We start from the raw sequence: 115343 nt of genomic DNA on the forward strand, positions 1-115343 counted from the left end.
GGACATTCAGGAATTGCAAATTAAATTTCAAATGAATCAGATCGCATCGATCCAGATGTATTACGAGCAGCAAGCCATGATGAACTACTTAATAAACCAACCATGATCAAGGATTTCTACATAAAAAACATGGTGTGCAACCGTTGTATCAAGGTGCTTAAAAATGAAATTGAGGCGCAGGAAATACGTTTGATTGAGATTGAGTTGGGCCGTGTACAATTGGATATTGAAAATGAGGGTCAACTCAAGGCTTTAGAAAACATCGCCATCAACAATGATTTTGAGATTATCGATTCGGCAGAAGATAGGATTACCGAGCAGGTCAAGATTCAACTATTGAAAATGCTGGAAGATTTACCGCTTGACATGGATGGGAAATTGTCTGATTTATTGATGCAGAAAATGAATCAGGACTATTCCAAAATAAGCAAGGTTTTTTCATCCACCGAAGGTATTACGATTGAGAAATATTTCATCAAACTGAAAATTGAAAAAGTCAAAGAACTCATCCAGACACAGCAACCAAATTTTACTGAAATAAGCCAAATGTTGAATTATAGCCACATCAACCATTTAAGCCGCCAGTTTAAAAATGAAACAGGAATGAGCCTGACAGATTATAAAAACCAACAAATAAATCTTAGGAATTCTTTAGACCAAATTATGTAGATACCATCCATAATTATGACACAACTTGCTGATTAACAATTTTAAGTTTGTAAGAAATAACCGAATACATGAAAGAAAAGGCTTTACTTACTATAGGAATGTTTCTAATGTTTTTTGCCCATGCGCAAAAATCAGATAATCCTTATATAGCAAATGGAAACGAGGAGAATGTTGACAACTGGCCAGAGCGTGTATATGATCTAACCGTTGATTACCAAATGGTCAATGTTACTGGAAAAGAGGTTAAAGCGATGACTATTAATGGAGGCATTCCAGGACCCAATCTGGAATTCAATGAAGGTGAATTTGCCATTATTAATGTTACCAATAAGATGGATGTGGAAACTTCCATCCACTGGCACGGTATAATTCTACCCAATTTTTATGATGGCGTTCCTTACCTAGAAACGCCACCAGTTAGATCAGGCGAGACCTTTACTTATAAATTCGCCATCAAGCAATCGGGAACCTATTGGTATCATTCCCATAAAGGATTGCAGGAGCAGCGCGGCGTTTATGGTTCTATCCAGATCAACCCCAAAAAGACTGATCTTGAATACGACAAGGATTTAGTTTTGGTACTATCTGACTGGATGGATGAAAATCCCAAGTCCCAACTCAAAAACCTAAAACGTGGTAACGAATGGTACCTGATCAAAAAAGGTCAAGTCCAGAGTCTCGACAAAATAATAAAGAAAGACGCACTAGCCGCCAAACTTAAAATGTCATGGCAGCGCATGCCAGATATGGCCATTTCTGATAACTTTTTTGACCAGTTCTTTGTGAATGGAAAGCACGAGCAACTCTATCCAGATTTTGAGCCTGGAGAGCGAGTGCGTTTAAGATTCATCAATGCTGGCGCAGCGTCCTATTTTTGGTTGACCTTCGGCGGTGGTGATCCCACAATCGTCTCGGCAGATGGGATTGATGTGGTTCCAGTAAAACATGAGAAGACACTAATTGGTGTTGCAGAAACCTATGATTTTATAGTTACGATTCCTGAAAGCGGAAAAATACAGGTCCGTGCGACTGCGCAGGACGGTTCAGGAGAGGCTTCAGCTTTTATAGGTAGTGGTGAGACCCTACAGGCGCCCAAGGTGCCAGTTCCAGATTTGATCGAGAACATGAAGAGAATGATGGCTATGGATATGAAAATGGGCGCGCCAGCATCCAAATTCAATCCGTCAAAAAATGACTCTATCCAGATGATGAAAAAGTATGCCATGAAAATGGGTGGCATGCAGATGGGTAAAATGGATATGAATGATGACGGAATGGCGATGGATGATCATTCCAAAATGGATCATTCCAAAATGGACGATGAAGAAATGAAGGGAATGATGAAAGATTCGCTTTCGCGAAAGCGAAAAAAGGATGTGCCCATGTCAAAATCACAAATGAAGATGAAGGGTAACCAACCCATGGAAGGAATGGCGATGGATAAAGACATGGATATGGGCGGCATGAAGATGGGCTATATGATTCCTGATGATAAGGTTGTGGGCGATAATATGAAGACTGGAGCAAATCCCGAATTCAACTATAACTACCTACGCGCCTTAGAAAAAACTGAGTTCAATGCAGATCGTCCAGTGCGAGAGATGCTCTTTAACCTCACGGGAAATATGAACCGCTATGTCTGGAGTATCAACGGCGTACCGCTTTCAGAACAAGATTATATTAAGATAAGTCAAGGAGAAGCGGTGCGCATCACCCTTAACAACATGACGATGATGCACCATCCCATGCACCTGCACGGTCATTTCTTTAGAGTACTTAATGAAAATGGTGAGTATTCACCCCTAAAACATACTGTTAATGTTGCGCCTATGCAAAAAGTGGTTATTGAATTTGCTGCAGATGAGACTGGCGACTGGTTCTTTCACTGTCACGTTCTATATCATGTAAATAGCGGTATGGCACGCGTATTTAGCTATGACACGCCACGCGATCCAAGATTGAAAGGCTTTCCTGCAACTAAATTGACAAATGAAGCAAACCATTTATTCTCTTGGGGAGAAATAAGCGCTGCAAGTCACATGACGGAATTGTATGCTACTGCCACTAACATAAGAAATCAATTTACCGTATTGGGTGAATATGGCTGGAACAAAAATCTGGAAGCAGAGTTTACGTATGAGCGCTATTTGAACGATTACTTCCGTGTGTTTGGTGGTGTGAATGTAGAAAATGAAGGAGCTGATAGCCTTGAAGAAATCAATACAACCGCCATCGCTGGTGTTCGCTGGTTAATGCCATTGCTCATTAATTCGGATTTCAGAATAGATAGCAAATTGCGTCCACAAGTTAGTTTTTCAACGGGCTTTATGATCTTCCCGCGATTGGGTATCTATGGTGAGTATGAATATCAGATGGATTTTGGCTGGGATGGAAAACTTCCTGCTGGCCAGGATTTTGAAGAAGAAACTACCTGGCAGGTAGGTCTGGAATATGTGTTGAGCAGGAATTTCTCGCTCATGGCGAGTTATGACAATCGTTTTGATGCTGGTGCTGGACTCTCGTTGAGATTTTAAAAAGTAAATTAATTATACATCTAAATTATAACCATTATGAAAAATCAAAAATTGTTGGATGCCTTATATAACTGCATCACCCATTGTAACCATTGTGCAGATGCCTGTCTAGATACTGATAATATCAAAATGATGGTGGACTGCATTCGCACGGATAGAGCCTGTGCCGAAGTATGTAGTGCGACGGTAAATTTGTTGGCTATGGATTCCGCTTTCACGAAAGCGATGGTAGAAAAATGCCACGAGATATGTATACAATGTGCCGAGGAATGTGAAGGTCACGAACACCAACACTGCAAAGATTGTGCTGAAGCCTGCCGTGCCTGTGCGGCAGCTTGTAAAGAATATTTAGCCTAAAAAAGTAATTAGATTTCTAGCGTTAATTCGATGGAAACCTCACTTAAAAGTGTACAACCTTAATTTTAGAACAATGAAAAAAATGAAGACAAGTCTAGGAATGGTAACAATGGTTGCAACAATGATCTTATCTGTGTCCTGTAAGGAGATGGATAAGGACGAAGCAGCCATGCCCATGAGCAATGAAATGAATCAGGAATCCATGATGGATAACGAGAATATGGCTATGAACAGAAGCCAAGAGTCCAACGCAACAGGGATACTACAAGATTATTTTAATTTGAAGGACGCTCTAGTAGGTGACGACAATGAAAAGGCGAAAAATCTAGGGATGACCTTAACGAAATCCTTAGCCTCATTTAACGCTTCCAACTATTCAGAAAGTCAACAAGCTGAACTCAATGAAATTATTGAGGACGCAACTGAGCATGCAGAGCACATAGGTGAAAGCGATATCAAACACCAGCGGGAACATTTCAAGATTTTGAGTAAAGATGTTACTGATATGGTAGCGATTACTGGAACTGACATGAAATTATACGAGCAATTTTGTCCCATGTATGATGATGGATCCGCATGGTTGAGTATGAACGAGGAAGTTCGCAATCCGTATTATGGAAGCTCGATGTTAACATGTGGTAAAGTACAACGAGAAATCAATTAATTGAAAATTTTCAAAATCATAGCATGGCTGGCATTGATTGCTTTGGTGGTCATACAGTTTTTCCCTGTAGATGACAACTATAGTAAAGCTGTGCCATCTTCTGATTTTTTGCTGGTCAATAAAGTGCCTGCAACGATAGCAAGCACGTTGCAGGTTTCATGTTACGATTGTCACAGTAACGATACGGACTATCCATGGTATGGAAAGGTTCAGCCTTTTGCTTGGTATCTAGAGGATCATATTGCGCACGGCAAGGAAGAGCTGAACTTCAATGAATGGGATACCTATTCTGACCGTCGTAAAAGCAGTAAGCTGCGTTCAATGATCAGCCAGATAGAAAGCGGTGAAATGCCAATGGAAAGTTACACGTTGATTCATCGTGAGGCGATTATGGACTCAGTGGCAACACAATCGGTAGTTAATTATCTTGAAGAATTGAAATCAAATTACTAAGTCCTGAGAGAGAAAGGGAGATTTTTATTAGTTGGTTTATTGATCCCTTTTTCACATCGGGCACAAATTAATTGAAAGCATGGATGACTTTTTTAAACAATGGAGCGAAGCAGCCTACACAACCGTCGGATTTTTCTGGATGGCTTTGTGGGCTTTCGTTTTGGGCTATATCATCAGTAGTATGATTCAGGTTTTTGTTACCGAAAAGAAGATGCAAGAAACGATGAATGAGAACGAAGGCAAGAGCGTACTTCTTGGAACCTTTTTTGGTTTCATAAGTAGTTCTTGTAGTTTCTCTGCACTTGCTGGTACAAAATCTATTTTTAAGAAAGGCGCAAGTTTTATATCCTCCATTGCTTTTCTGCTCGCATCAACAAATTTGGTCATCGAGTTGGGAATTCTCATCTCTATTTTTCTTGGATGGCAATTTGTTGTTGGTGAGTACTTGGGAGGAATTCTCCTCATTCTTATATCGTGGGTACTCATACGCATCATCAATCCTAAAAAACTAATTGAAAGAGCTCGTAAAAATTTGGAGCACGAGGATGACGATGACAATAGTGAAGATTCCCAAAACTGGAAAGAAAAAATACAACAAGAGTCTAATTGGGCAAGAGTTGCTAGAAAGTATAAGATGGAATGGTCAATGGTCTGGAAGGATGTAACGGTAGGCTTTACAATTGCGGGTATTACTGCGGCTTTTGTTCCTGATGCATTCTTTGAAACATTATTTATCAATAGTGGTCAGGGAAACACAGACTTTACCTTTTTAGAAATACTAGAGCATATAATCGTTGGGCCTATTGCTGCATTTCTAACATTTATTGGTTCTATGGGTAATATTCCATTAGCAGCTTTGTTGTTTGGAAAAGGCGTGAGCTTCGCAGGAGTTATGGCTTTTATCTTTAGTGATTTGGTTGTTTTTCCAGTACTACGTATCAATGCTAAATATTATGGGTGGAAAATGTCTTTATTCATATTGTTTCTATTGTTTACGGCGCTCATCGGTACATCCCTCGTTTTACATTATTCGCTTGATTTATTGAGCCTATTACCAGATCCATCACAGGTAACGATTCAGGATAAGGAACATTTTAAAATTGACTATACATTCTTCTTAAACATAATCTTCTTGGTGATATCTGTATATCTAGTTTATTTGGGATTTTATAAGCGTACAGATGTAGACCACAAAATGTCAGAAATGGCACCCAAAAGCCCATTGCTGGAAAAGATTCTAAAATATGCAGCCGTGATTTGTTATGTCTGGCTAATTGGTGGTTTGGTCATTAAATTTTTAATTCGATAAAAATGAAACACACTTATCACATACAGGGAATGACCTGCAACGGTTGTCGCACTCACGTAGAGAAAACCTTATCTGAAGTAAAAGGTGTTTCAAATGCATCGGTCGATCTGAATAAAAAGGAAGCGACTATAGAAATGGAATCTCATATACCCATCGACGCATTTCAAGAAGCTTTGAAAAACGATGGCGATACCTACACTATTCATAAAGCGGGACAACGTCCTGATGCCAAAGTCGAACAACAAAAAAACCAACCCAAAGGAAAAGGTACAGGAACATTCTATTGCCCTATGCATTGCGAGGGCGATAAGACCTACAACAAGCCGGGCGATTGTCCCGTTTGCGGCATGGATTTGGTCGAAGAACAAAACCTCTCGGTAACAACTTCAGACCAATGGACGTGCCCCATGCACCCAGAAGTTGTGAAAGACGAACCTGGAGCTTGTCCCATTTGTGGTATGGACTTAGTCCCCATGGATGCAGATAGTTCAGCAGAAGAAAAGGGCTACAAGAAGTTGTTGAAGAAATTTTGGATAGCGGTAGCCTTTACGTTACCCATTTTCATCATCGCAATGAGCGAGATGATTCCCAGTAATCCGTTGTATGATGTCATGGAACAGAGATGGTGGAACTGGATCCAATTCGGTCTCTCCATTCCTGTGGTGTTTTATGCGACGTGGATGTTCTTTGAGCGAGCCTATCGCAGTATCAAAACCTGGAACCTCAATATGTTTACGCTCATAGGCATAGGTGCTGGTGTGGCGTGGTTGTTTAGTGTTTTTGGGATGTTGTTTCCAGACTTTTTTCCTGAGCAATTCAAAACCATGTCTGGTGCGGTACACGTTTATTTTGAAGCGGCGACCGTGATACTCACATTGGTATTGATGGGACAAGTGCTGGAAGCGCATGCGCATAGCAAAACAAATTCTGCAGTCAAAGAACTGTTGAAGTTGGCACCTAATAAAGCAGTTCGTGTGGTAAATGGTAACGAAGAAGAAGTTTCTATTGACCAAATCCAGAAAAGAGATATTCTGCGCGTCAAGCCAGGCGATAAAATCCCTGTGGACGGTAAAATTACGGAAGGAGAAACCACCGTCGATGAATCGATGATTTCTGGAGAGCCTATTCCTGTAAATAAAGCCGTCGATGATAAAATAAGTAGCGGTACCATTAATGGGAATCAGTCCTTCTTGATGGAAGCTGAGAAAGTAGGTAGCGATACGCTGCTTTCCCAAATCATACATATGGTCAATGATGCCAGCCGCAGTCGAGCGCCTATTCAAAAGTTGGCCGATACGGTTTCAGGGTATTTCGTGCCCGTAGTGGTTCTCATATCGCTCCTGACTTTTGCCGCGTGGGCGATTTGGGGACCAGAACCAGCGTATGTATATGCCTTGGTCAATGCAATCGCCGTGTTGATTATCGCCTGTCCATGTGCGCTAGGTCTTGCAACGCCTATGTCCGTTATGGTAGGCGTCGGTAAAGGAGCCCAAAATGGTGTGCTCATCAAGAATGCCGAGGCATTGGAGAAAATGGATAAGGTAGATACGCTTATTGTTGACAAAACAGGAACGATAACGGAAGGAAAACCCACAGTGGAGAGAGTCGGGTCTTTTGACGAATCTCGCTTTCGCGAAAGCGAACTAACCCAACTTATTGCATCCCTAAATAGTTCCAGCGAGCATCCACTTGCTGAAGCGACTGTGAAATATGGAAAAAAAAAGAAAACGGAACTTTTAAAAACCGAAAACTTTAGCGCGGTAACTGGAAAAGGAGTAGAAGGAACCGTTAATGGTAAAAAACTCGATTTGGGAAATGCCAAAATGATGGAATATGCTAAGGCTAGCATCTCACCAGAAATGCAGACTGAAGTGCAATCCTTTCAAAAGCAAGGCAAGACCGTTTCCTATCTGGCCATCGACGGCGTCGTAACTGGATATGTGGTGATAGGTGATAAAATCAAGGGAACTAGTGCCAAAGCAATCAAGGAACTTCAGGATAAAGGTATCAACGTGATCATGCTTACTGGCGATAATCACGATACCGCAAAGGCTGTGGCAGACGAGCTGAACCTTGCAGACTTTAAAGCAAGTATGCTACCAGAAGACAAGCTCAAGGAAGTTGAAAAATTACAGGAACGAGGTCACGTCGTTTCGATGGCAGGCGATGGTATTAATGATGCACCAGCACTCGCAAAAAGTGATGTAGGCATCGCCATGGGAACGGGAACAGATGTAGCGATAGAAAGCGCAATGATAACATTAGTCAAAGGAGATTTGCATGGAATTGTAAAAGCGAGAAACTTGAGCGACAAGGTAATGCGCAACATCAAGCAAAATCTGTTTTTTGCCCTGATATACAACACACTAGGCGTACCTGTCGCGGCAGGGGTTTTGTTTCCCTTTTTTGGGATTCTACTATCTCCAATGATTGCTGCCCTAGCAATGAGTTTTAGCTCGGTTTCCGTGATTGGAAATGCGCTGAGACTTAAATCAAAATCGATTAATTAATAGTAAAAACCAACCATATGAACTCTAACGATCAAAAACACCAAGACATGAAAAAAGGAAACTACACCAAATTTGTCGGCATGCTTGTCGCATCCTTCATTGCCATGTACATCACGATGTATTTGAATACCTATGAAATCGACCACGTCTACTTTAGCCTCACGCGATTCTATATGAGTTGTCTGGGTATCGCAACGATGGCCATCATCATGTTTGTTGCGATGCGTGGTATGTATCAAGATAAAAAGAAGAATTTTGCCATTATTTTCGTGAGCATCAGTTTGTTTATTGGAGCTTTAAGCTTAGTACGTGATCAGCAGTCAACCGTAGGCGATGTCTTATGGATGAAGGCAATGATACCGCATCACTCGATTGCTATATTAACAAGTGAAAGAGCAGACATCAAAGATCCAGAAGTAAAAAAACTTGCTGAAGATATTATCAAAGCTCAACGTGAGGAGATTGCTGAAATGAAAAGAATGATAGAACGATTACAGAACGAAGAATAAGATTATGAATAAAAACATTTTATACATCGCTATTGCCCTGATCATAGGTTTAGGTACAGGTTGGCTCATTTTTGGAGATGGATCCAGTGATGCAGCGTCGGTAAAAGACTTGTCAGATACCTCAGATCACGACCACTCTGGTGAGAGCGCAGACCAAATGTGGACATGCTCGATGCATCCACAGATCATGCAACCAGAACCAGGAGACTGTCCCATTTGTGGAATGGACCTCATTCCAGCAGAAACCAGTGCTGATGGGCTCGCAATTAACGAGATTAAAATGACCGAAAACGCCATGGCGTTGGCAAATATCCAAACTACTATCGTTGGGAATGCACAAACTAGCGATAATGATGGGATGGTATCCCTTTCGGGAAAGATTGCTGCCAACGATGAAAACAATACCGTGCAAGCCAGTTATTTTAAGGGAAGGATTGAGCGACTTAATGTCAACTATGAAGGTCAGCAAGTAAACCGTGGTCAGTTATTGGCAACCATTTACGCACCAGACCTTGTAGCGGCGCAGCAGGAATTAATTACAGCTGCATCGCTGAAAGCATCGCAACCAGCGTTATACAAAGCGGTACGCAATAAACTCAAAAACTGGAAACTTTCGGACTCACAAATTAATTCTATTGAAGAAAGTGGAACGGTACGTGAGAACTTTCCGATTTATGCAACTGTTTCGGGAACTGTTTCAGAAGTAATGTCAGCACAGGGCGATTATGTAAATCAAGGACAGCCTATTGTGAAATTGAGCAATCTTAATTCGGTTTGGGCAGAATTTGATAGCTATGAAAATCAGATAGCACAATTTAAGGTTGGACAAAAAATCAACATTACGACCAATGCCTATTCCAACAGGGAATTTGAAGGAACCATTTCTTTCATCGACCCTATGCTTAACAATGCCACAAGAACGGTAACGGTGCGTGCAACCTTACAAAATCGAGACGACCTATTTAAGCCAGGAATGTTTGTGACGGGCAAGGTCAAAGGCGCAACACAAACTATGGAAAACACCCTTTCTGTACCAGCAAGTGCCGTACTATGGACGGGCGAGCGTTCATTGGTATATGTAAAAACCAATCCAAATGAGCCTGTTTTTGAAATGCGTGAAGTTACCTTGGGCAATCGCTCTGGTGAGAATTACCAAGTATCAGCTGGACTGAATAATGGCGATGAAATAGTAACTAATGGAACGTTTACAGTAGATGCAGCTGCGCAATTGCAGGGTAAGAAATCGATGATGAATCAGCAGATGATGCAGGACGAATCAGCTATGATGGGCGATATGGAAATGAGTTTCAGTAATGCGTTTAGCTCTGATTTCAACAAAGCGCTACCATCATATCTTAAAATGAAAGATGCTCTTGTGGTGAGTGATGCTGTTCAGGTTTCTGCTTTCGCGAAAGCGACATCAAAAAGATTAAAGGAAATTTCTACAACGGATTTAGGCAAAATGGAAAAGCAACACCTTTCCAAAAGTATCGAGATGCTGGATGCTATTGTCACCAATGACAATCTTGAAAACCAACGAGCTCACTTTGTAATCCTAAATGAAAATATGGTGCCTATCGCAATGAATATTCAAAATTCAACTAACTATTATGTCCAAAAATGCCCAATGGCAAATAATAATAAAGGCGCGGTATGGTTAAGCACAGAAGAAGAAATTAAAAATCCTTATTATGGCGATGCTATGTTGACTTGTGGTAGTGTAATTAATGAGATAAAGTAAGTATGGGGAATCATTAACAGTAAAATCGAGATATCGACTCGCGCAAAATTTTTGAATAGGGACACTAGATAATAAAAGGTTCCTTAAATAGGATAACAGTTCTTAGTCAGCATACTATTTCAAACAATATTGTTCAATTGCTTGTCAATTTTAAAACTATATCAAGTCAATAAAAATCCCGATGAAACACAAGTGAATCCTGATAAATTTTAAATATTTGAAAATATATACAAGCCTATTTTTAAGATTTTTTATGAAAAATATATTCTGAACATTGAATATAAATTTGAATAGCCTTTAGAGGCCACAACATACACTCTTACTATTTGTGATTTGACAAATTATTGATCTCAAATACCTGATAAATATAGGTCGTATTCAATTCTCTGAAGTGCTAACCTTTCCTAGGTTCAATGGACTTCTTCAATTTCAATCTTCATAATGTAATTCTGGTTGAATCTAAGTTTATTTTAGGTAGCTTTGTATAGAACTCAAAATTAAAAATGTGAAGTAATACTTCTCAAAACATATTATAGCGTTTAGCTCAAGATCCAATCGAAATCGCCAATTTTCTGATCTGACAAGCTGTTTTAAACGAGGTGCCCATGGGCGCTGCTGTTTACTCTTGTCATGGTGTTTGGCGATACCCGATTGGATAGTAATTCAGTTAGCGCCTTTTTAATTGGACATTATGGAAGAGAAAAGATTTAAACTGGTATATGACAAAGCACCCGTCACTGACTCTCAAAAACAGGTGATAGAGCGTTATTGGGATTACGATGCAGTAAACAAAAAATTTGTTGGTAAAGCTAAAGAGGTATTTCATAATAATGATATGTCTCTTGTCGCTAATCTGAGTTTAATAAATTCTCTTTCAACAATGAGAATGGCTAACTTATGTAAGGTTTGCTCGAATGAGTTTTGGTTGCCAGTTTACTCACGAACTCAATTTACCCATGGTATTACTTGTCACTATGATGTACCCAAATATTTCACTTGTGAAAAGTGCAATCTATTATTGAAGCAAGAAAAACTAGCAAGAGCTAGAAGAGAAAAAGCAGAAATTATTGAGAATATTCGTGAAGCTTATGAATTGAAACGTTATAAATCATTGACGGGCTTTGAATACAAAGTACTGGTTGAAACATTGAAGAATGATCATTACAATAATACATTAAGATATTATGGCGATCAAGGTGCTCATAAAGCTTTTATAGAAACCTTGGACAAATTAAATGAATTACATCTATTGTATATAAATCGAGAATCAGCAAGTGAATGGTATCGAGAAATTCTTTTTATTCAAGAAACTAAAGATATTTTCTCAGCTATTCCGCAATATTATCCTCCAAGTAAACAAAAAATGGCGCATAAAATAGATGATGAACATAATCCAAATCCAAACTTTGCCAATGAACTTAGGTTTTTCCTCCATACGAATACTCAGAAATCAGAATTAAGTCCAGATTTCACGACATTAATAGAGATTAAAGAAGATATTATCTTGAGAAAAGGAACAACATTTACAGCTGGTGGCTGGATTAAGAATAATGGTGGTATTAATGTTACTATAATACCAACAGAAAAATAGTAAATAGAACTAGAAGCATTCCGATAAGCAAAATACCTAAAGAGATAGGAGCACTTATGAAATATTACTTCAACCGTTTAGATCAATAATTATTACATTATTCATATTTAATTACAACCATATGCTTACATCAAATAGAGTGATTATGGAACTCGAAAATTTATACTTTACCTCCATCGAAATAGAATTATTTGGTGTCGACACAATGCTAGAGCTGGATGAGTTAATTGATATGGAAATAGAGACATGGGCTGATCTAGATAAACCAATATCAGAGTTACGAGTACTTGCCCAAAAGGCTATTAATGCATACATCTGGACTAGAGAAGATCCGGATCGTTTGCAAGAGTATATATGTCGTTTAAAATCCATTCACTTCTTGACAGAACTAGATTTCATCCTAAAAAACCTTAAAGTCCTATTTAATGAGAATTTGTTATGAGAATAATCGAAACGTTCTGACTTTCTCAAAGTAACTGACTAATAGGACTTGATTATTGTTTTTAAGTATAAGCCATGCCTTAATGAAACATTGTAAGTTTGGCTTTATATCGGTCTATATTAGTATTGCAAATATTGGCATTCCTACAAAGAAAAGTCTCTATTTTTATAATAGACTAATTTCATACTCGGCTTTGGAGATCCAATTAATCCTTAAAATTTAAAGAGAACGTAAAGCGATAACAATAACTTACTTCCATCTCATCTTCTGCCATCTTACCGCACGCATCAATTGATTGTAAATCCAGATATGTAGTTGTTTTGCTTTGACTTGACATTCTTTTTACAAATGCGTAATTGTTTAGTGTGTTTTATTAGCTATTTACGAAGAGACTACGTTTAATTTTAACAATTGAAGAGTGTTGATGTGAAACACACGAGATACCGATGTAAGTCTGAAAACTGTCCTAGGTTTTTACGACCCATGGAACAGACTGCAGCATGTGTTTTAAAGCACCGCCTTTTATAGTGCGATTATAGTAATCGCCATTATAATCTAAGATATTGAGCAAGGCTAATTCTATATACCATATGCACAGCTCCAATATCTCATATTTTGTATTCATGTCAATTTTATTAAGTTTCATTCTTTTATCGATTTGAGAATGAACTATCATATTACGGACTTCACTAATCACATCTGGACCATCAAGTGGGCGTTTTTGTTCTGAGGCATAAGAATTTAGAAATTTCAAACCTAGCGGTACCTCAGTCTCAATACCTAAGTTTTTGACAATTAGTCTTATTTTATTCGATGCAGAAATTGAGGCCGCATCTCTTCCTGATAACAATCCTTTTTTCTCTACTATCCACCAGTTATAAATTAATTCTAAAGCAGCTTGGGCCATGATGATCGAACTCTCGGTAGACCCAACATTGTTATTGGCATTTAAATACCAATGTATTGCTGTGAAAAGAAAATCTTCGTCATGTGGGTTCGATGCGACTCTTGTATAGTTTTTCCATAAATAATCTATTGAAAGATGAATTCTTCTAGGACACCATGTTTGAGGTAAACTAAAAGGTTCTATGAGGTAGCTTGTGTAATCTGTCCATAAAGGATCGTCCTGATTTAAACCTTGGGACATGAATGCAGAAACACGCCTGCCGTTAATAAATGAAAGGAAATTATTTAGCAGCCTAAAGATGCTTTGAGATTCACTTGAATTTAATGGTTGCTTTTGACAAATCAATTTACCTGACGCCAGTATATCAAAACCTCCTAGATTCTCTAATCCTTTTAGTTTTTTATCGTAATCATAGACGGAATCTATAATTATCTTGTACTTTTCATCTTCAAATTTAAATCGCGATTTTGATGTTCTATTTTCACTATTTCCTTTAGTTTTTTGGACTGGATATCCGTACACTCGGCGTAAATTAGGTATCGAAAAAACTATCTCGCTTGTTTTCACAGATGGGTCGCCAGTGAACATTCCGAATGTAAAAACACCTTCAAACGAGATATTGCCAAAATTGTCGAAATTAACCACAGTTAGAAATGCCTTGCCTGAAACATCGCCGTTAATGACCACCTCAAAATATTCAAGTTTCCGGAATATCTCAAAATTGAATTTATTAAATAGTTCCGGTTTACCTGAAAATCTTACACCAACCATTGGTAGCCAGTGAAATGAGAATGTACCATGACAGGAAAACGAAATATTGTCTGAAACTATTTCAAATTTTCCATCATGAATTAAAATACTTGCATTAGTCGAGGGAAGAGTAATGTGTTCAATTATTTTTGGATATCTGCTATCCGATTCGGTACTATCTGAGCTCAAAATTTGATTTTATCTGTTTATTGAACGAATGTATCATTTAAAAGTATCGATCTACAGATCAATACCTGTTAGGACAATGCTTTATTTATCAATTTTTTTCATCTTCATTCTCCATCCGTCTGTCCAATGCTTCTTTTGCAGAAATATAAATCATTCCAATAACCTTCTATTCCCACTTCATCTTCTGCAATCTGACAGCATTCAATATAGCAAGTAACGCCACACCTACATCTGCAAATACAGCTTCCCACATTGTGGCCAGTCCACCTGCGCCCAATATCAAAACAATGACTTTTACACCAAAAGCTAGTATGATATTTTGCCAAACTACGCGACGTGTAGAACGGCCTATTTTAATCGCTCTTGCAATCTTACTAGGTTGGTCTGTTTGTATAATCACATCTGCCGTTTCTATGGCCACATCGCTACCCAAACCACCCATGGCGATACCTACATCACTGGCGGCAAGTACAGGTGCATCATTGATACCGTCGCCTATAAATGCTACATTGATGCCTTCTTGTTGCTTTAGTTTCTCAACTTCGTTGAGTTTATCTTCAGGCAATAGACCACCTTTTGCCCAGTCGATATTCAATTCCTTGGCGACTTGTTGGGTAATAGAATCTTTATCACCAGAGAGCATGATGATCTTGGAAATTCCTGACTCACGTATTTGCTTTATCGCTTGGTGCGCATCTTCCTTGAGTTCGTCTGCAATGGTTACGTAACCGGCAAATTTCTCATCGATTCCTACCATTACGATCGACTCTACAATGGTGTCCGTTTCTTTGGGAACATCAATGTTATTTGCGGTCATTAATGCTTTGTTACCTACGAGTACGGTTTTTCCATTTACGGTTCCTTTGAGCCCTTTTCCTGCAATTTCAGATACATTACTTGCATCGTAGTCGGCTCCGTCTGCTTTGTATTCGAGAATGGCCTTTGCAATGGGATGCGTGGACTGTTCTTCCATCGCCATCAGGTATTGCATAAATTCCGCTTTCTTCCCGTCCTGCGACGGGATAGACTTGTCTGATTCCGCTTTCACGAAAGCGGAACTATCCAAAGCAGAATTAACAACAACTATATCCTTAATCTTAAATACGCCTTTGGTAACGGTTCCAGTCTTATCCATCACAACGGTATTGACCTGTGTCATTGCATCCAAAAATGAGGCGCCCTTGAATAAAATACCGTTGCGTGATGCCGCTCCCAAACCACCGAAATATCCTAGCGGTATAGAGATAACCAAAGCACACGGACAGGAAATTACAAGGAATATCAATGCCCGATACAACCAATCCCTAAATACATAATCATCAATAAAGAAATACGGTAAAAATGTCAGGCCGATCGCGAGAAATACCACAATGGGCGTATAAATGCGAGCAAACTTCCTAATGAACAATTCGGTCTTGGACTTTCTTGCCGTGGCATTTTGCACCATATCGAGAATGCGCGCAATGCTGCTGTCCTTAAATTCTTTGGTTGTTTCAACTTCAATTACGCCATCCAGATTGATACTTCCCGCATAAACCGACTCGCCTTTTGCGATGGTGGATGGTTTACTCTCGCCTGTGAGCGCTGCTGTGTTGAATGAGCCTTTATCAGAAATCAATGTCCCATCCAATGGTACTTTCTCGCCCACACGTACTTGAATTTTTTCGCCTATTTCTACCGTTTCGGGATCCACTGAAACATAATCGCCATTGCGATATACCAATGCTTCATTGGGACGTACATCAAGCAAAGCTTTTATATTGCTCTTTGCTCTATTAACCGCTGCGTTCTGGAAGAGCTCGCCTACTGCATAGAATAACATTACGGCCACACCTTCAGGGTATTCACCTATGGCAAATGCACCTAATGTTGCGATGGACATCAACAAAAACTCTGTAAAGAAATCGCCTTTTAGGATGCTGTTCCAACCTTCCTTAATGACAGGAAAACCCACAGGGATGTAGGCAATGGTATACCATACTATGCGTACCCAACCATCAAATGCTGGAATTACTTCGAAATAGTCAATAGCAATACCTACAATGAGCATTACAAAACTTATGATGGCAGGAATGTAGGTTTTGAAGGAACTACCATCACCATGGTCGTGACCATCGTCGTGGCTGTGTTCTCCCTTATGTTCCTGTGTATCTATATCTCTTAAATTGCGTTTTTGCTTTTTCATACTTCAAATATCAATTAATTAAAGGTGCAACGGAAGTGCATTTATCATCCACTACACTTTTCACATATACCTGTCACAACCAAGTTTACATCTTCTGCCACGTAGCCATCGGGTAGGTTGATGTATGGTATTTTATGCTCAGTAAGACATACGGTTTCATTGCAATTGCTACAGCGAAAATGCAGGTGCAAATCTTGTTCGATCTCACAGTTACAACCTGGTTCACAAAGAGCATATTTTGTAATTCCGGTACCGTCTTCTATCTGATGTACGATACCGTTTTCTTCAAAAGTTTTCAATGTTCTGAAGATGGTGGAACGTTCCGCTTTCGCGAAAGCGGTCTCAATATCAAGCAACGCTTGAGCAATCTTTTGTTCTGCCAGATATTTATAAATCAGGATGCGCATGGCCGTAGGGCGCACATCATGGTCATTTAATGTTTTTTCTATTTCAGTCATTTTGCGCAATATTATAGTTGATGTTATTAGCCTTGTTGTAGGCTTCCCAGCCTTCTTTAGCCGCCCACGGGACAATAAGTAACGCGGCGACGGGATCAGCCCACCTCCAGCCCATCCAGTTAACCAATAACAACCCAATGAGTACTACTACGGTCTGGTATAGACAAATAAAGGTGTCTTTAGCATCTGCCAGTAAAGCTGGACTGTCCAGTTTGTTCCCATATTTTCTTTTGAAATAGATCAGTATAGGATTTACTACAAGTGAAACCAGTAATATGATCAATCCCAACGTACTCCAGCTTGCCGTTTCCTTGTTGATTAATTTTGAGATGGAATCATAGGATATGAATAAGCAAACGAGCGTGAATGATGCTGCAATGACGTATAAAGTGATTTTCTTACGACGTTTCACTTTTTCCTCATCGATTCCTTTAAGCTCGCAGTGTAAACGCCAGCCTAATGTTGCAGCACTTATGACTTCTATGGTGCTGTCCAGTGCCCAACCGATCAAGGCTGAACTATTTGCTGTGATCCCTGCAATGAGCGACACCACTACCTCTATAACGTCATAAATGACGTTCCAGATTTGGATTGTCCTAGCTTGTCTAAGGTTATTTTTTCTTGTCTTTTCCATAACCATTAATGTGAATGTTCTGCTTCGCCTTTTTGCATTTCAGCCATTAGGTAGTAGGCATTGTTGTAGGCAAATTGAGTGTTCGCTTCCGGAGTCTTGAGAAATTGAATCGCTATCCAGTCGCCATCCTTCTCGCCAGTGGTCACTTCCATCGGGACAAAACTCCAATCGTCGCCTTCACGCTGTGCGCTAAACACATAACTCTTATCGCCATCAACGGCAATGGCACTCTCAGGCATTGCAGTAGTCTCAACATTTTCTTCTTGTATGCGCCCTTGAATATACATCCCTGGTATCAAGTCGCCTTCCTTGTTTTCAATCTCCGCGTGCACATGGATTGCTTTAGGTTCTTGCTCAAAGGTTTGTCCTACGGAATAGATTTCGGCGATGAGTTCCATTCCTGGTCTCGATTGGACACTAAATCGTACTTGCTGTCCTTTTTTGACCTTGTCCACATCCTTCTCAAAAACCATAAGATCTGCGTGTACGTGATGTGTATCTACAATCTCAAAAAGATCTGTTTGTGGTTCAACATACTGCCCAGTCTTGACTTCTACCTTTTGCACGAAACCCTCTATGGGACTGCGTAATGGCACGCGCTGATAAATGGTACCGTTGCGCACGCCGCTCACGTTGATATTGTACTGCCGCAGTTGCGCTTCCAAGCCATTAACCATAGCGGTGGATGCCTGATAATCTGCGGTGGCTTTTTGGTAATTCATACCAGAGGCCACTCCTGCTTCATATAAGCGCTTTTGACGTTCAAATTCCTGTTTAAGAAATCGACTATTGCTGTAGGCATTCAAATAATCTGACTGAATCTGGATGATGCTGGGATGCGAGAGATATGCGACGACTTGGTTTTTCATCACTTTATCTCCTTCTATCACTTCTATGGAAACTACGTTTGCGCCTGAAATGGCGGTAATAGAGGCCTCGTTTTGTGGCGGTACTTCCAGCTGGCCATTTGCTTCCACATAGCCGCTCATATTGCGTTGTGATAAGGTGTCAATTTTCATTACCAAGGCCTCGTATTGCTGTGCCGTGAGCATTACTTCTTCATTTTCTCCTGTGGAAAGATTTTCTTCGGTTTGTGCGCTTTCTATAGTTTCATCGTCGGCAGATTTTGTGTCGCCACAACTTGTCAATAACAATACTAAAAGCATTGCTGTAATAGGTATATATTTTATCGTTTTCATCTTTTTAGTTTTGGAAATATTGGAGTTCAAACAAAGCGTCTAAATAATTATCGAGTGCGTCCAGCGCATCCATTTCGGTTTGTATGGCATCGCGTATAATTTGAGTGAATGCGGCATAGTCCAGCGCTCCTTCTTTGTAGGCCAGCAGTGCGCCCTTGCGCTGATCTATGGCAAGTGGCAAGGCTTCCGTTTCATAGAATAGCCACGTGTCTCTCCACTTCTTATAGTTTTGCTGCGCCTGTATGAGTTGAGATTGCAACTCGCGCTGTTTAAATGCGGCATTTGTTTCTGTAATCTGTGTTTCCACTTTTGCAGCCTTAGCACGACTGCGGTCTGGTCCAGAAAATAACGGTATGGAAATCCCTGCCTGATAGGTATAAAAACCACTATCGCCATTTACACGTTGTAAGCCGCCTTGAAGATTGAACTTGGGCAACAAGTCTGCTTTTGCCGAGTCATAGCTTGCTTGTGCTTCATCTACACGCTTTCGCGAAAGCGATAACTCTGGATGTTCATTTAAATTAGCTGTTTCATCTAAAACTGTGTTTTGAGTTTGTTCTAAATCTTCAGTTACCGTGTACATCTTATCTGGTGTCAACCAAAGGTTGAGCTTTTGCAAGGCGATGAAATAATCAGTTTCTGCCTGCTGAAATTTGTTATTGATCTGCAAAGCTTGATTGCGCGCAGCGGCGTACTCCAGCCTTGAAATAGCTTCCACCTCATAATTGAGTTCTACCGATTTTGAAAATTGTTCATAAATGCTATCCAATTCACGGTATAAAACAAACTTCTTTTTTGACTGAAAGGTTTTTGACCACGCTTTTTTGACTTCCAATTCTATTTGAATTTCTGAAAGTTCAAAGGCAGTTTTAGCCAGCTCGATACGCTGTTGCTGTAAGCGTTTTTTTGCTCCTATGCCCAATAGATCAATATTCTGTTGACCAACCCCTATCACGGTATAAATACCTTGACCGTCTGCAATCTCTTCTCCACCTGTAAATATCTGAGTGTTCCCGAAGTCATAAGCATTGCCCGTAAGTACATTTTGTCTATCGATTTCGAGTTGGCTCGATTTCAGCGCTGGATAATTCTCTTTGGCAATTTCTACAGCTCGTGATAGAGTGATGGGTGCGATGCTGTCCTGAACAATGTTGTTTTGCACTGGTATTTGTGATTGTTGCGCTTTCGCGAAAGCGGAACCAAACAACAGGCATATCATAACGGTTGCCGTCGCAAACTTGGGATTAAGCCTCATCTTGGAATCTGAACGTTTCTCTACCCATTGATAAAAAATAGGCAGGATAAACAGCGTGAGCAAAGTTGATGTTATCAAGCCACCGATAACAACTGTTGCCAGCGGTCGCTGTACTTCAGCACCTGCGGATGAGGAAATCGCCATAGGAAGAAAGCCGAGGATATCAGTGAATGCGGTCAACATAATGGGACGGATCCGGCGTTTTGTGCCCTCAATAATCCTGTCCCTCAGATTAGTCACGCCTTCTTCTTTAAGCTCGTTCAAACCGCTTATCATCACGAGCCCATTAAGCACCGCAACACCAAACAGAACGATAAACCCAACACCTGCCGAAATACTGAACGGCATATCCCGCAACCAGAGCGCAAAAACACCACCAATCGTCGCCATAGGGATGGCGAGATAAATCATCAAGGTTTGTGGGAATGACTTGAGCGCAAAATAAATCAAGATGAAAATGAGTAATAGCGCAATAGGCACGACCGTCTGTAAACGATTGCTTGCACGTTCCAGATTCTCAAAAGCACCGCCATACCTAATGTAATAACCTGCCGGCAGTTCAAATTCTGAATCCAACTTTGCCTGTATATCTTCTACTACAGACTTTACATCGCGACCGCGTATGTTGATACCTACATACGTCCTGCGGTTGGTATTGTCCCGACTTATTTGCATAGGTCCAGGTTCATAACTCACGTTTGCAATCTCACGCAAGGGAATTTGTGAGCCGCTGGGCAGGTTGACAAATAAATTTTGAATGTCATTAATGCTGGAGCGATTTTCTTCCTGTAGTCTGACCACCAGATCAAATCGTTTTTCGCCTTCAAAAATGACACCTGCCTTGCCGCCTGCAAATGCTGATTGTACAATACTGTTGAGCTGATTGATTTCCAGACCATATTGCGCCAACTTGTTGCGGTTGTAGTCAATAGTGATCTGTGGCAACCCTGCGGTGGCTTCTACCTTCATATCTGCAACGCCAGGAACGGTTGAAATAATGCGTCCCATTTCATCTGCCTTGCTCGCCAGTAGGTCAAGATCCTCGCCAAATAACTTTATGGCCACATCTTCTCGTACACCTGTGAGCAATTCATTAAAACGCATCTCGATGGGTTGTGTAAATTCGTAATTCACACCAGGAATGATGCTTATTTCTTCCTTCATCAATTCGACCAGTTCTTCTTTAGAAGATGCGGTAGTCCATTCATCGCTGGGTTTTAGGATTACAAAAACATCTGCAATGTCCATAGGCATAGGATCTGTTGGCACATCTGCCACACCTATACGGCTTATAATGGTTTCAACTTCAGGAAATTTTGCTTTGACAATACGCTCAATTTTGGTGGTGGTCTCAATGGTTTCAGATAGCGAGCTTCCTGGTTTTAAGATGGCGTGAAAGGCAAGGTCGCCTTCATCCAGATCTGGAATGAACTCGCCACCCATACGTGTGAATGCAAATACTGCAACGGCAAAAAGCGCTACTGCTACACCGACAATAATTTTACCTTTAGAAAGTGACTTGGATAATAATGGTTCGTACTTTCTTTCTATCCAATGCACAAATCGATCGCCATAGGATGTCTTACCTTCTTTGGGCGCTCTTAAAAACAATGCAGATATCATAGGAACATACGTCAGGCAAAGCAACATTGCGCCTATCATCGCAAAGATGAATGTGAGTGCCATAGGCTGAAACATCTTGCCTTCAACACCTTCAAGTGCAAGAATGGGCAAGAAAACAATCAAAATGATAAGCTGACCGAAAAAGGCAGCGTTCATCATTTTTTTAGATGATTTGGCTGCAATCTCATCGCGTGTGGTGGCATCGACCGTTTTCTTTTTGGTTACATAACTATACATAAGGAACACCGTACTTTCTACAATAATTACAGCACCATCCACAATAATTCCAAAATCAATAGCGCCCAATGACATTAAGTTTGCCCAGACATCAAAAATGTTCATCAGAATAAATGCAAACAATAGGGAAAGAGGAATTGTAGATGCCACGATCAGACCACCACGCCAGTTCCCCAACAAGAGAACCAAAACGAAGATCACAATCAATCCACCTTCCAACAGGTTGCCCTTAACAGTTCCTGTAGTATCTGCAATTAAGGTACTGCGGTCTAAAAACGGTTGAATGGTTACGCCTTCTGGCAATGATTTTTCAATCTGTTCCATACGCTCCTTGACATTCTCTATTACATCATTGGAATTTGCTCCTTTAAGCATCAATATCATTCCGCCCACGGCCTCGCCTTTGCCATCCTTGGTCAATGCACCGTAACGCACGGCACTACCGATGTTTACAGAACCTATATCTTTAATTTTAATGGGAATGCTTCCAACATTTTTGACAACAATATTCTCAATATCGCTAACCGTTCTTGCAAGGCCTTCGCCACGTATGAAATTGGCTTGATGATTACGTTCGATGTAAGCGCCACCGGTATTCTGATTGTTGTTCTCGAGTGCGCTGTACACTTCAGAAATTGTAACACCTATGGCACGCAACTCGTCTGGATCTACCGCGACTTCGTATTGCTTGAGATTACCACCAAAGGCATTTACCTCTACAACTCCTGGAACCATGGCCATCTGACGTCGTACGATCCAGTCCTGCATCGTGCGTAGCTCAGTCGCGTCATAGTTGTCTTGGAAATCATCATCTACTTCCAGCGTATACTGATAAATCTCTCCCAGTCCTGTTGAGATAGGGCCCATCGACGGTTCGCCAAATCCCATCGGGATTTGTTCCTGTACTTCAGGCAGTTTTTCAGCCACGAGCTGTCGTGGCAGATACGTGCCCATATCATCATCAAATACAATGGTAACTACGGACAATCCAAAACGGGAAACCGACCGGATTTCCTGTACATTGGGCAAATTACTCATTGCCAGTTCTACAGGATAGGTCACAAATTGCTCGATGTCTTCCGTTCCCAAGTTGGGCGATTGTGTGATGACCTGTACCTGATTATTAGTAATATCTGGAACGGCATCGATGGGAACTTGGGTCATACTCCATATACCGGCACCTACGAGTGCCAGTGTGAGTAGACCAATAATAAATTTATTATTGATTGAAAAATCAATGATTCTGTTGATCATGGATTCAGGTATTAATTCAGTTAGAAAAAGAGTGTACGCTTTCGCGGAAGCAAAAACAACATCAAGCTTTCCATTCAGGAAAACTTCAAATAGGGATATATCTATCCTATAAAAACTGAATTATGCCCGTGGTGGCTGAAAAAGGGAAGAATGGAAATCTTTGCCGTTCTCTTTGAAAACAGCAAAAACCTCATTTGAAATTGGGTCTTGAATAGGCTCAAAAGTCATTAGTTCAAAATCGATTGTATGAACGTGACAGCAGTGACATTGACAAAAAGGTGAGCAAAGGTCATTACTTTGATGTTCATGGTCTGCATCTGTAGCCTGTGAAAATTCGATTGGTGCATCCTTACTATCGGGTGGAGTATCACTACAAGGCGCAAAGTTGAGCGCCAAGAAGTAGATGGATAATATGACTGTAAATATTTTCACGGTACAAAGGTAACTGAATGGTTTTGGAACTGGGTTGCAAAGATCTCACATAGTTATTTTCTTACGAAATTGGAGGGACTGGAAAAGTCTTTTACGCTACCCAAGACTTCATTAATTTGTTCTGGAATATTATCTATTTCAATTCTTATAGCAATAGTTCTTGCAAGTAGAACTTTACCAAACGTAGCTTTTTTCATTTCGAATAGAATGCTGTTTGTGTTAGATGAAAAGCCTTCAACTTGTTCAAAATCAGAGGTTATTACTTCACAAAAGAAACCAACCGACGAAGACATCATCAACGAGCTTGTAAAAATGGGTCGTACTGATAACATAGGCAGATCTACGTTTAAAGATCTGGGTGTTAAGATCGCTTTAGGTCGGGAAACAATCATTGGAAAATATCGCGTGACCAGAACGAGTGTGTTTAGGTATCGGTATGGGATTGAGAGGATATAATTATCTATAGTTTGTCTAAGTTCAAGATATCTTTATTCTTACTAAAAAACTGATGTACTACCAATATGCCAAATACCCACAATAGACCAGTTTGAAATTCTTTATATCCCATAAGATTTTCAATCTGGTTTTCTTCTGTCATGTCTATATGTTTGTTGAGTTGCTTTATTTTCTTTGGACTAATAAGATTGGGCTTTTAGTTATTTTTTCCTAATGCCTTTCTAAACTCATCGACAGTTCGTTCGTATTTCTTATTATGAAGAACATCAGCAAGCATTTCCTTTTTTGCCGCTTGTAATCGCCCCCATTTGCCTTCTCCTTACCAATGTTCTATAATCTTATAAGTTTCTACTAGTGTGAAAGTTCTTCGTCCTACTAAGTCGTTTTCTTTAAAGTAATTACCAAAGCGTTCATTAAAAGTTGTTCGAGAATGTTATCCTGTAACTTGATATAGAAGCTTTTTAGGAATGCGATCAGGAAATAAAAGTTAAAATCCAGCAATAATCTGTTCGTCCTTTATTTCTTTAGAAGGTGTTTCCCATAGATTAATAATAGAACTATAATGAGAAAGATAAATCATAAAGCGCCTGAAGGATTTAAAATTGTAACTTATAATACAAGCTGCAATAAACCACCAAGGTACGCTGCCAATGAACCTTTCGTGAAACCTGTCTATTTTAAAATCTTCTTCTGTCATTCTTACAAAAATGGTCGCTGTCCTAAACGAACTGCGACCCATAAGGTTTTACTTTTTTACTTTAGAACTAGAGTTTCCAGATCTTGTTGGACTTGATTTAGGCGTTGCGTTACCTCTACCTTTTCCAGAAGGTTTTCCAGTTGTACTTGGTGCATTTTTTAATCCGCTTGACTTTGCCATAATTTTGGGTTTTAATATTAATAATGGTTCAAATATATAGGGATTGTTTTATGTGGTTTGTAAACTTTGGACGATAGGATCACTTTTTCAAGCTGTGAGCTATTTCTGCTTTTTCCTTTGCTGTTTTTAGGCTATCGCCAACTAATTTTATTTTAATGAAATGAAATCTATCCGTATGTTTTAATAAATGCCTTAGATTTTCTCCTGCTTGGTTACTGTGAACACCAGCATATCCTGTACTGATAAGAATAGAACTACTACCATAATTTTTTAGCAATTCTGATTTTTTAATTCGCTCCTTTACAAATTTTGCAAGTTCATTTAATTTTTCAATTTGATTGTCAGTGAGCTTTTTAATTGAATTAACATTTTTTGATGCTTTTACCTGAATAAGCATTATATGGTAATAATTTTGACGTCTTTTAACAGCAAAAATATCAGCTGGAGACTTACTTCCAGGAGTTACGAAGCCATCAAAACCTATTGCTTTCAATTTTTTAAGAATAAAAACTTCTCCCTTATCTCCCGTTTCACGTTTTGATATTTCAGGACTTCCTAAACCACTCATTCCCATACCTTCATTATTCCAGATATAGACCGTTTCGTTTGTAAACGATTCAAAGTTTTTAATAATAATATTATTTATACCACTCTTCTTTTAGTGAATCAAAATCTAAGTCCTTCCACTCTTCCTTCCATAGTTCCCAATATGGAATATCATTTGAAGATGGTGGAAGTTTACATTTTTCCATTTGAATAATTGAAGGTAGTACAATTGATTCGCCAATTAAGAGACCTTCTCCAGCTCTTAGTGTTGGGAGCTTATTTATTAAATTCCCCAAAGTATCAGGCAAAAGACGTTTCACATAGTTCTGATCATTGGGATTGGTGAGTCTCATAGCAATGAAGTTGTTGCATTGAGAAAATATAGTTTCCGAAATCTCTGAAGGTCTTTGGCTAGCAAGTAACAGTGAAACTCCATATTTCCTACCTTCCTTTGCAATTCTTTCGATAGAATTTTTTGAAGCTCTATATCTAGCCAAGTCGCTAGTTGGAACATATTTATGCGCCTCTTCGTAGACTAATAGAATCGGTATATCATTATTAATCCCTTTATCTTTACCAGTGGTTGAACGCAATTTCTTATAAAAATAACCGTATTCAAACAACAGTCTTGAAATTAATGAAACGGTTATACTTAGTACTTCGAAAGGCACGCCACTTAAATCAATTACTGTTACATTTTGTCTATCTTCAGTATAACCAATAAACCTTTTTAGGCATTCATTAAAATCTAAATTCTTTGCATCATCCCCAAATAAGAATTGAAGTCTATCTTGAGCACGCTTTTCTTGAATTCTAGAAATGAACTTATCTAATGTTCCGTCAGCATATATACCTTTACTAATACCTATTTTATCTTTAGCAGATCTTTGAGTAGGCAAAAAGTCGAATATCGCTTTAAAATACTCTTGAGTTTTCTCCGTTTCATTTTCAAATGTTTTTGGACCTGATGCAAATTGAATCTCTAAAGGCTCATCCGAATTTCTTGTCTCATTCTGAATGTTAATTAGACAGTTAATTACTTCGTCAATATCAAATTTTAATGGGCTGTCAAAGAAGACTTTTTTAGTTTTCGGATTGTGGTATTTTTTATTTAAAGTCACAACATTTCGAAGTACAGATGCTTGATTGTAGTTATTCCTATCGCCGCTTTCTAAAAATAATTCATCGAGTTCTTCACTGTTTAGAAGCCAATATGGTAATGCCAAATTAGAAATCGAAATGTGATTAGAATTAGGAAAAGCCGACTTGTATTCAGAGTGAATGTCAAATATTACAACGTGAGTATTATTTAAAGCGAAATCTCCTGATTTAGTAGCAACCGCTTTTTGGAGTATTGTTGTCAGAGTATGTGATTTTCCTGATCCAGTTGAGCCTACTATTGCGATATGTTTATTGAAAAACTTATTTCCATTTACAGGAACTTTTATGTTATGGTTTGATGACAACATACTAAAAGTGAAATTATCTTCAGCTGTAATGGATTGCTCATAAATCTTTTTGATCTCATCTTCTCTTGCAGGTTCAACTTTTTTAGGTGGTATTGCTATAGAATCTCCACCGCGAGTGAACTTATCTCCACTGATAACACCTAAAGGATTAGCTTCTATTATATATTTTCTAGAACCAACATCAGTAACCTCAATAGAGAAGTTTTCAATAATGGCAATTAATACAGAATTCTCATTATCAGAAATTCTTACATAAGACCCTACCTTAAGTGCTTCTCCTGCGATTTTAAAACTTTCTAAATCATCAACTGATATTCTTACCTTGTCTGGGTAAACTGAAATTACTTCCGCATTCAATTTATTTTCTTCTTCGCTGTTGATCATATGATTTTCTTTATCTCATTTATATTGTGTAGTTGTACTTTAATATGTTTTAGATTTTCTGAGTCATTATCATAAAACGGAATATCTGTGTAAAACTGAAAAATTTGCTTTGTCACAGCAGACCTGTATAATATAGAATCTAGATGATTTAACTCATTGATAATTTTGATTTGAATTTTGTTGTTATGATCTGGACGAATCATAATGTTGTCTACACTAAAATCAGAACCTAGAAAGGGATGGCCGTCGCTAAACATAACACCTTCACGATAAAATTCCTTTTTTAATTCTATTACTTCTGTTTCAGAAACTCCCGAAATGTAAATGTAAGGGCAAAAGGGTTTTTGTTCTCTTTTTGATAATTTACTCCAGTTTTTTGAAATAAGTTGAATTATTTCTTTCAGTTCGCTTCTGGTGTAGGTCGATGAGTCACATCCAATCAAGAAAAATCGGTCGTATGGATCAATGTTAAAGTCAGTAAAGTGTTCTGCTTTTAGCTTTTTCAGAAATTTTGATCGACCTAAATAGCCTGCGTACCAGATGTTAAATAAATCTTCCTTTTTGTTTATGACTTCGATGAAGTCTTTACGCGTAATTTCTCTTGATGATACATCTTGCATCACAGATAAGTCCTTTACCAGCCGAAGGGAATTGTTGTAGAAATAATCTTTTGCCTCATCAAGAGTACAGTTGAATTCATTTTGTAAAAGAGTTATTAATTTTTCTATCTGATCATTATAGGATAGTGCATTATTATCAATACTTAAAAAACCAATGAAGTTTTCAAGATCCGTATCTGTTAAAGCTAGATTCTTATGAAATTCAATTTTCTTATCTTCTTTTTTGAAAGTCAAGAAATTCTTTTTTAAATACTTTATTGTAAGCGGAAGTTTTAATTTTTCTTGCCCACCATTGTAGTGACCGTAGAGATGATATCTAACATTTTTAGCTTTCGTAATTTTTAGTTCATTGAAATGATTCAACATCTGTCTTAAGGGATGCGCTATTACTGAATGATTGTATTCGGTTTTAGCATAATACTTGCACTGAACAGCCGTAGCCTCAGTTGCCGTATGCAAATCAATATCTTCAATGTTTTCAATGACCACACTATCATTAGAATTTTTAGATTCTAATAGTTTTAAAATTGTCAAATCAAACTGATAATAATATCCTTTAATGGTATCTACTGCACTTCTATTCATTTAGGTCTATTTAAAACGCTCGGTCATTACTAATCCTCTCGCTGCACACTCATATATCCCTTCGGAAGATTTTGCTTGAGCAATTAAACTACGTAACACATTAAGGCGTTCCTGTTCATCATAAGGCGGATCTTGATTTAAGAATATCTCACAAGCTTTTTCCATTCGCTCTTTTAGCCCGTCCAAAAGCTTACTGTAATTCTCATTTTTATTTTCTAACCTAACGAGGTTTTGAAACTCTGCCTTACTTGGCCTTCTGATTCTTCTATCTAAACGATGAGCTCTATTCATAAAGCTCTCATATTTCATTGATTTTATTTCTGTAGTGCTCATATTTTCTGTTTTCAACTTCCTTCCACAATCCTAATCTCATCCTCACTCAACCCATACAATTCATACACCATAGCATCTATTTGTTGCTCGATGGTATTTATTTGTAATTGTAAGTCTTGTGCTTTTTTCTTGTTTTGCTCAAAGAGATCGAGCCATTCAAACGCATCTGTTTTAGTAAGTGTGGCAATAGCTGGTAGACCATCTTTATCGCGCTGCTTGTTAGTTGCTTTAATGGCTTTATTCAACTCTTTGATAAAGTCGCCAAAATCTAAATCTTGCCAGTTTTCTAGTTTGCGAGAAACCTTTAAGAGAGAATAATTTGATTCAAAGTATTTTTTAAAAGTCCCTTTTATTTTTTTGAAGCTTAGAATACTCTCCTTTAAGTCAATAGATTTAATATCGAATACTTTCTGATTGTCTTGCGATGTGTTAGGAATTGGAAATTCTTTCACATAAATATTAAAGTATCTAAAGGTGCCAACTCCGCTGGTGTTTGCAATTTGATGAAGATAGAACTTCATCGCTTTTGAATTTAGAATTGCAAGTAAATAACCAGATAAGATACCATCTGGTGGTAGTAAAAAATAGGCGCTATTTAATAAATAAATTTCCTCAGAGCAAAGACTAAATCTACCACTATCTGTTAGTTCTATCCATACTATTTTTTCTTCTTTGAAGTCTTCAAAAAAAGAACACGCTCTTAAATTTGTCCAATGCTGACCTTTTGCGCCCCTAGCTTTAAATTTTTCGCCAAAACTTTCTAAATGCTCATAAACTGCCGGATAATCCTTTGGAATATCAATACCGTTTTTGCTAAGTAAAATATATTGATTTGGTAATTCATAATGATACCTATGGATATCGCGTCCTCTCAAAATAGGTTGAATTAACTCCGCACTGCCATAATGTTTATTTATTAACTCGTTCTTCTTATCCTCATCAATTAGAAATGCTTGATTAGAACCAGTAGCAATACCAAGTCTAATTTTCGTTTGTAAATCCTCTAATGTTGGATGATTACCTTTTAACTTTTGGGTAATCTTTAAATATTCTGGCCTTATTAGTGTCCAAGAAAGAGAGTCTAAATCTTCTTGGTTATAATCATATTGATTTTCTGAAACGAATTGTAAAAAATCAGTTTTAATATCATATTTGGCATTAACAATAATAGCTTTTTGGGACTTGTCAGATGATTTTGTAAATACAAGGATCACTGAGTTTACTACTGCATCTGAAAATATCTGGGCATCTTCAATATTGATTAATTGAGTGATATTTCCATTAGAGATTAAATATTTTCTCAAAGGGTTTCCGTAATCTGCTTTCAAGAAAGAATTAGAAGTTATGTAAGATAATTTTCCATTTTCTTTAATTATTTCTACTCCAAGTTCGTAGAAGTAACAAAACAAATCTGCAAAGGATTGATAACTAGAATAATGCTTTTTTAAGTATTTAGGGTGATCAACTCTATCGTGACTAACATAAGGCGGATTCCCAATCACAACATCAAAACCTCCATTTTCAAACACTTTCGCGAAAGCGGTCTCCCAATGAAAGGCTTTATCTCCAGCAATACTCTTGCTATCTATCAAGCTGTTACCACATTTTATATTACTACTCAGATCGTTTAACTTTCTACGTGGTTGTGCGGTGCGCAGCCATAGTGAGAGTTTTGCAATCTCCACAGACTCCTCATTGAGATCTACACCGTAAATGTTATTCTCCAGTATCGTGTTTTCTATATCTGGAAATTGTAAGCCACCACCCAAAATTTTGGTCTTGAGCTCGTCTATGTATTGATGCTCCTTAATCAAAAAATCCAGCGCCTGATTTAAGAAAGCGCCAGACCCACAGGCAGGATCGCAAATGGTAATCTGTAAGAGCCAGTCGCGATAGTCATCCAGAATGGTTACGAGTTTCTGTATGGTTTTATCGTTACGCTTATTTCTTCCTGTACCACGACCTTTAAAATATTCTTCTTCCTGGAAACCGAGTGCCGCCTTTTTCTCATCACATAGTTTGCCTACCGTGTTTTCTACTATGTATTTGGTAATGTATTTAGGTGTGTAAAAAACACCATCTTTCTTGCGCTTGCTTTTTTGCTTATCAAAGTCGCCGCCTTCTATTTCGGCATTAATACTTTCTATCTCGTTTAGTGAGTTTTCAAAAATATGCCCAAGAATATTGACATCTACTTGACTTTCAAAATCGTAGGTCGCTAGTTTCTTAGTATGCTTGTAGAGCAGTTCATCATCTATTAAAACACGATCTAGAATAGAATCTGGTTTAAATAGACCACCATTGTAGGCAAAGATCTCTTTATTCTCTGCATCGCCCTTGCGACCTTTATCTAGATAGTTGAAATGCTTTTTAAATCGATCGTACAATGGCTCATCTACATCTAACTTGCGTATGGTATCCCATTCGGAAAGACGTTTTAAAGTATAGTTGGGTTGTAACAGCCCACGATCTTCAGCAAAAAAGATGAACAGAAAACGATCAATCAGTTTCTGCGACTTTTTAAAGAGCGTGAGTTTTACATTTTTCTCTAGTCGCTCTAAGTCATTCTGGTGGTTTTCATCATCAGGAATACTGCTGTCATTTTGTAAAGCAACTTTTAGAACCTTCCCGTTTTTCTTGACCAGATCGCGGTACAGTTCGCGTTTAAAGAGCGAGTAATCTTTATAAAAATCTTTAGTAATTTGCTCTTCTACAATAAGCGAATCCTGCTTTATTTTAAGAGGTATCGTCTTGAGCAAATTGTCTTTGTGCAGGCATAAATAAAGCAGTGAAAAATCTGCCTCAGTAAGCTGGAAAAGGTCAAAGGCAACTTGCTCCGTCGCATCATCTATATAGAGTCGCAGCTTTTCAAAATTAGATGTAATCACAAAACGACATCCTTTGTGATTTACTTTATAATCAAAAGCCTGCTTGCGTATGCTTTCTAGATCTCTAGTATTTATTCCCTTAAGTTCTACCACGGCAACAGTAGCGCCATCATTTAAGATGGCACCATCTGCCTTGCGGTTGTTCTTTTCGTTTTTGTACTCTGTCGTTAGATTGTATTTGGGACTAGGATTTATGGTATAATCCAGTACGTTTACAAACAACTCGGTAAGAAATGTCGCCTGAAATTGCTCTTCGTTGCTCGTGCGTATGTTCTCCTGTATTTCAGGATTTAAAAAGTACTTAGCGTACTTGCGATAGGCTTTGGATAGTATGTTTGCGTCTTGTTGAGTAAGATATTTTTTAAGTACAGATGTCTGGAATAATGCCATGAAGATTACTGAGTAAAAGTATTTCTCTAAAGTAGTAAAGAATTATGCTTGTAATGAATTTAAACTTGTTACGCTTTCGCGAAAGTGGAATTCCAGTAATTGACATTCTGGCACTTTAATTATATACCTCTACCTTTTTTCTTCTTTTTTCTGTTCGATCTGTTGTCCAAATCTTCATCAATTCCATCGACTTCACTATCACTAGAAACTGTAGAATTAATTTTGGATAAATGACTTATGTTAATAATATTAGTCAAGACCTTGTTTGAAGTCAGATCACTTTCATGACCTATAGCTTTCATATTATCTGAAAGGTTATGTATTAAAGCATCTCCACCTATCGTATCAAAATCTAATTTTTCCACCAGCTGTCTGTTGACCAGCATTGAATTTATTTTGCTTGAATCTAAATGTATCAAGTTGTTATATTTTCTGAAATTAAAGATATTGGATTGATCTGTGGTCCTAGGTTTTAATAATACGGCATGATAATTTTTATCATTTGCTGCTTGGGAATGTATAAATGTTCGATTCTTGTCAATCATTATTTCATACCCGCATAGGACTAGGATTTTTATTTGTTGTGATCTTGACAAATGTGAGATTATAGAAGTGATAAATTCAATTTTATAAGACTCCTTTCCAAATTCACTTAATTCGTTTTTTCCTCCAAAGTTTAATTGAGAATTGATATTCGATGCTGTAAATGTCTTACCGATTTGCTCGCCGCTAAACTTTATTTTGGAGGATTGATGAATAAAACTTAAACCAACTAAACGATTTTTATTGATTTTCAAGTTTGCGTTAACACCTTGTCTGTGCAGTTCATGACAAAATGCTGTGGTATCGATAGACTCATACTTTCTAAGCGCATTTATAATCATAAATTTAATATCATTCTTAACATCATTTCTAAAAAGGCGGTTGCCTTTATAAATAGATTGTCGTTTCTTTTCATTGCTAGGAAAACTCTTGATCTTTGATGACGGTATGGCTCTTGAACCTCTCTTATATGCTTGTGATTCAAGATAAAATACAAACCCTTTATGAGTTGTTTTATGCTCTTCTAGAGAATAATTCTTCTCAACAACCTCTTGCATTACTATGTTATGTTTTAAAAGTTCTTTAGCCAAATTTTTGTTAGAGTATATCTTCTGAGTGTAAAGTAGATCATGAACTATTCTATCTATATATGTATGATTTGTACCGTCATTTGCAATCGTTTTTTTTAATTCTGGCTGGACTACACATTTTTTTATACTGGAAACCTTATATAGATCAAAATGATTTTCAATTTTTCGAGATATACGCTGGCTTTTTCTAAAGTTATTTGAAAGACCAAACGACTTCCCAAACGCATCAACGGTAGTGCTAACAATATGTAGGTGAAAATTGTCAGTATCGTAATGAAGATAGCCGATGTATGGTAGATTTTCAGGAAAACCTAGACCATCCAAGTACATTTCTACAATTTTTTTCATGGATTCATGACTCAGTTTAGGCTCGTCACTTTTAACAAAGCTCATGCTTGCGTGAAATATCTTATCCTTTCTATTACTATGATTAGCATTATTTGCAATCATTAGTTTTACTGGTCCGTAAGCTTCATTCACATTGTTACCAACTGTATTACCGACCGCAAAGACTAACGCCTTATTTTGCTTTATTTTATCTTCATGATAGTCAATTAATGAACCTAGTTGTGAGCCTGTTGTAATATTAGCGATCATATATAATTTTTGAAATATCATGAATTATTTGGTAGATCCTTTGTTGATCGGCTTGCCCCAAGTTTGGGAAAGTTTGAATTTTTTTACAAACCTGATTGAGATTTACTCCTATTCTATTCAATTCATTGATATCATAAGGAGAGATATATTCAACTACGGTAACCTTGTTCGATGTAATTATTTCCATTAACACGTCTCTTAAAAATGCTCCTTTTGATTGATTTATATGATTGTATTTTTTGCAAAACATATCAATAGCTTCTTTTTCATTTTGATTAAAACTCAAATTGATTCTAACTTTTCTCACCTCTTTTTGACATTTTATTCTAGGCCTTCCACCTTTAGATTTTGACATGAGTTAAATTTTTTTCCTAATTAAACATTAGAGTTTATTGTTTCAGTTTTTCGAGTTCACGTGGAAAAACAAGGCTATGGTATCGATAGATGCGATAGGTTATCGTGCCAAAAAAACTATCGCTGAGATAGTTTTGCGTAACGTATAACATACCTTGCTCTTCCTCAAAAATTAAAGCTATTATTATTTATTTCTGGTTTGAAATTAAATTTGTCCGTGAGTCGGTAAGTCAGTAAGTCGGTGAATCGGTGAATCGGTGAATCGGTGCGTCGGTGCGTAGGTGCGTAGGTGCGTAGGTGCGTAAAACAAACTCTTTTACATGATCTAACTTTTAAACCTTAATGGCATCTTATTTTTTTAATCCAATTCCCATAGGCTTTCAAAACATCTGCGATATAAGTAGCATCGAAATAACCATAGTGATTTACTTCCTCATCAAATGTTCGCCATCGTGCATGTTTTAAAGCATAATGAAATTCTTCCAAACTCAATGTTGGATATTTATATTCGATCATTTCACAAATATCTAAGATTTGAATAGGGGATGGTTTGATTTTAAGTCTAGCATATTTGGAATTGCGTTTTATAATAATCTTTCTGCCATTATTCCTTTTGTTTTCGTTCAAATTTTTCATTTTGGTGAACGACCCCCTCAATTCTTTGAATTTACTAGGGCGGAGCTTTGATAACCTTTCTATTTTTAAGATAAACACCTCGTTTTCCAAAGTAGATTGATTTTCAAGTTCCATAATTACGATTTTGATGGTCTATAAAAAGTTCAATAAAGTGATCGTATGTATCTAAATCAACCTCGTTTTCCTTTAAGGTTTGCACAAAGCCTTCTAATCTTTTTGGAAAATTTTCTGAGGTTAGATTATTTCTCATGTCGTATACAAATTCATAAATTTTTGATTGGTCACTTGCCAACTTATTAAAATAGCTTTTTAGAAGAATTTGAAAATCAACATCATCTTCTATTTTATTAGAATTTATTTTTTTTTCATCTGCTATACTTTCATCTCCTATACTCTCTTTGTTGAAAGAGCTTTTAAAGACCTTTCCAGAGGTCTTGACAACGTCTAACATTTTAGGAGGTATGTCTAAAAATTCTTTTTGATAAATTCTTTGGATTTCTTTGTTTGGGAGGCTCTTCAAATCGACTTTAGTATAATCTCTATGCTTGATTAGAGCACTCTTGTACCCGTTTATTTGAGAATCGATTATTGTCTTGTCATATCCAGACATCAACTTATTTAGCCGTTTTGAAACAATTAATGAATCATTTTCAAATTCAAACAAACCAAAATCCTCAATCACCTTCTTTACAATGTCATGATTTTGGAGATTTAAGTTATATGCAATTACTTCATAGGAAGAATTCAGTTTATATTCTTCCTCGTCTCTCATTAGCTCTAGTATCATAATATAAATACCATAAGCTTCGGCACCTAAAATCATTCTCATTCGAGCTATTAGCGGTTCGTTTTTCGTATTGGAATAATGTGGAAACCAATAGCCATCCTTTTTTAGATTTTTCATGTAATTAATATTAGAGATTTAGGAATTAGAGTTACTACTAGAAAGAATATTAATAGATTATACCCTAGTCAATTAAAACTTGCAACTACCTTTTATATTTCTTGGATTTAACTTCTGACATAGCTTTTTCAAAATCTTCGTTCTTGACAAAGACTCTATCCCCTATTTTAAAAGCTTTTAATCTACCCGACTTAATATAGTTGCGCAGAGTTCCTACACATACCGGATTGGCTGCTGCGAGTTGTTGTAAAGATTTATGATCAGGTTGACCTTTTTTATTAAGAGTAGCTTGGATTTTTGCATCAACTATTTCCTCTATTTTAGAGAACAATTGATCTGCAGAAAGATTCTCAATTCGGAGTTCTTTTATCTGAATGATAGGTTTTGACATGGTATCAGTTTATGACGCCAAGATTTAGAATTATCGGCGTCCGATTATTGAAGCCAAAATTCTAACAAAAACTAAAGTGTAAACTGGTATTACTAGTATCTAAAAAGGGTATCTATTTTAAAAAAGGGTATCAAAACTTAACATTGTCGTTTTAAAAATTCCAAATCCTCATCTGCCATGGTAGTATCTCGATCTTCTAATTTGAGCACTGCTCTCACATTATAAATATCTTTGATAAATAATCTTCGATTATTCTTCGCAGACCGTCTGGTAACAGTTGCATTAAGTTTCGTGAATTTGTAAATCGTATCAGCATTTCCATTATGACCATTTTTAAACAAAAGATCACTAATTATTTTACGATTTGTTTTAGAAACACTTTTACCTACGTAATTAAGGTATAATCCAATTTGAAATACTGACATTTTTGGGGCTAAATCTTCTACTTTACCAAATTCCGTTTCCCCCTCAACTTTTGGTTTATTTAAAAGAGGATCAATCATTGGATATTTTTGATGATTATCTTCAAAGAATTCAAAGGCATAAGGTTCGAAATCAAGTTGGTTTTTCAAAATATAACTCCAAGCAGCATATACCGTTCCATTAACAAACCCTTCTTTTTCTGCACATGGAAATAGCTCATCGATAAGTAAATTATCTATTTCAACGATGTTGCTTAATTCAACCTCGGTAAAAGTTGGGCCTACTAATTCACCCCAATTCTTAATAGCGTAATTCCAGATTGCATCTACCTTTTTAAACTCATTTTTGGATTGACCTAAATAAGTAGACAATGTTTTATCTAGAAAACTATGAACTCCGTCATTGAAACCTTTACCATAATACTCGTTGTATTTATAAAAAACTTCTGCTTTTTCATCGCATACTTTCCAAACCATATCTGCGAAATACTTTTTATAGAGGCTTCCGAGACAATTAAATGAAAATGGAATTTCTCTAGTATCAAAAAAATTGATATTTAAATCAATTACAAGCTCATAAATCCGACTGGGTAAAAAGTAAATATTTAATACGGGTGACGACAAATATACTTCTGGAGTCGGATCTAAGAATTCGTCCTTACCTCCTGGTAAAATTGTGATATGATCCAAATTCTTTTCAATATTCCACACGTAGTCCGAAGACGAGAGATTGAACTTTGATTGGACAGTTTTGATTGGTGTTTTAAAGTAATAACTTCTCACTAAACTTTCTTTAAAATGTTAAAATCAATATCAAAAACCTGATCTACAGCTTCTTTCTTTTCATCACTATCTACTTGATAGTAAGTATTCAAGGTTTTCATGTCTAAGTGGCCAGTAATTTTGCTGATAAGTTTATCACTCTTTCCTTCTCTTTTCATCATCGTTATAAATGTTCGACGCGCTGTATGTGAACTTACTCTTTCCCAGAAACTCATTTTTTTCCTGGTAACGGTCTTCCCGCTTACCGATAGCTTCTCAACTTTTTGCGTAAACCCTGCATCGAGAAATACTGTTTTTATGTATTCATTATGATTTTGGTTTGCAACAAGAGGAAGTTCAAAATCATATTTTTTTAGAATAAAACTCGCTATTTTTCCCAATGGAATTTCCCTTACCTTTTTTTCAGACCCTTTTTCTTCTTTCAAGTAAAGTGTATCACCTGAGATGCTACTTTTTGAAATAAATTTCAACTCTCCAAATCGACAACCTGTAACACAAGAAAACACAAATACATCTCTTACACGTTCTAATGACTTTGATTTACATTTTGCATTAAGTAGATGTTCAATGTCCTTTTTTGTAAGGGCTACCTGGTTAGTTATTACTTGCTTTTTTCTTTTGAAATTTTTAAACTCATCATTGTAAGTCAATCTGTTTTTGTAAGCCCAAATCATGAAAGTTTTGAAAAGTCCAAGGTTCCTAGAGAAAGTATTATTAATGTGACCTTTATCCGTCAAACAAAAATCAGTAAACTCTGAGATAAAAGAAGAATTGATATTTACAAAGTTCAGGTTGAAGTTTCGTTCATTCTGAAAACTTAGCAGTAAGCTTTTCATGTATCCATACCTTTTTATTGTAGATACTGACCAATCTTGGTTTTTTATTTTTTCTAATATAAACCTGTCATAAGTATCAAAAAAATCGTTGTTTCCTTTCACCGTTTTCTTAAACTTGAGGTCTAGTGCATCTTTGAGCACACTAGAAGTAAATTGAATTTGCATTAGCTTAGAAGCAGCTAAAGATTCATGGAAGCATTCAGAGTAGCGGCTAAGTTGCGTACGTATTGATCGCACTCCTGGCGTTTTACTATTTATGATAGGGGATTTATTTTTTTGATCCCAGTCTTTAGGGTGAATCACTTCTCCAGTTGAGTACACAAACTTCTTTTGCTCTTCCTTAAAGGAACAGGAAAATAGAATAAGTGTTTCTTTGTTTGACTTTGGTTTCTTTAAATAAAAGGTTTGCGTCATGGGGCGATTTTTGATTGGTTGACTAATTAGTTGACAAATATCGTTCTACTCCTTGACATATGAAAGTATCAAATGATACCAAATACCACTAATAAAGTCGTTAATCGACTATTACTGGTAGAATCTATGAAAATTTATATCAAAAGATTCAATAACCTTCTTCTCCGCTGATTCTCATTCAATTATGAGCAAAGTCCTGTAAACTGTACGTTTATGGGACTTTTTGTTTCTAGCAATATCCCAAAATCCATACTAAAACGCATTCTGCTGGTGACCTATTAGGTGCCCTTTTTAAATCTCTTAAAAGGTCACCTTTTTGTTGATAATTATCTATATAATAGATAGTTACATACTTAAAAGATCCTTTTAAAAGTCGTAAATTATATTAACTTTTAAAGGTCACCACAATGAACAGAACATTTGGAATCCTATTTTACTTAAAGAAAAGTAAGGTAGACAGTAAAGGTTTTGCACCCATCTACCTAAGAATTACAGTAGATGGAACTCGTAAGGAAGTAAGCATCAAAAGACGCATCGAAATTAAAAAGTGGAGTACTGCCGCTAACAAAGCGATTGGCCGTACAGATGATGTAAGAGAGCTTAATGCCTACTTAGATATCATCACTTCAAAACTCTACCAGCATCACAAAGAGCTGATTGAAAACGATGAATTAGTAACAGCCGAAAAGATCAAGAATAAGTATTTAGGAAAGACGGTTAAGGACAAAACGATACTCCAGATATTCAAAACCCATAACGACCAGGTTAGAGCATTGGTAGGACAAGATTTTGCTGCAGGCACTCTTGATCGTTATGAAACGGTCTACCGCCATTTAGAAAGCTTTATGGCTCATACCTATAATGTAAGTGATGTGGAGCTTAAGAAAATTGACTATCAATTTATAACTGACTTCGATTTCTATCTGCGTAGCGTGCGTAAGTGCGCTAATAACAGCACGGTCAAATACATGAAGAACTTCAAAAAGATAGTTCGCATAGCATTAGCAAACAACTGGATTCAGTTTGATCCGTTTCTTAATTACAAAGTACAGCTTAAGAATGTGGAAAGAGAGTTTCTTACTGAAGAAGAAATCGAAGTAATGCTCAATAAAGAAATGCATACACCACGTTTAGAGTTGGTCAGAGACATATTTATTTTTTGCTGCTTCACTGGCTTTGCCTATACAGATGTAAAGAAGCTTAAACCAGATCATGTAGTTACTGGTATTGATGGTGGTAAATGGATCAACACCAATCGCAACAAAACAAAAGTCAAAACCAATATTCCTTTACTAGAAATACCGCTTCAAATTATTGAGAAGTACAAGAATGATCCAGTAGCAAATAATGCTGGTTTATTGTTGCCGGTGTTGAGTAATCAGAAGTCCAATGCCTACCTAAAGGAAATAGCAGATTTATGCGGCATCACTAAAAATCTAACCACTCACCTTGCCCGACACACTTTTGCCACTACAATAACATTAAATAACGGTGTAGCTATTGAATCAGTAAGTAAGATGCTTGGTCATACTTCGTTAAAAACAACTCAGCATTATGCTAAGATCTTAGACAAGAAAGTTAGTAGTGATATGAACTTTTTAAGAGCAAGGTTAGCAACCAATAATAAGGTAAGTCAGAAACAGGCAGGATAAGTAATCAAAATGAGTTTATTAACAATACTAATAGCCCTCTTAACAGGTGTATTAAGTTGACAAAAACGATTTATTGTTAACAAGTAAGATTCTGAATTACAGCATAATGTATTAATTTAGTAGGGTAAACTAAGATCAATAAACGCCATACAAACTAATACAATACATTATGCACATTGAAGTAATTACCAAAGATGATTTAGCCTCTCTAAAGCAGGAAATCATCAGTCAAATCTCAAACCTTCTTGAAGGTAAGTCTAATACCAGTGAATGGCTTAAAAGTGCTCAAGTTAAGAAGATGCTCAATATATCTTCTGGAACATTGCAGAACTATAGAGTCAACGGCACAATACCTTACACACGTATTGGAGAGACTATATTCTACGATCGTAAAGAAATTGAAAAGATTCTTAACGATAATAAAGTAGGATAATGAAACTTTACTTACCACAGAACTTGGACCTGTTTCAGCTTACGTCTGAACACCCTATAGCCGTTCCTAATGCCGTTGACAAATGTGCATATATCTGTTCATTAATCTTGATGTCTAAACAGTACAATAAAGATCGCTATGAGGAAGAGTATGTTCCATTGCATTCTAAGAAGCTTCAAAGTGTTATAACAGAATATAAAGTTTGTGTTGATTATTTGTGCGATTGTGGTGTAATAGTGGTTAACCACCAATATATAGTAGGAGAGCGATCTAAGGGATACAAGTTTACCGTTGAATATAATACTGTTGCCATTCCTTTTACCAATCTTAGAAAGGAGTTTAGAAATAAGCTTAAAAGACTTGAAGTGAATAGAAATGGTTATACCGATCACTTGCATTACATAACGAAATGGCTCAACAATAATTTAAAGATTAACGCAGAGCTGGTGGAGCAATACATCAACCTCAATTACAACTTAAAAACTGAATTTCCAGATCTTCAGGATTACGACAATCGAGAAAAACGCTTTAAATGTCCAGATAAACAATATAAGTTTTCATCTCTTGTATTGGAACGTATGAGAAATCAAGACTTTTCTCATGGCCAGGATCAAAACGTATATCGATTGCACACAAACCTGACTAACATGCCCAGTTTGATGCGTAATGCTCTAACCTATGATGGAGAAAATTTGGTGTCGATTGACATTAAAAACAGCCAGCCATATTTAGCAACGCTCCTACTTTCTAATCCATTTAGACTTAAACGAACAACCAAGCCAAAAACAGCACTTCAAATTGACTTTGGCAAAAAATTGCAACAAACGTTAAAGACTTTTACCCCTTCGGAAAATGCGGGCAGAAATTGCGCTAGTTCTTCTTTTCAAGATAATAGGGTGGATAATAAAGAGGAAATACTATATAAAGAGATAGATAATGATAATAGAATAAATATAAATGATATAAAACTAAATGATAAATCTACCTACATTATGTTATTGGATCAGCCCGTATCCCCTTTAAATAGGGATGTTATCCATTATATTGAATTAGTAACTAATGGAGAGTTCTATGAGTACCTGGGTAAGCTATTTTCAGCAGAAATAACAAATGATTACTCGGATAGAAATAAGGTGAAAACAGAGGTGTTGAAGTTATTCTTCTCATCCAATAGGTTTATTTCTCAACCAGATGCAGCGGCAAAAAGAGTATTTAAAAAGCATTTCCCTACGGTGTATAAGGTATTTAGTGCGGTCAAAAAGAATAACAAGGCAGACCTAGCCATTCTCCTTCAAAGTATAGAGAGTTACCTTTTATTAAATGTGATTGCAAAACGTATATCCAGAGAGCATCCCAATGCTCCTATATTCTCTATTCATGATAGTATTTGCACAACCTTACACTATGCTAATGCAGTGAAGGCGATAATGGAAGAAGAGCTGGAAAAAGCAATAGGGATTGCACCATCTCTAAAGCCTGATTACTGGATGGAAGAGAGCATCCACCAGCAAATGAGAGACCTTGAAAGCCGTGTTCATATAGCCAGTTAGTAGGTGGATAATATCGCTTTCGCGAAAGCAGTATATTTCGACTATAAGGACTTATGGAGTATCATTAAAGAGCCGTTCACAATTAAAAGTACCTGCAATGTCAAAACAGAACAAAAAAGACAATCACCCATTAGCGATTAATATTCTTAAACTCAATCGCTATAATTACGACTTCTTCAACTGTGAAGAAGTAGTGTTTTTTGAATACATGATGGTAAAGGGAATGGCTTTTAAGAAACGTAAAGAGTTCTTCCATAGCGCAGAGACCATTAGAAATGAAACAGGTATCAAAAGAAGTTCCTTGAACACAATCGTCAAGAAGTTTATAGGATTAGGAATGATTTCAACCGAAGTAAAAGGAATGCCCAGAATTACTTATTTCAAAGTACATTACCCTCAAATAGTAGAATTACTACCTAAGATTTATCAGTTGTCAGAAAACGGTCAACTGCCGTATGATCTAAACAAACAGTTATCTGAATTCTTACTACCATTGGTTGACAACTATATAGAAAAGAATAATAATAAGAATAATACAGAAGAAACAATAAAAGAAAAAGAAGACAGCGAATCAGAGAGTGATAATCTATTGCTCTCTTTTAATGATTTTTTATCCCAATTTAGATACAACCATAAGATTGCTCCAGCAACATTGAGATTTGACGATTTAGATTTATTTAGAGCATTAAAAATATATGATCTTCAAACAATCATTGAATATGTTGAAATATTCTTTAAAAAGAAAGCCACTCCTAAACTGAGTAAGTTCTTTGAGTTCGACCCCATATCACCCAATCGATTAGTATTTATTGAAAAAACTATTGCAGACGAGCGCAACTATGCCTTAAAATTTCTCGACGAACTTCAAGACATGTATATTTCACGCATTAGAATGCACAATAAAGATGATTCCAATAAAAGAGGAAAAAGTGAAAGCAAACTTGTAGTTACAAAAAGAATTATAGAAAGCGTCATTCAGGCACTTAAAGTAAAATCCGAGATAGAAATTTCGCATGCCTTCGCACCTTATATTGATGCAATCCTTAAAGAAACAGTTACAGTCAAGAAAGTACTGCCTTACTTCTTCTCAATTAAAGATGAGGAATACGAGATAATAAACAGCTATTTGGAGTATTATAACATCATGTACGGTTACAATAAGAATGATTATTAATCTACAAATAGATACAGAATCAGTGTAGAGCAAACTTGAAATCTTACCGCTTTCGCGAAAGCTTAAATTAACCAACTTAACAAACCCAGTTTAACCCATCGGTTATTCTGGGTTTTTATTTACCCTACAATCTAAAGGATACCAATCAAAACATTTATATTTTTAACCACTTCGAGAATATTTGAACAGTAAGTTTCAGTTCTAAGAAAATAATTTCATAAAACCAATTGATGTCAAACAATAACCAGAGAGCCGAATTACAATCACAAATATGGAAAATAGCGAACGATGTACGTGGTTCTGTAGATGGATGGGATTTTAAACACTTTGTATTAGGCACACTTTTCTACCGCTTTATAAGTGAGAACTTCACTAATTATATTGAAGCTGGTGATGATAGTATCGATTATGCTAATTTGAAAGATAGTGTCATCACAAAAGAAATTAAAGAAGATGCTGTTAAGACTAAAGGCTACTTCATCTACCCTAGCCAGCTATTCTCGAACGTTTCTAAAAATGCTAACGATAACGAAAATCTTAACACAGACCTTGCGGCTATATTCACTGCCATAGAAAGCAGTGCAAATGGCTATCCATCTGAGCAAGATATCAAAGGATTGTTTGCAGATTTTGATACCACGAGTAACCGACTAGGAAACACCGTAGAAAATAAGAACGACCGCCTTAGAAAAGTACTTAAAGGTGTAGAAGGCTTAAAATTAGAAGGTGAGTTTGAAGATAGTGAAATAGACTTCTTTGGCGATGCTTATGAGTTTCTTATTTCTAATTATGCAGCAAACGCAGGTAAGTCTGGTGGTGAGTTTTTTACTCCTCCAAGTGTTTCTATGCTCATTGCACAGCTAGCCATGCACAAGCAGGAAAAGGTCAATAAAATTTATGATCCAGCAGCAGGCTCTGGCTCTTTATTATTACAGGCCAAAAAACATTTTGATAGCCACATCATAGAAGATGGCTTTTATGGGCAAGAGATCAATCATACCACCTACAACCTAGCACGTATGAATATGTTTTTGCACAATATTAACTATGATAAGTTTCATATCGTACTGGGTGACACTTTAGAAGACCCACAATTAGGAAATGATAAACCTTTTGATGCGATTGTATCCAACCCACCTTACTCTGTAAGATGGAAAGGTAGCGATGACCCTACACTCATTAATGATGACCGTTTTGCTCCTGCAGGCGTATTAGCGCCTAAGTCTAAAGCAGATTTTGCCTTTGTACTTCATTCCTTAAGCTACCTATCGCCTAAAGGTCGAGCAGCGTTAGTATGCTTCCCTGGTATCTTTTACCGTGGTGGTGTCGAACAGAAAATAAGAAAGTACCTAGTAGATAATAATTATGTAGAAACGATCATTTCGCTAGCTCCTAATCTATTTTTTGGAACCTCAATAGCCGTTACACTTTTAGTACTTTCTAAAAGTAAAACCGAAAATAAAACCCAATTCATAGACGCTACAAGTGAAGAGTTCTTTAAAAAAGAAACTAATAACAACGTACTACATAAAGATCACGTAGCGCATATCATGCGACTATTTGATACTAAAGAAGAAGTGCCACACATCGCTATTACCATAGATAATACGGTAATAGAAGAAAACGATTACAACCTTTCCGTAAGTAGCTATGTAGAAGCCAGGGACACACGTGAAAAAATAGATATTACAGCGCTAAATAAGGAAGTCGCCTTCACGGTTAAAAAAATTGATAAGTTACGTGCCGATATTGATACCATCGTAAAAGAAATTGAAGGATGAGCGAGTTAGAAAAATTATTGGATGGTGTTGATCTAGCATGGACGACTATTGGCGATATTAATTTTATAGAGATTGCAAATAGCGGTAGAAAACCTGTAAAAGCATCATTAAGAATCGCTGGAGAAATACCATATTATGGTGCAAATAATATTCAAGATTACGTTGAGGGATTTACACACGACGGTAAATTTATATTAATTGCTGAAGATGGTTCTAAAAGTCTAGAAAATTACTCAATACAATATGCTGTCGGTAAGTTTTGGGCTAATAATCATATACATGTTATCAAAGGAAAAAATGAGATAACTACTAAGTTTTTGTATCACTATTTACAAATTGTAAATTTTATTCCTTTTTTGTCAGGTGGTGGTAGGGCAAAACTAACCAAAGGTCAATTAATCAATATCCCAATCCCGATCCCATGCCCAGATGACCCAGAGAAATCACTCGCAATCCAAAAAGAAATTGTTCACATACTAGACACCTTTACAGAACTTACTACAGAACTTACTACAGAACTTACGGCACGTAAAAAACAATACAGTTATTATAGAGAGCAATTATTACGCTTTCGCGAAAGCGAGGTAAAACATTTACCCATGGGTGATGAGAGTGTTGGTGAATTTATAAGAGGCAAACGATTTGTAAAAACCGATATGATCGATGAAGGGGTTCCATGTATTCACTATGGTGAAATGTATACGCATTACGATACTTGGGCGGATAAAACAAAATCATTCGTCAGCAAGGAACTCGTAGAAAAGAAAAACCTAAGGAGAGCCCAAAAAGGTGATGTTGTATTAGTGGCTGCAGGAGAAACCATTGAAGATATTGGACAAGGAACAGCTTGGTTAGGTGAAGAAGGCGCTGTTATTCATGATGCTTGTTTTTATTACAAAAGTGATTTAAACCCAAAATACGTCGCTTACTTCACCCGTACTAGACAATTTCATGACCAAATTAAAAAACATATTCGTACTGGTAAAATTTCAGCTATCAATGCTGCTGGATTAGGAAAAGCAATCATACCAATCCCTTCATTTGAGGAACAAGAACGCATCGTCAACATCTTAGATAAATTTGATGTACTTACCACTTCTATAAGCGAAGGATTACCTAAAGAAATAGAGTTGCGCAATAAGCAGTATGAATATTATAGAAATAAATTATTAACGTTCCCTAATGTTATAGTAGAAGCATAAGTTTATGAGTAAGACATTAGACAAAATTGCTGAAGAGTTGAGAGATGCAAATAAAAAGATACAGCTCCTTTATGCCTTTAACGGAACAGGAAAAACACGTTTATCCCGTGAATTTAGATTATTAATAGACCCTAAAGATACTGGAGAAGATGAAGATGAGCAGGAGCCTTCTGGAATTAAAATCATGTATTATAATGCATTTACAGAAGACCTATTCTATTGGGATAATGATTTAGATGCTGATACTAACAGGAAATTAATAATACGACCTAATGGCTTTACAAATCTAGCTTTACCGTTTCTAAAAGATCAAGGGTTAGATAATAATATTGCAACTAACTTTCAACGCTATACCAGTGATAAAATAACTCCAATATTTAATGAAGATTTTTCGGAAGTTTCATTTTCTTTTACTGCAGGAGGTGATAGCAATGAAAACAACATAAAAATTTCAAAAGGAGAAGAAAGTAATTTTATTTGGTGTGTATTCTTTAGTTTACTGGAAGAAATTATACAAATTTTAAATGAAGCTGATTTAAGTAATCGCTCTACCGACATTTTTGAGCATTTAGAATATATTTTTATAGACGACCCTGTAAGCTCACTTGATGACAATCACCTTATAGAATTAGCAGTGATTATATCGAAATTAGTAAAAAGGAGTGAATCTAATCTTAAGTTTATTATTTCAACGCACAATCCTTTGTTTTACAATGTTATCTCTAATGAGCTAAATACTAACATTCTAAACCCTAATTTTATTAGCAAACAAGAAACTCCAGATATTGAAAAATGGATTTATCACGTAGATAAGCATTCCTTGAGATACATCTTTAATAAATATGAAGATGGTAGATATGATTTGAATGTATTGGGAAGAAAAACTCCTTTTTCATATCACTTACAACTTCTAAGGGAAATTCAAACCATTAAAAACACACCCAACCTATTAAAAAAATATCATCTTAATTTCTTAAGAAATATCTTGGAAAAAACAGCTACTTTTTTGGGTCGATCTAGATGGGAGCATTTGTTACCAAAAGTAAATGGTGAGCCTGACCCTCATTTAAATCGCCTTTTGAATCTATCAAGTCATTCTGCTCATGCTGGTGAAGAAATTGGCGAACTTCAAGAAAATGATAGAGGTAAGTTAATTGAATTGGTTAAATATTTAGAGAGTAATTATAAATTCTCAGAACTCATACAACAAAATGAAGCAGTATAAAACCGTAGCAGAAAGCAACAATTTTATTGTATTAGATAAATACACCAAGTTTGCACAAGCTAATGAAACGCCTGGCAGCTATCAGTCAGAGGCAGATCAGGAGAAGGAACTGGTACAGGATTTAGTACATCAAGGCTATGAGTACGTGCCGCATCTTAGGACTCAAAGCACTATGCTGGCAAATGTGCGCATACAACTGCAACAGCTCAATGACATGCAGTTTACAAATAAAGAATGGGAACGCTTTGTACTAGAATATCTAGATAAGCCTAGTGATAACTTGGTAGATAAAACTAGAAAATTACACGATAACTATATCCATGATTTTGTTTTTGATGATGGGCATATTCAAAACATCTATCTGGTAGATAAAAAGAATGTCATACGTAATAAAGTACAGGTCATTTCTCAATTTGAGCAAACAGGCACTAGTGCAAATCGTTATGATGTCACCATTCTAGTAAATGGGTTGCCACTCGTACAAGTAGAGCTTAAAAAACGTGGCGTTGCCATACGTGAGGCTTTTAATCAGGTACACCGCTATACTAAAGAGAGTTTTAATACAGAGAATTCATTATTTAAATACCTGCAAATCTTTGTCATTTCTAATGGCACAGACAGCCGTTACTTTGCGAATACTGTAGAGCGTAGTAAAAACAGCTTTGACTTTACCATGAATTGGGCAAAGGCAGATAATTCATTAATCAAAGACATTAAAGATTTTACTACTACATTTTTTGACAAGCGTACATTGTTGAATGTATTGCTAACCTATTCCGTTTTTGATATAAGTAATACACTACTTGTGATGCGACCTTATCAAATTGCAGCCACAGAGCGTATGTTATGGAAGATAGAAAGCTCTTACAATGCAAAGAACTGGGCAAGTACAGAAAGTGGCGGTTTTATATGGCATACAACTGGCTCAGGGAAAACACTTACTAGTTTTAAAGCTGCAAAATTAGCTACCAAACTTGATTTCGTGGACAAAGTATTCTTTGTGGTAGATCGTAAGGATCTAGATTATCAAACCATGAAAGAGTACCAACGGTTTTCGCCAGATAGCGTAAACGGTTCAGACAGTACCGCAGGATTAAAAAGAAACATCGATAAAACTGATAATAAGATTATAGTCACCACCATTCAAAAGTTGAACAACTTAATGAAAGGAGAGAATAATCTAGCTATTTACGACAAGCAGGTGGTCTTCATCTTTGATGAAGCGCACCGCTCACAATTTGGTGAAGCTCAAAAGAACTTAAAAAAGAAGTTTAAAAAGTACTATCAGTTTGGGTTTACGGGAACACCTATTTTCCCTGAAAATGCGTTGGGATCTGAAACGACAGCAAGCGTTTTCGGTAGAGAATTACATTCATACGTAATTACAGATGCGATAAGAGATGAAAAAGTACTAAAGTTTAAGGTAGATTATAATGATGTACGCCCTACGTTTAAAGGCCTTGAAACTGAGCAAGATTTAAAAAAGCTATCTGCAGCCGAGAATAAAAAGGCACTTTTACATCCAGTACGTATTAAAGAAATATCTCAATATATTCTTAAACACTTTAGACAAAAGACACATCGTACAAAAGGCTCTAACAGCGGTTTTAACGCCATGTTTGCTGTAAGTAGTGTGGATGCCGCCAAATTATATTATGAGGAGTTGAGCAAGCTCCAAAAAGATAGCGAGAAGCCTTTAAAGATAGCCACAATCTTTTCTTTTGCAGCAAATGAGGAACAAGGTGCCATAGGAGAAATACAAGATGAAACCTTTGAGCCTACCGCAATGGATACCAGTGCCAAAGAATTTTTATCCAGTGCTATAGACGATTACAATGCGGCTTTCAACATGAATTACGGTATTGACAGCAAAGGCTTTCAAGACTATTACCGTGATTTGGCAAAGCGTGTAAAGAGCAAAGAAGTAGATTTATTAATCGTAGTAGGTATGTTTCTTACAGGTTTTGATGCACCTACATTAAATACCTTATTTGTAGATAAGAACTTACGCTATCATGGATTGATACAAGCATTCTCACGTACCAACCGTATTTATGATGCTACGAAGACCTTTGGGAATATTGTCACCTTTAGAGATTTAGAAAAAGCCACTATAGATGCGATCACTCTATTTGGTGATAGCAGTACCAAAAATGTAGTATTAGAAAAAAGCTATAAAGAATACCTAGAAGGATTTACCGACATTGCAACAGGCACAGCACGCCGTGGTTATATAGAGGTAATAAATGACCTTAAAGAAAAGTTCCCTAATCCAGATGAGATTGTAACCGAGAAGGATAAAAAAGAGTTTACAAAGCTATTTGGAGAATACTTAAGAGTAGAAAACATATTACAGAACTATGATGAGTTCAATCACTTAAAAGCCCTACAAAGCATCGATACCTCAGATGCAGAAGCACTTGAACAATTCAAAGAAGAGCATTTTTTGACAGATGAAGATATCGATAGTATGCGCGATATTGAAATCCCAACAGAAAGAACCGTACAAGATTACCGCTCCACCTATAACGATATACGCGATTGGTTACGAAGAGAGAAAAAAGGCAATGAAGCAGAGGAATCAGATATTGATTGGGATGAAGTAGTATTTGAGATAGATTTATTGAAATCGCAAGAAATCAATCTAGATTACATTCTAGAACTAATTTTTGATAATAACAAAAAGACTAAGGATAAGTCAGAATTGGTTGAAGAGATTAGACGTGTCATACGTGCGAGCGTTGGGAATCGAGCTAAAGAAGGATTAGTTGTTGATTTTATTAACGAAACTGACCTAGATAATATCAAAGAAAAAGCAACAATCATAGATGCATTCTTTGCCTACGCACAAACCAGACAAAAGAAAGAAGCAACTGAATTAATCAAAGATGAAAATCTCAATGAAGAAGAAGCAAAACGTTACATCACTACATCACTAAAACGTGAATACGCTAGTGAAAACGGTACAGAGCTGAATTCAATTTTGCCAAAAATGAGCCCATTAAATCCTCAATACCTAACCAAAAAACAAACTGTATTTCAAAAGATCGCCTCGTTTGTAGAGAAGTTTAAAGGAGTGGGCGGTCAACTATAAAGATAATAAGATCGATAAAATAGGTTTATGCACTTATACCAACTAAAATCAAAAGAATCAGTTCACATACTTAAGGAAAAGCCTTTTAAATTAGAAAAGGAGATACAATCTATTTTTGAAAGCAATTTAGGGACGTTCATGGATCTACAATTGGTGAAATCAGAATTTGCCATTAAGAATAAACGTATCGATACACTAGCTTACGATACTCGCTCCAATGCTTTTATAATCATTGAATACAAGCGAAGCAAAAATATCAGTGTTGTTGACCAGGGTTTTACCTACTTAAGTTTGATGTTGGAAAACAAAGCAGACTTTATAGTAGAGTATAATGAGACATTGAAGAAAAGTATAAAACGAAATGATGTAGATTGGAGTCAAACAAGAGTAGTGTTTGTTTCCACAGGGTTTACAGAAAACCAAAAGACAGCGACAAATTTCAAAGACATTGCAATAGAGTTATGGGAAGTAAAGAGATATGAGAATAATCTTATCAGTCTAAATCAAATTAAGAAAAGTAAATCTGCTGAAAGCATTAAACCTATAACTTCTACCAACGCTCAATTAGAAATCGTAAACAAGGAAATTAAAGTTTATACAGAAGAAGATCACTTAAGTGGCAAACCAGATGATGTCGTTGAACTTTATGAGAGTTACAAAGAAGCCATATTGAATTTAGCTGATGATATTGAGGTGAAAGCAAATAAACTATACATAGCTTTTAAAAAGGATAGAAACCTATCAGATATAGTTATACTCAAAAAAGGACTAAAGATTTTTATCAATCTCACAAAAGGTACATTAGATGATCCGAAGGGCATTATGCGAGACGTATCTAATACAGGTCATTGGGGCAACGGTGACTATGAAACCATTGTAAAGAGCACTAAAGATCTAGAATATATAATGAGTTTGATTAAACAAACTATTTAAGGGGTCAAACCACTTTACAACCTATAGATTGTTGTATTATGAACGTTACGACATTACAAGTCATTTGTCCCAGAAATTAGGACAGTTACTTTTACAAGCATCTAGAAGCATCCGTCTGGAGTTTATGAGTAACGTTGATCTAAAAAGCATTAATATTAATCATACAGATTTATAATTAAAAATCATAGCATTTAGTATAAATAGGAGAATTATGATTGTTTCACAATTAGTTGATCAAGCCAACATATCAAGAAATATATTAAAGCGATTTTTAAAAACTTTTGATTTTAGGGTTTACCTATATGTTGACAGCACCACAGCAAAAATAGTAGACATACCTCTGCATAGAGAAGCTCCAATACCCTTAATAACACTCTTTGAAAGGCAAACCAGTGGCCTTAAAACATTTCAAAAAGACTATTTCAGAAAAAAAACAGCTGTAGATATTTCGAGAACTATTAACGTAACTATTGACGACGTCCTTAAAATCTTATCACATGAGGAATTAGATTTCACAATCTACGGTGAGAATTGCAGTTTTTATTCTAAAGAAATCCAGCCTATGGATGTAATAACACATATTTCCTCATATCATGTTTTAAAATTAATCCAGGAAGATCAGCTTAAACAATTGCTTTTAAGCCATCAAGATAAATAGTATATGAATCTAGTTGCATTAAAAAAAGATACACCTGCGGACTTAAAAGATTTCGTGTATTCCTGGTCTCGGTTTTATTCTTATGCAAATGAAGCAGTTTACAGTAAAGCAATTGTTAAAGAGTCATATAAAATACAAGACATCCAAAATTTATATAAATGGAAGAATGGAATGGAGTTAAGTATTTTAAAACAGAAATCATTAGACCATAAGATTATAGCCAAACTTACTTTAATCAATAATTATAAAAAAAGCGATAATCTAAATCTAGAAGCCTTCAAAAGAGACTTTCAAAACGTGAGTTCAGTGTGGAAGATATTTTTACTACACATCATTAAACCTAAAGAATATCCAATTTACGACCAGCACATTCACCGTGCATATTTATTTATACATGATCAAGACTGGAATAACATAGATAACACAATAAGCGATAAAGCTAAACAACAATTCTATTTTGAAAACTATCTACCTTTTATAAAGTCGCAAAACATAAATAGCATAAAACAGTTAGATGAAGCATTCTTTGCATTTGGGCAATTTCTCAAAACTAGAAACTATCAATCCATCTTCAAATAATTAAACCTTAAAACTATACCAGATCAATAATACAAAGTTCTAGCATTCGAACAGGTAATAAGGTATATCTCAGTCATTACATTTAGTTCCATAAATCATATCTGCAAGAGCTTCACGGTAAAGACAATCTGAATAACAATTAAATAAAATGATGCCAACGATAAGCTAATGAATAGCTATCTCTTGCACATACCATAAGCACCGCTGCCTTTCGCACAGCGACGGCAAGACGGCACTTATTTGATTTATTTCACACATTTCATTCCTTCGATATCCGCAATTCCCTTTTACCCATACCCAATAAGGATACGCTGCGCTTGGCTGTTTTTATGGGTAAAACCATTGCTTAATGTTTTGCGAGCCTGCGTTCCGCTACGGGCTTCAGGATGTCACAGTTTTTGTGCCGACCCAAGCTGCAATAAGAGAACATTGCCACAGCATTAATCTTGAATAGTGATCAGTGATAAAAAGTATTATCGTGGATAGCCGTGCTTGATTACAAACAAGTTCACTTATTTCAGCCGCTCGCAAGAGCTATTCAATCATTCAGCAATTTCAGCCGACGCACAAGGCTTTGATTAGCTGCTCAGTGCCATAAATAGATATTTTATCAATTTAAAGACGAGGCATTCAGATCATCATCGGTCACCAGCTACTCAAGACCTACCCTTTCTTAAATGGCTTCATTCTCTCACAGCACTTGCCCTTCCCTACCGGAACAAAAAACAGCGCCATCCTTCGTGTCAAGACATGAACGTGAGGGCATTTCGCTAAGGCTACATGCCATCACTCACATTACCCTACGCTAATCTCGCAGTCGGCTCGCGCCTTTTTCTTACTAACAAGCAATAGACCAAAACATAAGGTTTTGATTTGATGCTGCAGGGTTGGATTAAAATAGCCAAAGCAAAGCGGCGTTGTGCCTTAGAAAAAAAGGCACGCTTAAAGGCGTTCACTTTGGCTATTTCAATCGACCGATGTTTTGAGTTTAGGCTACACTTGCGAAACATCGCAAGACTTAGGAATTAAAGGCATAAAAAAACTCCTTAGCTTTTACACTAAGGAGCTTCACCACAGAACACATTTATTTTAAGCTACTTCCACAATATTGAGAATGTTGAATGCACCATTTTTCAAAGAATACTGAATGCCATTAATTTCCTGAAAGAATTCTACTAGTAATAAGTGAATTTGACTACCTGTACCAGTGGGAACAGCATTAGGTGTCAGAGATACATTTACCGAAGCTGAATCAATCGGATAATTCATTACATCACTATATTCAACTGAATGAAGAGATTGTTCAAAATCTACGTTTGCAACAGCACTTCTAAAGCTTACGTGAGTTGCGCCTCCTGGATAGGCAATACTATCAGCCGGGACCATATTAGAGAAACTAATTTCTCCTGTAGTTGTATCTACCACAAAAGGTGCAAAAATCACAGATCCAAGTTTCGCTTTGATATTGAAGTCGAAACCTCTCAATAGGTTTTTACCTTCATCAGTTGAAAGACCGTTATACACATTTCTTTGACCTCTTGAAGATATGGCATCAAGATTCTTAATCGCAGCCATTTTCTGAGTCAAACGACTAGTAACTCGATTATCCTTAGCCTTTAAAAGTAAGTTCCTAACAGACGTTCTAAGAAGCTTTCCAGAACTTGCAGACTGTCCAAACTCGGAACCGTTTTCACGCGTTCTCTCAAAAGCAGGATCGTTTTGAATGCGTTCTTTTGACACTCCACCTTTGGTGCGTACCAAATAACCCTCTTGACCTTTATAAAAGGTCAAATTATCCAACGTTCCCTCAATTTTTAAAAATGAATTAACCTTAGCCATAACACTACAATTTTAGATTTAGACACAATTTAGAGCGATTAATAAGAGTACACAAAAATGTCCTTCCACCTAGTCCACATCCTGCCGATTATTCCATAACAACCTTGTTATTCAATCAATTATAAGTCGTAAATTGTAAGTCATAAGACACAGAAAAGCTATGTAAAGAGTATAGCATCTCTATGGATAGTGTATGAATTAATAAACAGCCATGAAACGAATTTGCGTGTACCCTAAGGACGTTCAATTAGTAACCGGAAGAAGTGAGCGCTATGGTAGAAATATCATCGCAGACATCAAGAATAAGCTTAAAAAGCAGAAGCATCAACTTATCACAATAGATGAGTTTTGTAATTATATGGGCTTAGAAACTAGCGACGTAGAGCCATTAATACGATAGAATATAGTATATTTACTATGTTTAGAAAGGTTTCCTATTCGGTTACCTCTGAATGCAACAGGACATAACACATTGAATTTCAGTACATAATTAAGAAGGTTCAAGATCCTTCTTCTCCGCAACAGAAACCCGCAACGAGAGTTGCGGGTTTTGTGTTTTACAAATGTTTGGAATTTACAAACCACCAGACCTCTTAAAAGACTGGACGTGCATATCTCTGATCTGTTCCAGCATTTGGTGCGTAGAAACCTGTTTTACTTTAAAATCTTTTAGAATTTCCTGAACGGGTAAAAATTCTATGGGTGCTGGATCGTGTCCCATTTCTGCCTACCACTGTTTTAATTCTTTTCCTGATGCTAGATACACCAAAGTTCCTACTGCAGACCAACCGTGAGCGGCCGCACACATGGGACAGTGCTCGCCCGTAGTATACATCACGGTGGTCTTGCGCTCTTCAAGCGTCAAATGATTCAGCGCCCATCGAGCCAACTCGATTTCTGGATGAAATAGCGCATTTATTTCATTGACTCGGTTGCGTTTAGTTGCTATAACCTTGCCTGCGGAATTTACCAATATGGAGCCAAAAGGTTCATCACCGGCATCCAGCGATTCCTGAGCAAGTGACAGGCACAGTTTCATATATTCAATTTCGGCTTCTGTGATTGTTGATGTGCTCATAACTTAGACTTTTAAGGTTGTGGATTAAAGATAGGCTCTGGGTAAACTGTTTTGACTTAGCAGAATATTAAAATTAGATAGCCGGACGGCTCATGACTGAGCGTTTTGTAATCCTTTGAATTACTAAAATCGTTTTGTCTAAATCATTCCCCTCAACCTTTAGCTCAAAACCGTTTACGTATGGCTTAAGGTGCAAACTCAAAATAAGCCCTGCAATAGGTTTTAATTATGCAATTGAATATTTATTTTGATAGGAAGATGATGTTAATTACACTTTCGCGAAAGCAATAACATCATAACACTTTAATAATACAACCTGAAATCCAGCAGCTTACAAAGATGGTAATGCTTTTGGAACATGCGCTCCACAACTTCTCTGAGGTCATCGTTCTCATAAAAAAGACTAAAGAATACGCGGTCAATCGTAAAGGCACTGGTTACCTGATCAGAAGGTTGACCATAGCCTGAAATAGCACGTGCACCGGTCACATCTAGAAAATATTGAGATTCATCATCAGTAAGGTCAAGGATCTTTTTATTAGCAAAGTGAATTACTTTCCCTTCCATTTTACCTTCAAAAAGCTCGGCGATTTCTTCTATGCTGTAGTAATAACCATTAACCAAAATATTGTTGGCCTCGCCGGGCAACACTAGATAAATGAGTTCGTAATCCTGGAAATGGTGATCGTCATAGAGCAGGTAATTCAGACTCTCTTCCAGGCCTTCGATGGTGTCACAAGTTTTGTAGATACTGGAAATGTTCTGATTAAAAGCCATGTCTTCCAGTATGGTGAGCACCTCTGTCGTGTCTTCTTTTTCTGTATCTGGAACTACCTCTAGACAATAGATAAAATTCTCAAGATCTGTAATAGGTACTTCCAGTTCACTCATATGCTAATAATTCCGTTTTTTGTGGAATCCTGCAAAATTAAAAGTCGAAAAGGGAACTGTAGTATATAAAGTACTTAATTAACCTAAGTTTTATAAAGCTCGAGCTTCTATATTACTTTAACCAACCGGTCCATCAGGCCCTACATTATGCAATTCATAGGAATGCGAATAAATCTCAATGATATTTCCAAAGGGATCTTGGGCAAAAGCCATCAAATATGGCTTCTCGTCAGGATATTCAACTTGAGGTTCCATCTTTATAGAGCCGCCAGCTTTGACGATCTCTTGTAGCAAAGCTGCAGGATCTGGATGCTGTAAACAAAAATGGTGAATACCTGTTTTGAAAGGTACATTCGTGCTTTCTTTGGTATCGTTTTTAGCAAACTCAAAAAGCTCAAAACCGACACCTTCTGCATTAGAGAGGTGAGCAAATTGGAAAGATTTCCAACCTTTACCGTAAATGAGCTTTGCAATTCTCGTCAGATTATTGTCGTCACTTTCTTTAACTTCTATAGGTCCAGAGATGTGATACCAGCCCATGGCTTCTGTATAGAATTTGATTCCTTTTTCAAGGTCTGGAACAGTAATTCCAACATGTGAAAAACTAACAGGTGTTTTTGCTTTCATAATTATTTCATGGTATTAACGATCAATCCTATGTGGGTAAAGAAATTAAATGCACCGAACAACAAAAACACAATTCCCAATCCATATACTAGCGCATAGGAAATCTTCATGGTTTTACCCATGGACGTGTGACCTGCAGCAAACTTCTTGAATACTCGAGGCACCAACAACGAGGCAAGGCCTGTCAATGCCCAAAGACCTGAAATGAATATGGCTTCAACCAGCGGATATTCCGCAAACTGGCCACTGATGGGCTCTTCTGGTGGTGCCGCAAAAAGCTCATATTTGACACCAGCTATACCAATGGCGATCATCGCTAATCCCATACCATATAAAAAGTAGCGCAACTGATATCCAACGGCTCCCAAATCTGCTAGCGGATTTTTAGATTGCTCCAGTGCGGTTCCTTTTTTCCAGAAATAGAACGAAAAAACCAATAACAATACACCAAAAGCCAGCGATGGTTCTCCAAAAACAATATTGTCAAATGGAAAATATTTCGCGAGCGGCCAGGTCAATGTCATGTGCAGTCCGGTGAGAAACAAAATCAATCCCAGCGCTCCCAGATTAAGCGACCAGCCTACGGTTTCCATCTTTTTGCCTTGCATCATGCTTTTTCCTATCACAGCCAGCGAGCATAGCGCAGCACCAACGGCAACGCACATCACCGTATTGTAGGTAGGCATACTTGCCCAGTCAATGATCAATCCTTGGTCGTCTTGCATGTGGTCATTTTTAGTGGTTATACAGATGTTGTGGAAGTCCGCTTTCGCGAAAGCGAACTTCCACAAACTTTTCTGCTTCTTTAAAAATACGACGAGTAATTCCATCTTTCCAAATGGCAGCCGTCGTTGATAAAATGGGTGCTATAAGGCCGCAATTCTAGAGAAATCCAATGATTTTCTAGAAGTGACTGGCTCGATAATGGGAACCATATGTTGAGCAACAATTGGTTGGAGATAATCCTTCCATTCCTGTGCAATCGCAATCTCGCCACTCAACTGTAAGCTGTCGTCTTCATGATAAAGTTTGACTCTTTGAGATGTCTTTGTTTTTGAATTGGAAAGTACCAAATAGATCGCCTCAATATTGTCGATGTGCTTCTCCTTGTTTTTGAGGTGCTTCACTTCCTGATCCACTCTGACTGTGTCGTATAATTTCAAGTCAATAACCTGCTCTTCGTGTTCTGTTTTACTCTGTTCAAAATAATACAGCTTTTGTTGTTGATTATCTACAGCCAGAGCAAAATTGGTGTGTACGCTAGTTTTTGAAGCTGTTGCATTATTGATATTCAAAAGGATCTTCAACCCCTTTGATAAAAAGGATTTATGTTTTCCCTCGCTGCCTGCCATAATTAAAAATGGGGCTGCTACTATGATGATTAAAATCGCGTATACCACGATCATTCCTGTTTCCATGATGATAAATTTTGTGTTTGAAAAAAAGTTGAAATAGGTAATCTGTAATACAGACTACAAACAGTAAAAACTGAAACTTTTTACCAATAGGAATGGAATGGGTAGATGAGTTCTCTTATGAATTGAGAAATCGATGGCACTCTAGAATTTGTGGCTACTGAATAAAGAGGTAGCTCAATATCTCTATCTGTCTGTAATAAAAAACCACTGGAAAGAAAATCAGATCCTCCTGTAATAAATTCAAATGGAGAAGTTTCTTCTGCCAGGTTTTGAATTGACGTGATGTCAACAAAGACCAATTCATAATCAGGTTGTGCTTTGATTCTATCCTCGTTATGAGCATCAGCTTCAAGCGAATTCAAATAAATATAGTCGCTAGAAAGAGTCAATGAAGCCGCACTGGAACCTACATAGGCCAGAGCAAGCATCAAAAACAATAACGACTTAAATCCCTTTTGAATCATGCCCTAAAATTGATTCTATTTCTTGAAATAAAGTATTAACGAAATCGAAATTTTAGTTAAATATTCAGTCTTGAATTCCTTCCAATTTTTAAGTTCAAGAATCAATTAATCGGGTAGCTTATTTAATTTTCAGACTGTTCTATGACATTATATAAGTTATGCCTTTACTTTGTGAAAATTGTTTTGCTCAAATATGAAAAATATTTTTACCACTGCCCTGTTCCTAATTGCTCTAACGGGAATGGCTCAAACTTCAATCAATACTGTAAAAATAAATCCAGAACGTGACGACAGTCAGGCTCTGTCCATTATAGGTCAGGATTCGCTTGTGGATATATTGATAACAAACAGCAAAGAAATTCAGCATCTTGATTATCAAAACGGTTTCCAGTTTGCCGTGCTATCGACTTATGAATCTCCAAGATCAAAATATGGTGAGATCTCTGGTTATGAAGTAAAGCCTGATGGTGAAATAAATGTTTATTACTCCAATTCTCGCAAGAACAAATTCTGCATGGTGACCATCAACCCAACCACAAAAGAATCGGTGATTAATGAGATGGATTTCAGGCTTAAGAAAGAGACTTACCTTCAGGGAATTAGCCATAACAACAAATTTTACATTTTAAGTATCGATTATGATGCAAAGCTAAAACTCTATGAATTTGACGGTTTGAATAATCAGGTTTTTGAATTAAAAACGGGCGCCATAAAATTTGAACCCAGATCTGATGGTAGTCCTAATTATTTGAACACGGTTCTTAAATCTGGAGGTACTAGTCAAATGGGAAGTTCACTTGTAGACTTGATCGATGCAGAAAGTCCCAATTCCATTGAGACTGCCTCTAAAACCAATAAACTATATACCTTTCAAGATCACTTCATTCTTACCATAGATAGAGATGAGGAGCGCACGCATGCCTTGCGCATTTCCTTAACTGATAAAACAGTCGATGTTAAAACGTTTGACCAGCCAGTTGAAGATTTTGATAGAAACAGGAAGGATTCCAACTCCTATTTATATGACGGCAAGCTTTTTCAAACTCTAGTATCGAGAGATAAACTAGTACTCACCATAACCGAATTTGAAACTAAAGAACAACTCAAAAAGGTGGTGCTACTTAAGGATGAAGACATCCAGATTGCGAACTCTGCGATCATTCAAGAAGGTGGTGAATTCTCCAGTTACCGCGAGCTGGAAAATACCAGCCAGTTGCTTAGAAAGATGACCTCTGCCACTCCAGGTATTCCTGTTTATAAAATAGGCGGTCAATATGAAATCACGTTGGGCGGCTCGAAGGAACTTGCTTCTGGTGGTGCTCCCATGATGATGGGTTTTGGATTAGGTGGCGCGATAGGAGGATTGATTGTTTCTGCGGTGGTCAATCCTACTTTGGGCGCTTACAATTCCTATACGAGAACCAAATCTACCTATTTCATCAGCCTATTTGACGAACAATTCAACCATCAGCCAGGCGAGGTACAGCAGAATGTATTTGATAGAATCAGCAGCTTTACTGACGGTAAGGATCCACTAATTGAGACGGTTTTTAGATACAAAGGTGATTTTATCTATGGCTATTATAATAAGGATGAAGACGCCTATGAGCTGGTGAGATTTATGGATTAACTATTGTTGATGGAGATGGTGATGAGCTCGCTTTCGCGAAAGCATAACTTTGCTTCAAAGTGAAACACAATTATCTAGATTTGTGAAAACTCGACTCATGAGTGCAAGTTGGTAATTGCTATGGATTACCAATAGAAGTAATACGGTTTAGATTTTCAACTGGTCTAGAGATTTCAAACTAAACTATATTTAGAAGTTTTGTTTAATCATTGAACCCTAATTCACCCAGCCGATTAAACGTTTAGACTTCCTTAACAATATAATTTTTGGTGTCAAGTTAATAAATTACTGTTTCCCAGAGAGTTATTGCTGTAATCTATATCCTACAAGATGGATTAAATTTGCATACTATCAAGTTAGTTTCCCAGAATGAAAATGTACTACTCCATTTGCTATTTGAGTAAAGCCTCAGAAGATTTGAGTAAAAAAGAGCTAAACGACTTATTTACCTTTACTGCAAATAGTAATAATGATTGCGAGGTCACTGGAATTTTATTGCATTCTATAGGTCGCTTTTTTCAAGTCATGGAAGGCAATGAACAATATTTGAAAAAGCTTTTTAAAAAAATCCAAAACGATACGAGGCACAGTGAAATTTTTGAACTTTTCAACGGTCGCACGGCACATCCATTATTCTTAAAATACAGTTCAAAATTCAACGTGGTAAAATCAGATGATGACCTCAACAATATTGAGGACTATTTAACGGAAAATAAACTACATCCCACGAGCGATAAAATTCAGCGAATCTTGCAGCCATTCCTACTGATGGGAATGAATCCATAATAGAACAGGAATTTCTCTTTCCTTCTTAAAAATCTATTTCTTGGAACTCGCTTTTAAATAGGCAAAAATAACTACGTGAGGTATGGTGGTCATCGCAGCCAGCAATACGATTGTAGTCAACGAGAATAGATCAGTTCCCATAAAATAATAGAGAATCAGCAACCCGATTATACTAACGAAATAATACGGTAAAGCTCGTTTACTATATTCTGCAAAACCTTTCCAACCGTCAAGACCCAATGTTTTAATCTGGGTGAAAATGGACGGTATACTATGCCATAACACAAAGTAAAATGCAAAGGCTGTAAATAAATCCAGCTGTTCAAAAATTAGATATAGGAGCAAAAGGCTTAGCTCCAAAAATAAAAATTGCAACACGCGTACTTTGCCCAGAAATAAGTGGCCCAACCCCAACACCATTTGCACAACAATGATAGGCACCATCAAATAGGTGCTCCATGAAAGAACATTTACTTTATAATTACTGGTTTCAAAGAAGGTTTCCAAAGTTTGTAAATGAGTCAAAAACAATAAAGAAAATATGGAGAGACCGTAAAAGAAGCACCACAATATAGAAGCGGCATTTTTCTTCTCTCTCCACCAGGAAAAATGTTCCTCACCAAAATGATAAGCAGATAACAAAACAAATAAATTAACGCCTACGACAGGTTCCAAGAAAACTATAAGCCCAATTAAAAAGGCCATAGCTACATACAATAAGATAAAATTTAGGGCGGAAATTTGGCTTTCGGTGGAACGTCTGTAGATCCATAGATCATTGGCTCCATGTAAAACTCCCAGCGTTGCCATCGCTAAAGTTCCGATGATTTGTGCTGACAGCATCAATATACCATCATTGCTAATGAACAACGCTAGCAGTAGAATAATAGACAATCCGGTAATGTAGGCGTAAACTTTGAAATCGTTCACATTAAAATATTTTACCCCAATATACCATGATGAATGGAAACTCCAGCCTTATTAAGCTTAGAAACGGCCTGGTGTAATGACTTGACAAGAATAGGATCTTGTTTCATATAATTCCACATCTCTTCAAAACAAAATGCTGCTAAAACTTCGTTTGCAAGAAATGGAATATACACATAGTGTTGCTTGTCCGTAGTAAAACAGTTGTATCCTTTCAATTCCTCTCTTAAAATGAGCAACTGTGTGATATAGTCAATTGCTCCTAAAGAAGTACCAGGATCGTTAATCGCTGGCGATGATCCTTTAATGGCTACCTCAACAAGATGTTTGATTTCTGACTCATTCAACTCTAACGGTACTCTAGAATCAATAGAAACTTGACGGCTAAAATTATGGTCTTTGGAGTCCATTTTTTGCGAGGTTCTAATCAAGACCTCATCCTTTAAAACAAAAGTTCCTGGCAAATGAGTAACGTAAATATGACTTTTGGTTTTTTGAGCAAATTCTGCAAGATCCTTGACATCTGGTAACTGCAGATAACCACAATCATCAGTTCTGATTTCATTCCAACTCTCTAAATTTTCTGGAGTTGTTTTTTGGCTTCCTATAGCTTCTAAAGTTTTGAAATGCTTCATGTTTTTGTAGGATCGACCATAGCTTTTGCGCAATATGTAGTTCACGTGAATGGATTGTGAAACACTGTGTATAAAATAAATGAACAAAAACACGCAAAAAATACTCAACATTACACCTAGAAAAGCACCTAATGGCGGAAACTCAAGGGCATTATCATTACTGGCCGCAATGGACATTATCATGGAATAGATAATAGTACCACTGGTAAATCCTAATATGAGTTGGTGATGACGCTCTGATAGAATAAGCGGTATCAATCGAGGTGAATAGTTATTAATACTGCGGTTCAACACGTTCATGACCATCGTGTAACTAAAGATAGTCAATGTGAAAATTCCACCAATGATGAAAGCAAATATGAATTGTAGGTCACCTTTATCAGTAATCACGACACCTTCCATGAAATCAGGCAGCGCTTCACTATTAAAGGGAAAGCTAATTTGACCTATTGCCATTATAGCAAAAAATAGCGCTATGCCGGTAGGCAATAGCGCTATACTATTATAGATCTTTCTTAGAATCGATAGCAAACTATGCGACTTTTTGGTCCAATCCTATGCGTCCCAAAGCTTGTTGAGCAGGAAGATAACCAGCCGCTGCAGATTGGTTCACAGCAATGTAAGTAATCATCAAACCATAAATCACCTTACTAGAGATATCTGCGATAGTAAACAGTAATTGTCTTACCACTACACCATCAGCACTGTTCATGAAATAAGGAACTAAATATGCGATAGGATAAAGTGTCCACGCAAACATCATCAACCAGAATACTTTCATGATGGTAGAATTAGTACCACCTAGCATAGTTGCCTTTTGAGCTCCTATTTTCTTACCGACAATGAAATTCATGATTACAAAAAATACAGTACTTGCAGCTCCCCAATACATAAGGGCGCTCAAATCACTAACTTCATATAACTGTCCTACATAACCAGTAATGATCATACCCCAAGCTGCCAAAATTAGATAAGTAGCAGTTGAGAATAATTCTTTTCCTTTAAGGTTAAGAACAATCAATAGTTGGACAAGAAGACATGGAATAGTAGCCATCCAGTTTACATAACGGTAACCGTTAGAAAAGGTAAGCTCTTGAAGTTGGTAGGTACCATCTGCGCTTACATAAGCAAATGCGTCTGTCCACATAGATGCCTGGCTGTTAAGAATCAATCCAGCAGATACCATAACGATACAAGATAAAGCTGTTGCGATTCTATACTTAGGCGCGACAAATTGTGATACGACTAGAAAGAATACAAGTGCAGCGAGATGTACGCCTACACCCATGGTAAATAGGTGGTCAATAAATTCAAATTGACCTACCGTATATTCAAAAAGGTTTTCAATATTGTTCATAGAGTAATTGTGTTAGTGAAGTTTAAAAATAACCGAGTAGGAAAAGCCCTCATGTGAAAGAATTATGAATTGGTAGATAATTAACTCATTGCAACACGTAAACTTTAGTATGAGTGTAAATACTAATTAAATCATTCAACAACATTCACTCAATACTATCCAGCACTGCCATTCGCTTAATCATTTTGAAAAATACCCATCCAATGCACTCAAACTTCCATAAAACGGTTGATTCTGCTGATAACAGAAATTTCTTAAATAGTGTGTTTTCATATGAAAAAATAGAGAGCAGTTGAGCTGAAACTATAGAATTGCTAAAACGTTATGAAGGTTTTTGACAAATCCACTATATTTAAGTCCACCTATTTAAACCAACCTGAATGAAAGTTTTGTTCCTCACGCGGGAATTCCCTCCACACGTTTATGGAGGCGCTGGCGTACATGTAGAATATTTAGCAAGAGAACTTGCCCAGCTCATGGATGTTGAAGTCAGGTGTTTTGGTGACCAGAATGTCGAGCAGGAAAATCCTAGTGTAGAAGGATATGACTATGAAGATACCGCTTTCGCGAAAGCGGATTCCCAACTAAAGGGATTGCTACAAACGCTCTCTACCGGTGTTCACATGAACATTAAACCAGTCGATGCAGATGTCACCCATTGCCATACATGGTACTCGCATTTTGCTGGTATCATGGCAAAATTGTGCTACGGCACACCATTGGTAGTCACCACACATTCCCTTGAACCTTTACGCCCATGGAAACGTGATCAATTAGGTCGAGGTTATGACGCCTCTTCTTGGATTGAAAGAACCGCCATCGAGATGGCTGATGGTATTATTGCTGTTTCCAAAGAAACCAAAGAGGACGTTCTCAAGTTTTTTGATGTGGATGAGAAGAAGATCGAGGTCATCTACAACGGTATCGATCTCCAACAATATCAAAAAATAACCGATACCAGCGCCCTAGAAAAATATGGTGTCGATCCCAATAAACCTTTTGTTTTATTTGTAGGGCGTATCACAAAACAAAAAGGGATAATACATCTGGTGAATGCAATAAAATATATTGAGCCTGATACGCAAATCGTACTTTGCGCTGGCGCACCAGACACTAAAGAAATCGCTACCGAAATGGAGCAAGCGGTAGCAGCGGTAAAGAAAGATCGCGATAATGTGATCTGGATTGATGAGATGCTAGACAAACCATCGATCATTCAATTTTACTCTCACGCTACGGTATTTTGCTGCCCATCCATTTACGAGCCCTTTGGAATCATCAACATAGAAGCCATGGCTTGTCATACTCCTGTTGTGGCGAGCGCCGTAGGCGGTATTAAAGAAGTGGTAGTCCATGGAGAAACTGGATTACTCATTCCAGTAAAACAGCAACAGGAAGCTCCTTTTGAACCAGTAGATCCAGACCAGTTTTCCAGAGATCTTGCAGACGGTATCAATAAAGTGGTCAACGACAAAAACCTACAGGAAAAAATGTCCATCGCTGGACGCCAGCGTGTGGAAGAACACTTTGACTGGAAAGCCATTGCACAACAAACAGCAGACTTATATTCATCCCTTATAGCTTAAACACATGATCAATAACGAGGTATTATCCATCATTCTAGGTGGCGGACAAGGAACAAGACTTTATCCATTAACTGAGTCACGCTCAAAACCAGCGGTTCCCATTGCCGGGAAATATCGTTTAGTGGATATTCCTATCTCCAACTGCATCAATAGTGATATAAAAAGAATGTATGTATTAACGCAGTTTAATAGTGCCTCGCTTAATAGGCACATTAAAAACACATTCAGCTTTAGCTTTTTTAGTAGCGCTTTTGTGGATGTACTTGCAGCAGAACAAACGCCAGGAAACTCAGAATGGTTTCAAGGTACTGCAGATGCTGTTAGACAAAGTATGCATCACTTTACCCGTCATGATTTTGACTACTTCCTGATACTTTCAGGAGATCAATTGTATCAGACTGATTATAGTGATATGATCCAGGCGCATAAGGATAGTAAAGCAGATATTACACTGGCAACAATTCCTGTAAATGCTAAGGACGCGCCATCCTTTGGAATTCTTAAATCAAATGATCAGAATCAGATTACATCCTTTATTGAGAAGCCCAAAACCGAGCTTCTTAAGGACTGGGCTAGTGAGGTTAGTGAGGATATGCAGAATGAAGGTCGCCATTATCTTGCGAGTATGGGTATATATATATTTAACAGGCAACTGCTCGTTGATTTAATGAATGAAGAAGGTACTGTTGATTTTGGTAAAGAAATTATTCCTCAAAACATTGATAAACTAAAAATACAGAGTTTTCAATATGAAGGCTACTGGACAGATATAGGTAACGTTGATTCCTTCTTTGAAGCTAACCTAGAGTTGACTGATGATATTCCCAAGTTCAATCTCTTTGATAAGAAGTTACCCATTTATACTAGACCTAGAATGCTGCCTACAGCAAAGGTGTCTGACACACAAGTGGTAAAGTCCGTTATAGCAGATGGTTGCATCATCGCTGCCAAAAAGATTGAAAGATCTGTTATAGGGATTAGATCTAGAGTTGGAAAGGATTCTACCATAATCAGAACCTATATGATGGGAAGTGATTATTATGAATCTCTGGAAGAAGTGGAGAAAAATAATATTGAGATAATGCTTGGTATAGGTGAAAACTGCCACATTGAGAATGCCATCATAGACAAAAATTGTCGAATTGGAGATAATGTAACGATTAAAGGTGGTAGCCACCTAGACGATACAGAGACTGATAACTATGTGATCAAATCTGGAATAGTAGTGCTCAAAAAAGCTGCTGTGATTCCAAAAGGTTTTACGCTAGAATAGCCAAAATAAATACAGGTTCAAAAAAATCTCAGTAAAATGGAATCTGGTTCATGTGAACCAGTCCATCCCTAAGAAGGATTCCAATTTTTCTGAAATTTTATCCTCAACGCCAAATTTCTTTTGTCTTCTCAAGAAACTCTTGAGAGAAATGAGATCAAAGCTTGAGGTAATTATATTGAATTTTGAATTATACTCTGTAAAAATGGGTGTTCTTAATTTCTTGTTGAAGATCTCGTGCAGATTGGTATGGCGATCATCCTCACATATTTTAGCATAAAGTGCTTTAACTGGTGCTTCATCGCCTTCAAGCACCTGAAGAAAATTACCGTCTTTATAAAGCAAGATCCCTTTCATTCCAAAAAGGTTGTTACGTCTTTCTGATGAATGTAATACCTCTTGAATATCATTTTCGGTAAGGTCGTCGCTTGCTCGACTTATATAGGCAACACTATACATTAAATCGGTTTTGTTGAAGGTTATTACAAAGTAAGTAATATTTAACTAATGATAAAAGTTCTTTCAAAACTTCCTTTTTCTCTACCTGAGTAATCTTTAGAATTACAGCTTAAAAAGTCGGCTTATAATCTAGTTAATGAAATATGGTTGAAAAATTACTTATGATTTATTAATTATAAACTTTTCCTATAAAGTGAACTTTCCTACAATTTAAAATTTATTTTTAAGGATCACCTTATAACTCTATGACTATGCAACAATTAGGAAATGCAAATTTTGAAAATTACATAGGCGCCACTGAAGGATTTTCAGAGATGGCCTATCAAATGACCTCACATGTCCTCACATTGGGATATGCAGTAATGCTGGCAGGACTACTCTACTTTGTACTAACCATTAAAAATGTCGATAAAAAATTCCAGATGTCAAATATTTTGTCCGGAGTGGTAATGGTGTCTGCATTTTTACTGTTGTACGTACAAGCAGGAAATTGGACAGATAGCTTCACATTTGATATGGATCGAGGCAAATATTTCTTAAGTCCTGGAGCTGACCTTTTCAATAATGGATACCGTTATCTCAACTGGCTTATTGATGTACCTATGCTTCTTTTTCAAATTCTCTTTGTGGTGAAACTAACAACCTCAAAAGTATCAACAGTTCGTAATTGGTTCTGGTTCTCTGGCGCCATGATGATTATAACCGGATATATAGGCCAATACTATGAGGTTTCAAATCCGACACTTTTCTTTATTTGGGGAGCCGTTTCCACCGTGTTCTTTTTCCACATTCTTTATTTGATGCATAAAGTCATCAAACAAGGAAAAGAAGGAATACCACCTAAGGCACAAAAGATTTTGGGTCATATCTGGACCATCTTTCTTGTCTCTTGGTTCTTGTACCCAGGCGCTTATTTAATGCCTTATTTAGGTGGATTTGATGGATTCCTTTTTAATGAATCTGGAGTAGTAGGCCGCCAAATCACCTATACCATTGCAGATGTAAGCTCTAAAGTTATTTATGGTGTATTGCTAGGTCACCTAGCTGTGACACTTAGTAGACATCATGCGCACAACACAGAAACTGTTGATTAATATAAAATCACTAAAATCTAAAAATGCCGTTCTTCAAGGAACGGCATTTTTTTATGTAACATGTTGATGTTATTACGCTTTCGCGAAAGCGAATTAAATCAACCACTTATTGCCATCCACCACCTAGCGCCTGATATAGATCCACGATGGATTGCAATTGATTATTTCTTGCAGAAATCACGTCCAGACTGGAGTTGAGTTGGTTCTCTCTAGCGCGCAACACCTCAATGTAGTTTACCAGACCATTGTCCAGCAATTCTTCAGAATACTGGGTTGCGAGCGCATAAGCTTCAAACTCTTTTTGTTTGACATCCTTACGATCTGTGGATGCCTCATAATTGAATAGCGCGTCAGAGACTTCTCTACCAGCAACTAGTAATGCTTGTTTGAAATCCAGTTTGCTTTGCTCCTGCTGTGCTTGTGCCACCTCATACTGAGTGCGTATCTCACGCTGATTAAAAATAGGCTGCGTCAAACCGCCTACAAGAGTTGCAAATAAGGAACTGGTACTGAATAGTTTGTCAAAATCCAAACTCTGCAAACCACCATTTGCGGTTACCGTGAGTGATGGATAGAACCTACTGCGCGCGACGTTTGTTAATTCAAAAGCGTTGATCAAACTATATTCTGCAGAGATCACATCTGGTCTATTAGCAAGCAATTGTGATGGAACACCAGTTTTTAAATCAGATGTGATCTCTTGGTTATCCAGCGATCCACGAGATATTGCTTGGGCATTATTGCCCAACAAAACCGACAGGCTATTTTCCAATAATCGACGTTGATTATTCAAATCAATCAATATGGCTTGGGCGGTGTATAACTGTGCTTCGGTTTGCTTGACGCCTACTGCGGTAACTATACCAGCTTCTTTAAGAGCTTCTGTAGTCTCCAGAGCTCTGGATCTTGTGGTGACGGTTTCATCAGTAATCCTTACCTGTTCATCTAGCGAGAGTAATTGATAATAGATTGAGGCGATATTTGCCACTAACGTACTTTTTACAGCTTTATGAGCCGCTACGCTTTGAAGGTAAGTCGCCTCTGCAGCTCTCTTGTTGCTGCGTATCTTTCCCCAAATATCTGCTTCCCAAGAAAGGCCACCACTTAGCTGATACTGATTGAGCGTACTAAACTGACCACCAAACTGGCTGTTTTCAGACAACTCTGATCTAGAGTATTGAGCAGTCGCATCAATGGATGGTAAATACCTTGCTTTGCCCTGCTTAAGCAACGCCTCAGAAATAAGAATTTGCTGTATAGCGATTCTAATGTCATTATTATTCTTTAGACCTTCTTCAATATACCCTTGCAATTGAGGGTCTGTAAAAAGCTCCTTGTAAGATACGGTCGCTAACGAGAGACTGTCTGCCGGTAGTTGATCTGTACGGTAATAATCTGCTGTGATGACTTCTTCCTCAGGTCGCACATATTCTTTTGCACTAAAACATGATATCAACACAAAAGGTATACTCGCAAGAATGAGATATTTAAAAACTATGCTCTTGTTCATGATGGTAGTTCTTCAGTATTAGAATTTGATTCAGGCTGTGGCGCTCCTGTAATTTTCTCTTGCAACCATTGGAACAATATGAATAGTATAGGAATAAAGAATACACCTAACACTGTTCCCACCAGTAGACCACCTACGGCTCCAGTACCTATCGACCTATTACCAGCGGCACCTACTCCACTTGCAAGTGCTAATGGCATGATACCTAGAATAAAGGCAAATGAGGTCATGAGAATTGGTCTTAATCGAGATTCTGCACCATGGATGGCTGCATCAAGAATAGATTGTCCTTCCTTCCTTCTTTGAATCGAGAATTCAACGATCAAAATGGCATTCTTTGCCAAAAGACCCAATAGCATGATCAAGGCGATCTGGAAGTAGATATTATCCTGAAGTCCTGTTAATTGCGTTGTTAAATAAGCACCCATGACACCTAACGGCAAGGAAAGTAAAATAGAAAACGGGATAAGGTAACTTTCATACTGAGCCGCCAGCAAAAAGTAAACAAACACAAGCGAAAGCATAAAAATCGTTCCTGCCTGACTACCAGCATTCACCTCTTCTCTGGTCAATCCAGAATATGCGGTCGTATAATTGCTAGGTAAGGTTTCTGCAACCTCGTTAACTGCGATGATACCATCACCTGTACTAAATCCAGGATTTACGGACGCCGTAACCTTAGTGGAATTAAACAAGTTGAAACGAGTAACCGATTGTGGTCCATAAACTCGCTCAAGACTGATGAACTCTGTTATAGGAGTCATTTGTCCACTTTCAGTACGAACGAGCAAGTTATTCAGGGCATCTTTATCAGCGCGATCTTCTGGCAATGCCTGTACGTAAACCCTAAACTGTTTCCCGAATCTAGAAAAGTCGGTGGCAAAAATACTTCCTATGTATCCTTGTAGTGTTGTGAAAATATCTGTGACAGAAACTCCTTTTTCTTTGGCGAGTGGCACGTTGACATTCAACTCATATTGCGGATAATTTGTGTTGAATGATGATTGGGCAAACTGGAATTCTGGACGCTGTGTCAGTTTTGCGATAAAATCCTTATTTACCTTGTCTAAATCTTCAAAACTGCCGCCAGCGCGATCCAATAAATTCACTTCAACTCCAGCAGAATTACCAAATCCTGGAACGCTGGGTCGAGCGAAAAAGATGATATTAGCTTCTGGTATCTGAGCTGCGATTCCGAACATTTTTCCTGTAATGGCTTCCAGTGATAAGGAGTCTGCTTCACGCTCGCCCCAATCCTTCAACTTAGCAAACCCAAAACCGTAGTTACTACCAGCACCATTGATAATACTACGTCCATCAATAACAGAAACTCCTTCTACTCCAGCAAGCTTACTTACTTTTTCATAAACCTGCTGATTCACAGCGTGCGTTCTATCAAGAGAAGAACCAGCTGGCAATTCAACATTTATAAATATGATTCCTTGATCCTCATCTGGAACAAATCCTGTTTTTACCTGAGAAGATGACCAGAAAATAACTCCAACAGCTGCAATTAGTACAACACCGGTAATCCATTTGTGTCTGTAAAGAAAATGAACCGATTGACCGTATTTCTTAACAGTAGCACTGAAGCCTCTATTGAACGCATCAAAAAATCGCTGTACAAAGTTCTTTTTTTTCTCTTCTTCGTCATGACCTTTGAGTAGAAGCGCACATAAAGCCGGACTAAGAGTAAGTGCATTCACCGCAGAAATTAAAATCGCAATGATTAGTGTTACACCAAACTGTTCATAGAAAACTCCCGTAGGTCCAGTCACAAAAGTCACAGGTATAAATACCGCTGCGAGAACGAGAGTAATGGAGATAATCGCTCCAGATATCTCACTCATGGCTTCTACAGTTGCCTTTTTAGGATCTGTGGCTCCTTCATCAATCTTGGCATGAACTGCCTCTACCACTACAATCGCATCATCTACCACAATACCTATGGCGAGGACGAGCGCAAATAGCGTCAGCAGATTTATGGAATAGCCAAATAAATTCAGAAAGAAGAACGTACCAATGATGGCTACTGGTACTGCAATGGCAGGAATGAGTGTAGATCTAAAGTCCTGTAAAAAAATAAAAACCACTAGGAACACCAGCACAAATGCCTCTATCAGTGTATGCACTACCTTTTCAATGGATGCGCTTAAGAAGTCATTGGCATTGTAGGGAATAAAGATTTTGATTCCGTCAGGAAGTTCTGATTCCACCACATCGAGTTTCTCTTGGATTCCCTCGATAATTAGTTGTGCATTGGAGCCTTTTGTTTGGAAGATTCCCATTACCACAGCTTTCTTACCATATGTAATGGATCCAGCAGAATATCCTTGGGCTCCCAATTCTATTCTAGCTACATCTGATAGACGTAAGTAGTCACCATCGCCTATGGCCTTGATAACAATATCGCTGTATTGTTTTTCCGTTTTTAATCTACCGCTGTATTTGATTACATAACTAAACGCTTCTCCAGAGTTTTCTCCCAAAGAACCAGCAGCAGCTTCAAGACTTTGCTCGCGCAAGGCTGCCGTAATATCTGACGGAATCAAATTATAGGCGGCAAGCTTGTCAGGTTGTAACCAGATACGCATCGCATAATCCTTTGAACCAAAAACACTTACATTACCAACACCGTTGACTCGCTGTATTTCAGGAATCACATTAATTTTCAAATAGTTTTGAATAAAAGTGTCATCATAATCTTCATTCTCACTGTAGAATGACATGAACATCAAGGCACTATTCTGTTGTTTTTGAGTAGTAACACCAGTCTGAATAACTGCCTGTGGCAATAAGGAATTTGCTCTAGAAACCCTGTTCTGGACATTTACTGCTGCAATATCAGGATCTGTTTCCTGATCGAAGTAAACCGTGATTTCTGCAGTTCCATTATTGGTGGCTGTCGATGTTAGGTAGGTCATACCTTCTACACCATTAATTTGTTCTTCAATGGGAATGATCACACTCTCAAGAATAGTTTCTGCATTGGCACCTGGATAAGTGGCAGAAACTGTAATGGTCGGAGGTGCAATATCAGGATATTGGGTGATAGGTAACGTGAGCAAACCCAGTATTCCCAGAATCACAATAATCACCGAAATCACCGTAGAAAGTACAGGTCTATCTATAAAAGTTTTAAGCATGGTTCTATGATTCTCTGATGTTATCTAAATATCTGTTCGATGGGTTGAGCGACACTGTCAAAAGGTGTTTCCATAGGTTTTACCTTAGTTTCACCCTTGAGCTTGTCCAGACCTTTTGCAACGATGTAGTCTCCTTTTTTCAATCCGCTACTTACTACGTATAGATTGTCCACTTCGGCGTCAATGTCTAATCTTGTGGCCGTGGCCGTACTATCGGCAGCTATTTTGTATGCATAGGTGCTACCTTGTTGTTCGTATGTACTGATTTTGGGTACAACCACAGCATCTGTAAATGTTTTTGGTACTTGAATTTTCCCGCTACTTCCGTTAGCTAATACTCGGTTTGAATTATCAAATAAGGCTCTAAAAGAAATCGTTCCAGTTTCTTGATTCACTTGAGAGTTGATCGTTTCAATAGTTCCTTCTAAACCATATCTGGTATCATTTGCAAGAATCAATCGTACTTGAGGTAAGTTTTTGATTTTGGAATTAAGATCACTTCCTTCAACCTGCTGAATGAAGTTGAGATAGTCCTGCTCATTCATGGAAAAATTTGCATAGACCTTACTTATATCTGCCACCATGGTAATAGCTTGTTGATCTGATGGACTTACCAGTGCACCCTTTCTCAAATTAATAGCACCAACATAACCATCTACAGAACTTTTGATGTTACCGTAATCGATATTTGCTGCAATACTGTTGTAAGCACTGCGAGCCTGCTGCAGTTCTGCCTTTGCAGTTTCTAATTGTATGTTACTGATAATATCTTTTTCAACAAGCGGTTTTAGCTTATCTACCTCAACCTGAGCAGCATTTACTTTAGCTCTTGCGGCAGCGGCATCTTGATTAAGAGTTTCAGTTTCAAGCTTAAAAAGTACCTGACCTTTACGAACTTCCTGACCTTCTTCAACCAGCACATCAGTGATGTATCCAGATATTTTTGCTCTAACCTCGCTATTTACAATTCCTTCTATGGTAGTAGGATAGGTTGTGTATGAAGTTACTGTACGTGTTGGTACATGTATCGCTGGAACAGGTGCTGGACCTTGTTGCTGTGCAGCTTGCTGACCAGTTTCATCGCCACCACAACTTATTAGCAATAATGCCATCACAGTAGCAAAGTATATGTGTTTTCTTATCATGATCTTATTTTATTTTGAACTGGATTCCTTTAGGAACTTACCCATTTTGTCAAGCGTTGATTTTAAATTTTCCTTTTGTGTATGCAAATAGTCTTGAAAAAATCCACCCAAAGATTGATTTGCCACAAATTTTTCTGGGTTATGCATTCGATTGAACTCTAGAATACGGCTCACCATTTTCAACTCTATATCAACCTTCTGCAGGTTTTCTTCAAGCATATTACTCAAATAGCTACCCGTTCCCCTGAAATACCTTTTGCGCTCACCAGGCTTGGTATAGTATTCTATATAGTTCAATTGAGAAAGCAGGTTGACACTTGCAGACAATGAGCTCTTGCTACATTGCAGGATTTCCTTGAGCTCTTCAAAAGAAAAGCCGTCGTCGCTGGAAACAATCATTATAGCATAGATGCGACATGCGAGTGGTGGCAATTGATGAGTAGATTCCAGATGAATCCCAATTTCCTCAACAAGAAGTTTTTTTTCTGATGAACACAGACCCATGATTCTAATTTGAGGCGCAAAATTAGACCCTTAGTTCGTTTAGTACCGAACCAATCGTGTTATAGTTGTGTTATATTTAAAATGTGGGTGAATGAGTTCGCTTTCGCGAAAGCGAAAACCTAAAAATCATCGTCCTATCTCAACTGCTCTTGAACCTCGTCAACCATACTGCGAGAAATACGGAATTCTGTGTCCTGTAGATAAATAGTAGTCTTATCAACTTTTACCACGGCGCGCCGGGAAACGGCAACACTACGATTGATTCTTATGAGCTCATTTTTGGGAAATTGGTCTTGTAAAGCTTGCAGCGATATGCGCAAGACATCAGATCCTTGATCGTGAAAAATCTCTGTATAAACATGGTCTGCCTGTGCATAGAATATCGAATCCAAATGGTATTTATGGATACCATTCCCTATTTGCAGGGTGACTTCATCATTGTGATGATCCAGCCTACTAAACAATAGGTCGACATTTGTTGTCAAAGTAGCGGCTTGAATAGGTTTTGATATATAGCCAGCTGGTCTGGTAGTTTTTAGCTCATCAATAGTTTTGGGATCTGAATATGAGGTAATGTAGATAAAGGGAATTCCATAATCCTTATTGATAAGCTTAGCGACATCAACACCACTTTTACTACCAGATAAGGCAACGTCGAGCAGTACGAGGTCAAAAGCATAGGTCTTGAGCTGCCGTTCTGCCTGCTCATAGTCAATGGCAATCGCAGCCACCTGATATCCTTTTTTACTGAGCATGCGTTCAATGTTGCCAGCGATCATCAACTCGTCCTCAACGATTAAAATACGTTTCATTCCTATCGTCTTTTTAAATGAATGCTATAATTGGAATTGGTTCTTTCAAAAGTACCACGCAATTGTAACACCATGGTCCTGATAATATATAGACCTAATGTTTCCTTTTCTGGATCGAGTTTAAAGCTTTTTCCATTGTCTTTATATTCCAGTCTTAGATCATCATCACTTGCTGTTAAGGCAATTTCAATGGCTAGGCTTGAATCAAGCGGCTCTGAATGCTTCATGGAATTAGTGATCAACTCATTGATAAGTATACCCAAAGGAACTGCAGTTTCTAGATTTACTTTTATATCCTCAATTTTCTGGACAAGATCAACGTGATTGTGATACGCCATTACCTGGGCATTGGCAATGGTTTGAATATATGGCGCAATCTTGATTTCTTTCTTGCTAACGCTGCTATTAGCTGCCACAAATTGATCATGAAGAACAGCAATAGCATGAATGCGGTTATTAAGACTTTCCAGGTTTTTAGTTGTTTCCAATTGATGGGATTGATCCAGCTGAAAAGCTATAAGACTCTGGATAAATGCGAGGTTGTTTTTCACCCTATGATTCACTTCTTTGAGGAGAAATTCCTTTTCTGCAATGTTGCTGGAAAGATCAACGTTTGTCTCCTTGATTTCTGAATTCTGATCCTTAATTCTTTTGTTACGCGAGGCTAGGGTTATAATCAAGAAGCCTAAACACAAAAGGAAAATTGCTCCAATGATCAGGATCACTATAAAGTAGTTTTCCTTACGTGAAGCTTCTGAAAGTTGTGTTTCCAACTTGATGTTTTCTAGAATTGTCTTCTCCTTTCTTAACTCAAATTCAATTTCTCTAACCTTAATATTCCTCGACCTGTTCAAAGCCGAAATTTCTTCTTCAGCGTATCTTTTTTGATAATATAATGCCGAGTCCAATTGATTTAAAGCTTCGGCAATTTGAGACCTTCGTTTGTAAATTCTAGGCCTATCATATTTGGTTTTTTCTCTATTAATGATCATTAAAGCCGAGTCATTATAGACTTGAGCTAACTTGTAATTTTCCTCATTAAAATAAGACCTTGCCAAGAGATTATACATATTAACTATGCCTGGCTCATAACTTGACTCTTTCCATAGCTGTAGTCCTTTTTTGAAAAAGGATCGTTTTGATGTGTGTTCTGTAGGTAGTTCATTTAATCCCATCAGTAAATAACCAGTAGCTCCTACTTGATTGAATTCATTTTCAAGTCCAAATTTGATCGCCTCCTGCGCCCATTCAATTGATTCTGATCGTCTATCATTTACCCTGAACCATGAACTTAATCTATAAAGATATTTTCCATAAAGCTCATTCTTGACCAATTCCTCTTCTTCAAACAATCGCTCTATCCTATTGAGGTCCTTTTTACTATCTGTCATTTCTTCCAGAATTTCATAAAGTTGGGACCGCTCCAATAAGACCTTAACTTCTAATTGCGGATCGATACTAACAGGCTGTAAAAGCTCTTCTGTTAAAAGCAGCGCCTCATCATATAATTCAGAATCGACTAAAGCTTGAAGTTTATAAACTTTGAGAATGTTGTGTTGATCTGCCGTAAAATCAGATTGCAGGAGCTGATTGATAACAATTAGTGACTCTGCCTTTTCAAAAGAATTGATCTTATCACAGATACGTTCATCAATTTCCTCAAAGGGTAAGTCTTTTAAGTATCTAGTTTTGGATTCTTGAGAAAAAACAATGGCAGACATCAATAAAAAAGCCACCAATACTCTTAAAGTAGAACTTGAATTGTATGAAGTTTTAAATCTAATCAAATGTGGTTTGTTCAAGAATTAGGCCTGAAAAGCATGGAAAAATGCAACACCAACTCTTCAATGATAAATATAAATCTAACTCAATTACCATTCAGAACAAAAAACTAGGTGTTCAGAACATTTTCTGCTAGCAGCTCGACAGTTCTCTTATATTTGGAATGTAAATTATTAGAGTTCAGATTTTTAACACTTTAATAACATTTAAGATTTTAGGGTAGTAATTGTACATAGGGACCTTTTTAAGGGTACAATTACAAATAAAAAATCCAGTCGTTCAATACGACTGGATTTTACTTTTTGGGTCAAATTGGAACTTTTACTTGATGTCCTCCAATTTCTTGACGGTATTCAAAGTTTCTTTTATAGCACCTAATTGTTGCTCAATTACAGGTCTAACCTCTGCTAACAAAGTATCATTTTTTAAAGCTTCCTCGTAATCTTCTACACTAGCTTTTTCACCTCTAATACATTCTTCAAGAATGGCTTCTTCGTTTTCAGAAGTAAAAGCGCTTTTTACATCCATCCACGTTCTGTGAATAGCTCCAGCTGCAGAACCTTTTGTGGTAGGCTCTTCATTAAGCTTATGTAATTCATTGTGAATCTCTGTTGCAAACCTGCTACGTAATGCTGCTCTCTCCTGAAAGAATGTTTTTAATCTTACAGAATCAGTGTCCTCGATGGCTTTTTTGTAGCCTTTCTCTGCATCATAACTTTTTTCCAACAATTGATTCAATTGCTTTACTGTTGTATCGTGCACTTTTTGATGTGCTGCTTCTCTTGTAGTTTCCATGATTTTTATTTTAAAAATAGATGATAACACAGGCAGAAACATAAAATAAAAATCCAATTCACAAGCTTTTAACCTATTTCTTTAGAATCAGATATTTGGATTATTTCCAATATATAAGTAGGAAATATTCCTATTTCTGTTTTATTTTTGAATAATGGATCTAGAGAATCAAATATATGCGGTAGTTGATGTGGAAACTACAGGTAAAGGCTTAGGCGGCAACAGAATTACCGAAATCTGTATTGTACGCATGCAGCATGGAAAAGCCATCAATAAATTCACGAGTCTGGTGAATCCGCAGCAGCCCATTCCAGGATTCATCACTCAATTAACTGGGATCGACGATCACATGGTGGCAAACGCGCCACTATTTTCTGAGATTGCGGCAGATGTCTTTCGATTTTTTGAAGGTGCCATATTTATCGCACATAATGTTGGTTTTGATTACAATGTAATCCGTAATGAGTTCAAGAGATTAGAGGTTGATTTTAGCAGTAAAAGATTATGTACCGTTCGGCTTTCGCGAAAGCTGATTCCCAACAAATCCTCGTACAGTCTAGGAAGATTGTGCCACTCTTTGAACATACCGCTGGACAATCGCCACCGCGCAGAAGGCGATACAGATGCCACCGTCATACTATTCCAGCTGTTACTCTCAATTGACCACGATTATGAAGTAATCACTGATTTTTTGAAGATTAAAAGCAAGGAGAGCACGTTGCCACCGCATGTTCCCAAAGCCCATTTTGACCAATTACCTTCAACACCTGGCATTTATATATTCAAGGATCAATCACAAAAAGTAATTTATGTAGGTAAGGCCATCAATATAAAAAAGCGAGTGCTATCGCATTTCTACACTAAGAAAAGTAAGTCGTACCTGATGGGTCAGGAAATGTATCACATCGATTTTGAAGAAACAGGCAACGAGGCCGTGGCACTATTACGAGAAGCCGATTTGATACGTCACTACTACCCTAAATTCAACAGCGCCCAGAAGAAGCCACGCAATACGTATCAAATTATTTCTTATAGGAATCAGCGTGGTGTGATCCAGCTGGCCGTTGCGGTATCAAAAGCTTTTGAATATTCTGTAATAACATTTTATAATCGTGCCCAAGCGGTTGAGAAACTGGAATGGATGTGCGAGGAATTTAATCTTTGTCCGCGATATTGTTCATTACAAATCACGACTGGAAAATGTGATCATTACAAATTGCGCAATTGTGAGGGAATCTGCACCCATGAAGAGGAAGTAGAGCACTATAACATAAAAGTTTCCATGGCCATAGACGCTTTACAAAATGACAAGCCGACTTTTATCATAAAAGAAGCTGGTAGGACGCCAGAGGAGAATTGTCTGGTACTTATAAAAGACGGTCGCTATCAAGGTTATGGTTTTGTTGATCAAGATATTCCTGTATCAACAATAGATGAATGTGAATCCTGCATTGAGCGCAAGACACCCAACTATCATACTCACCAGATCATCAATACGTATCTGCGAAAAAATGAGATGAAGAACGTGGTGTTGTTAAACCCAATGAGTGCTTAAGTCTTCTGCTTCTTTTTTCTAGCCGCTGGAAACAGAACGTTATTCAAAATCAATCGATACCCTGGAGAATTGGGATGCAAACTCAACTCTGTCTTGGGATCGCCTACTCTATGTTGGTAATCCTCTGGATCATGACCACCATAAAAGGTGAAAAATCCCTTTCCTCGAATTCCATGAATATAGCGAGCTTCTTTGTTTGTCTTATTTTCTCCTAATACCAAAACATTTTTCTTGACCTCATCACGATCATAGCTTGTGGTTTGACCCATAAACCCTTTAACTAAACTGGTATGATTTTGATTGAGCATCGTTGGAATAGGATCCCATTTTGCACTGAAGTCCATAAGCGAAAAGTAATCGCGCTCCTTTTCAATCTTACGCTTTCTAGTCATATCTATCGTACTGAACTCATATACCATAGGTGATCGTTCCAACTCAAAGTCAGTAAAAGCAAAAGTCTTGGTATAGTCAATCTTGCTCTGATAATTTCCTTCAGACGGGTCGCCATCAAACATAGTTTCGGCGATATCGATTCCTTCTGCGGCGAGTGCGATATCAAAACTATCTGTGGCGCTACACATGGCAAACATGAAACCGCCACCAATAACGTAATCCCTGATTTTCAAGGCAACGTCTCTTTTCTCCTCGCTAACTTTGGAGTAACCTAGTTCTGTGGCCAGCTGTTCTGCATCTTGTTTTTCCTCAATGTACCAAGGCGCTGTTCTATAATTGCGGTAAAACTTACCGTATTGACCCGTAAAATCTTCATGGTGCAAGTGCAGCCAGTCGTATAGCAATAATTCGTCTGCAAGGACTTCCTTATCATAAATTTTCTCGTAGGGAATCTCCGCATACGTAAGAACCATGGTAACCGCATCATCCCATGGAGCTTTTCCCGTAGGTGTGTAAACGGCAATCTTCGGTGCTTTTTCCAGCAGTACTTCCTGCATATTTTGTGATGGACTAGAAATAAGTTCTAGAATGGAGTTAACCGCGCCATCACTCATGGCTTCATATGAAACACCACGCACGATCAATTCCTTTTTGAATTCTTCCGTTTCTGGGATTAGAAAAGAGCCGCCGCGATAATTGAGTAGCCATTTAACTTTGGTGCCTTTAGCAAGTAGCCAGTATGAAATTCCGTAAGCTTTGAGGTGATCTGTCTGCGTTTCTGCATCCATGGGAATCAGTAGATACTGAGCTCCAGCATTGGAAAATGACAGCAAAAAAACTGAAACGAATAAAATGAAACGGAATGATTTATTTCTCAATGCAAAATATTTTGATGATCAACGTTAAGCAATTGCATCTTATGATGATTGGAATTGTTCCGCTTTCGCGAAAGCGAACTAATTCTCCATCACAAGATACATATCAAAAATGAGTTGCAATTTTCCTGCCGCTCTTTTCTAAAAAGCGAGATCATCATCGTCCTCACTTTGCGGTCCACCAAATGCCGCTCCTGGAGTCGGGAATCTAGGCGTGTCAGGTCTGAAAGTGTCGTCATTTGCCTGGTTCATCTTTGAACCAAACTCCTGTGGCAACGCCCATTGCTCCTCAAGATTATCAAATTTACCAAACTGACCCAAGAACTTGAGTCTGATAGAATCTGTCGCACCATTACGGTGTTTTGCAACGATAAATTCGGCTTGATTCTTACATGGTGTCTGGTCGTCGTCGTCCCATTCTTCCAGCCCATAATATTCAGGCCTGTAGATAAAGGAAACAATATCTGCATCCTGCTCGATCGCTCCAGATTCACGCAGGTCAGAAAGCAGCGGTCGCTTGCTACCACCACGAGTTTCCACCGCACGAGATAGCTGTGAAAGCGCAATCACTGGAACTTCAAGTTCTTTAGCAAGTGCTTTCAAGTTACGTGAAATGGTTGAAATTTCCTGTTCACGGTTACCACCTTTGGCATTAGTTTGCGCGGTCATCAATTGAAGGTAATCCACCATAATCAATTTGATACCGTGCTGTGAGGCAAGACGTCTACATTTTGCCCTTAAGTCAAAGATGGACAACGATGGTGTATCGTCAATAAATATAGGAGCTTGTTCCAGGTCCTTAACCTTGACATTAAGTTGTTCCCATTCGTGAGGTTCCAGATTACCGGTACGCAACTTTTCAGAAGACAATCCTGTTTCTGAAGATATCAAACGAGTGATCAACTGTACACTACTCATCTCCAGCGAGAAGAACGCTACAGGAATATTACTACCAACAGCGATATTACGCGCCATGGATAACGTAAAGGCGGTTTTTCCCATACCAGGACGTGCAGCGATGATAACAAGATCACTGGGCTGCCAACCACTGGTTAATTTATCCAGATCATTAAACCCTGTAGGCACACCGCTCAATCCATCACGCTTTGCAATTTCTTCAATCCGTTGTTTTGCCTGACGTACTAGATCCATCGCTGTTTCCGTAGTCTTGCGTATGTTTCCTTGAGCTACTTCGTAGAGTTTGGATTCTGCTTTGTCTAAAAGGTCAAATACGTCTGTAGATTCTTCATAAGAATCATTGATGATCTCTGTCGAAATCTTAATCAAACTGCGCTGAATAAACTTTTGAAGAATAATCCTTGCGTGAAATTCTATGTGCGCCGTGGAACTTACTAATTGTGATAATTGGACCAAATAATGGTCACCACCTACGGCTTCTAATTTCTCATCTCTACGTAGTTGGGCACTAACGGTTAATAAATCCACCGGACTACCGCTTTTGAACAATTTATCAATCGCGTCAAATATGGATTGGTGCGCTTTATGGTAGAACGCATCTGGCGTCAAGAGGTCAATTACCTCATCGACACCTTTACCATCAATCATTAAAGCACCTAACACAACTTTCTCAAGATCAATTGCTTGAGGTGGTATTTTCCCTTTCTCCAACGATATCACCGGACTGTTTCCAGTCACTAGCGATGTTCTTTCCTGTACTTTTTCCATAGGATCAAAAATAGAGGAAAGCCATCGATTTTTAAGATTTCCTTGTCATCAGTTGGTTAACATTTTAGGTTGAAAACTAGTTTACAACCTGTTGATAAGCCAATTTATTTTCTAGCCCTAGCCTAATCATCACAGCTTTAGTTAGTAGGAGGTGGATTACAAAATTGAAAAGCCATTTTATAACTATTAAAACACTATCCAGATTCCTCAAAAAACAAAAAACCAGCCTAGCGGCTGGTTTCTATATTTATAAAACAAAGGTTTTCTTAACCTTTGTAAACGCCCATATTGGAATATTTATCCATGCGTCGTTTTACTAATTCTTTTGGAGATAAATCCTTCAATTCCTGATAATAACTGTCGATACATTTAGCAACGGAAACAAAAATCTCTTCCCGGTTCTTGTGAGCGCCACCTTCTGGTTCTTCCAGTATCTCATCTACCAATTTCAGTTTTTTCATGTCTTTACCGGTTAGCTTCAAAGCTTCTGCAGCCTCTTCTTTATGTTCCCAGCTTCTCCATAAAATAGAACTACAGGATTCTGGAGAGATTACACTATACCATGTATTTTCTAACATCACCACACGGTCGCCTACTCCTATTCCTAGTGCACCACCACTAGCTCCTTCACCTATGATCATCACAATGATAGGGACTTTCAAGCGGGTCATTTCAAGAATATTTCTTGCAATAGCTTCACCTTGACCGCGTTCTTCTGCTTCAAGTCCAGGAAAAGCTCCTGGAGTATCAATCAAGCTAACCACAGGTATACCAAATTTCTCTGCGCTTTTCATCAAGCGTAAAGCCTTGCGATAACCTTCGGGATTTGACATCCCAAAATTACGGTACTGACGGCTTTTGGTATTATATCCCTTTTGCTGGCCTATGAACATGTAAGTTTGACCGCCTATTTTGCCCAGACCACCTATCATCGCCTTATCATCCTTGACATTGCGATCACCATGAAGCTCCAACCATGTATCTCCACAAATGCTCTGAATGTAGTCTAATGTGTAAGGACGATCTGGATGACGAGACATCTGCACACGTTGCCATGGCGTCAAGTTGCCGTAGATTTTTTTACGGGTAGCTTGTAATTTTTTCTCAAGCTGCTTGATCGTCTTGGTGACGTCAACTTCGTTTTCAGTTCCTATCGTTAGGGTTTGCTGGTATTGCTCTTCCAGCTCTTTAATAGGCATTTCAAATTCTAGATATTCCATAGGTAGGTATTCCAGTTGGGGAAACAAATATAGGAAAAGCGGACAGTGTTAGACCGTACGGATTGACCAATTTATTGTAAAGTTGCTAGCAGGTTTGAATTTTTCTCGCTTTCGCGAAAGCGAGAAAAATTCAATCAACTCCACACAGATTATGCATGGATATTCATTTCCTTCTTCTTGCGACGGTTGCGTCTATTCTTCAAAATGCCATTAGTCAAAATCACAGCTAATATTACGGCAGCACCAATATAGAATTCTGGTGTCATCTGCTCTGAATCACCTAAAATTAAAAAGGCCAAAAAGATTCCATAAACAGGTTCCAAATTAATGGTAAGCATGACCGTGTAAGCGCTTAAATACTTCATCACCTTGACGCTGGCAATAAAGGCATATGCCGTACAAAAACTTGCTAAAATCCCAATCCATAACCAGTCATAACCCGTCAAAACCATGGGTCCTACAAAGTCAGATGGCACGATTAAAAAATAAATACTAATAAAACCTACACCACTCGCAAGTTCATAAATACTGATCAACGATGGCGGATGCTCCTTTGCCCATTTTACATTGATAATGGAAAATGTAGCGCTCAATACCGCGCTAATCAATCCTAAAATCATTCCCGTCACATATTGGGTTTCTACTTTGAATATATAGTACAACGCAGCGATGATGACCACCCCAAAAATGACCTCATAGCCTACAAATTTCTTGGACGTGAATAAAGGCTCTAGAATCGCGGTGAAAAAGGCACCAGTACTCAACATAGCAAGCGTGACACTTACATTACTTTCCTTGATCGCTCCAAAAAAAGTGATCCAATGCAATGCAATCACGATACCAGCACCCACAAATCCTAAAATTCGTTTGCGAGGCAATGCATTGATTCCCTTGAACTGCAATGGTATGCGCATGATTTTCATATAAATAAAAATCAGAATTACTGCCAGCAGCATGCGCCACCACACCAGCGGAATGCTCTCAATGGAGATCAAAGCGCCCAAAACGGCCGTAAATCCCCAAATGAAAACTATAAAATGAAGGTGTAGGTAGTTGAGTAATTTATCGTCGCGCATTTCTCAATAAGATTAATGCCACGATAGCAAAGAATATATTAGGAAACCAAACAGCAATCCATGGGTTGAAACTGCTCTTTTCTGCAATGGTTCCAAAAACTTTATCCAGAAACATGTATACCATGGCAATAACGATACCTATAGCTAGATTAGTTCCCATTCCGCCGCGTTTCTTGACAGATGAAACGGCAACGGCGATGATGGTAAAAATAAAGGCACTTACCGGGATCGAGGTACGCTTGTATTTTTCTACATAATAGATATTCATATTTGCATTACCTCGCTTCTCTTCTAACTTAATGAATTCGTTAAGCTCACTGAAAGACTTCGTTTCAGCGGCATAGAGTACAGGAGTAAGCTCATCGATATCAAAATCAAAAATAGTATCAAGCCTATTCTGTTCCTCGATGATTTCTCGATCTTCTAAGATGGTTCGCTTCTTATACTGACTTAGTATGTACACGCTATCTTCAAAAGCGATACGGGCAGCATATATTTTATACTTAAGCACATCGTCTTCAAAATGTTCTAGTGAAAAATCAAAACCCGTCTGACGAGAAGGCTGGTAGTTGCTGACGTAGACATAATCATTATCATTAATCTGCCTAAACACATTTGTAGTTTCTGAAGCTGCTCCAGACCTAAAATATTGCTGCTGAAATTCGTTAAATCCTGAAGCTGCCTGCGGTACGAATATCGCACTAAGCAATAAAGCCAAACCACAAATAAAAGTTGCTCCAATAATATATGGACGTAAAAATCTATTAAACGAAACACCAGAACTCAAAAATGCTATTACTTCTGTATTGTTAGCCAACTTAGAGGTGAAGAACATTGTCGATATAAAGAGGAATATCGGAAATAGAAAATTGGTGAAATACATCGTGAAATCACCCAGATACACCATCACCTCAAGAAAAGGAACTTCTTTAGAAATGATCTTACCTATTTTTTCTGCCACGTGAACCGTGACCATTATAGGTAGGAACAAGAGAAGTAGCAGGAAAAAACTTCCCAAATATCTTTTTAATATGTAACGGTCGAGTATGCTAAACACTTACAGTCTGTTATCCATTTGTTTTACCATTTTATCCTTCCATGTTCTAAAGGTTCCGGCAAGTATTTGCTTGCGGGCCTCACGCATCAACCATAAATAAAAGGCTAGATTATGTATAGTACAGATCTGTCTACCCAGCATTTCGTTAACTGTAAAAAGGTGCCTTACATAGGCTTTCGAATATTCTGTATCTACCCATGCGTGGTTGTCTTCATCCAAAGGGCTGAAATCCATTTCCCATTTCTTGTTCTTTATGTTGATGCTACCGTTAGCAGTAAAAATCATACCATTTCTACCGTTCCTTGTAGGCATTACACAATCAAACATGTCAATTCCCAGCGCTACGTTCTCCAATAAATTGATAGGAGTTCCAACTCCCATAAGATAACGTGGTTTGTCTTTGGGAAGTATAGCGGTAACCACATCAGTCATGGCGTACATTTCCTCAGCAGGTTCGCCTACAGACAATCCGCCTATGGCGTTTGCGGCCATATCACAGTTGGCTACAAACTCTGCGCTCTGTTCACGTAGTTCTGGATAAGTGCTTCCTTGAATAATAGGAAACAAGGTTTGGGTAAAGCCGTATTTATCTGGAGTATTGTTGAAATGTTCAATACATCGTTTTAACCAGCGATGCGTCATGTGCATACTGCGACGGGCATAATTGAACTCACATGGATATGGAGTACACTCATCAAAAGCCATGATGATATCTGCACCTATGGATCGTTGAATATCCATCGCACGTTCTGGAGTGAATGTATGGTAAGAACCGTCAATATGCGATTTGAACTTGACACCTTCTTCCTTGATCTTTCTATTGGCGCTAAGCGAGTACACTTGATAACCGCCAGAATCAGTCAAAATAGGTCGATCCCAATTCATAAATTGGTGTAAGCCACCAGCTTTTTCAAGCACCTCAGTTCCAGGTCTCAAATAAAGGTGATATGTATTTGCCAGAATGATATCTGGATTTACCTCTTCTTTCAATTCCCGTTGATGCACACCTTTTACAGTTCCCACAGTTCCTACGGGCATAAATATGGGCGTTTCAATCGCTCCATGATCGGTATGAACCACACCAGCCCTGGCCTGACTATTGGCATCAGTTTGTAATAAGTCAAATTTCATTTTCATGCGCCACAAAGATAAGCAGTTGGTTTAGGTTTAAAGGTATTTAGTGTCAAGTACGATGAATCTTAATGACTTAATACGATTCAAATTCCCGATGGTATCCTTATAATTCACATATCATTTGAGTCTTTTAATATTGTTGAGAACAACCGAATAACTCTCAAATAAAATTTAAAGCCACTAAAAGCCTTTACACAGAACATCCTACCTTTGTGAAATACTCAAATTTTCAAAAAATGGCTGATATACAGCACCTAAAAAATGTAGTATCGCAAGTGCGTCGTGACATCGTTCGTCAGGTTCACGCGGTAAATAGTGGACATCCAGGTGGATCACTAGGTTGCACGGAGTTTATCGTGGCGCTTTACAACGAGATCATGGATCATGATTCATCCTTTAATATGGATGGTGAAAACGAAGATTTATTCTTCTTGTCTAATGGTCACATATCGCCGGTTTTCTATAGCGTTCTTGCACATGCTGGTTACTTCCCTAAAGAAGAACTGAGCACCTTCCGTAAACTTAATTCTCGTTTACAGGGACACCCTACGACACATGAAGGCCTTCCAGGAGTGAGAATCGCTAGCGGTTCACTGGGTCAAGGTATGAGTGTAGGAATAGGCGCTGCACTTTCTAAAAAACTGAACAGCGACGATAAAACCGTTTTTACACTGCACGGTGATGGTGAATTGCAAGAAGGTCAAAACTGGGAAGCGATCATGTACGCCAGCGCTAATCACGTCGATAATTTGATTGCAACCATTGATGTCAATGGACAGCAAATCGACGGTAGCACAGACACTGTTCTTGCTCTGGGTGATCTACGCTACAAATTCGAGGCCTTCGGCTGGGAAGTTGTTACGGTACCTAAAGGGAACGATGTAGAATCTGTTATTGCTGGAATTAAGCAAGCTATCTCGCTTTCGCGAAAGCGTAAACCCATATGCATCCTGCTCCATACCGTAATGGGTCATGGCGTTGACTTTATGATGGGATCCCACAAATGGCACGGCATAGCTCCCAACGATGAGCAACTGGCAGATGCCTTGAGCCAAAACCCTGAAACACTGGGCGACTACTAACCACAAAAATCTAGCGCAGTGCGCGAGACATTATGAAGACATATACAAATACAGGAAATAAGGATACGAGAAGTGGTTTTGGTGCTGGTCTGGAAGAACTGGGCAAAACCAACGAGAACGTGGTTGCACTTTGTGCAGACCTTACGGGATCACTTAAAATGAATGCCTTTGCAGATGCTCATCCTGACCGATTTTTTCAGGTAGGAATCGCCGAAGCAAACATGATAGGAATCGCCGCTGGTATGACCATAGGTGGTAAAATTCCATTTACAGGAACCTTTGCCAATTTTTCAACGGGTCGTGTTTATGACCAGATTAGACAAAGCGTTGCCTATTCTGACAAGAACGTAAAGATATGTGCATCGCACTCTGGATTGACTCTAGGTGAAGATGGCGCAACGCACCAAATTCTTGAAGATATAGGGTTGATGAAAATGTTGCCTGGAATGATGGTGATCAACACCTGTGATTACAATCAGACTAAAGCAGCAACGCTAGCGATTGCAGATCACCATGGACCGGTCTATTTGAGATTTGGCCGTCCTAAGGTGGCTAATTTCACTCCAGAAAACGGCGAATTCAAAATAGGAAAAGCGGTGCAATTGCAAGAAGGTACTGATGTAACAATTGTAGCAACGGGCCACCTAGTTTGGGAAGCGCTGGAAGCTGCAAAACATTTGAATGAAAAAGGTATTAGTGCAGAGGTGATCAATATTCATACGATCAAACCTCTTGATGAAGAAGCGATCATTAAATCCGTTAAGAAAACCGGTTGTATCGTCACAGCAGAAGAGCATAATTACCTAGGCGGCTTAGGTGAAAGTGTTGCACGCACACTCTCACAGCATGTGCCAACACCACAAGAGTTCGTAGCGACGCAAGACACCTTTGGTGAAAGCGGAACTCCAGAACAATTACTTGAAAAATATGGCCTAAATGCAGAAAACATCGCGACAAAAGCTGAAGCCGTGATCAACCGCAAAAAGTAACATCTTTAAAATTGAGGTTTACGTTTAAATTGAAACCTCCATTTAGTTGAACAAAAAAGCCCTGACAGGAATCTGTCAGGGCTTTTTGATATATTAAAGTTCAGATTAAACCTCTGTCCTATTGTCTAGATAATCTGGAATACCATCACCATCCGTATCTAAGGCATCGTTAGGATTTCCATCACCGTTGGGATCTGCATTTTCATCTTTTGTTGGTATACCATCACCGTCATCATCTGCATCACGGTAATTATTGATACGATCTCGATCAGTATCATCAGCAAGATTTGCAGATCTTAAATCATCATCTTCATTCAAATCCTCAAAGATGGAAAGAATGCCATCTCCATCATGATCTGTAATTCTAACACGACGTAATTGAAATTTGAAAATCAAAGGTGAGTATGCTGGAATACCAACTTGCGTAGAGTTGAAATAACCAACACCTGAAGGCAAGAACATCGCTCCTATTCCACCGTTTGTAAAACTAACCGTTCCATCACCATTTGCGGTGCTGGTAGTAGCATCATTAAATCCAGAAACTCCTGTAGCAAAACCATCAATGGTAGCCGGCAAATCAAACCACACAGAATTTGTATTACTATCAAACACATTTCCATTTAGGAGTGTTCCCTCATAGTTGACAAGAGTACTGTCAGCATAAGTGGCTTGTCTAACACCTGACCCTTGTCTCACGTTCAAAACAAATATCTGATAATCTATATCATTGCGACGCAAGGTTCTTGTAATCACTTGTTCTGATAATGGAGTACGATCTGCATTTGTTCCCGCTATAGTATCAAATACGATTTCAAAGTCATCACCATCCGGTGTGTTTTGAAAATCATCTTGATTGTAAAAGTGCGTTCTTAAGTATGCGTTGATTTCTGCGAGGTCTTCATCATACACCTCTTGAGGATCTCTAATTTCAATAGTTAGATCGTCATCATCGCTACCACAGGACATTAAAAATCCAGCAATTGCTATGATACAGACAAAATTTTTCAAATAATTCATGTTTTCTTTTTCAGGCGCCAAAGATACTATTTTCGGCTATTTTTGTAGATGTAACGCTTCTATATAAGCTATCATATGCGCATCGATAAATTTTTATGGTCTGTACGATATTACAAGACACGCAGTAAAGCTACAGACGCCGCAAAGAAAGGAAAGTTTAAAATCAACGGCGATACGGTCAAACCAGCTAGAGATGTATATCCCGGTGATGTCATCACGCTGCGCAAAGACCAGATCGATTATGTGGTTGAAGTTCTGGATTTGCCCTCTAGCCGTGTAGGCAACAAATTAGTGGACCTATATAGAGTGGACCGCACACCTACTGAGAATTTTGAGGCGCGCAAAATGATTGAACTCAATCAGGATTACTACCGTCGCAAAGGTGAAGGTAGACCTACTAAAAAAGACCGGCGAGATCTTGGAAATTTGCTAAATGGCTCTATAGAAGAAGACTGATTCCTTACATTTGAGAGGATTATAAGTAGTTCGCTTTCGCGAAAGCGGGCTCTTTTCAAAAATTATCTAAGAAGTCAACATCAGTAAGAATATGGAAATTCTCAACCACGAGCAGGTGAATCACAAAATTAGACGCATCGCATATCAAATCGCGGAAGTCTACATGGAGCACGACGAACTCATTCTAGCTGGTATTGCCGACGGTGGTTACATTCTTGCCAAATTGCTTAAAGTCCAACTGGAACTCATTTGCGATTTCAAAATAACGCTATGTGAGGTGACAATGGACAAAAAGAATCCCAGAAATGCAGTTGAAACTAGCCTTAGTCCTAAAGAATATTCAGACAAAGGAGTCGTACTATGCGATGATGTGCTCAATTCTGGAACGACGTTGATTTATGCCGTACGGCATTTTCTAGATGTTCCCGTCAAGAAATTTAAAACAGCGGTTCTAGTAAATAGAAACCACAAAAAATTCCCAGTAAAAGCAGATTTTAAAGGGATATCCTTATCCACAACCATGGAAGAACATATTACGGTGGTCTTGAATAAAAATACGAGTAGCGTATCTTTAAGTTAAATCCAGTATTTCCAAAGCAATCGCTTGTGGGGTCTTGTTTTCGATTTCAACTGCACGATCTGCCTGGCTATAAAATGCAGATCTTTCCAGCAAATGCTTACCAATAAATTCTGCGAGGTCATCTTTATTTACAGTACCTGCAATTAAAGGCCTGTGAGACTTTTCTGGAAACAATCTTTCCGTAAGAAAGGGAACATTTGCTCTTAAGTAAACAGAAACACTTTGCTCCTTTTCATTAATAAGCGCCATATTATTATGGTAGCAAGGCGTACCACCGCCCAGTGATAAAACGATGGATTCCTTACGTTTTAAAACCGATTCTAGGTGTTTAAATTCCTGCTTTCTAAAGTAAATAACACCTTTTTGATCGATAATTTTAGAAATTGACATGCCTTCTTGTTCTTCAATATATAGATCCAAATCTACAAAAGGCAAAGAAGTCAATGAAGCAAGTACCTGTCCTACAGTACTTTTACCAGACCCCATATAGCCCAGCAGAATATAGTTGGCTTGTGATTTTTCCTCAATTTTCAATGGTTGGATTTTCTCTCAAATTTATAGGAAAAACATTAGTAGGTTAAGGAATATACGTTTTATATTTGCACCCGCATTTAGAAATGACGACTTGGTAGCTCAGCTGGTAGAGCATCACACTTTTAATGTGAGGGTCCTGGGTTCGAACCCCAGCCAAGTCACAAAGGCCGTAAGGCGCTAAAGTCCTTATTTAATAAGGACTTTTTTTATACCCGGGTGCTGAAATTGGTAGACAGGCACGGTTGAGGGCCGTGTGTATTTATACGTGTGGGTTCAAGTCCCATTCCGGGTACTGCAATCAAAGTCCTGATGAGTTTTCATCAGGACTTTTTTTATAGTTGGACTTGAAAGTATCTTAAGTGCAAGTAGTTTTTTGACGACCGAAATCCTAAAAACTCAAGCCTTCCACAACGAGTTATATGGCTATTATGCAGGCTTAAAATGACACAGATGAATTTGAAAATGTTTAAATTTATAATTCTTTCCTTAAACAAACCAAATTGATCAAAAGTAGCTTTTCCATAAAAGATTTAGAAAACCTAAGTGGTATAAAGGCACACACCATTCGTATTTGGGAAAAAAGATATCATCTACTTGAACCAGATCGCAGTGAAACCAATATTAGGTTTTATGACCTTCATGCTCTTCAAAAGATTCTGAATGTGAGTTATCTCAAAAATTCAGGGATGAAAATAAGTGCCATTGCTGCGTTAACCACAGAAGATATTGAGCAGAAAGTGAGAGACCTAGCTCAATCTGAACAAAAGCATAATCACCAACTTCAGGAATTGAAGTTAGCTATGATAAATTTTGATGAGAGCCTTTTTGAAAAAGTCTATGAAACTGAACTATCTCTCAAGAGTTTTGAAAAGATTTTTTATGATCTATTGGTGCCTTTTTTGGAAGAACTAGGCAACCTATGGCAATCAAACACCATAAATATAGCGCACGAGCACTTCATCAGTAATTTGATAAGACAAAAGCTGTTGATTCAAATGCAGCTTGTTAAGAAGAAAAAGAATGAGGATGCTGATAAATCGTACATACTTTTCTTACCCGAAAACGAAATGCATGATCTCGGGTTGCTATTCCTTAATTATAAATTGTTGATAGCAGGCTTTCATACCATCTTTCTAGGTGCAAGTATGGATTTGAACACACTGCCATTTTTCCAGCGTAATGGTAGCAACCCAACGTTTGTTACTTTTACTACGGTACAACCTAGTTCTAAGAGCCTGCCTAAATTCCTTAAAAAATTTAATTCCAAACTCAATAATGCTCCACTGGTGTTATTGGGTAGAAGAACCGGCGACTTAGATGGAAACCTCTTAACTCCCAATCAAAAGATATTCAATAGTATTGATAGTGCCATGGAATATTTTGAGCAACAACAACCAAAAATAGTATGAGTAAAAAGACAGCCGTAATAGGTTCAGGATTCTCTTCACTTGCTGCTGCATCCTATCTAGCAGCCTCTGGTCACGAGGTCACGATTTATGAAAAAAACGATACCGTTGGTGGTCGTGCTCGCAGGCTTGAAAAAGATGGATTCACCTTTGATATAGGACCATCATGGTACTGGATGCCTGACATATTTGAACGATTCTTTGCTGACTTTGGTAAAAAGCCATCTGATTATTACCATCTAGACAAACTTAATCCAGCCTATTCTGTTTACTTTGAAAATGATCGCATTCAAATAGGTGACAATCTGGACAAAATCAAAACGACTTTTGAGTCTATTGAATCTGGCAGCGCTGCAAAGCTTCAAGAATTTATGGACAAGTCCAGCGAGAACTATGATATCGCAATTAAAAATCTTGTTTACAGACCAGGCGAGTCACCGCTCGAGTTGGTAACGCCGCAAACAATTAAGAAATTGGGAGCTTTTATAGGAAACGTATCTAAGGACGTTCGCAAAAAATTTAAAGACCCTAAATTGGTTTCAATCCTTGAATTCCCAGTTTTATTTTTGGGCGCTACTCCAGGAAATACTCCTAGCTTCTATAATTTCATGAATTATGCAGACTTTGGTTTAGGTACTTGGCACCCTAAAGGTGGAATGTATGAGGTCATTCTGGGCATGAAGAAATTGGCTCAAGAACTAGGTGTAGTGATAAAAACGAACTCACCGGTCTCTGAGATTTTAGTCAATGATGATGATCGTGCAGAAGGTATTTCACTCAGTGGCGAGATTCATCTATACGATAACGTACTATCAGGTGCAGATTACCATCATACGGAAACCTTACTTCCAGAAAAACAGAGACAATATTCAGAAAGCTACTGGGAAAGAAAAACATTTGCTCCCAGCTCTTTGATTTTTTACGTAGGATTTGATAAAAAATTAAAAAATGTGGATCACCACAATTTGTTCTTTGATACAGATTTTACCAAACACGCAAACGAAATTTACGAAGATCCCAAATGGCCTGAGGATCCATTATTCTATGCAAATTTCACATCAATTACAGATTCCAGTACCGCGCCAGAGGGTTGTGAAAATGGATTTTTCCTAATCCCATTAGCTCCAGGACTTGACGATACTCCAGAATTAAGAGAGACATATTTCAAAAAAATAATGGATAGGTTTGAGAAACTAACCGACCAAAGCGTGATGGATCATATTCTTTTCAAAGAATCTTTTTGTGTCAATGATTTTAAGGAAGCTTACAATAGTTATAAGGGTAATGCCTACGGGATGGCAAATACCTTATTGCAAACTGCATTTCTTAGACCCAATTTAAGAAGTAGAAAGGTAAAAAGTCTTTACTTTACAGGTCAGCTTACTGTTCCTGGTCCTGGCGTACCGCCTTCATTGATTTCTGGTAAATTAGCTGCCCAATTGATAAACAAATACATCAATCGATGAAAAGTATTTTTGACGAAGTCTCCAGGCAATGTAGTCAGGCTGTAACTAATAATTACAGTACTTCATTCTCGCTTGCCAGTAAAATGTTGGGACCATCCATTCGCCAAGACATCCATAACATCTATGGCTTTGTGCGCTTTGCAGATGAAATTGTGGATACCTTCCATGATTATGATAAACGCAGTTTATTAGATCGATTTGAAAATGATTTGAGATTAGCTATTGAAGAAAAAATAAGTCTCAATCCTATTCTCAACTCCTTTCAAGAAACCGTCAATAAATACAATATCACTCCAGATATGTATGGTGCTTTTATACACAGCATGCGTTTGGACCTCGATAAATCAGTATATCTGACAGATGAGGAATACAGAAATTACATTTATGGTAGTGCAGATGTTGTAGGGCTAATGTCGTTGAAGGTATTCGTAAAAGGAGATCAACAAAAGTATGATGACCTCAAAGAAGACGCCATGCGATTAGGTAGTGCCTTCCAGAAAGTAAACTTTTTGAGAGATCTTAAGGCAGATTTAGATGTACTGGAACGCAGCTATTTTCCTAACACAGATCTTCATGATCTTAAGGAAGTTGATAAAGAAAGACTTATAGAAGAAATAAAAGCAGATTTTGATGCTGGCCTCAATGGAATACAGCGTTTACCTGTAGAGGCAAAATTAGGTGTTTATACTGCCTATATTTATTATAGAAGACTTTTGACAAGACTGGAGCGCACACCATCTGCAGAAATTAGAAACACAAGAATAAGAGTCCCCAACTACGAGAAAATCGGGTTACTCGCTAAAGGTTACGTTAGTTACCGTCTCAACCTCATATAACAATGCAAGTATTTTTCTGGATCGCGATCTTTCTGATTACATTCTTAATCATGGAATTCATGGCATGGTTCATACACAAATATGTCATGCATGGATTTCTGTGGAATCTACATGAAGACCACCATCATAAAACTCATGATAGCTGGTTTGAAAAGAACGATTGGTTCTTTGTTTTTTTTGCAAGCGTGAGTATCACTTTCAAATTATTACATAGCTTTTTAGACCTGTGGTGGGCTTTGCCTATAAGTGCAGGAATCTTTGCTTATGGAGTTGCTTATTTTGTAGTTCATGACATTTTTATCCATCAGCGATTCAAATGGTTGCGCAAGGCTAGTAATATTTATGCGCAAGGCGTGCGTCGTGCCCACAAAATTCATCACAAACATTTAGGAAAGGAAAAAGGCGAGAACTTTGGGATGCTTATTGTTCCATTGAAATACTTCAAATAAAATGTTGCGCGCAGCCGTCATAGGCTCTGGTATTGCTGGATTAGCAGCAGCATTGCGTCTCAAACACAAAGGCTACCAGGTAACCGTATTTGAAAAGAATAGCTATGCAGGCGGTAAGTTACATGCTATAGAACAAGAAGGTTTTAGATTTGATTTGGGGCCATCGCTTTTCACGTTGCCCAATTTAATGGATGAGCTTCACGCTCTATTTCCCCATGAAAATGTAAATTTTGGATATACCGCTCAAGAAACTGCATGTCATTACTTTTGGGAAGATGGCACTCAATTTGAAGCACCAGCAAAACCAAAAGCCTTTGCTAACAAAGCTTCAAAAGCCTTCAATGAGCCTGAAAAGGATATTGAGAAATACTTAGACAACAGTAAGGAAAAATACGAAACTACAAAATCACTTTTTCTTGAGAAATCGCTTCATAAAGCGAGCACTTACCTCCATCAAGACACTTTAAAGGCCATCGCAAAAATTCCATTGCTGGGAATCACTGGAACTTTAAATGGTTACAATCAAAAGTTTACCAATCCTAAATTGACCCAGCTTTTCAATAGGTATGCGACCTATAACGGCTCATCGCCCTACCAGACACCAGGTATTATGAGTATGATTCCTCATTTGGAAATTGGCCTTGGTACTTATTATCCAACCGGTGGCATGCATCGCATCTCCCAATCGCTGTATGAATTAGCAGTTGAAGTTGGTGTGGAATTCCGCTTTCGCGAAAGCGTCACTTCCATCAATCAAAAGGATAAAATAATTACTGGCGTTACTACAGATAAGAGTGATTACAATTTTGACCTTGTAATTTCCAATATGGATATTTATCCTACCTACAAAAATCTGATGCCTGATGTTAAAGCACCTAAGCGCACATTGGAACAAGAACGATCCAGTAGCGCTTTAATATTCTATTGGGGAATCTCACAGAAATTTCCGCAAATGGACTTACATAATATTCTTTTCAGCGAGGATTATCCTACGGAATTCCATCATATTTTTGAGAAGAAAATGCTTTTTAAAGATCCTACTGTTTACATCAATATCACCAGTAAATTGACGCCTGACGATGCTCCAGACGGTTGTGAGAATTGGTTTGTGATGATCAATGCGCCAGGAGATTATGGTCAGGATTGGGATCAACTGGTGGCTCAATCAAAGAAAAATATAATTTCAAAAATTAAGCGAACGCTTAATATGGACATTGAACCATTGATTCAAACAGAATATATTCAAACACCACAGGATATTGAAAAAAACACCAGCAGCTACCGTGGCGCCTTGTACGGTGCTGCAAGTAACGATAAGTTTGCTGCATTTCTAAGACATCCCAATTTCAATAAGATCAAAAACCTTTACCACGTTGGTGGATCTGTTCATCCTGGTGGCGGTATACCTTTGTGTTTATTGAGTGCTAAAATCGCCGCAGACCTAATTCCAGATGCCTCATGAAAAAAGCTGTCATCCTATTTTTATGGGTAATTCATGTAAGCGCATTGATAGGAATAGGCTTAGGATATGAGGATTTCTTTTTGGGAAAATCTCCATTCACTATGTTATACATAACGGTTTTGGTTTTTGCCTTTTTCCCGATTGTGAAAATTAAAGAACTTGCTTTATTTGCAGGGTTCTTCCTCGCCGGCATGACTGTGGAATGGCTAGGAGTTCACACAGGCTGGCTTTTTGGCGAGTATAGTTACGGTGAAAATTTCGGACCTAAGCTCGATGGGATTCCGTTTTTGATAGGGATAAATTGGGCTGTACTTACATTTACCACTCATATCATAGCAAAACGATGGCTCAAAAACCTATGGCTAGTTGCAGCTGTTGGTTCAGGCTTGATGGTTTTTCTCGATTTCTTTCTAGAGCAGATATGTGATTACGCTGGATTCTGGAATTTTACCGGTGGTGCCAGCTGGTTCAACTACGTTTGCTGGTTTGTCATAGCGTTTATACTACACCTTATTGCCAGCAAATTCAAACTCAATGGCGACTTTAAAATCTCTCTTCATATTTACATTGTTCAACTAATTTTTGCAAGCATCCTATGGATCATCATCAGTACGACATAGCGATCATAGGATTAGGAAATGCAGGTAGTCAACTCTTGCTGGCAATGATTAATCATCCTGAATTCGAGAATCACAAGATTTTGGTGCTTGATGATTTTAAAGGTGATAGCCTTGATAAAACTTGGAGTTTTTGGGAAAAGGAAACCGGTAAGTGGGATCATCTCCTTTCCAACGAGTGGAAATTGGGAAATTTCAGAACGGGTAAAGTTGACCTTGACTTTGATATGTCGCCCTACAGTTATAAAAAACTCAAGAGCCATGATGTTATCGCTTTCGCGAAAGCGAAACTCCTCAACCATCCCAACTACACCTTAGTCGAAAGTAGAGCAAATCAGGTCATCGAAAACGACAATTACGCTACCATCGTAACCGAATCAGGATCCTTTGAGACCAAGCTAGTACTAGATAGCCGAATTCCAAAAGCGTTTTTTGAGGACACACAATCAATAAAATTACAACAGCATTTTCTAGGTTGGGTCATAAAAACTGAATCTGAAGCGTTTGATCCTTTCAGATTTGTGATGATGGATTACCGCTTACGCGATCCAGGAACTACAAGTTTTATTTACATTCTACCGTACTCAAAAACTGAGGCTCTCGTAGAGTTTACCTATTTCTCATCAGACTTAGTGGCTCAAGAGGTTTATGAGACCTACCTCAAAACTTATTTGAAAGAGTATTTAAAACTCGATTCCTATGAAATCACAGCTACCGAGCAGGGCAATATTCCCATGAGCACCTATAGGTTTGAGCAACATCACACGTCACTGGTGCATAAAATAGGGACCGCAGGTGGTTGGGTAAAACCAAGTACGGGTTATAGCTTTAAACGCAGCGAGAAATTTGTTGACCAACTACTAAAAAATTATCTGGCTGATAAAACTTTGTCTGACGGTATGTTCAGCAAAAAGTTCCGGTTGTACGATGATATTATGCTGGATGTTTTGAAAAACCACAATGGTCGTGGTCATTTACTTTTTCAAAACTTGTATAAGAACAATCCAATTAGCAGAATCTTTTCATTTTTGGATGAAGAAACTACCTTCCTCGAAGAACTCAAAATTATGCTGCCGTTGACTTCCATGCCTTTTATTAAAGGCTTTTTCAAAAAGCTATTTTAGAAATTCTGGTATTTCAAAATCAGGCCATGTTCCTTTGATCTGATAAGGTTGAAACCTAGTAAATAATTCCTCCTTATACCATTGAAGCGCTTGCGTTTGTCTTATGGCATCTCGATGACTCTTACCACGGTAAGCAAACTGTTGAAGCGCTTCGACATTATTCCAAACGCTAAAAGTTGCCATCTGGGTAACAGGTCGCTCTCCTACTCCAGCTGTAAAAAGGAGATTGGGATTATCAATCAAGTCCTTTTGCGATGATGGAACATAATTCCAGAATTTGCGTAACATGGGTAGCTTGATCGTTGCTCTTGTAATAACCGCAACAAATGGATTTTCTGGGTTTAAATTTTCAGATTTCTCAAATGGATTTTGCTTTGACCAAAGCCCGTGAGCTTTTATATTTCTTAAATAAAAGGTTAGTTGATGGGCACTATGTTTTTGATAGCGTTTACCCAATTTTGAATTATCAAAATATTCAGCGGCATACGATGCATCCTTCCAAACCTGCAGAACACCATAAACCGAAAAATCAGGTCGTGGGTCAAAATTCTCCTTGCCACTTCCCAATAGTTTATAAAAACTCAATCCCTTAGTCCTTTTCAACTTTGCATGAGCAAATTGCATCATACCAAACGCCCATAATTGATCCTGCCAATTATCGTATTTGTAAAAAGTAAGCGTGGTAATTTGATCAGTGGATTCCATAGTCATTTACAAAGTTATGGATAACTTAGATCGTGGTCGTACAAAATGGTTATGGCTATCGCCATAGGTTGTATCTTTTTGGCTTTAAAATTTTAAAATGTTCAATAGCACTAAACTTCTATTTCTTTTTACGAGTCTAACCCTTTCTTCAATAAGCTGTGTCGCTCAAACCTATGCACGTCATGGAATGGTGGTTTCTGACAATAGTATTGCGAGCCAAGTAGGAATTAATATTTTGAAAAAAGGCGGCAATGCTATAGATGCCAGTGTTGCAACGGCTTTTGCACTGGCAGTGACACATCCAGCCGCTGGTAACATAGGTGGTGGTGGTTTTTTAGTCTTTAATCCAGCTAGTGGCGATGCTACGACAATAGATTTTAGGGAGAAAGCACCACTTGCCGCTCACCCTAAAATGTTTCTGGATGAAAATGGCGAGTTGATTCAAGGCAGTAATCATGATAGTGCAAAAGCCATAGGTGTTCCAGGAACAGTGGCTGGACTTTTTCTAGCACACAAAAATTATGGAAAGTTACCATGGAAAGAATTAGTGATGCCATCTGTAGAAATTGCCACCAACGGATTCCCGCTTACCTGGGCACTCTATAATGAAGCAAAATATTATCATGAATCAGACGATGCGACTTCGTTCTTGAAAAATTATTTTCTTGATGAAGATGAGAATTTGACTGATTTTGGAGGACTATGGAAACAACCTGAGCTTGCAGAAACACTTCAGACTATTGCAGATAAAGGTCATGATGGATTCTATAAAGGTGTTGTCGCACAGAAAATAGAGGATTTCATGAAGGTATCTGACGGTATCATTACCACTAAAGACCTTGAAAAATATCAAGCTGTAGAACGCAAACCTATCGTTTCTACTTTCAATGGCTATACCATCTACAGCATGCCGCCACCTAGTTCTGGTGGCGTCACAATGGCAGCCATGCTCAACATCATGGAGCTAGTAGATAAAGATAGTATTCCCTTTAATAGCACCGCTTACACTCACCTCATGATAGAAACCATGCGCCGCGGTTTTGCAGATCGTGCCGAATTTCTAGGTGATCCAGACTTTAATCCAGAATTACCTATAGAACGACTGATCTCTAAAGAACACGCGCAAAAAAGGTTTGAAAATATTGACATGGAAGAGGCTTCGATTAGTGATCCTAGCGAGTATGGTCATCCCTATGACGGCGAGAGTACGACCCATTTCTCGGTTATTGATCAAGATGGTAATGCTGTTAGTGTCACCTATACATTAGAACAATCCTACGGATCAGGCTTAGGATCTACAGAGCTTGGTTTTCTTTTCAACAATGAGATGGGTGATTTTAATCCAGTGCCTGGTGAGACTACAACTAACGGTCAAATAGGGTCTGATCCTAACATCATCGCCCCAGAAAAACGCATGCTCTCATCCATGAATCCTACCATTGTGACTAAAAACGGTAAACCACATTTAATTATGGGAAGTCCTGGAGGACGTACGATTATCAACACCGTGTTTCAGGCAGTACTCAATTCGATGTTATATGACATGAATGTAAAGGAATCTATTGAAGCAATGAAAATCCATCACCAATGGTTACCTGATGTTACCTATTATGAGGAGCAAAAGCTCTCACCAGATACTGTCAAAAACCTAACGGATATAGGACACAACATGGTTCCCAGAAATCAATTAGGCAGACTGATGGGAATCCAGTACGACGCAGACCAGCAAATAATCATTGGGGCTTCTGATAGTTCCAGTCCTGATGGAGCGGCAATTGGTTACTAAAATTATTTTCGTTTTGAGAAAGACTTTGAAGAGTGCGCTTTCGCGAAAGCAGAACATCAAAAAATCTATGCTTTTGAAGCTTGCTTTTCTATTTTCTATTTTTCTTTTTGCCAATTCTATTGCAGCGCAGGATAAAAATGAGAGAAATGAAAATGATAAAAGAATAGGATTGAATTTAGGATATTCTCAACAAGATAGATTTCCGTTTAATGATGAAGATTACTCACATATCACTCGATATATTAAGATCCAACTAGCACAAGAAGTATGGAGAAAGGATAGACAAGCCATGGAAATTCTAATTGAACCATCTATATATTTTGTCAATCATCAACTTTTAAACCTATTTTTCATCAAGCCAAAAGAGCCCAACTTTGAAGCGCAACGAGCCCTATTTACTCAGAATCGATCTTATAGAGAATATGCGCTCAACCTAGGGCTGACGTACAGTTACGACATCAATTCCCGTTTACTTACCTATGGTTTGATAAGTGTAGGCCCTATGACCGCAACAGCAGATACAGAGCGTCAAAGGAAAGGGTTTTCATTTTCAGATATTCTAGGTGCTGGGATGAGATATCGTATTCAAAACCTTGAGTTTGATCTTAGATTTACACTTAGACATGTAAGCAGTGCCAACCTGCGCAGGCCCAATAATGGTCATAATAGCGCTGGTGTAGAAGTAGGTTTTTCTTATCATTTGTGATAATTTTTGAAAATGGTGTGAAATTTGCTGAGTAGATTCCCACAACCCTACTTGATAAAAATGAAAGAAACTGCTTTAATTACTGGTGCCAGTAGCGGCATAGGAAAAGAAATGTGTATTCTACACGCGCAAGCATTTAAGGATCTAGTTATCGTCGCGCGAAATGAAAAAGATCTTAATGGTTTAAAAGCTCAACTGGAGTCTCAATATGGAATTACAGTACATGTTATTTCAAGAGATCTCACAGAACCGAATGCGGTCGATGAAATCATTGAAGACCTACGAAAAAATAAGATTGAGATACATTATTTGATTAACAATGCTGGTTTTGGTAGTGTTGGTGCCTTTGCAGAAAGTGAGTGGGACAAAAGCTTGAACATGATCCAACTTAATGTAATTGCTTTGACCAACTTATGCCGTAAGATTTTACCCCAAATGATAGAACGCAACAGTGGTAAAATATTGAACGTTTCATCCACTGCGAGCTTAATGCCTGGACCTTTACAAGCTGTATACTTTGCTTCTAAAGCATACGTGACATCTTTTAGCAACGCACTGTCAGAAGAACTTAAGAAAACAAACATCACAGTTACCAACCTAATGCCAGGTGCGACTGAAACGAATTTTGCAAAAACAGCTGGTCTTCAAGACAGCGCTCTTTTTGAGGATACTGCCAGCGCCGCTTCTGTAGCGCTTACTGGATATAAAGCGATGACTGGTGGTAAGATGGATGTTAAAGCTGGGATTACACTTGGACAAAGCATTATGCTCAAGGCAATACCATTCACACCTAAAAAGGTGATATTAAATCAAGTTCGCAAAATGCAGGAAGATCATTGATTTTGATTTGATTATCTCTCTTTGAGTAATGAGTATTTGTTAAGATCATATTGATTTCATTTGGTACTAATATTTATACTTGATTTCAAAATCTGATTTACGTAAAATGAATTCGTGAAACTCATAAACTAAAAAAGCGTTGCCAAAAATGGCAACGCTTTTCAATTTTAAAATAGCTTTATACTAAGCTGCGTTCTCTTCTTTGATCAAGTTAAGAGCACTTCCCTTACGGTACCATTTGATTTGTGCATGGTTGTAAGTATGATTTACTTTAAAGGTATCTTTGGATCCATCTTTATGAACTACCTCAACTGTCAACGGTTTATCAGGTGCGAAATCCTTAAGGTCAATGAAGTTGAAAGTATCATCTTCCTGAATTAAATCATAATCTGATTCATTCTGGAAAGTTACACCTAACATTCCTTGCTTTTTAAGGTTGGTTTCATGGATACGTGCAAAAGACTTAACGATTACCACATAAACACCCAAATGTCTAGGCTCCATGGCTGCATGCTCTCTAGAAGAACCTTCACCATAGTTATGATCACCTACAACTACTGTTGGAATTCCTTTTGCCTTGTAAGCGCGCTGTGTTTTAGGCACTGCGTCATACTCACCATCAATCTGGCTCTTGACTAAGTTCGTTTGCTTGTTATAAGCATTAACAGCACCAATCAAACAGTTGTTAGAAATATTATCCAAGTGACCACGATACTTCAACCATGGACCAGCCATAGAAATATGATCTGTAGTACACTTACCAAATGCTTTAATCAACAGTTTAGCACCCATGAGATTTTCTCCATCCCATGGCTCAAATGGAGTAAGCAGTTGTAAACGGTCACTATCTTCTGCAACAGTTACAGTTACATTGCTTCCATCTTTTACGGGAGCTTCATAACCTGCATCTTCAACTTCAAAACCTTTAGGTGGTAATTCAATACCTGATGGCTCTTCTAGCATCACCTCTTCACCATCTTCATTGATTAACTTGTCTGTCATAGGGTTGAAATCCAACCTACCAGAGATTGCAATAGCAGCAACCATTTCTGGTGAACCTACAAATGCGTGGGTATTTGGATTCCCATCAGCGCGTTTTGAGAAGTTACGGTTGAAGGAGTGAACAATTGTATTCTTCTCATCACCTTTCATATCACTACGATCCCATTGACCTATACATGGTCCACAGGCGTTTGTAAATATAGTAGCGTCAAGATCTTCAAAAACTTTTAAAATACCATCACGCTCTGCGGTGAAACGTATCTGTTCTGATCCTGGATTAATACCGAAATCAGATTTCGGTTTGATTTTTTTCTTTACGGCCTGTTCTGCTATGGAGGCTGCTCTTGTCAAATCTTCATAGGATGAATTGGTACAAGAACCTATAAGTCCCCAATCTACTTTTAATGGCCAGCCATTCTTTTCAGCTTTTTCACCCAATTGACCTACCGGTGTGGCAAGATCTGGAGTAAATGGACCATTTAAATGTGGAACCAATTCATCAAGATTGATCTCGATCACTTGGTCAAAGTATTGCTCTGGATTAGCGTAAACCTCATCATCTGCAGTAAGATATTCAGCTACTTTATCTGCAGCGTCTGCGATATCTGATCGGTCTGTAGCACGCAAGTAACGAGACATGGACTCATCATACCCAAAGGTTGATGTTGTCGCTCCTATCTCCGCACCCATGTTACAAATGGTTCCTTTACCAGTACAGGAAAGATTTTTTGCACCTTCACCGAAGTATTCTACAATAGCTCCAGTTCCACCTTTTACAGTTAGGATTCCTGCTACTTTAAGAATAACATCCTTAGCACTAGTCCAACCATTTATTTTTCCGGTTAGCTTGACACCTATCAGTTTCGGAAATTTCAATTCCCAAGGCATTCCTGCCATAACATCAACTGCATCTGCACCACCAACTCCTACAGCAACCATTCCCAATCCACCAGCATTTACTGTGTGTGAATCAGTTCCTATCATCATTCCTCCTGGGAACGCATAGTTTTCAAGAACTACTTGGTGAATAATACCAGCACCTGGCTTCCAGAATCCTATTCCATATTTATTGGAAACAGAACCTAAAAATTTAAATACCTCACTACTCACATCATTTGCACGGGCAAGATCCTTAGTAGCACCTTGCTTTGCCTGGATCAAGTGATCACAATGCACCGTTGTAGGTACGGCAACTTTATCCTTTCCAGCTTGCATGAACTGCAACAACGCCATCTGGGCAGTTGCATCCTGACATGCAATACGATCTGGAGCAAAATCAACATAATCCTTACCTCTTGTAAAAGGTTTGTCTGTAGTTTCATCCCACAAGTGTGAATAAAGGATTTTTTCTGAAAGTGTCAATGGTTTACCTACCAGTTCACGAGCTTTATCCACTCGTCCAGGCATGGTTTCATACACTTTTCTGATCATGTCAATATCAAAGGCCATATATATGTTTATTTATTAAAATCTTATTGTAGCGAATTTACGAAAATCTACTGCTTTTTTAAAACATTGCGGGAAACAAAGATCTATAGATCTAACAGCTTCTAATCCTTTGTTTTTAGCATTAATTATTACATTAATCGCAATAAATAATCTGGGTTTTGAGCGAATTCTCAATAATCAAAAAGGATGGTAAGTTGTTCGCTTTCGCGAAAGCAGGATACCAATTCATTTTCAACTTCTTAACGGCTTTTTAGCCAAATTCTAACAGCTAAAACGATTGCTATCGCATCAATAATATAGCCTAAATAGAATAGCGAGTATGATAATCCCATGTTAACTTCTCTCAAGGGAGCGCTTATCGCCACTGATAAGCCACCTAAAAAAAGTAATAAAAGTGGCAACGTATAGGAAGACATTTTTATAAAATCTGTGAAATCAGACTATCCTCAGTGTGACCTTCTGCTTCTGCTTTGTAGTTTTTGATAATACGGTGTCTCAAAATACCGGTTGCAACTGCCTTTACATCCTCAATATCAGGACTGTATTTTCCGTGAACGGCCGCATGTGTTTTTGCAGCCAGTATAAGATTTTGAGAGGCTCGTGGACCAGCGCCCCAATCTAAGTACTGTTTGATTATTTCAGGAGCGGTATCTGATTTAGGTCTGGTTTTTCCAACCAATTTTACGGCATACTCAATGACGTTATCTGCCACAGGAATACGTCTTACCAACTGCTGAATATCAACAATTTCCTGCGCGTTAAACAACGGATTAATTACCGGCTTGTGATCTGATGTTGTCGATTTGACGACCATCACTTCTTCCTCATACGTAGGATATTCAAGGTTGATCGCAAACATAAAACGATCCAGTTGAGCTTCAGGCAATGGGTATGTTCCTTCTTGTTCAATGGGATTTTGAGTAGCTAATACGAAATAAGGATTTGCAAGATCATAACCATGCCCTGCGACGGTCACTGACCTTTCCTGCATGGCTTCCAAAAGAGCAGCCTGTGTTTTAGGTGGAGTACGGTTGATCTCATCTGCCAGAACGATATTAGAAAATACGGGACCTTTAATGAACTTAAAATTACGGCTCTCATCAAGGATCTCACTTCCCAAAATATCAGAAGGCATCAAATCTGGTGTAAATTGAATACGCTTGAATTCCAATCCCAAAGCTTTGGAAATCGTATTTACCATCAAGGTTTTAGCAAGTCCTGGAACGCCAATTAAAAGAGCGTGACCACCAGAAAAAATACTTATTAGAATTTGATCTACCACATGATCCTGACCTATAATGATCTTAGAAATTTCTTTCTTTAATTCTTTGTGTCTTACTACAAGTTGATCAATCGCGGTAACGTCTGACATATTCTATAATGGGTATTTTCTATTTATTCCACTCAATTAGCAGCTCGCAATCATCAAAATCATCACCTATCTTAATGTAGGTATCCTTGATTTTGTCCTCACGCCACTTCTCAATTTTTTTCACTTGCTTATCTCTCAAAGCAAGATCCTTGATCTTACCGTAATCTGAAGAATAATCTGCCTCATGGTCTTTTACTTTTCTTATCAAATTCACGATAGTGAAAGAGGTAGATCCCGTACCACGTGGGTCCTTTTCCTCAATGATACCACTTACATCACCTTCTTGCAAAAACTGTACGGAAGAAACGATGCTTGAAGAAATATAACGTGGAGCGATCTTAGCAAGATCCAACAAGTTTTCACCAGTTACAGGATTTACGAACTGCCCACCTTTTTCTGCGGTTTCTTTTTCGTCACTTATGGCTCTTGCAGCATCTGCAAAGGTTGTATCACCTTGGACAATCATATCACGCATGGCGTCCAGCTTTGCTTTAGCCTTTGCTTCTTGTGATCTACTTATATATGGATACAACAATATGTGACGCACATCTCTAATCTGACCTCGTACCTTTTCTACATAAAGGATATGCCAACCAAATGACGTTTCAAAAGGTTCACTTATCTCACCTTCATTGAGAGAGAATGCAGCTTCTTTAAATTCTTTAGCATAAGGATCTGAACGGCGCATGGATAAAACACCACCTTGACGTTCTGTACCTATATCTTCAGAATACAGAGTTGCCTTAGCGGCAAAATTTGCTCCGTTATTTAGTACGTCGTTACGATACTCATTGAGCTTTTCAATCGTTTCTTGAATCGACTCTTCGCTAGGTTTTGAATTGACTACAATACGCGCAATTTCAACCTCAGAGTTGATAAATGGTCGTTTGTCTTCTGGAATGGAATAGAAAAACTGTCGTACTTCTTCTGGAGTGATTTGCACATCTTCAGTAAGACGCTCCTGCATGCGGCTTGCGAGCAATTGATCGCGGTTGATCACATTGAGCTCATCGCGCAATTGCTGTATATTATCTTTTCTGTAGTAGGCGGCTAGTTCTTCATCGCTGGCATTGTTCAGCCTGCTTTTGAAGTACTCGATACGCTGACTGGTCTGTGACTCAATCTCTGCATCAGAAACTGTAATACTGTCTTGAATGGCATGGTGTGCGTATAGCTTAGAGCCTAATAAGGACTCCATAATATCACACTTAGTCAAGTCACCCATTTGGTTTTCTCTCTTGAGCGCCATGATCTCCTGCTCAATATCAGAATCCAACACGACATAGTCACCTATAACGCCAGAAACTCCATCGATCTTACGACGTATCTTGGTAGGCTTCACGGTGTCGTTCAATGCGGCCAGCACTTCCTGTTTAATGGCCTCATCCTTTTGAACGTCAGGTGTTGTTGTGGTTTGTGCTGATCCCGCTTTCGCGAAAGCGAACACCAACAAAACACTGATCCAACTACGGATTAATCTTGAGTCTATTGCTTTGAATTGCATCATCTAATAATTCCTTTTCTATTTTTTTAATATAAGCCAACTTGCGCTGGTTGCGTAAAATCTGTTTGATGGTTGGGTTGACATAGGTAAGAGGCGCTTGCTCGCCACGGCGCAAGACATCCTTAATATGCAGCAAATATACGCCAAGACTATCTTCCAGTTTCCACGAGCGACCTGGAATTAGATATTGACCTTCATTCAACGCAGTAACTGGCGTCAACCGTTCCAAAAGGGTACTTTTCTTAACCCAAATGCTATCATTGAATGAATAATTGCGGAATCCCAGCGCCATATCCTCTAATTCTTTCAAACTCTCGCGGCTCCCATCCTGAAATAATCTATTCACCTTGTCCATTTCTGAATAGGTTTGATCTACCAAAAGGTATTTGAATTTGATCAGATCTTCATTGAGGATAAACTCTTCGCGATGCTGCTGGAAATAATCACGTGTTTCAGAATTGGGAATCGTGGTGTCAAGATTTTGCTTGATGATTTCCTGTAAATATGCCTGGCTGTATAATTCTGTTTTATATCGCGATATTAGTAGGTCTAAATTATCCTGCTTATCCTGACTAATGTTTTGCAAGGCATTTTTCATCAACATCTGGTCTGTCGTCCAATCGTCAATGTATTTTTGAACCATTAAAGCAGAATCGTTTACTGTATAATCTGCAGGTAAAATGTTCTGTATTTCTGATCTCAATAAATAAGCGTCGCCTATTCGTGCAACGGCATCAACCTCTTGTTCCTGTTCAAAATAAGAACAGGAAATAATGAAACATGATAATAATGCTACTAGATATTTATGCACGCGTTTTCTCTTCTATTTCCTTTTTTACTTTATCAAGAACCTTATCATTCACATTAATGTTACGTCCTTCTCTTAAGGTCTCCATCCATTCCTTCTCCAGTTGCTGCTGATAATCATTGATTACTGAGCCTCTAGCTTCTTCAAAGGTTTTTGCAGTAGGTTCTAAAACGTCCTTGACATTGACTACCTTATAAAAACCACTCTCTCCTTTTTCATAAACTTTAGAGACGCCTTTTTTCACTTCAAAGCCTTTAGGCAATCGTGAATATTCTTCTTCAACAATACCGCTGGAAATCATCACTTTTGTATTTCCCTGCTCATTTAGTTGCTCTTTAATTTTATCTACTGCTGTTTTAGCTTCCAGCAATTGCTTGACTTTTTGAGCGGTTTCTTCCGTAGTATTTTGAGTTAGATCGATATCAATTCTACGTTTCCATTGATACTTATCCTTGTTCTTTTCATAATAGGCCTGTTGACCTAGTGAATCTGTTTTGGCTGCTTCCCATATTTTGTTCTCCATCAGTTCAAACAACAACAAGCCTTCCTTGTATTCTCTATAGATAAATGCAAAATCTTCATTGTCACGTTCCAGATTTTCATCGTAATAATCAATCACAGATTCATCTGCAAAATCTTTAAAATACACATTGAGCTTTTCTTCCAGACTGCCGAATTTTCTATAATCCTTGACTTGCTTCTCTTCTATAAAAGAATAGAATTCCTTCTCTCCATAGGTTTTGTCCTCAATACTAAACAACGGTATTGATTTACTCATCACCATTTCGTTTTTCCAATTGCCACTCATTAAAGAGTCCGTTACTGCAGGGAATCTCTTTTCATAAGAAGCAATTTTCGGTAGTTTGACGTTGTATTTATCAAATAGTTTATTTGTAAATGATTCCGTTATTTTTCTGGATCTAGCGGACTTTTTGATCTGATCTCTCAATCCAGTTTCTGCTTCTTCAAAAGTTGATATTGGATATTTCTTCAACAACTTAATAATGTGCCACCCGAACTTTGTTTTCACAGGTTCTGAATAACTTCCTATTTCAGTTAAATTAAAAGCGGCTTCTTCAAAGTCTGGAGCATTCAATCCACCAGTCCCAAATCTGGGTAGTTTACCACCATTCTTTGCAGTATTGATATCTTCAGAGAACTCAACAGCCATGGATTCAAAATCCTTACCAGATTCCAATTGTGAATAAATCTCGTCAATGCGTTGTTTAGCATTGATGGTGCTATCCTGACGCTGATCATATGTCATGATGTGAGCTGCCTCAACATCTTCTGGAGTTTTTCTTCTATCATTTACCTTCAATATGTGATAGCCAAAATCAGTTCTAAAAACATCAGAAACCTCACCAGTTTCCGTTTCATAGGCAGCAGTTTCAAATTCAAAGACCATTTTAAATGGACCGAACCAGCCCAACTCGCCATTGGTTTTGGCGCTTGGACCTTCACTTTGATTGCGCGCAACGGCTGCAAAGTCTTCACCGTTTTCAATGCGCGATTTAAGTTCCTTAATTCTGTTATAGGCAACTAGAGTATCTGCTGGTACTGCACTACGATCAATTTTGATCAAAATGTGGCTTGCATTCACCTCTGTATTCATGCGCTCATAAGCCTCCTTTACTAGCGCTTCTGTAACCTCATTATCTGTTAGATAGGATTCGGCTAGACCATCGCGATAGGATTTCAATTCTGTTTGATAGGACTCTTTATTTTGAAGTCCCATTTCATGAGCTTGCAATAGCTTGAGTCTGTAATCAATATATAATTGGAGGTAGTTATCTAGATCTTTTTGCGATTCATCCTGGACGATATCCAGATTCTTGAGATAAACCCTCATAAAAGTACCCGCATCGTATTGATTACCGTCAATCGTTAGCAACGTTTGGTTGCTCAACTGTTGACCGCTGCAAAAAACTGATAAGCAAGCAGTTATTAAAAATAAAAAAACTTTAAGTCGATTCATGATCATGTTTTAATCAAAGTGTTCAAAAATAGGTAAATCACCTAGGTGAACAAAACGCTACTAATGACACCTTATTATGCGATTCTTGTTAAGTCCTGACTCCATTCTCGTACTTACTATCTATGCAAAACGAGTACCGCATCACGATCGATCAACCTATAGAAAAACTTATGGCGTTATTTCTGGACCAGGATAATTTTAAACACTGGCAAAAAGGCTTGATGGGATTTGAGAATCTTACTTCAGAAATTGGTCAAAAAGGCAGCAAACGCAAGTTAAAAATCAAGACACTGGTAGGAATCGTATCGATGACAGAAGAAATTACCGAAGTCCATTTACCACACCACTGGAAAGCTACCTATCGTACAAAGGGAGTCGTGAATTATCAAAGTAACCGCTTTCGCGAAAGCGAGATCAATACAAATACGGGAACGCAAAAACAGACCATTTGGGAAGCTACCAGCATTTTTAAATTTACTGGGATGATGCGGTTGGTAGCTGCGGCTAAACCTGAGCTGTTTGAAAGGCAGACACAACAATTCATGGATGATTTCAAGAGTTTTGCAGAAGACGGCACATCAGTCAATGGCAAATAAAAAAGCGAGCGTGACGCTCGCTTTTAAATTCTATAAAGATTTCTTTTATGACTCCGACTTCTTATCTAAGGCCTCACCTATCAAAGTATCACCTTGTAGAATCTCAAATGTGGAATGATTAGCCACATCGTCATGCAATACTCTTGTGAGAACTTGAGCAACATCTGCTCTTGAGATTTCTCCTTTTTGGCTCAACTTATCAGTCAAGACGATATGATCTGTTGCTTTATTATTATTCAAAGTTCCAGGTCTCACTATCGTAAAATTGAGGTTTGACTTTTTCAAGTGCTCATCTGCATTATGTTTTGCCTTCAAATAGTCCTGTAAATCATCAGCTTTTTCAGGTGCATCTGCTCCACGACTGCTTAGCATCACAAATTTCTTGATATCATTTTTAGAACTCGCATCGATAAGTTTCTTGGCACCTTCTTGATCGACTTCTACTACTTTCTTTCCACCAGATCCAGCGGCAAAAATCACTTTATCCATTCCTTTAACCGCACCTGAGACATCTCCTTCAAGATCACCCATAACGGTTTTTATATTTTTGTTCTCAAATTGGCTCTTCTGATCCTCTTTACGAACCATCGCGATAGGCTCAAAGTATTGAGATTGATTCAAAAGTTCAACGATTATATTTCCTGTGGTGCCTGTTGCACCTGCTACTAGTATTTTTTCCATGGATACAAGTTAACAGAGCCTTCTTTTAAGATTGTGAATACTATGTTGTTTAACGGCATTTTAATAGCGGTTGTTTCTTACTTTTAAGGTATGAGAAAACTCAAATTGATCTGGGATTTCAAGGGCCCTAATGCAGAATTAACATCAAAGCACCACTTGACGCACCTGCGTGAATATGTCAAGGCAAATGAAGTTCCCATACTTGCAGCTGGAGTTGAACACATCACTGGAATTCACCACATTTGTTTCGTTGCAGTGAATGAAGAAAACATGATTGAAATAAGAGATAACCTAAAACCTCATAGAGGACAGTTATGGCAGGATTAAATCTTATCCAACAACTACATAAAATACTCCCTGAAAATAGAGTTCTGGATACCAATCAATTGTCAGAACGGTACTCGCATATCTGGCACATGGATCAATCCCTAATTGCTTTAGGTGTTGTTTTACCAGAAACTACAGAAGAAGTAAGCCAGATACTCAAAGCTTGTCATACATCAGGTACCCAAATTATAGTTCACGGTGGTTTAACCAACTTAGTAGGTGGCACAGAAACTAACGCAGATCAATTAGTCATCTCTCTGGAGCGCATGAATCAGATTGAAGAAATTGACGAGAATAGCCGTACGGCAACCGTACAATCTGGTGTTATTCTGGAGAGTCTTCATACTGCGCTAGAAGAAAAAAACCTTTTGTTTCCCTTAAATTTTGGAGCTCGTGGCAGCGCGCAAATAGGTGGTATCATTTCGTCAAACGCTGGCGGCCTGCGTGTTTTGAAATACGGAATGACAAGAAAATTGATTCTAGGTCTGGAAGCTGTGATGGCAGATGGAACCATCATAAGCTCGACGAAGAAAATCATCAAAGACAATTCTGGGTATGATCTCAAACAATTATTTATTGGGTCAGAAGGTACGCTAGGAATAGTCACTCGTGCCGTACTCAAACTGGAAGAAGCTCCCAGCAGCCGTAATGCCGCCTATCTCGCTGTGGATGATTATCAAAGCGTGGTGCGCCTGCTCAAGTTTTTTGATCAAGGACTCGCTGGAAAACTTAGTGGTTTTGAATTGATCTGGTGCAATTCCTATGAACAAATGACGAGCACGAGCGATGCTGTGAGACCACCGTTGCCCTACGGATACAACTACTACATTCTAGTAGAATCACTAGGTAGTCAAATCGAACAAGATCAAACGGAATTTCAAAACTTGCTGGAACAAGTAATCGAGAAAGAAATGGCACTTGATGCCGTGATGGCACAATCACCTAGTGATGTAGAATGGTTTTTCCGCATTAGGGAAGATGTTAATAATCTAACCGATTCCATGACACACGATCAGCATTTTGACATCAGTTTGCCCGTGGCTTTAATTGGCGATTATATTGAGGAATGCTACCAAAAACTCAAAAACATTGCCGGTATTGAGCAGGTCTATGCTTTTGGCCATGTTGCAGATGGGAACATTCATTTTATGATAGGAAAAGAGCATCTCAAAGATGACTTACGGTTGAAAATCAATGATATTATCTACACTGGACTCAAGGAAATAGGTGGTTCAGTTAGTGCTGAACATGGCATTGGTCTGCACAAAAAGGATTACCTCAACATCAGCCGGTCTGAATCTGAGATTGCTTTAATGAAAACGCTCAAAGCTTCCCTAGATCCTAAAGGTATCCTGAATCCCGGTCGTATTCTAGCCTGATATTTGTCTTGTTACGCTTTCGCGAAAGCGAGAAAATTCAATTTCATTATTGCTTCAACATAAAGCTTTGTTTAAGATTTGCCTGGGAAGATCCTCCAACCCAAACATTGAAGTTTCCATCCTCCAATAGCCAGTTGCCTTGATTATCGAAGAATCCTAATTCATTAGAAGTTAATATGAAGGAAATATTTTGGGATTCTCCAGCTTCCAATTCAATTTTCTTGAAGCCTTTGAGCTCTC

Annotated in this window: 103 protein-coding genes and 2 tRNA genes (2 of these 105 cut by a window edge); 50 read left to right on the forward strand and 55 right to left on the reverse strand. The window is 38.0% G+C overall.

The features are described from left to right. From BLO34_RS07595 to BLO34_RS07650, 12 genes are all read left to right on the forward strand, one after another. A protein-coding gene (locus BLO34_RS07595; protein ID WP_090754131.1) for a TolC family protein crosses the window boundary here: on the forward strand, positions 1-106 show its end. The gene continues 1118 nt to the left of window position 1, outside the view; only the last 106 of its 1224 coding nucleotides appear in the window; the start codon falls outside the window, past its left edge; its stop codon occupies positions 104-106. Further along, positions 103-669, forward strand: coding sequence for a helix-turn-helix domain-containing protein (locus BLO34_RS07600; RefSeq protein ID WP_090754133.1), 567 nt, complete (start codon positions 103-105; stop codon positions 667-669). Before BLO34_RS07595 ends, BLO34_RS07600 begins: the two co-directional genes overlap by 4 nt. A 68-nt stretch (positions 670-737) precedes the next feature. Then, positions 738-3203, forward strand: coding sequence for a multicopper oxidase domain-containing protein (locus BLO34_RS07605; RefSeq protein WP_090754136.1), 2466 nt, complete (start codon positions 738-740; stop codon positions 3201-3203). A 36-nt stretch (positions 3204-3239) separates the two neighbouring features. Then, complete coding sequence (locus tag BLO34_RS07610) at positions 3240-3560, forward strand: four-helix bundle copper-binding protein (RefSeq protein ID WP_090754137.1); 321 nt, start codon at positions 3240-3242, stop codon at positions 3558-3560. A 73-nt stretch (positions 3561-3633) separates the two neighbouring features. Continuing rightward, positions 3634-4224, forward strand: a complete 591-nt coding sequence (locus BLO34_RS07615) for a DUF3347 domain-containing protein (RefSeq protein ID WP_090754139.1) — start codon at positions 3634-3636, stop codon at positions 4222-4224. Next, positions 4225-4677, forward strand: coding sequence for a heme-binding domain-containing protein (locus BLO34_RS07620; protein ID WP_090754142.1), 453 nt, complete (start codon positions 4225-4227; stop codon positions 4675-4677). It begins immediately after the preceding gene. A gap of 79 nt (positions 4678-4756) precedes the next feature. After that, entirely contained in the window at positions 4757-5986 is a 1230-nt protein-coding gene (locus tag BLO34_RS07625; protein ID WP_090754144.1) for a permease, read from the forward strand. Between the two features lie 2 nt (positions 5987-5988). Further along, complete coding sequence (locus BLO34_RS07630) at positions 5989-8496, forward strand: heavy metal translocating P-type ATPase (RefSeq protein ID WP_090754146.1); 2508 nt, start codon at positions 5989-5991, stop codon at positions 8494-8496. A gap of 17 nt (positions 8497-8513) precedes the next feature. Then, positions 8514-9005: a DUF305 domain-containing protein gene (locus tag BLO34_RS07635; RefSeq protein WP_090754148.1), complete on the forward strand. Its 492-nt coding sequence runs from the start codon at positions 8514-8516 to the stop codon at positions 9003-9005. A gap of 4 nt (positions 9006-9009) precedes the next feature. Beyond that, positions 9010-10746: an efflux RND transporter periplasmic adaptor subunit gene (locus BLO34_RS07640; protein WP_090754149.1), complete on the forward strand. Its 1737-nt coding sequence runs from the start codon at positions 9010-9012 to the stop codon at positions 10744-10746. Positions 10747-11437: 691 nt separating this feature from the next. Continuing rightward, positions 11438-12337 (forward strand): hypothetical protein, encoded by a 900-nt coding sequence (locus tag BLO34_RS07645; RefSeq protein WP_090754151.1) that lies wholly within the window; start codon positions 11438-11440, stop codon positions 12335-12337. A gap of 145 nt (positions 12338-12482) precedes the next feature. Next, positions 12483-12779, forward strand: coding sequence for a hypothetical protein (locus BLO34_RS07650; protein ID WP_090754153.1), 297 nt, complete (start codon positions 12483-12485; stop codon positions 12777-12779). 466 nt (positions 12780-13245) lie between these two features. On the opposite strand, the gene BLO34_RS07655 is transcribed toward BLO34_RS07650, so the two are convergent. The 7 genes from BLO34_RS07655 to BLO34_RS07685 all read right to left on the reverse strand — a co-directional run bounded on the left by BLO34_RS07655 (position 13246) and on the right by BLO34_RS07685 (position 23902). Continuing rightward, positions 13246-14625, reverse strand: coding sequence for a hypothetical protein (locus BLO34_RS07655; protein WP_157686725.1), 1380 nt, complete (start codon positions 14623-14625; stop codon positions 13246-13248). 166 nt (positions 14626-14791) lie between these two features. Further along, positions 14792-16810 (reverse strand): heavy metal translocating P-type ATPase, encoded by a 2019-nt coding sequence (locus BLO34_RS07660; protein ID WP_090754157.1) that lies wholly within the window; start codon positions 16808-16810, stop codon positions 14792-14794. A 44-nt stretch (positions 16811-16854) separates the two neighbouring features. Further along, positions 16855-17268 (reverse strand): Fur family transcriptional regulator, encoded by a 414-nt coding sequence (locus tag BLO34_RS07665; protein ID WP_090754159.1) that lies wholly within the window; start codon positions 17266-17268, stop codon positions 16855-16857. Continuing rightward, on the reverse strand, positions 17261-17902 hold the full coding sequence (locus BLO34_RS07670) for a cation diffusion facilitator family transporter (protein ID WP_090756538.1): 642 nt from the start codon (positions 17900-17902) through the stop codon (positions 17261-17263). Before BLO34_RS07670 ends, BLO34_RS07665 begins: the two co-directional genes overlap by 8 nt. Positions 17903-17907: 5 nt before the next feature. Next, a complete protein-coding gene (locus tag BLO34_RS07675; protein WP_090754161.1) occupies positions 17908-19101 on the reverse strand; it encodes an efflux RND transporter periplasmic adaptor subunit in 1194 nt (397 codons plus the stop codon). Positions 19102-19105: 4 nt separating this feature from the next. Next, positions 19106-23470, reverse strand: a complete 4365-nt coding sequence (locus tag BLO34_RS07680; protein ID WP_090754163.1) for a CusA/CzcA family heavy metal efflux RND transporter — start codon at positions 23468-23470, stop codon at positions 19106-19108. Positions 23471-23590: 120 nt separating this feature from the next. After that, the gene (locus BLO34_RS07685; protein WP_090754165.1) at positions 23591-23902 is read right to left on the reverse strand and encodes a DUF6660 family protein; all 312 of its coding nucleotides are present in this window, start codon (positions 23900-23902) and stop codon (positions 23591-23593) included. 207 nt (positions 23903-24109) lie between these two features. Here BLO34_RS07685 and BLO34_RS07690 point away from each other — a divergent pair, with 207 nt between their 5' ends. Further along, complete coding sequence (locus BLO34_RS07690; protein ID WP_231959425.1) at positions 24110-24358, forward strand: hypothetical protein; 249 nt, start codon at positions 24110-24112, stop codon at positions 24356-24358. Between the two features lie 745 nt (positions 24359-25103). Here the strand turns inward: BLO34_RS07690 and BLO34_RS14770 are convergent. The 13 genes from BLO34_RS14770 to BLO34_RS07760 all read right to left on the reverse strand — a co-directional run bounded on the left by BLO34_RS14770 (position 25104) and on the right by BLO34_RS07760 (position 38920). Then, the gene (locus BLO34_RS14770) at positions 25104-25235 is read right to left on the reverse strand and encodes a hypothetical protein (RefSeq protein WP_262492245.1); all 132 of its coding nucleotides are present in this window, start codon (positions 25233-25235) and stop codon (positions 25104-25106) included. A 79-nt stretch (positions 25236-25314) separates the two neighbouring features. After that, positions 25315-25809 (reverse strand): hypothetical protein, encoded by a 495-nt coding sequence (locus BLO34_RS07705; protein WP_090754171.1) that lies wholly within the window; start codon positions 25807-25809, stop codon positions 25315-25317. A 64-nt stretch (positions 25810-25873) separates the two neighbouring features. Continuing rightward, a complete protein-coding gene (gene herA, locus BLO34_RS07710; protein WP_090754172.1) occupies positions 25874-27634 on the reverse strand; it encodes an anti-phage-associated helicase HerA in 1761 nt (586 codons plus the stop codon). After that, a complete protein-coding gene (locus BLO34_RS07715; protein ID WP_090754174.1) occupies positions 27631-28839 on the reverse strand; it encodes a DUF4297 family anti-phage-associated protein in 1209 nt (402 codons plus the stop codon). Before BLO34_RS07715 ends, herA begins: the two co-directional genes overlap by 4 nt. Positions 28840-28845: 6 nt before the next feature. Beyond that, positions 28846-29172, reverse strand: a complete 327-nt coding sequence (locus tag BLO34_RS07720) for a hypothetical protein (protein WP_157686726.1) — start codon at positions 29170-29172, stop codon at positions 28846-28848. A gap of 11 nt (positions 29173-29183) precedes the next feature. Continuing rightward, positions 29184-32450 (reverse strand): Eco57I restriction-modification methylase domain-containing protein, encoded by a 3267-nt coding sequence (locus BLO34_RS07725; protein ID WP_090754178.1) that lies wholly within the window; start codon positions 32448-32450, stop codon positions 29184-29186. A 119-nt stretch (positions 32451-32569) separates the two neighbouring features. Further along, on the reverse strand, positions 32570-34180 hold the full coding sequence (locus tag BLO34_RS07730; protein WP_157686727.1) for a relaxase/mobilization nuclease domain-containing protein: 1611 nt from the start codon (positions 34178-34180) through the stop codon (positions 32570-32572). Next, positions 34170-34535, reverse strand: a complete 366-nt coding sequence (locus BLO34_RS07735) for a hypothetical protein (RefSeq protein WP_090754182.1) — start codon at positions 34533-34535, stop codon at positions 34170-34172. The genes BLO34_RS07730 and BLO34_RS07735 overlap by 11 nt, the downstream gene beginning before the upstream one ends. A gap of 338 nt (positions 34536-34873) precedes the next feature. Then, the gene (locus tag BLO34_RS07740) at positions 34874-35284 is read right to left on the reverse strand and encodes a hypothetical protein (RefSeq protein ID WP_090754184.1); all 411 of its coding nucleotides are present in this window, start codon (positions 35282-35284) and stop codon (positions 34874-34876) included. Beyond that, positions 35274-36074 carry a Lin1244/Lin1753 domain-containing protein gene (locus BLO34_RS07745; protein WP_090754185.1) on the reverse strand — a complete coding sequence of 267 codons (801 nt, stop codon included), beginning with the start codon at positions 36072-36074 and terminating at the stop codon, positions 35274-35276. Before BLO34_RS07745 ends, BLO34_RS07740 begins: the two co-directional genes overlap by 11 nt. Before the next feature lie 85 nt (positions 36075-36159). Beyond that, positions 36160-36465 (reverse strand): helix-turn-helix domain-containing protein, encoded by a 306-nt coding sequence (locus BLO34_RS07750; RefSeq protein ID WP_090754187.1) that lies wholly within the window; start codon positions 36463-36465, stop codon positions 36160-36162. Between the two features lie 137 nt (positions 36466-36602). Further along, entirely contained in the window at positions 36603-37577 is a 975-nt protein-coding gene (locus BLO34_RS07755) for a hypothetical protein (protein WP_157686729.1), read from the reverse strand. A gap of 92 nt (positions 37578-37669) precedes the next feature. After that, positions 37670-38920, reverse strand: coding sequence for a tyrosine-type recombinase/integrase (locus tag BLO34_RS07760; RefSeq protein ID WP_090754192.1), 1251 nt, complete (start codon positions 38918-38920; stop codon positions 37670-37672). A 407-nt stretch (positions 38921-39327) separates the two neighbouring features. Between BLO34_RS07760 and BLO34_RS07765 the strand changes: the two genes are divergently transcribed. From BLO34_RS07765 to BLO34_RS07815, 11 genes are all read left to right on the forward strand, one after another. Continuing rightward, a complete protein-coding gene (locus BLO34_RS07765; RefSeq protein WP_090754193.1) occupies positions 39328-40572 on the forward strand; it encodes a site-specific integrase in 1245 nt (414 codons plus the stop codon). A gap of 169 nt (positions 40573-40741) precedes the next feature. Further along, positions 40742-41005 (forward strand): helix-turn-helix domain-containing protein, encoded by a 264-nt coding sequence (locus BLO34_RS07770; RefSeq protein ID WP_090754195.1) that lies wholly within the window; start codon positions 40742-40744, stop codon positions 41003-41005. Beyond that, positions 41005-42555 (forward strand): hypothetical protein, encoded by a 1551-nt coding sequence (locus BLO34_RS07775; RefSeq protein ID WP_090754198.1) that lies wholly within the window; start codon positions 41005-41007, stop codon positions 42553-42555. The genes BLO34_RS07770 and BLO34_RS07775 overlap by 1 nt, the downstream gene beginning before the upstream one ends. 97 nt (positions 42556-42652) lie before the next feature. Continuing rightward, a complete protein-coding gene (locus BLO34_RS07780) occupies positions 42653-43729 on the forward strand; it encodes a hypothetical protein (protein WP_090754200.1) in 1077 nt (358 codons plus the stop codon). A gap of 230 nt (positions 43730-43959) precedes the next feature. Continuing rightward, positions 43960-45510 carry a type I restriction-modification system subunit M gene (locus tag BLO34_RS07785; protein ID WP_090754203.1) on the forward strand — a complete coding sequence of 517 codons (1551 nt, stop codon included), beginning with the start codon at positions 43960-43962 and terminating at the stop codon, positions 45508-45510. Next, positions 45507-46712, forward strand: a complete 1206-nt coding sequence (locus tag BLO34_RS07790) for a restriction endonuclease subunit S (RefSeq protein WP_090754204.1) — start codon at positions 45507-45509, stop codon at positions 46710-46712. Before BLO34_RS07785 ends, BLO34_RS07790 begins: the two co-directional genes overlap by 4 nt. A 4-nt stretch (positions 46713-46716) precedes the next feature. After that, a complete protein-coding gene (locus BLO34_RS07795; RefSeq protein WP_090754206.1) occupies positions 46717-47937 on the forward strand; it encodes an AAA family ATPase in 1221 nt (406 codons plus the stop codon). Beyond that, positions 47924-51031, forward strand: coding sequence for a type I restriction endonuclease subunit R (locus tag BLO34_RS07800; RefSeq protein WP_090754209.1), 3108 nt, complete (start codon positions 47924-47926; stop codon positions 51029-51031). Before BLO34_RS07795 ends, BLO34_RS07800 begins: the two co-directional genes overlap by 14 nt. A gap of 27 nt (positions 51032-51058) precedes the next feature. Further along, the gene (locus BLO34_RS07805) at positions 51059-51964 is read left to right on the forward strand and encodes a DUF5655 domain-containing protein (protein WP_090754210.1); all 906 of its coding nucleotides are present in this window, start codon (positions 51059-51061) and stop codon (positions 51962-51964) included. A gap of 211 nt (positions 51965-52175) precedes the next feature. Then, a complete protein-coding gene (locus BLO34_RS07810; RefSeq protein ID WP_090754212.1) occupies positions 52176-52622 on the forward strand; it encodes a hypothetical protein in 447 nt (148 codons plus the stop codon). 3 nt (positions 52623-52625) lie between these two features. Then, positions 52626-53201: a hypothetical protein gene (locus BLO34_RS07815; protein WP_090754214.1), complete on the forward strand. Its 576-nt coding sequence runs from the start codon at positions 52626-52628 to the stop codon at positions 53199-53201. Positions 53202-54290: 1089 nt separating this feature from the next. On the opposite strand, the gene BLO34_RS07820 is transcribed toward BLO34_RS07815, so the two are convergent. Next, complete coding sequence (locus BLO34_RS07820) at positions 54291-55040, reverse strand: hypothetical protein (RefSeq protein WP_090754216.1); 750 nt, start codon at positions 55038-55040, stop codon at positions 54291-54293. 211 nt (positions 55041-55251) lie between these two features. Here BLO34_RS07820 and BLO34_RS07825 point away from each other — a divergent pair, with 211 nt between their 5' ends. Further along, complete coding sequence (locus tag BLO34_RS07825) at positions 55252-55440, forward strand: hypothetical protein (protein ID WP_090754218.1); 189 nt, start codon at positions 55252-55254, stop codon at positions 55438-55440. A 174-nt stretch (positions 55441-55614) separates the two neighbouring features. Here the strand turns inward: BLO34_RS07825 and BLO34_RS14680 are convergent, their stop codons facing one another. The 7 genes from BLO34_RS14680 to BLO34_RS07855 form a co-directional block, all read right to left on the reverse strand. Continuing rightward, positions 55615-55761: a hypothetical protein gene (locus BLO34_RS14680; protein WP_197672878.1), complete on the reverse strand. Its 147-nt coding sequence runs from the start codon at positions 55759-55761 to the stop codon at positions 55615-55617. A gap of 6 nt (positions 55762-55767) precedes the next feature. Then, the gene (locus tag BLO34_RS07830) at positions 55768-56118 is read right to left on the reverse strand and encodes a nucleoside deaminase (protein WP_197672879.1); all 351 of its coding nucleotides are present in this window, start codon (positions 56116-56118) and stop codon (positions 55768-55770) included. 303 nt (positions 56119-56421) lie between these two features. Further along, positions 56422-57009, reverse strand: a complete 588-nt coding sequence (locus BLO34_RS07835; protein ID WP_090754220.1) for a DUF6642 family protein — start codon at positions 57007-57009, stop codon at positions 56422-56424. Positions 57010-57126: 117 nt separating this feature from the next. Further along, positions 57127-57636: a VOC family protein gene (locus BLO34_RS07840; protein ID WP_090754222.1), complete on the reverse strand. Its 510-nt coding sequence runs from the start codon at positions 57634-57636 to the stop codon at positions 57127-57129. A 2-nt stretch (positions 57637-57638) separates the two neighbouring features. After that, positions 57639-58466, reverse strand: coding sequence for a DUF981 family protein (locus BLO34_RS07845; protein ID WP_197672880.1), 828 nt, complete (start codon positions 58464-58466; stop codon positions 57639-57641). Between the two features lie 36 nt (positions 58467-58502). Then, complete coding sequence (locus BLO34_RS07850; protein WP_090754224.1) at positions 58503-59054, reverse strand: hypothetical protein; 552 nt, start codon at positions 59052-59054, stop codon at positions 58503-58505. Positions 59055-59134: 80 nt separating this feature from the next. Further along, positions 59135-59518: a hypothetical protein gene (locus BLO34_RS07855; protein ID WP_090754226.1), complete on the reverse strand. Its 384-nt coding sequence runs from the start codon at positions 59516-59518 to the stop codon at positions 59135-59137. 193 nt (positions 59519-59711) lie between these two features. Here BLO34_RS07855 and BLO34_RS07860 point away from each other — a divergent pair, with 193 nt between their 5' ends. Next, the gene (locus tag BLO34_RS07860) at positions 59712-61148 is read left to right on the forward strand and encodes a hypothetical protein (protein WP_090754228.1); all 1437 of its coding nucleotides are present in this window, start codon (positions 59712-59714) and stop codon (positions 61146-61148) included. A gap of 369 nt (positions 61149-61517) precedes the next feature. Next, the gene (locus BLO34_RS07865) at positions 61518-61934 is read left to right on the forward strand and encodes a BLUF domain-containing protein (protein WP_090754231.1); all 417 of its coding nucleotides are present in this window, start codon (positions 61518-61520) and stop codon (positions 61932-61934) included. Positions 61935-61967: 33 nt separating this feature from the next. Here the strand turns inward: BLO34_RS07865 and BLO34_RS07870 are convergent, their stop codons facing one another. The 3 genes from BLO34_RS07870 to BLO34_RS07880 are packed head-to-tail and all read right to left on the reverse strand — an operon-like array spanning position 61968 to position 64853. Next, entirely contained in the window at positions 61968-62864 is an 897-nt protein-coding gene (locus tag BLO34_RS07870; RefSeq protein ID WP_090754232.1) for a Brp/Blh family beta-carotene 15,15'-dioxygenase, read from the reverse strand. 11 nt (positions 62865-62875) lie between these two features. After that, positions 62876-64027 carry a DUF2254 domain-containing protein gene (locus BLO34_RS07875; protein ID WP_157686730.1) on the reverse strand — a complete coding sequence of 384 codons (1152 nt, stop codon included), beginning with the start codon at positions 64025-64027 and terminating at the stop codon, positions 62876-62878. Position 64028: 1 nt separating this feature from the next. Further along, a complete protein-coding gene (locus BLO34_RS07880; RefSeq protein ID WP_090754236.1) occupies positions 64029-64853 on the reverse strand; it encodes a bacteriorhodopsin in 825 nt (274 codons plus the stop codon). A gap of 380 nt (positions 64854-65233) precedes the next feature. Between BLO34_RS07880 and glgA the strand changes: the two genes are divergently transcribed. Together glgA and BLO34_RS07890 are read left to right on the forward strand one after the other, a co-directional pair. Beyond that, entirely contained in the window at positions 65234-66439 is a 1206-nt protein-coding gene (gene glgA, locus BLO34_RS07885; protein ID WP_090754239.1) for a glycogen synthase, read from the forward strand. A 4-nt stretch (positions 66440-66443) separates the two neighbouring features. Further along, positions 66444-67712: a glucose-1-phosphate adenylyltransferase gene (locus BLO34_RS07890; RefSeq protein ID WP_090754241.1), complete on the forward strand. Its 1269-nt coding sequence runs from the start codon at positions 66444-66446 to the stop codon at positions 67710-67712. Positions 67713-67760: 48 nt separating this feature from the next. On the opposite strand, the gene BLO34_RS07895 is transcribed toward BLO34_RS07890, so the two are convergent. Further along, a complete protein-coding gene (locus BLO34_RS07895; protein WP_090754242.1) occupies positions 67761-68168 on the reverse strand; it encodes a BLUF domain-containing protein in 408 nt (135 codons plus the stop codon). 251 nt (positions 68169-68419) lie between these two features. On the opposite strand from BLO34_RS07895, the gene BLO34_RS07900 reads away from it, so the two are divergent. Continuing rightward, entirely contained in the window at positions 68420-69262 is an 843-nt protein-coding gene (locus BLO34_RS07900) for a bacteriorhodopsin (RefSeq protein WP_231959428.1), read from the forward strand. Positions 69263-69368: 106 nt separating this feature from the next. Here BLO34_RS07900 and BLO34_RS07905 read toward each other — a convergent pair whose 3' ends face one another. The 7 genes from BLO34_RS07905 to BLO34_RS07935 all read right to left on the reverse strand — a co-directional run bounded on the left by BLO34_RS07905 (position 69369) and on the right by BLO34_RS07935 (position 78956). Beyond that, on the reverse strand, positions 69369-70772 hold the full coding sequence (locus BLO34_RS07905; protein WP_090754246.1) for an efflux transporter outer membrane subunit: 1404 nt from the start codon (positions 70770-70772) through the stop codon (positions 69369-69371). After that, positions 70769-73918 carry an efflux RND transporter permease subunit gene (locus BLO34_RS07910; protein ID WP_090754248.1) on the reverse strand — a complete coding sequence of 1050 codons (3150 nt, stop codon included), beginning with the start codon at positions 73916-73918 and terminating at the stop codon, positions 70769-70771. Before BLO34_RS07910 ends, BLO34_RS07905 begins: the two co-directional genes overlap by 4 nt. 20 nt (positions 73919-73938) lie before the next feature. Then, a complete protein-coding gene (locus tag BLO34_RS07915; RefSeq protein ID WP_090754250.1) occupies positions 73939-75063 on the reverse strand; it encodes an efflux RND transporter periplasmic adaptor subunit in 1125 nt (374 codons plus the stop codon). A gap of 9 nt (positions 75064-75072) precedes the next feature. Further along, a complete protein-coding gene (locus BLO34_RS07920; protein WP_090754252.1) occupies positions 75073-75567 on the reverse strand; it encodes a GbsR/MarR family transcriptional regulator in 495 nt (164 codons plus the stop codon). Between the two features lie 134 nt (positions 75568-75701). After that, the gene (locus BLO34_RS07925) at positions 75702-76379 is read right to left on the reverse strand and encodes a response regulator (protein ID WP_090754254.1); all 678 of its coding nucleotides are present in this window, start codon (positions 76377-76379) and stop codon (positions 75702-75704) included. A gap of 2 nt (positions 76380-76381) precedes the next feature. After that, on the reverse strand, positions 76382-78166 hold the full coding sequence (locus tag BLO34_RS07930; protein ID WP_157686732.1) for a sensor histidine kinase: 1785 nt from the start codon (positions 78164-78166) through the stop codon (positions 76382-76384). A gap of 316 nt (positions 78167-78482) precedes the next feature. Further along, complete coding sequence (locus BLO34_RS07935) at positions 78483-78956, reverse strand: ferritin-like domain-containing protein (RefSeq protein WP_090756541.1); 474 nt, start codon at positions 78954-78956, stop codon at positions 78483-78485. 154 nt (positions 78957-79110) lie between these two features. Here BLO34_RS07935 and BLO34_RS07940 point away from each other — a divergent pair, with 154 nt between their 5' ends. Continuing rightward, complete coding sequence (locus tag BLO34_RS07940) at positions 79111-80511, forward strand: exonuclease domain-containing protein (RefSeq protein WP_090754258.1); 1401 nt, start codon at positions 79111-79113, stop codon at positions 80509-80511. On the opposite strand, the gene BLO34_RS07945 is transcribed toward BLO34_RS07940, so the two are convergent. From BLO34_RS07945 to tgt, 6 genes are all read right to left on the reverse strand, one after another. Continuing rightward, on the reverse strand, positions 80508-81782 hold the full coding sequence (locus BLO34_RS07945; protein WP_231959429.1) for an asparagine synthetase B: 1275 nt from the start codon (positions 81780-81782) through the stop codon (positions 80508-80510). The two genes, BLO34_RS07940 and BLO34_RS07945, sit on opposite strands and share 4 nt — an antisense overlap. A 138-nt stretch (positions 81783-81920) precedes the next feature. Continuing rightward, positions 81921-83465: a replicative DNA helicase gene (gene dnaB, locus BLO34_RS07950; RefSeq protein ID WP_090754259.1), complete on the reverse strand. Its 1545-nt coding sequence runs from the start codon at positions 83463-83465 to the stop codon at positions 81921-81923. Between the two features lie 266 nt (positions 83466-83731). Beyond that, positions 83732-84685, reverse strand: coding sequence for an acetyl-CoA carboxylase carboxyltransferase subunit alpha (locus BLO34_RS07955; RefSeq protein WP_090754261.1), 954 nt, complete (start codon positions 84683-84685; stop codon positions 83732-83734). A 149-nt stretch (positions 84686-84834) separates the two neighbouring features. Beyond that, positions 84835-85761 carry a DMT family transporter gene (locus tag BLO34_RS07960; protein WP_090754263.1) on the reverse strand — a complete coding sequence of 309 codons (927 nt, stop codon included), beginning with the start codon at positions 85759-85761 and terminating at the stop codon, positions 84835-84837. Further along, positions 85748-86818: an LptF/LptG family permease gene (locus BLO34_RS07965; RefSeq protein ID WP_090754265.1), complete on the reverse strand. Its 1071-nt coding sequence runs from the start codon at positions 86816-86818 to the stop codon at positions 85748-85750. The genes BLO34_RS07960 and BLO34_RS07965 overlap by 14 nt, the downstream gene beginning before the upstream one ends. Beyond that, positions 86819-87949 carry a tRNA guanosine(34) transglycosylase Tgt gene (tgt, locus tag BLO34_RS07970; RefSeq protein ID WP_090756544.1) on the reverse strand — a complete coding sequence of 377 codons (1131 nt, stop codon included), beginning with the start codon at positions 87947-87949 and terminating at the stop codon, positions 86819-86821. Between the two features lie 239 nt (positions 87950-88188). Between tgt and BLO34_RS07975 the strand changes: the two genes are divergently transcribed. Together BLO34_RS07975 and BLO34_RS07980 are read left to right on the forward strand one after the other, a co-directional pair. Continuing rightward, positions 88189-89034, forward strand: a complete 846-nt coding sequence (locus BLO34_RS07975; RefSeq protein ID WP_090754266.1) for a transketolase — start codon at positions 88189-88191, stop codon at positions 89032-89034. 32 nt (positions 89035-89066) lie between these two features. Further along, entirely contained in the window at positions 89067-90023 is a 957-nt protein-coding gene (locus tag BLO34_RS07980) for a transketolase family protein (RefSeq protein ID WP_090754268.1), read from the forward strand. A 105-nt stretch (positions 90024-90128) separates the two neighbouring features. Here BLO34_RS07980 and BLO34_RS07985 read toward each other — a convergent pair whose 3' ends face one another. Continuing rightward, positions 90129-91040: an FKBP-type peptidyl-prolyl cis-trans isomerase gene (locus BLO34_RS07985; RefSeq protein WP_090754269.1), complete on the reverse strand. Its 912-nt coding sequence runs from the start codon at positions 91038-91040 to the stop codon at positions 90129-90131. A gap of 75 nt (positions 91041-91115) precedes the next feature. On the opposite strand from BLO34_RS07985, the gene BLO34_RS07990 reads away from it, so the two are divergent. Both BLO34_RS07990 and BLO34_RS07995 read left to right on the forward strand, forming a co-directional pair. Next, a complete protein-coding gene (locus BLO34_RS07990) occupies positions 91116-91496 on the forward strand; it encodes an RNA-binding S4 domain-containing protein (protein ID WP_090754271.1) in 381 nt (126 codons plus the stop codon). 91 nt (positions 91497-91587) lie between these two features. Further along, entirely contained in the window at positions 91588-92076 is a 489-nt protein-coding gene (locus BLO34_RS07995) for a phosphoribosyltransferase domain-containing protein (RefSeq protein ID WP_090754272.1), read from the forward strand. Here the strand turns inward: BLO34_RS07995 and BLO34_RS08000 are convergent. Further along, positions 92068-92610, reverse strand: a complete 543-nt coding sequence (locus BLO34_RS08000) for a shikimate kinase (protein ID WP_231959431.1) — start codon at positions 92608-92610, stop codon at positions 92068-92070. The genes BLO34_RS07995 and BLO34_RS08000 overlap by 9 nt on opposite strands. An 88-nt stretch (positions 92611-92698) precedes the next feature. Between BLO34_RS08000 and BLO34_RS08005 the strand changes: the two genes are divergently transcribed. From BLO34_RS08005 to BLO34_RS08045, 9 genes are all read left to right on the forward strand, one after another. After that, positions 92699-92771 (forward strand) — tRNA-Lys (locus tag BLO34_RS08005). A 49-nt stretch (positions 92772-92820) separates the two neighbouring features. Then, a tRNA-Leu gene (locus BLO34_RS08010) sits at positions 92821-92902 on the forward strand. 208 nt (positions 92903-93110) lie between these two features. Then, positions 93111-94019, forward strand: coding sequence for a MerR family transcriptional regulator (locus BLO34_RS08015; protein ID WP_090754274.1), 909 nt, complete (start codon positions 93111-93113; stop codon positions 94017-94019). Then, on the forward strand, positions 94016-95482 hold the full coding sequence (locus BLO34_RS08020; RefSeq protein ID WP_090754276.1) for a phytoene desaturase family protein: 1467 nt from the start codon (positions 94016-94018) through the stop codon (positions 95480-95482). Before BLO34_RS08015 ends, BLO34_RS08020 begins: the two co-directional genes overlap by 4 nt. Beyond that, positions 95479-96318, forward strand: a complete 840-nt coding sequence (locus BLO34_RS08025; RefSeq protein ID WP_090754278.1) for a phytoene/squalene synthase family protein — start codon at positions 95479-95481, stop codon at positions 96316-96318. Before BLO34_RS08020 ends, BLO34_RS08025 begins: the two co-directional genes overlap by 4 nt. Before the next feature lie 2 nt (positions 96319-96320). After that, positions 96321-96767, forward strand: coding sequence for a sterol desaturase family protein (locus tag BLO34_RS08030; protein WP_090754279.1), 447 nt, complete (start codon positions 96321-96323; stop codon positions 96765-96767). A 1-nt stretch (position 96768) separates the two neighbouring features. Beyond that, positions 96769-98229, forward strand: coding sequence for a 1-hydroxycarotenoid 3,4-desaturase CrtD (gene crtD / locus BLO34_RS08035; protein ID WP_090754281.1), 1461 nt, complete (start codon positions 96769-96771; stop codon positions 98227-98229). Then, the gene (locus BLO34_RS08040) at positions 98226-98849 is read left to right on the forward strand and encodes a carotenoid biosynthesis protein (RefSeq protein WP_090754283.1); all 624 of its coding nucleotides are present in this window, start codon (positions 98226-98228) and stop codon (positions 98847-98849) included. Before crtD ends, BLO34_RS08040 begins: the two co-directional genes overlap by 4 nt. Beyond that, positions 98825-99970 carry a lycopene cyclase family protein gene (locus tag BLO34_RS08045; protein ID WP_090754285.1) on the forward strand — a complete coding sequence of 382 codons (1146 nt, stop codon included), beginning with the start codon at positions 98825-98827 and terminating at the stop codon, positions 99968-99970. Before BLO34_RS08040 ends, BLO34_RS08045 begins: the two co-directional genes overlap by 25 nt. Here BLO34_RS08045 and BLO34_RS08050 read toward each other — a convergent pair. After that, positions 99962-100681, reverse strand: coding sequence for a DUF3291 domain-containing protein (locus tag BLO34_RS08050; protein WP_172823964.1), 720 nt, complete (start codon positions 100679-100681; stop codon positions 99962-99964). The genes BLO34_RS08045 and BLO34_RS08050 overlap by 9 nt on opposite strands. 91 nt (positions 100682-100772) lie before the next feature. Here BLO34_RS08050 and ggt point away from each other — a divergent pair, with 91 nt between their 5' ends. From ggt to BLO34_RS08065, 3 genes are read left to right on the forward strand one after another with little or no spacing between them, the layout of a single operon-like run. Beyond that, positions 100773-102461, forward strand: a complete 1689-nt coding sequence (gene ggt, locus BLO34_RS08055; RefSeq protein ID WP_090754287.1) for a gamma-glutamyltransferase — start codon at positions 100773-100775, stop codon at positions 102459-102461. 13 nt (positions 102462-102474) lie between these two features. Next, positions 102475-103167 (forward strand): acyloxyacyl hydrolase, encoded by a 693-nt coding sequence (locus BLO34_RS08060; RefSeq protein ID WP_157686734.1) that lies wholly within the window; start codon positions 102475-102477, stop codon positions 103165-103167. A gap of 60 nt (positions 103168-103227) precedes the next feature. Continuing rightward, positions 103228-104007, forward strand: a complete 780-nt coding sequence (locus tag BLO34_RS08065) for an SDR family NAD(P)-dependent oxidoreductase (protein ID WP_090754290.1) — start codon at positions 103228-103230, stop codon at positions 104005-104007. 183 nt (positions 104008-104190) lie between these two features. On the opposite strand, the gene BLO34_RS08070 is transcribed toward BLO34_RS08065, so the two are convergent. From BLO34_RS08070 to BLO34_RS08090, 5 genes are all read right to left on the reverse strand, one after another. After that, positions 104191-106458 carry an aconitate hydratase gene (locus BLO34_RS08070; protein ID WP_090754293.1) on the reverse strand — a complete coding sequence of 756 codons (2268 nt, stop codon included), beginning with the start codon at positions 106456-106458 and terminating at the stop codon, positions 104191-104193. A 418-nt stretch (positions 106459-106876) separates the two neighbouring features. Further along, on the reverse strand, positions 106877-107830 hold the full coding sequence (locus BLO34_RS08075; protein WP_090754295.1) for an AAA family ATPase: 954 nt from the start codon (positions 107828-107830) through the stop codon (positions 106877-106879). Positions 107831-107849: 19 nt separating this feature from the next. Next, complete coding sequence (locus BLO34_RS08080; protein ID WP_197672881.1) at positions 107850-109337, reverse strand: peptidylprolyl isomerase; 1488 nt, start codon at positions 109335-109337, stop codon at positions 107850-107852. Then, positions 109297-110145, reverse strand: a complete 849-nt coding sequence (locus BLO34_RS08085; protein ID WP_090754298.1) for a hypothetical protein — start codon at positions 110143-110145, stop codon at positions 109297-109299. The genes BLO34_RS08080 and BLO34_RS08085 overlap by 41 nt, the downstream gene beginning before the upstream one ends. Further along, positions 110138-112120, reverse strand: a complete 1983-nt coding sequence (locus BLO34_RS08090) for a peptidylprolyl isomerase (RefSeq protein WP_090756551.1) — start codon at positions 112118-112120, stop codon at positions 110138-110140. Before BLO34_RS08090 ends, BLO34_RS08085 begins: the two co-directional genes overlap by 8 nt. Positions 112121-112242: 122 nt before the next feature. Between BLO34_RS08090 and BLO34_RS08095 the strand changes: the two genes are divergently transcribed. Then, complete coding sequence (locus tag BLO34_RS08095; protein WP_231959433.1) at positions 112243-112716, forward strand: SRPBCC family protein; 474 nt, start codon at positions 112243-112245, stop codon at positions 112714-112716. 45 nt (positions 112717-112761) lie between these two features. On the opposite strand, the gene BLO34_RS08100 is transcribed toward BLO34_RS08095, so the two are convergent. Then, the gene (locus BLO34_RS08100; RefSeq protein WP_090754300.1) at positions 112762-113397 is read right to left on the reverse strand and encodes an SDR family oxidoreductase; all 636 of its coding nucleotides are present in this window, start codon (positions 113395-113397) and stop codon (positions 112762-112764) included. Positions 113398-113487: 90 nt separating this feature from the next. Here BLO34_RS08100 and BLO34_RS08105 point away from each other — a divergent pair, with 90 nt between their 5' ends. Together BLO34_RS08105 and BLO34_RS08110 are read left to right on the forward strand one after the other, a co-directional pair. Next, positions 113488-113724: a hypothetical protein gene (locus tag BLO34_RS08105; RefSeq protein ID WP_090754302.1), complete on the forward strand. Its 237-nt coding sequence runs from the start codon at positions 113488-113490 to the stop codon at positions 113722-113724. Continuing rightward, positions 113712-115103: an FAD-binding oxidoreductase gene (locus BLO34_RS08110; RefSeq protein ID WP_090754304.1), complete on the forward strand. Its 1392-nt coding sequence runs from the start codon at positions 113712-113714 to the stop codon at positions 115101-115103. Before BLO34_RS08105 ends, BLO34_RS08110 begins: the two co-directional genes overlap by 13 nt. A 46-nt stretch (positions 115104-115149) precedes the next feature. Here BLO34_RS08110 and bglX read toward each other — a convergent pair whose 3' ends face one another. Then, on the reverse strand, positions 115150-115343 hold the end of the coding sequence (bglX, locus tag BLO34_RS08115) for a beta-glucosidase BglX (protein ID WP_090756553.1). Its footprint extends 2119 nt past the window's final position; the window shows 194 of its 2313 coding nt (coding positions 2120-2313); its start codon lies off the right edge, out of view; its stop codon occupies positions 115150-115152.

The organism is Nonlabens sp. Hel1_33_55 (assembly GCF_900101765.1).
In the GTDB taxonomy this organism is placed as follows: domain Bacteria; phylum Bacteroidota; class Bacteroidia; order Flavobacteriales; family Flavobacteriaceae; genus Nonlabens.

What these genes read in the sequence shown, in the direction of transcription:
- BLO34_RS07600 (WP_090754133.1), top strand. Translation starts at nt 103, where the DNA reads ATGATCAAGGATTTCTACATAAAAAACATGGTGTGCAACCGTTGTATC.
- BLO34_RS07605 (WP_090754136.1), top strand. Translation starts at nt 738, where the DNA reads ATGAAAGAAAAGGCTTTACTTACTATAGGAATGTTTCTAATGTTTTTT.
- BLO34_RS07610 (WP_090754137.1), top strand. Translation starts at nt 3,240, where the DNA reads ATGAAAAATCAAAAATTGTTGGATGCCTTATATAACTGCATCACCCAT.
- BLO34_RS07615 (WP_090754139.1), top strand. Translation starts at nt 3,634, where the DNA reads ATGAAAAAAATGAAGACAAGTCTAGGAATGGTAACAATGGTTGCAACA.
- BLO34_RS07625 (WP_090754144.1), top strand. Translation starts at nt 4,757, where the DNA reads ATGGATGACTTTTTTAAACAATGGAGCGAAGCAGCCTACACAACCGTC.
- BLO34_RS07630 (WP_090754146.1), top strand. Translation starts at nt 5,989, where the DNA reads ATGAAACACACTTATCACATACAGGGAATGACCTGCAACGGTTGTCGC.
- BLO34_RS07635 (WP_090754148.1), top strand. Translation starts at nt 8,514, where the DNA reads ATGAACTCTAACGATCAAAAACACCAAGACATGAAAAAAGGAAACTAC.
- BLO34_RS07640 (WP_090754149.1), top strand. Translation starts at nt 9,010, where the DNA reads ATGAATAAAAACATTTTATACATCGCTATTGCCCTGATCATAGGTTTA.
- BLO34_RS07645 (WP_090754151.1), top strand. Translation starts at nt 11,438, where the DNA reads ATGGAAGAGAAAAGATTTAAACTGGTATATGACAAAGCACCCGTCACT.
- BLO34_RS07650 (WP_090754153.1), top strand. Translation starts at nt 12,483, where the DNA reads ATGGAACTCGAAAATTTATACTTTACCTCCATCGAAATAGAATTATTT.
- BLO34_RS07660 (WP_090754157.1), bottom strand. Translation starts at nt 16,810, where the DNA reads ATGAAAAAGCAAAAACGCAATTTAAGAGATATAGATACACAGGAACAT.
- BLO34_RS07665 (WP_090754159.1), bottom strand. Translation starts at nt 17,268, where the DNA reads ATGACTGAAATAGAAAAAACATTAAATGACCATGATGTGCGCCCTACG.
- BLO34_RS07670 (WP_090756538.1), bottom strand. Translation starts at nt 17,902, where the DNA reads ATGGAAAAGACAAGAAAAAATAACCTTAGACAAGCTAGGACAATCCAA.
- BLO34_RS07675 (WP_090754161.1), bottom strand. Translation starts at nt 19,101, where the DNA reads ATGAAAACGATAAAATATATACCTATTACAGCAATGCTTTTAGTATTG.
- BLO34_RS07680 (WP_090754163.1), bottom strand. Translation starts at nt 23,470, where the DNA reads ATGATCAACAGAATCATTGATTTTTCAATCAATAATAAATTTATTATT.
- BLO34_RS07690 (WP_231959425.1), top strand. Translation starts at nt 24,110, where the DNA reads ATGCTGTTTGTGTTAGATGAAAAGCCTTCAACTTGTTCAAAATCAGAG.
- BLO34_RS14770 (WP_262492245.1), bottom strand. Translation starts at nt 25,235, where the DNA reads ATGGCAAAGTCAAGCGGATTAAAAAATGCACCAAGTACAACTGGAAAA.
- BLO34_RS07705 (WP_090754171.1), bottom strand. Translation starts at nt 25,809, where the DNA reads ATGGGAATGAGTGGTTTAGGAAGTCCTGAAATATCAAAACGTGAAACG.
- herA (WP_090754172.1), bottom strand. Translation starts at nt 27,634, where the DNA reads ATGATCAACAGCGAAGAAGAAAATAAATTGAATGCGGAAGTAATTTCA.
- BLO34_RS07715 (WP_090754174.1), bottom strand. Translation starts at nt 28,839, where the DNA reads ATGAATAGAAGTGCAGTAGATACCATTAAAGGATATTATTATCAGTTT.
- BLO34_RS07720 (WP_157686726.1), bottom strand. Translation starts at nt 29,172, where the DNA reads ATGAGCACTACAGAAATAAAATCAATGAAATATGAGAGCTTTATGAAT.
- BLO34_RS07725 (WP_090754178.1), bottom strand. Translation starts at nt 32,450, where the DNA reads ATGGCATTATTCCAGACATCTGTACTTAAAAAATATCTTACTCAACAA.
- BLO34_RS07730 (WP_157686727.1), bottom strand. Translation starts at nt 34,180, where the DNA reads ATGATCGCTAATATTACAACAGGCTCACAACTAGGTTCATTAATTGAC.
- BLO34_RS07735 (WP_090754182.1), bottom strand. Translation starts at nt 34,535, where the DNA reads ATGTCAAAATCTAAAGGTGGAAGGCCTAGAATAAAATGTCAAAAAGAG.
- BLO34_RS07740 (WP_090754184.1), bottom strand. Translation starts at nt 35,284, where the DNA reads ATGGAACTTGAAAATCAATCTACTTTGGAAAACGAGGTGTTTATCTTA.
- BLO34_RS07745 (WP_090754185.1), bottom strand. Translation starts at nt 36,074, where the DNA reads ATGAAAAATCTAAAAAAGGATGGCTATTGGTTTCCACATTATTCCAAT.
- BLO34_RS07750 (WP_090754187.1), bottom strand. Translation starts at nt 36,465, where the DNA reads ATGTCAAAACCTATCATTCAGATAAAAGAACTCCGAATTGAGAATCTT.
- BLO34_RS07760 (WP_090754192.1), bottom strand. Translation starts at nt 38,920, where the DNA reads ATGACGCAAACCTTTTATTTAAAGAAACCAAAGTCAAACAAAGAAACA.
- BLO34_RS07765 (WP_090754193.1), top strand. Translation starts at nt 39,328, where the DNA reads ATGAACAGAACATTTGGAATCCTATTTTACTTAAAGAAAAGTAAGGTA.
- BLO34_RS07770 (WP_090754195.1), top strand. Translation starts at nt 40,742, where the DNA reads ATGCACATTGAAGTAATTACCAAAGATGATTTAGCCTCTCTAAAGCAG.
- BLO34_RS07775 (WP_090754198.1), top strand. Translation starts at nt 41,005, where the DNA reads ATGAAACTTTACTTACCACAGAACTTGGACCTGTTTCAGCTTACGTCT.
- BLO34_RS07780 (WP_090754200.1), top strand. Translation starts at nt 42,653, where the DNA reads ATGTCAAAACAGAACAAAAAAGACAATCACCCATTAGCGATTAATATT.
- BLO34_RS07785 (WP_090754203.1), top strand. Translation starts at nt 43,960, where the DNA reads ATGTCAAACAATAACCAGAGAGCCGAATTACAATCACAAATATGGAAA.
- BLO34_RS07790 (WP_090754204.1), top strand. Translation starts at nt 45,507, where the DNA reads ATGAGCGAGTTAGAAAAATTATTGGATGGTGTTGATCTAGCATGGACG.
- BLO34_RS07795 (WP_090754206.1), top strand. Translation starts at nt 46,717, where the DNA reads ATGAGTAAGACATTAGACAAAATTGCTGAAGAGTTGAGAGATGCAAAT.
- BLO34_RS07800 (WP_090754209.1), top strand. Translation starts at nt 47,924, where the DNA reads ATGAAGCAGTATAAAACCGTAGCAGAAAGCAACAATTTTATTGTATTA.
- BLO34_RS07805 (WP_090754210.1), top strand. Translation starts at nt 51,059, where the DNA reads ATGCACTTATACCAACTAAAATCAAAAGAATCAGTTCACATACTTAAG.
- BLO34_RS07810 (WP_090754212.1), top strand. Translation starts at nt 52,176, where the DNA reads ATGATTGTTTCACAATTAGTTGATCAAGCCAACATATCAAGAAATATA.
- BLO34_RS07815 (WP_090754214.1), top strand. Translation starts at nt 52,626, where the DNA reads ATGAATCTAGTTGCATTAAAAAAAGATACACCTGCGGACTTAAAAGAT.
- BLO34_RS07820 (WP_090754216.1), bottom strand. Translation starts at nt 55,040, where the DNA reads ATGGCTAAGGTTAATTCATTTTTAAAAATTGAGGGAACGTTGGATAAT.
- BLO34_RS07825 (WP_090754218.1), top strand. Translation starts at nt 55,252, where the DNA reads ATGAAACGAATTTGCGTGTACCCTAAGGACGTTCAATTAGTAACCGGA.
- BLO34_RS14680 (WP_197672878.1), bottom strand. Translation starts at nt 55,761, where the DNA reads ATGGGACACGATCCAGCACCCATAGAATTTTTACCCGTTCAGGAAATT.
- BLO34_RS07830 (WP_197672879.1), bottom strand. Translation starts at nt 56,118, where the DNA reads ATGAGCACATCAACAATCACAGAAGCCGAAATTGAATATATGAAACTG.
- BLO34_RS07835 (WP_090754220.1), bottom strand. Translation starts at nt 57,009, where the DNA reads ATGAGTGAACTGGAAGTACCTATTACAGATCTTGAGAATTTTATCTAT.
- BLO34_RS07840 (WP_090754222.1), bottom strand. Translation starts at nt 57,636, where the DNA reads ATGAAAGCAAAAACACCTGTTAGTTTTTCACATGTTGGAATTACTGTT.
- BLO34_RS07845 (WP_197672880.1), bottom strand. Translation starts at nt 58,466, where the DNA reads ATGGAATTACTCGTCGTATTTTTAAAGAAGCAGAAAAGTTTGTGGAAG.
- BLO34_RS07850 (WP_090754224.1), bottom strand. Translation starts at nt 59,054, where the DNA reads ATGGAAACAGGAATGATCGTGGTATACGCGATTTTAATCATCATAGTA.
- BLO34_RS07855 (WP_090754226.1), bottom strand. Translation starts at nt 59,518, where the DNA reads ATGATTCAAAAGGGATTTAAGTCGTTATTGTTTTTGATGCTTGCTCTG.
- BLO34_RS07860 (WP_090754228.1), top strand. Translation starts at nt 59,712, where the DNA reads ATGAAAAATATTTTTACCACTGCCCTGTTCCTAATTGCTCTAACGGGA.
- BLO34_RS07865 (WP_090754231.1), top strand. Translation starts at nt 61,518, where the DNA reads ATGAAAATGTACTACTCCATTTGCTATTTGAGTAAAGCCTCAGAAGAT.
- BLO34_RS07880 (WP_090754236.1), bottom strand. Translation starts at nt 64,853, where the DNA reads ATGAACAATATTGAAAACCTTTTTGAATATACGGTAGGTCAATTTGAA.
- glgA (WP_090754239.1), top strand. Translation starts at nt 65,234, where the DNA reads ATGAAAGTTTTGTTCCTCACGCGGGAATTCCCTCCACACGTTTATGGA.
- BLO34_RS07890 (WP_090754241.1), top strand. Translation starts at nt 66,444, where the DNA reads ATGATCAATAACGAGGTATTATCCATCATTCTAGGTGGCGGACAAGGA.
- BLO34_RS07895 (WP_090754242.1), bottom strand. Translation starts at nt 68,168, where the DNA reads ATGTATAGTGTTGCCTATATAAGTCGAGCAAGCGACGACCTTACCGAA.
- BLO34_RS07900 (WP_231959428.1), top strand. Translation starts at nt 68,420, where the DNA reads ATGCAACAATTAGGAAATGCAAATTTTGAAAATTACATAGGCGCCACT.
- BLO34_RS07905 (WP_090754246.1), bottom strand. Translation starts at nt 70,772, where the DNA reads ATGAACAAGAGCATAGTTTTTAAATATCTCATTCTTGCGAGTATACCT.
- BLO34_RS07910 (WP_090754248.1), bottom strand. Translation starts at nt 73,918, where the DNA reads ATGCTTAAAACTTTTATAGATAGACCTGTACTTTCTACGGTGATTTCG.
- BLO34_RS07915 (WP_090754250.1), bottom strand. Translation starts at nt 75,063, where the DNA reads ATGATAAGAAAACACATATACTTTGCTACTGTGATGGCATTATTGCTA.
- BLO34_RS07920 (WP_090754252.1), bottom strand. Translation starts at nt 75,567, where the DNA reads ATGGGTCTGTGTTCATCAGAAAAAAAACTTCTTGTTGAGGAAATTGGG.
- BLO34_RS07925 (WP_090754254.1), bottom strand. Translation starts at nt 76,379, where the DNA reads ATGAAACGTATTTTAATCGTTGAGGACGAGTTGATGATCGCTGGCAAC.
- BLO34_RS07935 (WP_090756541.1), bottom strand. Translation starts at nt 78,956, where the DNA reads ATGGAAACTACAAGAGAAGCAGCACATCAAAAAGTGCACGATACAACA.
- BLO34_RS07940 (WP_090754258.1), top strand. Translation starts at nt 79,111, where the DNA reads ATGGATCTAGAGAATCAAATATATGCGGTAGTTGATGTGGAAACTACA.
- dnaB (WP_090754259.1), bottom strand. Translation starts at nt 83,465, where the DNA reads ATGGAAAAAGTACAGGAAAGAACATCGCTAGTGACTGGAAACAGTCCG.
- BLO34_RS07955 (WP_090754261.1), bottom strand. Translation starts at nt 84,685, where the DNA reads ATGGAATATCTAGAATTTGAAATGCCTATTAAAGAGCTGGAAGAGCAA.
- BLO34_RS07960 (WP_090754263.1), bottom strand. Translation starts at nt 85,761, where the DNA reads ATGCGCGACGATAAATTACTCAACTACCTACACCTTCATTTTATAGTT.
- tgt (WP_090756544.1), bottom strand. Translation starts at nt 87,949, where the DNA reads ATGAAATTTGACTTATTACAAACTGATGCCAATAGTCAGGCCAGGGCT.
- BLO34_RS07975 (WP_090754266.1), top strand. Translation starts at nt 88,189, where the DNA reads ATGGCTGATATACAGCACCTAAAAAATGTAGTATCGCAAGTGCGTCGT.
- BLO34_RS07980 (WP_090754268.1), top strand. Translation starts at nt 89,067, where the DNA reads ATGAAGACATATACAAATACAGGAAATAAGGATACGAGAAGTGGTTTT.
- BLO34_RS07985 (WP_090754269.1), bottom strand. Translation starts at nt 91,040, where the DNA reads ATGAATTATTTGAAAAATTTTGTCTGTATCATAGCAATTGCTGGATTT.
- BLO34_RS07990 (WP_090754271.1), top strand. Translation starts at nt 91,116, where the DNA reads ATGCGCATCGATAAATTTTTATGGTCTGTACGATATTACAAGACACGC.
- BLO34_RS07995 (WP_090754272.1), top strand. Translation starts at nt 91,588, where the DNA reads ATGGAAATTCTCAACCACGAGCAGGTGAATCACAAAATTAGACGCATC.
- BLO34_RS08020 (WP_090754276.1), top strand. Translation starts at nt 94,016, where the DNA reads ATGAGTAAAAAGACAGCCGTAATAGGTTCAGGATTCTCTTCACTTGCT.
- BLO34_RS08025 (WP_090754278.1), top strand. Translation starts at nt 95,479, where the DNA reads ATGAAAAGTATTTTTGACGAAGTCTCCAGGCAATGTAGTCAGGCTGTA.
- BLO34_RS08030 (WP_090754279.1), top strand. Translation starts at nt 96,321, where the DNA reads ATGCAAGTATTTTTCTGGATCGCGATCTTTCTGATTACATTCTTAATC.
- crtD (WP_090754281.1), top strand. Translation starts at nt 96,769, where the DNA reads ATGTTGCGCGCAGCCGTCATAGGCTCTGGTATTGCTGGATTAGCAGCA.
- BLO34_RS08040 (WP_090754283.1), top strand. Translation starts at nt 98,226, where the DNA reads ATGAAAAAAGCTGTCATCCTATTTTTATGGGTAATTCATGTAAGCGCA.
- BLO34_RS08045 (WP_090754285.1), top strand. Translation starts at nt 98,825, where the DNA reads ATGGATCATCATCAGTACGACATAGCGATCATAGGATTAGGAAATGCA.
- BLO34_RS08050 (WP_172823964.1), bottom strand. Translation starts at nt 100,681, where the DNA reads ATGACTATGGAATCCACTGATCAAATTACCACGCTTACTTTTTACAAA.
- ggt (WP_090754287.1), top strand. Translation starts at nt 100,773, where the DNA reads ATGTTCAATAGCACTAAACTTCTATTTCTTTTTACGAGTCTAACCCTT.
- BLO34_RS08065 (WP_090754290.1), top strand. Translation starts at nt 103,228, where the DNA reads ATGAAAGAAACTGCTTTAATTACTGGTGCCAGTAGCGGCATAGGAAAA.
- BLO34_RS08070 (WP_090754293.1), bottom strand. Translation starts at nt 106,458, where the DNA reads ATGGCCTTTGATATTGACATGATCAGAAAAGTGTATGAAACCATGCCT.
- BLO34_RS08075 (WP_090754295.1), bottom strand. Translation starts at nt 107,830, where the DNA reads ATGTCAGACGTTACCGCGATTGATCAACTTGTAGTAAGACACAAAGAA.
- BLO34_RS08080 (WP_197672881.1), bottom strand. Translation starts at nt 109,337, where the DNA reads ATGATGCAATTCAAAGCAATAGACTCAAGATTAATCCGTAGTTGGATC.
- BLO34_RS08090 (WP_090756551.1), bottom strand. Translation starts at nt 112,120, where the DNA reads ATGAATCGACTTAAAGTTTTTTTATTTTTAATAACTGCTTGCTTATCA.
- BLO34_RS08095 (WP_231959433.1), top strand. Translation starts at nt 112,243, where the DNA reads ATGCAAAACGAGTACCGCATCACGATCGATCAACCTATAGAAAAACTT.
- BLO34_RS08100 (WP_090754300.1), bottom strand. Translation starts at nt 113,397, where the DNA reads ATGGAAAAAATACTAGTAGCAGGTGCAACAGGCACCACAGGAAATATA.
- BLO34_RS08105 (WP_090754302.1), top strand. Translation starts at nt 113,488, where the DNA reads ATGAGAAAACTCAAATTGATCTGGGATTTCAAGGGCCCTAATGCAGAA.
- BLO34_RS08110 (WP_090754304.1), top strand. Translation starts at nt 113,712, where the DNA reads ATGGCAGGATTAAATCTTATCCAACAACTACATAAAATACTCCCTGAA.